Raw genomic sequence first — 110327 nt, 5'->3', positions numbered from 1 at the left:
TGCCTCGGTCGACGAAGTCCGCTATGGCGGGCGCACGCAAAGCATCAACGTCAAGCCCAAGTCCAACATGCCGGGCTACGAAGTGCTGCCGGCCGACGCAGGCACGGGCCGCCAGGGTTCGACCGAGACCGGCGCCAACGGCCCCCGCGTCTGGAACGTGATGAAGTTCTGACCGTGCGAGCCGCCCGCCTCTTCCCATCTTTCGCATCCTCGGCCCGGCGCTGAGCACCGCCATGGCAGTTTTTACCGAAGTCCAGTTCGGCGAGGCAGACGCGCTCGTGCAGCGCCTCGGCGTGGGCCGCTTGCGCGACCTGCGCGGCATCCAGGGTGGCATCGAAAACACCAACTACTTCGCGACCACCGAGTCCGGCGAGTTCGTGCTGACGCTGTTCGAGCGCCTGAGCGCCGAGCAGCTGCCCTACTACCTTTGCCTCATGAAGCACCTGGCGGCCGCCGGCCTGCCGGTGCCCGCGCCGGTGGCGGCAACGGCCGAGCCCGTTGCCGACAAGCAGCAGAAAAAAGGCCAGCCGCCGGTGCCCGCTGCGATTGACAACACCACGTGCGACCTGCTTCACACGGTCGCCGGCAAGCCCGCCGCGCTGGTCCAGAAGCTGTCGGGCCACAGCGAACTTTCTCCCGGCCCGGCCCATTGCGCCGAACTGGGCGCGATGCTGGCGCGCATGCACCTGGCCGGCCGCGACTACCCCCGCATCCAGCCGAACCTGCGCGGCCTGGCCTGGTGGAACGAGACCGTGCCGGTGGTACTGCCCTACATCGAGGAATCGCAATCCGCCCTGCTGCGCGCCGAGCTGGCCTACCAGAACCATGTGGCCGAATCGTCCGCCTATGCGGCCTTGCCGCGCGGCCCGGTGCACGCCGACATGTTCCGCGACAACGTGATGTTCGCGACCGGCGACGACGCAGGCGCCACGCCGCGCCTGACCGGCGTGTTCGACTTCTACTTCGCCGGCACCGACACCTGGCTGTTCGACCTGGCCGTGTGCCTGAACGACTGGGCCATCGACCTGCCCACCGGCCGCCACCATGCCGAACGCGCCGACGCGCTGCTGTCGGCCTACGAGTCGGTGCGCCCGCTGAACGCAGCCGAGCGCGCCCTGCTGCCCGCGATGCTGCGCGCCGCAGCGCTGCGCTTCTGGATCTCGCGCCTCTGGGACTTCTACCTGCCGCGCGAGGCGAGCCTGCTCAAGCCCCACGACCCGTCGCACTTCGAGCGCGTGCTGCGCGAGCGCGCCACCCACCCGCATGCCATGGCCCCGGCCCTCGAGCCGCTGCTGGCTGCATGACCCACCCCCCATGAAACTCAACCTCGTGCCGGCGCGAACCGGCGCCGAATGGGTCCGCCTCGGACTCAAGACCTTCTGGCGACAGCCGCTGGCCTTCGTCTCGCTGTTCTTCCTGCTGATGGCGATGATCTCGACGGTGTCGATCCTGCCGGTGCTGGGCAGCCTGCTCGCGCCAGCCCTGGTGCCGTTCATGACGCTGGGCCTGATGGTTGCGACCTCGGTGGCCTACACCGACAACGCCGAAGGCGTCGGCCGGGCCGGCGACGCACAGCGCCCCACGGGTTCGGCGATGTTCGTGGCGGTGTTCAGCGCCATGCGCTCGGAATGGCGCTCGCTGCTGGTGCTGGGCGTCATTTCGGCGATCTACTTCGTGCTGGCGGTGCTGGTGACGACGCTGGTCGACGGCGGCCAGCTCGCGCGTGCCTACCTGCTCGACGACCCGCTGACGCCCGAAGTGATCGCGAGCAGCGACTTCCAAGTGGCGCGCATGCTGCTGATGTGCCTGAACCTGCCGCTGTCGCTGGCCATGTGGCATGCACCGGCGCTGGTGCACTGGCACCGCGTGGAGCCGGTAAAAAGCATCTTCTTCAGCATCGTCGCGCTGTTCCGCAACTTCGGCGCCTACACGCTGTTCGGCATTGCCTGGTTCGGCGTGTTCCTTCTGGCCGGCCTTGCCATGGGCCTGCTCGCTACCGTGCTGATCGGCTTCGGCGCGATGGGCTCGGGCGGTGCCGCACTGGCAGTGGGCAACGTGCTCATCGTCGGCACGGCGCTGGTGCTGGCGGCCATGTCGCTGAGCTCGACCTGGTTCACCTTCCGCGACACCTTCGACCCGAACTGAGCGCGGCTGCCGCTGCGCGGCTTCCGATTCAGTCGGGCCTGGCCGCGTCCTTGCGCAGGCTCGCGAACAACGACCACGCCATGCCGGCCAGCAACAGCAGGCCGACACCCAGCGCACCCCACAGCCACCATTTGCGTGATGCCGCATCGGCGCCCGCCGCCTGCGGAATCGGCGACTGCGCGGCCGCTGCCACGGCAGCCGTGATCGCCGCCGTCGGCAGCGCGACCGAAGCGCCATCGGCAACGACCTGCTTGTCCGGCGCATAGCCCGGGATCAACGTCGAAAGCGCGAGCGGCGCACCGGGCTCGGCACCTTCGACTGTTCCGGTATTGGGCGCCGCACGCCACGCCAGCGAGAACGGCGCCGCGCCCTGCGCAAGAAACACCAGCGTGCGCGGCACCGCACCCACGGCGATGACCGGTGGCGTCGCACCCAGCACGCTCACCGGACCGGCGGTTCGCAGACGCAGGCGCGCATACACCGCACCGTCGAGCGCCAGCATGGGCGAGCGCGCCTCGCCGCCTGCCTGCGCAAGGCGGTAGACCACGGCGTCGAGCAAGGGCAATTCGTCCGGCCTGTCAGGCAGCGAAACCGGCCGGCGCTGCTGATGCCGCAATGCATAGAGCGGATTGCGGGGCACGGGCTGCTGCTGCGGCGTGGCCGCGGCAGGCGCCGGATCGGACAGTCCCGAAATGCCGACCTGCGCCAGCGTGTTGATGTCGGCCAGATCGATGCGCAGGCTCTGCACCGGCAGACCGCGCGGCAGCAGGTAGTCGCAGTAATCGGTGGCGCAGCGCTCCGGCTTCAGCAGGCCCGACCATTCGAGCGGCGCGACGGGTTCGACCTCTTGCACGCTGTCGATGCCCACGCCGGTCAGCGGCGCGCCGTGTTGCGGGTCGCTCCAGCGCAAACGCAGGAAGCGCGTGCGAAGGCTGCCCAGGTCGACCGCGAGGCGCTCGATGGTCTGGCCGCCATGAGCCAGCCGCACCAGTTGATCTTCGCCGCCCACCGGCCGCCATTGGCGCAGGTCGTCGCTGGCTTCGAGCCGGAAGGCGAACAGGCCGCGCGCATCGGGTGCGATCTCGAAACGGGCCTGCAGAAGGCTGCCCTTGACCTGGCTCAGGTCGATGAGCCACTGCGTGGCCTCGCTCGCCTTGCGCTGGGCGCTGGCGGCCTTGCTGCCGAGTGCCAGCGAGCCATCGGGCCGCACGGAAAAGGCGAGCGATGCATCGGCCGTGGCCGCGCCGTTGTCGCTGCCGGGCAGCGCGAAGATCGGCACGTCCTGCGAGGCGGTTCGCGGTGTCGCGGCCTCGTTGCGCAACCAGGCATAGGGCACGGCATGACCGGCGGCGTTGCGCACGCGAAGGTCGCGCAAGTCGCCGTATGCAGCGCTGCCGTAGATCGACAGGGGCAGCGTGAGCCGGTGGTACGGCCCGTCGCCCTGCAGCACGATGGGCGCGGAGGTGGCGGGCTGTGCGTGCGCCGCGCCAAGGAAGCCCGTTGCGGCCACGACAGCCACGAAGGCGCCGCGCACGCGATGCATCCGGATCACGGCGCCGCTCATGCCGCACCGCCTTCCGCAGGCGCCTTCTGCGGCGCTTCCTCTTCCTTCTTCGGCGGCACGGGTGCGAAGTAGCCCACCAGCAGCAGCAAGGCGCCCACCGCGATGAACGACACGATGCGGAACAGCCCGCCGCGATTGGCCAGCTCGACGAAGAACAGCTTCAGCACCACCACACCGAGCAGCACCGCGCCCGCCACCCACAAGGTGCGCACCTTGCGCGAATGGCCCAGCACCATCGCGGCCACGCCGCAGACCGCCCAGGTGATCGACAGCGCCGCCTGCGTCAGCCACGAGGCATAGAGCGCATCGAAGCGCCATTCGACACCGGCGTAGTGATGGCAGGTGCGCAGCACCATGCCGGTCAGCAATGCGAGCCCGGTGAGGCCGACCGCGCCCTTGGCGATCATCGGATCGACACGCGCGAACGATCCTTGCGGCAAGGCGCGCCACCAGAGCACCAGCGCGAACAGCACCAGCCATTGCGCAAGCTCGAGCGGATTCAGCAGCGGCACATAGGGCAGCGGCGCGGCATTGCCCGGGCTCACGGCATTGGTGAGCCAGACCCAGACCAGCAGGTACACCACCACCGGCGTCGCCGCGAACTCGAGGTAGGCGCCGCGGTATTCGGTCAACGGCCAGCGCTGCAGCACCGCGCGCGAGCGCAGCGCCCACAACACCAGCGCCGGCACGATGGCCCAGCCCAGCAGCTGCCAGCTCGACCACTCGGCACCGATGCGTCCGAGCTGCCATTGGCATTCGCGCGCCGCGAGCAACAGGAAGAGCCAGAAGCCCGCCACGTGGAACGGCATCAGTGCCGGGGTTGCGAACCAGCGTTTCTGCGCGCGCAACAGGCGCAGATGCCACACCAGCGCCAGCGGCCAGGCAATCCAGCCCAGTGCGCTCGACGGCACATAGAACGGCGTCGGGCCGCCCGCGACGCCGTAGGCCGCGATCAACCCGAAGCCCGGCAGCGTGGCGATCGTGGCCTTGCCGAGCTGCGACCAGTCGCGGCGGTGCGCCACGAACGCGGCCAGCATGGAGGTGACGAGCACCACGGCCATCGCGACTGCGGGCACGTGACTCGCGAGACCGTGACGGTTCAGCACACGGAGGCTTTCGTCGAGCACGCCGAAGAACCACCAGAAAAGCCCCCAGATCACCGGCGCCCACAGCACGACCGGAATCGCACACCACGCATTGGCCCAGCGCTTGCGCGCCGCACCTGCGGGCTCGCTCACGCGCGGCCGTGCTTCGTCGCGCAGCCAGTCGCCGGCCAGCAAGGCGGCGAGGCCCAGCACGACCGGCGTCCAGAAATCGAGGTGCGCGAAAGCCGGCCGCACTGCGTCGGGGTCGACGGACTGGCTCGCACCGAACGCGCATGCCGCGATCACCTGCAGCACGCCAGCCAGCGCAGCGAGCGGGAAATGCGCCATGCGCAGTGCCACCCAGAGCACGACCGTGGCGGTCAGCGGCCACAGCAGCGCAGCCTGCGCCAGGGTCAGCTGGAACAGCATCGCCAGGTGCAGCAGGCTCACGCCCGCGAGCACGCCCACCACATTGCCGATCGACCACACGGGCTGGATGCCACGCGCCAGCGCCGCACGGTGCGCCTGCAGCATCGACCACGCGGCGCTGCCGAGCACGCTGAGCGCGATCAGGCAGGCAGCGGCGGCGCCCTGCCATCCGCTTTCGAGCACGCGGCCGTCGGTCATCTCGCCCACGTGGTGCAGCGTCGCGATGAAGCTCGCCACCGCGAATGCCTGCATGCCGAAGCTCACATAGGTCAGCGGCAGCAACGCGAAACGCACCGCCACCGCGAAGGTGACCGACGCCAGCACGGCGGTTGCAGCAGCGGCCCACGGCGGCGTCCACCATTGCCAGAGCAGCAGCGTCAACGCGGCCATGGCGAGCCACGGCAAGGCGCTGCCGGCCATGGCTTCGACGGTGTTGCCGGCATCGAGCTTGGCGCGGCGGTGCATCGCCCACATGGCGAAGGCGCTCACGGCCACCAGCAGCGGACCGATCAGCGAACCCTGGAGCAGCGGATGCCCCGGGGCCGCGTCGAGCCCCGTGGCTTCGAGCAGCTTCAGCACCGCGCCGGCGAACACCACGAACGCGAAGGCGCGCGCATACACGCGACCCTGCCGCGCGCCCAGCCAGTACATGCCGGCCGCCTCGACCGCCCAGGCCGCGCCGGTCCACTGGCCTTCGAGCCCGAGCGGAATCGCCAGCGTGCCGAAGATCACGCCGACGATGGCGTAGGCCTCCGCCAGCAACGCCAGCCCCTTGGGCTGCGTGGCGAACACCAGCCGCCCCATCACGAGATAGAAGGCCGCAAGCGCCATCGCCGAGAAGGCGGCGCCGTATTCCCACGGACGCATCAGCAGGACCTGCATGCCGAACGCGACCATGGGCGTGCCGAACACGAGCGAGCTGTCGACCCGGCCGGCGCGGCGCAGCGTGTCCAGCGCGCGCGTGGCCAGCGGCTGCGCGGGCTGCACCGGCGCATCGAACAGCGTGCGGCGCGCAAACAGCAGGCCGATGGCGGTGAACAGCAGGAAGAACGCGATCAGGAAGGGCTGGATGGTGCCGTACTGGTCGTCGGTGTAGTACTTGTGCGCCCAGCCGGCCGCGAGCGTGAAGGTGCCGACGAAGCCGATCAGGTTCAGCACGCGCCAGGCCTTGAACCAGGCGATCAGCACGATGCCGACGTCGAGCACCAGCAGGTAGGTGAAGAGGCCGACCGGCTGGTTCGAACCGGTGGAGGCGAGCACCGGCGCGGCGAAGCCTTCGAGCGCAGCGACGATGGCCAGCAGCGGCGCGTTCTGCAACACGGCCAACGCGGCACTGAGCACGGCCACGCCGAACAGGAAGGCGAAGCCGACGCTGGCCGGCAGCAGCCCGCTGAGCTTCATGGCCGCGAGCGTCGTGAGATAGAAGACCCCGATGCCCGCGCCCTGCAGGATCAGCGCATAGCCTGCGCGCTTCTTGCGCAGCAGCCAGCCCAGCGCCAGCAGGCCGGCACCGACCAGCGCCACGGCCGCATAGCGCAGCTCGATGGGCACCGTCACACGCTCGGCGGTGTAGCGCAGCAGGAAGGCCAGCCCGAGGAACAGGATCAGCACGCCCAGCTTGACGAGCATGTTGCCGCCGAAGATCAGGTTGGCGATGGGTGCGGGCAGGCGGTCGCGCAGCGGCACCGGTGGCGGCGGGGGCGGCGGCGGTGGACGGCGAACAGGTGCTGGCGCGGCCACGGGCGGCTTGACCGGGGCGGCGGCCTCGGGTTGCGGCGGTGCGACGGGCTTGTCGACGGGGGCGACAGCAGCAGCCACCACAGGCGCGGCGGGGGTGACCGGCACGTCGGCTGCCGCAGCGGCATCTGCCGCGGCTGGCGCAGGCACAGTCATCGTCGCGATGCGCGGACGGGCCAGCTCCGCAGCAGGCGGAGCCAACGGCAGCGACGGCACGGTGGCGGGCAGCGTGTCCGCCATCGAGGTTGCGAGATCGCTGGCCGGCATGTCGGCCAGCTCGGGAATGACGGAGGCGGTGGCCTCGGCGGCAGGTGCCACCACCCCATCGGCCGCGCCTTGCGACAAACGCCGCTCGAGCAGCGAGACACGCTGTTCGAGCTCCGCCACGCGCTGCTGCAGCTTCAGCACACCGCCAGCCGGAGCGGTGCTGGTGCTGCTGGCCGCAAGACTCGCGGCGCCAGGATTCGGTGCGCTTTCAGCCTCGGTTCGCTGGGGTGCGGCTTTTTTCTTGCCGAACATCAGCGGAAGCGCGAACGCGCCCAGCACCGCAAGGACCAGCGCCGCCGGGACCGACTCGAACAGCGCTCCGATCACCAGGCCGGCAATGATGCCAAGAAACCACATCCCGAACTCCCCATGTTTGGCGAGCCCGGAGTTTACGGCCGTTCAGGACAAGGGGCGCTCTGGCGCCCGTCCTGCCTGCGCTGTTAGCTATAGTTTTAGTAGCGCAATCAAACCGGCGTGAGCTTGGCGACCGACAGCGCCAGCCACTTGACGCCGTGGCGCGTGAACTTGACCTGCGCACGTGCATCGTCGCCCGTGCCTTCGAGTGCCACCACCGTGCCTTCGCCGAACTTGTTGTGGAACACCTGCATGCCCGAACGCAGGCCGTGCGACGGCGCTGCCTTTTGCGGCGGCACCGGTGGGCTGGCGAAAGTTTCTTTGTTGCCGCCATAGCTGCTACCGCCGCCATAGCTACTGCCGCCGCTGTAGGCGCCGCCACCACCGCGCGTGCTGGCATAGCCGCCGCCATAGCCGAAGGCCGACGGCGTGAAGCCCTGGTTCTTGGGCGTGAGCCACTTGAGCGCGCCTTCGGGCAGTTCGTCGAAGAAGCGGCTCTTGACGTTGTAGCGGGTCTGGCCGTGCAGCATGCGCGTCTGCGAATGGCTCAGGTACAGGCGCTTGCGTGCGCGCGTGATGGCCACGTACATCAGGCGGCGCTCTTCCTCGAGGCTCTCGAAGTCGCTCATCGAGTTCTCGTGCGGGAACAGGCCCTCTTCCATGCCGGTGATGAACACGCAGTCGAACTCCAGGCCCTTGGCCGCGTGCACGGTCATCAACTGCACCGCGTCCTGCCCCGCCTGCGCCTGGTTGTCGCCCGATTCGAGCGCGGCGTGCGTGAGGAAGGCAGCCAGCGGGCTCAGCGTTTCGCCGGTCTCGGCGTCGGGTGCGAGCGGCTCGTCGATCACCGCACGTGTCAGGTCGATGCCCTGGCTGGCCGGCGACTGGCGCAGTTCGTCGACCGGCAACGCCACCGCATCGCGGCCAAAGCCTTCCTGCGTGACGAAGCTCTCGGCGGCATTCACGAGTTCTTCCAGATTCTCGACACGGTCGGCGCCTTCGCGGTCGGCCTTGTAGTGCTCGATGAGCCCGCTGTGATCGAGCACCAGCTCGATGATCTCGCGCAGGCTCACGCCCTGCGTCTGCTCGCGCAGCACGTCGATCTTGGCGACGAAGCCGGTGAGGTTCGTGCCGGCCTTGCCGCCGACGACGCTCACCGCGTCGTGCAGCGAGCGCCCGGCCGCGCGTGCCGCGTCCTGCAGGGTTTCGAGCGTGCGCGCGCCGATGCCGCGCGGCGGAAAGTTGACGACGCGCAGAAAGCTGGTGTCGTCGTCCTTGTTCTCGAGCAGGCGCAGATAGGCCAGCGCGTGCTTGATTTCGGCGCGCTCGAAGAAGCGCAGGCCGCCGTACACGCGGTACGGCACCGAGGCATTGAAGAGCGCGGTTTCGATCACTCGGCTCTGCGCGTTGCTGCGGTAGAGCACGGCCATTTCCTTGCGCTCGAAGCCGTCGCGCGCCAGCTGGCGCATCTCTTCGACCATCCACTGCGCTTCGGCCAGGTCGGTGGGCGACTCGTACACGCGCACCGGCTCGCCGGGACCCTGGTCGGTGCGCAGGCTCTTGCCCAGGCGCTTCTTGTTGTGGCTGATGAGTTCGTTGGCCGAATCGAGGATGTTGCTGTAGCTGCGGTAGTTCTGCTCCAGCTTGATCTGGTGGCGCACATCGAACTCGCGCACGAAGTCGGTCATGTTGCCCACGCGTGCGCCGCGAAAGGCGTAGATGCTCTGGTCGTCGTCGCCCACGGCGATCACGCTGTTGCTTCCGCTCGGCGTGAACTGGCCCGCGACCACGTTGCCCGACAGCATCTTGATCCACGCGTACTGCAGGCGGTTGGTGTCCTGGAACTCGTCGATCATGATGTGGCGAAAGCGCCGCTGGTAGTGCTCGCGCACCGGGTCGTTGTCGCGCAGCAGTTCGTAGCTGCGCAACATCAGCTCGCCGAAGTCGACCACGCCTTCGCGCTGGCATTGCTCTTCGTAGAGCTGGTACAGCTCGACCTTCTTGCGGTCGTCGTCGCTGCGGACTTCGACGTCGCCGGGGCGAAGGCCGTCTTCCTTGGCGCCTGCAATGAACCATTGCGTCTGCTTGGCCGGAAAGCGCTCGTCGTCGACGTTGAACTGCTTCATCAGGCGCTTGATGGCCGAAAGCTGGTCTTGCGTGTCGAGGATCTGGAAGGTCGAGGGCAGGTTGGCCAGCTTCCAATGGGCGCGCAGCAGCCGGTTGCATAGGCCGTGGAAGGTGCCGATCCACATGCCGCGCACGTTGACGGGCAGCATCGCCGTCAGCCGCGTCATCATTTCCTTGGCCGCCTTGTTGGTGAAGGTCACGGCGAGGATGCCGCCGGCGGAAACCTGCCCCGTCTGGAGCAGCCATGCGATGCGGGTGGTGAGCACGCGGGTCTTGCCCGAGCCGGCGCCCGCGAGGATCAGCGCGTTGCCCGCCGGCAGTGTGACCGCGGCGAGTTGCTCCGCGTTCAGGTTATGGAGCAGCGGCAGGTCCGCAGGATGGGCGTCAGCCGCAGGATCGTTAAACAACATCCCTCGATTGTAGAAACCACTGCGTATGCGGGTTATATGAAGAAGCGGAAGACCTGCCGCCGCGAGACCGCGTAAACTCAATCACCGGGCCCAAGTTTCTTGCGCCCGGTTTTTTGTGGGCGTCTTCTTTGCAGAAGACGCCGCGAAAACCGGCCGGACCAAGCGCTCATTCGTTCTGTTCAACGATTCCTTTCAGGAGCCTGGTCATGCAAATTTTCGATTACGACAACATCCTTCTGCTCCCGCGCAAGTGCCGCGTGGAGAGCCGTTCCGAGTGCGACACCAGCGTGAAGCTGGGCGAGCGCACATTCCGCATGCCGGTGGTGCCGGCCAACATGAAGACGGTGGTCGACGAGTCGATCTGCCTGTGGCTGGCGCAGAACGGCTACTTCTACGTCATGCACCGCTTCGACCTCGACAACGTCAAGTTCGTCAAGGACATGCAGGGCAAGGGCGTGTTCGCCTCCATCTCGCTCGGCGTGAAGAAGCCCGACTACGACACGGTCGACCAATTGGTGGCCGAGGGTCTGACGCCCGAATACATCACGATCGACATCGCGCACGGCCATGCAGACAGCGTGAAGAACATGATCGGCTACCTCAAGGAAAAGCTGCCGAAGTCCTTCGTGATTGCCGGCAACGTCGGCACGCCCGAGGCCGTGATCGACCTGGAGAACTGGGGCGCCGACGCAACCAAGGTGGGCATCGGCCCGGGCAAGGTGTGCATCACCAAGCTCAAGACCGGCTTCGGTACGGGTGGCTGGCAGCTCTCGGCGCTCAAGTGGTGCGCGCGCGTGGCAACCAAGCCGATCATTGCCGACGGCGGCATCCGCGACCACGGCGACATTGCCAAGAGCGTGCGCTTCGGCGCGTCGATGGTGATGATCGGCTCGCTGTTCGCGGGGCATGAAGAGTCGCCGGGCAAGACGGTCGATGTCGATGGCGTGCTCTACAAGGAGTACTACGGTTCGGCCAGCGACTTCAACAAGGGCGAGTACAAGCACGTCGAGGGCAAGCGCATCCTCGAACCCATCAAGGGCAAGCTGGCCAACACGCTCATCGAGATGGAGCAGGACGTGCAAAGCTCGATCAGCTACGCGGGCGGCCGCACGCTGATGGACATCCGCAAGGTCAACTACGTCACGCTGGGCGGCGCCAACGAAGGCGAACACCTGCTGATGTAAGGCGGCCCCGAGGGGCTGCGCCGCGGGTCGTCGTCAGGCTTCGAGCAGTTTCACCGCATGTCGGTGCAGCACGTGGGCCGGATCGGCGATCGCGTCGACCACGTCGAAGTGATTCAGCCCCGGGAGCACTTCGCACACCGGCACGGTGTTGCGGCCCCACGCCTCACGGATCATCGCGTTGTGGCGAATGAACTCCGCGCTCTCGCCACCACCGGCCGCCGCGTAGAGCTGGCCGCGTGAAGGCGCAGGCCAGAGCGCAGGACTGGCGCGCCGCGCATCTGCATCCGTCAGCTTGAGCACGTTCTCCAGGAACGGCGTGCGCTGCAACGGCCGCAGGTCGTACAGGCCCGAGATCGAGAGCGCGTTGCGCACCAGTTGCACGGGCAGGTCGGGCGCGACCGCCTTCCAGTCGCAGGCCAGCAAGGCCGCGGCCATGTGCCCGCCCGCCGAGTGTCCGGCCACCGTGATGCGCGACGGATCGCCGCCGTAGGCCGCAACATGGCGCCATGTCCACGCGAGCGCCTGCACCATCTGCAACAGGATGCCCGGCACGGTCACGGGTTGTTCGGCAGGACCGGGGCACAACGCATAGTTGGGCACGACCACGCACACGCCGCGGTCGTTGAACGCGGGGGCAATGAAGGAGTGCTGGCTCTTGTCCATCGCGCGCCAGTAGCCGCCATGGATGAAGACCAGGACCGGCGCATCGGGCACCGGTGCAGGAAAGATGTCGAGCGTCTCGTTCGGGCCGGCGCCGTAAGGCAGGTCGATCCGGCCGGGCAGGTTGTCGCGTGCCGCGGCGGATTCGCGCGCCCACCGCTCGAAGTACACCGGGTGGTTCTTGACCCGCGCGAGGTTGTTGTACATGCCTTCCAGCCAGGCGGGATCGTACGAGGCCATGCGGTTCCTGCTCCTTGTTTCGAGAGGCGCGCATCTTGGCATGAAGGCCTGCGCCAAAACGGCAGTTCTGGTTAAAATTCGCCTTGCGTTGGGGGGGTAGCTCAGCTGGGAGAGCGCCGCGTTCGCAATGCGGAGGTCGGGAGTTCGATCCTCCTCCTCTCCACCAACCGATTTGAAAAGGGCCTTGGCAATCGCCAGGGCCCTTTTCTTTTTTCCGGCTCAGGTATCGAGCGTCAGATGCTGACCATGAAGAGCGGCTGCCGCGGGCGATGCAAGAAAACCGATGGTCTGCGCCGCAACGGAAGTCGAGACCCAGTCGGACGGGTTCGCATCGGGCATCGCCTGGCGATTGGCCGGCGTGTCGAGCACGCTGGGCGCCACGCTGTTCACATTGACACCATGCGGCGCCGCCTCGGCCGCCATCGCTTCGACCAGACGCTGCAGCGCGCTCTTCGACGCGATGTAGGCGGCCATCGCCGGCACGCCACGCGCCGCCACCTTCGCCGTTACGGCGATGACGCGACCGGCGCCGCGCTCGATCATCGAAGGCAGCACCGCCTGCGTCACCGCGACGAACGACCACGCATTGAGATTCATCATGCGGTCCCAGCTCGCACGCGTGAGCGCATGCGTCGCCTCGCCCATCTCGAAGCCGCCCGCGATGTGCACGAGCACGTCGACGCGGCCGAAAGACTTGAGCGCCTGCTCGGCAAGACCGGCCATCTCCGGCGCCGATGTCACGTCGCCCGCGAGCAACAGGTGCTGCGAGTTGTCGAGGCCCGGGAACACTTCGGCCAGTCGGCCCGCGTGGTGATCGACCAGCGCGAGACGCGCGCCCTGCTCGAGGAAGTGCTGCGCCACCGCACGGCCCAGCGCGCCCGCGGCGCCGGTGATCAGAACATGGGGCGTGGTGCTTGCATCGCTCATCGAAATTCTCCTGGTAGAGATGGAGGTGGAGGGGCCGTGCCCCATCGGGGATGGCGCATCCTAACGCTGCGACTCATAAATTTTTTGGACAAGCCGAAATTCTGGGATATACTCGTGGTCTTGCCAGAAAACGCAAAACGTTTTCAAAGCAAGGGCTCTTAGCTCAGTTGGTAGAGCAGCGGACTCTTAATCCGTAGGTCGAGTGTTCGAGTCACTCAGGGCCCACCAACCAACATTGCGGAAACGCTGAAAAGCCTGCTACCTCACCGGTAGCAGGCTTTTTTCATTGGCGCGCCGTGCATCGGTCGGCAGGCATGGACCGGGTCCATCGAGCAAACGCGGACACGTCGTGCGGTCTGTTGTTTGGAACAATCCCGCTGCCATGCAGCAAGACGCCTTCACAGCATCGAGAACACAGACGGTTCGCTATCTCGATCTGCTGTCGCGTGCGGTCGCGCACATCGACACGCATCTGTCGGATCCACTGGATGGGCGCGCACCAGATAGGCGCCCTCGAACTGTGCGATGCACATATCTCCGCGCATGAATGGCTGCTCCTGCTTGACCGGCGCATGCAATTGCGCAAGCGGTGGCATCGGCTTTTCGAATCGTTCGACGTCGTCATCGCGCCGCCCTTCGGCACGGCCGCGCTCGAGCACATGGTCGATCCAGATTGAGAACACACGACGCTGTCCATCGACGGCGAGCCATCGATGTACCGCGATCAACTGGTGCGTGGTCCGGGCCTGCAACAGTCGCGGGCTAGGAAGCCAGGCCCTGCGCGCCGCCTTGCACTGCGACCCAGTCGTCGACAAAGCGCACAAGCACATCGTGCTTCTCGCTCACTTCCGCCGCGAGGTACTGCCGTGCATGCGCCTGGGCCACTTCGCTCGACAGGAACCACTGCGCGCGCGCATCGCTGCCTTGCGGCGGAGGCGTGCCCCAATCCGCAACTGCGCTGCCGCGAAATGCTTCGGTGACAGGCAGGCGTCCATCGGTCTTGCCGATGTCCGACAGCAGGCTGCGCGGGCCGCCCTGCGTGATGCGGACCTGGACGATGTCGCCCTCCGCATGAACGAGCGCGCCCAGGCCTCCCTCTTGGTGCACCTGCCAGAGCTGCGCCGCTGACGCATTGCGGATCCAGCTCTCCAAGGCGCGCGTCAGGCTTTCGAGAATGATTTGTTTGTTCATACGGCAATTTTTCACATTTTTATTCGTCGCTTACGCCCACTCAAGACCTGCCCTACAAAAGTAGCCAGTAGGACGTGGCATCTTGTCCCTGCTGTCACGCAGCACAAGAACAACAACGACAGGGACATCAAACTTCGAAGCGAAAAGCTCGTTGGCCCGCTCAGGCGGGTATTTTTTTTGTCTGCTCGCAGCGGGCGTCAATGGCCTTGCCGGGAAACAACGCAAAGGGCCGCCACCGGCGCATGCTTTGAAGCCTGAGCTATATTTCCGCCCATGGAAAAGGCTTCCGACATAGGCAAACCCACCGTTCCCATCGACCTGATTGGTCCGGAACATTGGACTCGCTCGAAACGCAACAGCGGACGCTTCACAAAGTTCGTCTTCATCGTTGTAGGCGGCATTGCAGCAGCAGGCGTGGTGGCATACCGCTTCTTCGGCATCGGGCGCTGACCGGTCCTTCGTACACGCAAGAAAAGCCCGCCGTCCTAAAGACGGCGGGCTTTTCTCATGGTCGCGGGCAAGCTGCATTGATGCGCCCTCACTGAAGCCGCGAACCCTTGGGCAGCCGCTTCGCCAGCCATTCGTGCACGTCGGCGCGAATGTTGCGGCCTTCGAGCAGGAAGTTCTCGAAGCGGCTGGGCACGTACGGCAGGTAGGCCAGCGGCATGCCCGCTTCTTCGGGCGTGCGCGCCGCCTTCCTGTTGTTGCAGACCGCGCATGCGCTCACCAGATTGGTCCACGTCCACGGGCCACCACGCGACTCGGGCATCACGTGTTCGCATTGCAGATCGCGCTCCTGGAACACACCAGCGCAGTACGCGCAGGTGTGGCGGTCGCGCCGCAGCAGCTTGCTCTTGGTGACGCTGGGCACCACGTCGAACAGGTTGATCTTCGACGCGCCACGCAGCGCGATGATGGGCGCCACGTCGACACGCGACTGCACACCGCGCGCCACGTTGAAGCCACCACGCAGCGTGGCCAGCGGCAGGTCGCCGTCTTCCCAGGCGACCGATCCGGTGGCGTAGTGCAGCACCGCCTGCTCCAGCGAAATCCAGGCTTGCGGCGTGCCCTGAATATCGAGTTGCAGGACGTGAGGGTGCATGACTCGCCTCCTTTCGCGGCGATGGTTGAATCAGGAAAAGAAGAAAACAAATGGGGTGCACGAACGGAATCGAACCGTCGTCAGCGGGACCACAACCCGCGGCTCTGCCGTTGAGCTACATGCACCATCGAAAGAAAGAATGAAAGCCGGCTGCCGACCTACCACTCGCCCAGCAGGCGCACGCGCTGGTCGAGGTCGAGGGCATCGAGGCGGCACTCGCCACGGCCAGGCGATGCAGACAGGCTGTCCGTCTCGCGCCGTGCATCGGTGCCGATGCCGAAGCGTCGGGCCAGTGCGAAGACCATGCGCTTGCGCGGCTGGGCCGGGCGCACGGTGATCATCCGGATCGGGGTGTTGCGCTTGCGCATGGTGACTCCTTGGTTGGTGACTGAGAAAACAAAACAGATGGCCCCACGTGCACGACTCGAACGTGCAACCCCTTGCTTCGTAGGCAAGTGCTCTGATCCATTGAGCTAACGCGGGTCGAAAAGCAAGAACAAAAAGTGTCCGGTTACGAGTTCCGGCGCCGCCCAATCTTTGCGGCCGGTTTCCGCGGGAGGGCCATCTGCATGGCCCGGTCCCGCTCGGGTCGGGTTGAGAAAAAACGGATGAATGACCCGCTTTTCCATTTCGGTTGTGTCCTCACGCGACGGGCAGCGCGCTGGGCGCTGCCCCGTACGACGTCGCTGCACAGGGGTGATCACTTTCCTGCACATCCCGCCAGACCGTCTACGCGGTGGACTCTGGCGGTGTGGTGAAGGCACACCCGAAATGGCAAAGCACGACAAGCAAACAAACAAAGCAAAAAACAAAAAGGCCCGGAACCTTTCGGTGTCCGGGCCTCTGCTTGAGAGAGCTTGGAAGATGTGCGCCTATGCGCAATCTCCACCCGGTAGCACCAGATCCTCGAACTTGCCAACGCGCAGGCTTGCTGCGGCTTTCGTGGCATGCACGTAGCTCTGGCGCAGGTTCGACGGGGTCGACAGCATGTTGAAACCGCCGCACGACCACACGCGCACGAACGCCCGGCCCGATGCGGGTCGAATGTTGGTGAGAGTCAAGGCTGTGTTCACGATGGTTCCTGGTCAAAAATTGCCGCTGTCGGCTGTTAGGGGTTGAAAAGGGGACGGCCTGGGCCGCGAATGAAGGCAACTGTAAATAGTGTTTACGGCGACGTCAACAACCGGGACAATCTTTTTTTGTCTCGTTGTTGTTTTTGAACAGTGCCCAATATCACCGTCGCACGCCGTCGCAATGCTCTCGCGCTGCATCGCCGCTTTCTCGAAGAGGCCGTTGCCGCGGGCCTGCCAGCCAAGGGGCTGGACCAGGCCTTTGCGAAGAAGATCGAAGTCTCCCCCAGCATGTGGAGCCAGATCAAGAGTGCCCGGCCCATCGGCGACAACCTCGCGCGGCAGATCGAGCGGCACTGCGACGTCGAACCCGGCTGGCTCGACAAGGAAGATCGCCCCTCCGAAGTGCCCGACGCCGCCGAAGAGCGCTTCATCGCGGCCGCACGCGAGGCATGGCGAACAGCCAATGCCAAGGGCAAGCGTGAGCTGAGCGGCTGGCTGAAGAAACGCGCGCAGGACGCCGCCGACGCCGCAGAGCCAAAGCCCTGAACTGAAGCTCAGCCCAGCGCGGGCGCGTCGCGCAGGATGGCCGCGCGCATGTCGTCCGGAATGGCGACGGCGCGGTGCGTCTCCAGAGAGGTCGTCACCAGCACCTGCTTCACCTCCATGCGCAGCTCGCCCGACACGGGTTCGAAGCAGCGCAACGCCAGCGACATCGAACGCGAGCCCAATCGCTCCACCGCGAGCCCGAGCGTCACCCGGTCGCCCATGCGGCTCACGGCACGAAAGTCGGCTTCGAGCTTCACGGTCGGCAGACCGATGCGGCGCTGCGCCACCAGCCCGTGGTAACTGAGCCCGAGCCCCTCGTTCACCCAGTCTTCGACAAGACCGTTGAGCATCACGAAGTACTGCGGATAGAAGACGATGCCCGCCGGGTCGCAATCCGAGAACCGGATCAACCGGGGGCGCAGAAATTCGGCGTTGGCGTCGCTCACGGTCATCAGCCCTCTTCACCCGCAGGCTCGCCGCGCATCACGTGCACGCGCAGCAACCCCAGCTGGCTGTGCATCTGCTTGACGGTCTTCATGTCGAGGCCCGAGAACATTTCCAGAATCCACTGCTCGTGCTCGCTCGCCATCGTCTCGAAGGTGCGCCGGCCCGTGGGCGTGAGGCTCACGATCCAGGCGCGGCGATCGTCGGGGCTGGGCGCACGCGCCACCATGCCTTCGCGTTCGAGTTCGTCCGTCAGCCCGGTGACGTTGCCGCCGGTCACCATCAGGTAGCGCGACAGCACGCGCATCTTCAGGCCGTCCTTGTAGCGGTAGAGCTGCGCCATGTAGTCGAAGCGCGCCAGCGAGATGCCGAAGCGCTCGCGCAGGCGGCGACGGATCTCGGCCTCGATCTGCGTGGTGCTGGCCAGCATGCGCAGCCACAGCTTGAGCATCGCGTGGTCTTCATGGCCCGCGCGGGCCTCGTGGCCGAGTTCTTCGGCGTCGCTCAGCACGGCATGTGAAGCGTCGTTGCGTGTCATGTCACTTCTCCTCCTGAAACCGAGATCGACTGGCCGGTGACCGATGCGGCACCTTCGCCGCACAGCCAGCGCACGGTGTCGGCCACCTCGGACGGCTGCACGATGCGCTTTTGCGGGTTGACGCTGGAAAACTCGGCCAGCGCATCGGCTTCGCTGCGACCGGTCTTGCCGACGACGTTGGCCACGCTGTTGCGCAGGATGTCGGTGTCGGTGTAGCCGGGGCACACCGCGTTCACCGTGATGCCCTTGCGCGCCACTTCGAGCGCCAGCGAGCGCGTGAGCCCGACCACGCCATGCTTGGCCGCGGTATAGGCCGCCACATAGGCATAGCCCTTCTGCCCCGCCGTGCTGGCGATGTTGACGATGCGGCCCCAGCCGGTGTCGAGCATGTCGGGCAACGCCGCCTGCGCGCACAGGAAGCTGCCGGTCAGGTTGACCGACAGCATCCGCTGCCACAGCTCGAAAGAAGTCTTGAGGAACGGTGCGCTCTCGGCGGCGCCGGCGTTGTTGACGAGCACGCCGATCGCGCCCCGCGCGGCACGCGCCTGCGCAAAGGCCGATTGCACGGCCTCCGGGTTGGCCACATCGGCAGCGACCACGCCATGGCCGCTGCCCGCGAGCGAGTCGGCCACGCGCTGCAACGCATCGCGGTCGCGCCCCAGCAAAGTCAGAACAGCGCCTTCGGCGGCCAGGGTGCGGGCGATCTCCGCGCCGATGCCGCGCGCGGCGCCGGTCACGAGCGCATGGCGGCCAGTCAGTGAATTTGAGTACATACCTGAATGTTTTAGTTCTGAATCATTTTAACGATGTACGTCCCTGCAGGTTGTCACCGCATGAAACGCCCGCCATTGAGGTCCAGCGTCGCGCCCGTCATGAAGGCCGCAGCCGGCGAGGTCAGATAGACCACAGCCGCCGCCACCTCCTCGAGCAAGCCGAAGCGGCCGAGCGGAATGCCGGCCTTCAGGGCCTGCTGCCGTTCAGGGTCCATCGCTTCAAGCGCCGGACTGAGGATGGCTGCCGGCGCCAGTGCGTTCACCGTCACGCCGTGCGGCGCCAGCGCTTGCGCGAAAGAACGCGTCATGGCCAGCAACCCGGCTTTGCTCGCCGCATAGTGCGCACCGGTCGCCGTGCTGGCCTGCTGCCCCGCCATCGATGTGAGATTGACGATGCACCCCTCGCCACGCCCACGCATGTGGCGCCCGGCGATGCGGCAACCGAAGAAGCTGCCGCGCAGGTTGATGGCGAGCACCTCGTCCCATTCTTCCGGCGTGATGTCCCAGATCGACGTGGTCGGCGTGCGTGCGGCGTTGTTGACCATGATGTCGACCGCGCCGAAGTGCGCCACGGCCTTGTCGAAGCATTCGGTGAACGCCCTCTCGTCGCGCACATCGAGTGGCAGCGCGAGGCCGTCCATAGATGCAGCGACCGACTCGACCTTGCCAAGATCGATGTCCGCCAGCACCACCCGCGCACCCGCCCCCACCAGCCCGCGCGCGATGGCGGCACCCAGCCCCTGCCCCGCGCCCGTCACGAACGCCACGCGTCCCGAAAGCGGCAGCAGCGTGGTGCTCATGGGCCTACGACCTCGCGGGCCGACCGTCCCAGGTCTGTGCCCCGACACCGCGCTCGCGCAGCTTGAACTTCTGCACCTTGCCGTTCTCGGTGCGCGGCAGGTCGGGCAGCAGGTCGATGTAGCGCGGCACGGCGAAGTACGGCAGGCGGCTCGCGCAGAATCGCGCCAGCTCGGCCGGATCGACGTGCACGCCCTCGCGCATCACCAGCGCGGCCATCACCTCGTCTTCGGCCAGCTCCGAGCGCACCGGGTACACCGCGCACGAAGCCACGCCCGGATGACTCAACAACACCTGTTCGACCTCGAACGAAGAGATGTTCTCGCCACGCCGCCGGATCGCATCCTTGATGCGGTCGATGAAGCGGAAGGCCCCGTCGGTATCGCGCACCACGCGGTCGCCCGTGTGAAACCAGAGATTGCGCCAGGCCTCGACCGTCTTCTCCGGCATGTTGAAGTAGCCGCTCGCGAAGGCGTACGGCTCATCGGCGCGCAACAGCAACTCGCCGGCCTCCCCGGGCGGCAGCGCCGCATCGTCCTCATCGGCCACGCGTGCATCGAAACCTTGGCGCAGCCAACCCATGACACCGCCGCGCGGCGAGTCGGGCGCGGTGGCGATCGCGAAGTTGGTTTCCGTCGAGCCGTAGCCTTCGAGCAATGGGACACCGGTACGCGCCCTGAACGCCCGCCCTGCCGCCGCAGGCACGCCGGGGCCAAGCCCGATGCGCACGCGGTGATCCCGCTCGCCTTCGCCCTCCGGCTGCGCCAGAAGAATCGGCACCATCGCGCCGAGCAGATAGACCACCGTTGCGCCATTCGCCCGCATCGAGGGCCAGAAGCCCGAGGCCGAGAAGCGCGACTCGAACACCACTTCCGCGCCTGTGACCGCGGCCTGCGCGAAGGTGTTGAGCGCGTTGATATGGAACAGCGGCAGCGTGGTGCACAGCACGTCGTCCTGGCCAACGCCGAGCACTTCGGCGCTGTTCACGCCCCACCAGAAGTACTGGGCATGCGGGCAGATCACACCTTTGGCCGGCCCGGTGGTGCCGGACGTGTAGAGAATCGCGAGCGGATCGCCGGGTTGAACGGGCGCCGGTGGCACGGCATCAGCGCCTTGCGGGTACGGAACCACACGCACGCCGGCAGGCGCCTGCCATGCGACAGGCCCCGCCTCGCCGACAACCCAGACCTCGCGCAACGCCGTGCGCCCAAGGTCCGCCGTCACAAGCCGCTCGAGAAAGCCAGCCTCGATCACCAGCAACTTCGCTTCGCTGTTCGCCAGGAAGTATTCGACCTGCGGTCCCATCGATGCCGTGTTGACTGGCACGACCGACGCGCCCATCCAACCCGCCCCGAGAAAGGTTTCGAGAAACTCGATGCGGTTGCCACACATCACGGCGATCCGATCCCCGCGCACCGCACCGGCCTCGGCCAGCGCGCCGGCCCGGACAGCCGCCGCCTGCGCCGCATCGCGATGCGTCCATTCGCGCCCCGCCATGCGCAGCAAAGGCCGCGCGCCGAACCGCTCGGCCTGCCGTTGCAGCATGGCAGGCAGCGTGCGCTGCGCGGGCGGCATCGCGCGGGCCTCACTCGTCATCGTGCGTGCCCCCGCCGAGATAAGTCGCCTGCACACGCGGGTCGCTCGCCAGTTCGGCCGAGGCGCCCGACAGCGCGATCTCGCCGGTCTCCAGCACATAGCCTTCGTCGGAACTTTCGAGCGCGGCGCGCGCGTTCTGCTCCACCAGCAGGATCGACACCCCGTCTTCGCGCAGCTTGCGCACAATGGTGAGGATGTCGCGCACGATCAGCGGCGCGAGCCCGAGGCTCGGTTCGTCGAGCATCAACAGGCGCGGCGCCGACATCAACGCGCGCCCCACCGCCAGCATCTGCCGCTCGCCGCCCGAGAGCGTGTCGGCCCGTTGCGCGCGCCGTTCGGCAAGGCGCGGAAAGCGGTCGTACACCGACTGCAGCCGCTTCTTCATCGCATCGCCGCGCAGCCGCTTGGCGTAGGCGCCGAGCTGCAGGTTGTCGAGCACGGTCAGTTCGCCGAACAGCTCGCGCTTCTCGGGCACGAGGCACAGGCCGCGCTCCACGCGCGCCTCCACGTCCAGCCCCTGCAGGTCTTCGCCCTCGAAACGCAGCGTGCCCTTGCATGGCAAGAGGCCCATCGCAGCAGCCAGCAGCGTGGTCTTGCCTGCACCGTTCGGGCCGATCACTGAAATGATCTGCCCGTGCTGCAGGTCGAGCGACACACCACGCACCGCCTCCACTTGCCCATAGGACACATGCAGGTCACCAATCTCCAGCATCGCAGTCATACAACGCTCCCCAGGTAAGCCGCCTGCACACGCTCGTCGGCGCGCACCGCCGACGGCACACCCTCCACGAGCTTGGAGCCGAAGTTCATCACCACCAACCGGTCCACCAGTTTCATCACGAAGTCCATGTCGTGTTCCACGATGAGGATGGTCACGCCCTCCTCGCGCAGCTTGCGCAGCAGATCGCCAAGCGCCATCTTTTCCTTGCGGCGCAGGCCCGCCGCCGGTTCATCGAGCACCAGCAACACCGGGTCGGCGGCCAGTGCGCGCGCAATCTCCAGAATGCGCTGCGTACCCAGCGGCAGGCTGCCCGCCAGCTCGTGCGCGCGGTCACCCAAGCCGATGCGGTCGAGCTGGCGTTGCGCCTCCTGCAGGATCTGGCCTTCCTCCGTGCGGTCGAGCCGCAACCCCGCCTTCAGGATGCCCGAGCGGGTGCGCGAGTGCGCGCCCAGTGCCACGTTGTCGAGCAGGCTCATGTGCGGGCGCAGCTTCACGTGCTGGAAGGTGCGCGCCAGGCCCAGCCGCGCCACCTGCCGCTGTGGCATGCCGCCGATGTCGTGTGCCAGAAAACGCACTTGGCCCGCGCTCATCGGCAGCGTGCAGGTCAGCAGATTGAACATGGTCGACTTGCCCGCGCCATTGGGCCCGATCAGACCGACGATCTCGCCGGCCTTCACGTCGAAGCTCACGTCGTTGACCGCCACCAGCCCGCCGAAGCGCTTGACCGCGCCGTTCACCGACAGCACCTGCGTGCCGCGCTCGGGCAACTGGCGATGCGGCAGCGGCTCCACCGGTGGCGCGTCGTGGCGCGATGCGCCCTGCGTGCCGGCGCGACGGCGCGTCCAGCGCCGCAGCAGGCCCATCACGCCGCCGCGTGCAAAGTGCAGCAGCAGAATGAAGAGCGCGGCAAAGGCCACCGCCTCCAATTGCCCCGCGCGTTGCGTCAGCATCGGCAGCACATCTTGCAAGCCGTTCTTGAGCACCAGCACCAGCGCCGCGCCCACCAGCGCGCCCGCCAATTGGCCGAGCCCACCGGCCACCGCCATCAGCAGGTATTCGATGCTGGCGCGCACGTCGAAGGGCGACGGGCTCACGAAGCGGTTCATGTGCGCATAGAGCCAGCCGGCCAGCCCCGCGAAGAGCGCGGCCGTGACGAACAGCGAGAGCCGCACGCGGTAGGCGTCCGCCCCCACGCTGGCCAGCAGCGTGGCGCCGCCGCGCAGCCCGCGAATGGCGCGCCCCGGCCGCGACTGCAGCAGGTTGTGGCTGAACAGGCAGGCCAGCCCGACCACCACCCAGATCAGGTAGTACATCGCACGCGGATCCGCCAGCGACCATCCCGCGATCTGCAGAGCCGGAATGTTCGACAGGCCGGTGTGGCGGCCGAGCGCATCGACGTTGCCGAACAGCATCGCGATCGACAGCCCCCAGGCGATGGTGCTCAGCGGCAGGAAGTGCCCGCCGAGCCGCAGCGTGAGCATGCCGATTGCCAGGGCCGACAAGCCCGTGAGCAGCAATGCGAACAGCAGCCCGATCCATGGCGACATGCCCTGCGTGGTCGTCAGCCAGGCCGTCGCATAGGCCGCGATGCCCACGAAGGCCGCCTGCCCGAACGAGGTGGCGCCACCCACACCGGTAAGCAGCACCAGCCCGAGCGCCACCAGCGCACCGATGCCGATGTCATTGAGCAGCGACACCGTGAAGCTGCCCGCCAGCGCCGGCACCAGGGCCAGCACGACGACCAGCGCGCCGATCCACGCCGTGCGTTTGCGGTTCGCGTTCATTGGTCCACCTCGTCTTCTTCCTCTTCGGCATGGACCGCCATGAACGACCGCAGCATGAGCACCGGTATCAGCAGGCTGAAGACGATCACGTCCTTCAGCGCGCCGCTCCAGAACGAGGCGAAGCTTTCCACCACGCCGACCGCGAGCGCGCCCACGGCCGTCATCGGGTAGCTCACCAGCCCGCCGATGATCGCGGCCACGAAGGCCTTCAGGCCGATGATGAAGCCCGAGTCGTAGTACATGGTCGTCACCGGCGCGATCAGCACGCCGATGAGGCCTGCGAGCAGCGAAGCGCAGCCGTAGGCCAGCAGCGCCGTGCGCACCGGCCGGATGCCGACCAGCCGCGCGCCCACCCGGTTCACGGCCGTCGCGCGCAGTGCCTTGCCCGCCACCGTGCGCTCGAACACCAGGAAGAACAGCCCGCTCAGCACGATGGCCGCGCCCACCATCAGCACCACCTGGCCGCTGACCGTGAAGCCGTCGCTCAGCGTGAACATCGCGTCGGTGAGCGGCGTGGTGCGCGAGCCTTCGGGCCCGAAGAACAACAGGCCCAGGCCCGACAGCAGGAAGTGCAGCGCCAGCGACACGATCAGCAGCACCAGCACCGACGCATCCGCGATCGGCTGGAACACCACCCGTGCGAGCAGCGGCGCAATCGGCACCACCAGCAGCACCGCCACCGCGATGTGCACCGCCACCGGAATACCGGGGCGGGCCACCATCCACGCCAGCACGCAAGGCAAGGCCGGCAGCACGCCCCACATCAGCACCGCCCTGGGAATGCGCGCCGCTTCACCGCGCCGCAGCAGGCTGCCAATTTCCGTGGCCATGGCCAGCACCGCCAGCGTGGCGACAAGGCCGATGGTCGGCGGCACGCGGCCGGTTTCGAAGGCCGCGAGCGTCAGCGCCGTGAAGGCGGCGATGTCGCCGAACGGCACGAACACCACCCGCGTGACGGAAAAGATCAATACCAGCCCGAGCCCGGCCAGCAGATAGACGGCACCGTTGGCCAGGCCATCGGTGACGAGAATCAGCGCCACGTCCCATGTCATAGAAAACCCTCTTCAAAAATCGTCGTCGGCATGGGGAGGTTCAAGGTGCGAGCTTCCATTGACCGTTGTCGAGCTTGACGATCACGCGCGCGCGCTCGTCCACGCCATAGAGGCTGCCGGGCTTGAAGGTGTACACGCCATGCGTGCCCACCACCTCCTTCGTGCTGAAGATCGCGTCGCGCAGCGCCACCCGGAACTCGGGCGTGCCCGGCTCGGCCTTCTTCATCGCGCGCGATGCGGCGTCGGCGAACACCAGCCAGCCGTCGAAGGAATAGGCCGAGAAGGCATCGCTGGTGGGTGCGTTGTTGACCTTCTGGAACACGGTGCGGAAGTCGGTCGCGATCTTCTTGGTCGGGTAGTTGTCGGGCAGCTGCTCGGCCACAATCACCGGGCCGGTGGGCATCAGTGCGTTCTGTCCAGCCGCGCCGACCACGCGCACGAAGTCGGGGTTGATCAGCCCGTGCTGGCCATACACGCCACCCTTGTAGCCGCGCTCCTGCAGCGCAAGAAACGGCAGCGCGCCCGGCGTGCCGGCGCCGCCGGTCATCACCGCGTCGGGCCGCAGCGCCACGATCTTGAGCACCTGCCCCGTCACCGAGGCATCGGCGCGCGCGTAGCGCTCGTTGCTCACCACCTTGATGCCCGCGCCGGGCGCGGCCTTCATGAGCGCGTCGTACACGAGATCGCCCCAGGCGTCGGAAAAGCCGATGTAGCCCACCGTCTTCACGTTGTTGCGCTTCATGCGCTCGACCACGGCGTCGATCATCAGTTGCGTGGGCTGCGCGACCGTCATCACCCACGGGTTCTCGTTCGCGTCGAGCAGGATGGGCGTGAGGCCGATCATCGGCGTCTTCGCCTCCTTGCCCACCTGTGCCATCGCAATTGCGGCGGGCACGCCCGAGGTGCCCATGAGCAGGTCGACCTTTTCTTCTTCGATCAGCTTGCGCGCGTTGCGCCCGGCCGTGGTGGGGTCGGAGCCGTCGTCCAGCACGATGAGCTGCACCTTGCGGCCGTTCACCTCGGGCTTGTAGGCCAGCGCGGCCTGCATGCCCTTGGCATAGGGCACGCCGAGCGAGGAGTTCGGCCCCGACAGCGACACGCTCAGGCCAACCTTCAGGTCGGCCGCCAGCGCGCTCGCAACACCACAGGCGGTCAGCGCGGCCGCGAGGGCACCGCGCGTCAGGGTCTGCATCAGGCTCTTCATGTCGTAGCTCCAGTGAGGATGGTGGGAATGAACAGGTAACTCAGATGAACAACTGGATGGCCGGCAAGGCACGCGCGGCATTGAGCAGGTCGACGCGCTTCTGGCGGATCGACCAGGAACCGGTGGGCGCTCGCACGAGGTGGTGGCGAGCAGTGCCGCTCAGCAACAGCTGGTCTTGGCCGCGCGCCTCGACGTAGAGGAACGGCGTGCGCAGCCAGGCTTCGTCGCCCGCCTCGCGCTCGATGCGCGAAGGCTGCAGCACGTGCTGACTGTGGCTGGCCGGGTGTTGCGAATGCGCGCGCGGATTCTTCAGGCGGTCCACGCGCAGTTGCAGCAGCAAGCGGTCTTCGTAGGCCAGCGAGTTGTGCGAGAACGGATCGGCCTGCGCCGCGCCGAGCAGGGGCACCCAGTAGTGGCCGTCTTCGGCGAACAGGGCCAGCCAGTCGTCGAGGCGCCGCTCGTCGAGCAACGCCGCCTCGTGGGCGACGAAATCGCGCGGGTCTTTCATGGCGCGGCCTCCATGCCCGCCACCATCGACTTCGCCCAGGCGCGGAACTGGTTGCGCATGAGCAGCTCGTTCGTGCCGTTGGTGGTGAGGGTCGGTTGCGCCAACTCGGCTGCGTCGTAGTTGCGATGCAGGCTCACCCAGTCGTTGCCGTCGGCGCGCAGGCCCTGCTGGATGCTCTCGAACAGGTGCACGTCGTCATGCGCGACCACCGACATCGGCGAGAACACGAGCCGGTTGTAGCTCATGGCACGCTCGAACAGCAGCGCCGGCGCGCCCGCCGCGCGAAAGCTCCAGGCCTCGATGAGCGTGCGGTTGGCGGCCAGCGGGCGAATCACGCGAATGGCTTGCGGCGACCCTTTGACCGACAGGCTCGGATAGAAAACCGAGTTCTGCGGCGAGCGCTGCAGGATCTCCGTCGCACGCGCCTCGCCGTGCGCCGCGCGCATCGCCGCTTCGTATTCGGGCAACTGCGCGTAGTTGGAGTGGATGCTGAAGTTCACCCCCAGCACGCTGTGGCCGTTGGCGAACACCCGCCCGCCCATCTTGTCGAAGAACTCGTAGCCGGAGCCGAAGGGCAATATCTGCTCCATCGCCATCGGCTTGGGGTCGGTGGGCGCATGGCCCTGCCACAGCGCTTCGGCGGCCTGCGTGGCCGATTCGTGCGTCGACATCGGGTGCACCGTGTCGTTGATGTTCTCCAGGTACATCTTCCAGTTGCAGTGGACGATGTTGCGCAGCACGCCGCCGCCCACGCTGAGTTTTCCTTCGGGCGAGCGGTCGACCATGTTGTCGATGGCGCCGAGCACTTCGCCGAAGTAGTCGTCGAACGAAGGGCCTTGTTCGGACAGGCGCACGAACACGAAGTCGCGGTACACCTTCACATGCTTCACCGCCGCGAGCCCCTGCCCCGATTCGCAGGCCTTGAGCTGCGTGCCCTCGTAGCCGTTCTTCAGCGGAATCGCGAGCGGCGCGCCGTCGAGCTTGTAGGTCCACGCGTGGTACGGGCAGCGGAAGAAGCGGCCGGCGTTGCCGCTCTCGTCCGTCACCAGTTGCGTGCCCTTGTGGGCGCAGCGGTTGTAGAGCACCTGCACATCGCCACCGGGTTGGCGCACCATCAGCAGCGGTCGCCCGGCGATCTCCTGCGTCACGAAGTCGCCGGCCTCGGGCACCTGGCTCGCATGGCCGAGAAAGACCCAGGTGTTCGCGAACAGATGCGCCTGCTCGAGCGCGAAAAGCTCATCGCTCAGGTACAGGTCGCGATGTACCCGGTCGTCCTGCACCAGCGCCGCGACGAGATCGGGGCGATTGCGGTAGGTGGTCATGGCGGTGGACTCGGTGGCTCAGGCCGTGGCGCTCAGGGGACGAGCTTCCACTGGCCCTTGGTCATCTGCACGATGACCACGCCGCGCTGGTCAGAGCCGTAGCGGTCGTCGGGCTTGAAGGTGTAGATGCCGTGCGTGCCCACCAATTCCTTGGTGCTCACGATCGCATCGCGCAGCGCCGTGCGGTATTGCGGCGTGCCCGGCTCGCCCTTGGTGCGCGAGGCCGCATCGGCCAGCAGCAGGTAGGCGTCGTAGGTGTACGACGAGAACGCATCGGTCGGTGCCGCGCCATTGACCTTCTGGTAGGCCGCGCGAAAGCCCATCGACACCTTCTTGATCGGGTTGCTGTCCGGCAACTGGTCGGCCACCAGCACCGGGCCGCTGGGCACCTGCAGGCCTTCGATGGATGCACCGCCCACGCGCACGAAGTCGGCGTTGATGAGGCCGTGCGTGCCGTAGATCTTGCCCTTGTAGCCGCGCTCGGCGAGCGCGATGTAGGGCAGCGCGCCCGGCGTGCCGGAGTTGCCGGCAAACACCGCATCGGGCCGCGCCGCGACGATCTTCAGCACCTGCCCGGCCACCGACGAATCGCTGCGCGCATAGCGTTCGTTCGCCACCACCTTGATGCCGGCCGTGGCCGCGCTCTTGACCAGCGAGTCGTAGGCCAGGTCGCCCAGCGCGTCGGAGAAACCGATGAAGGCCACCGTCTTCACGCCCGACTTCTGCATGCGGTCGACCACGCCCGCGACCATGAGAGGGAACGGCTGCGACACCGTCACCGTCCACGCACCCTCGGGGCCGGCAATGGTGACCGGCGTGGGCGAGATCAGCGGCGTGTTGAGCTCGCGCGCCACCGAGGCGATGGCCATCGCACCCGGCACGCCCGAGGTGCCGATCAGCACGTCGACCTTGTCTTCGGTCACCAGCTTGCGCGCATTGCGCCCGGCGGTGGTGGGGTCGGAGGCATCGTCCAGCACGATCAGCTGGACCTTGCGGCCGGCGATCTCGGGATGCTCGGCGATGGCGGCGCGGATGCCCTTTTCGTAGGGCACGCCGAGTGCGGCGACGGGGCCCGAGAGCGAGCTGATGAAGCCGATCTTGAGATCGGCCGCGGCAGCAGTCAGTGCAATGGGGGCAGCCAGCAACGCGAGGCCAAGGCGGGTGATTGTCTTCATGAGAGCTTTCTCTGCAGGACGGGTGGGCGAAGAAGAAGGGACATGCCTCGGCGGCGCCTCAGTAGCGCAGCGTGCGGCGCGACTCGAGATCGGCATCGACCTGCGCGGGCGTGAGCCGTTCCGGCTTGCAGTCGTAGCGCTCGAACAGCGCCAACTGGTCGCTGTAGTGGCGGTCGTGCGCACCGTTCGGAGCGATGAAGCCGCTCTGCCCCGGCGCCGCGACCGAACACATGTCGAGTGCACCCGGCCGCAGCACGACGCGGTAGCTCAGCGTGCCGCGGTTCATGTAGGGGCTGAGCTCGGGCTCTTCGCTGGCGGCCGCCCACGGCACGCCGATGGCATTGATGCGCGAGAAGCGATGGCGCACCACCGGCGTGGTCCAGGTGGCCATGTCGGGCCCGAAGCGGGTGCGCAGTTCCGCCACGGCATCGGACAGCGCCGCGCGCACCATCGTGCGATGGTCTTTGCCGTTGAAGAAGTCGTGGCGCTGCGGCACGCCCGACGCCGGTCCGCTCAGCGCGTTCCACAACAGCTTGGCAACGGCCGCAGGCTGCACGCTTCCCGGCGAGCCGCGCGGCGTGAGGGTTGGGTAGCCGAGGTTGGCGTAGCTCGCGAAGACCGCCGGCGGCAGGTCGTCGGCCAGCAGGCGCCGCGACATCGCGCCCAGCCAGGCGCGCAACACGGTCGTGGCCTGGTTGTCGTAGACCTCGGCGCCCGGGGCGGCACGGTTCTTCATGTCCCACTTGGCCAGCAGGTCGGCAGCGCGCCGCACCGGATCGCCGGCCGGCAGGCCTGCGGCCGCATCGACGATGAAGGGCACAAAGTAGCGCGCATTCAGGTCGGCCTGCGCCGCGCCCTTGTTCACGTTCCAGATCTCGTCGGCGCCCAGCTTGCCCGTGCCCTGCAGCTGCGCATGGATCTCGGCGACACGGTCAACGTGCGAGAAGTTCGCCCCGTCCGCGCGCAGGCCTTCGGCGATCTGGTTGTTCCAGCTCGCAAGGTAGCCTTGCGCGGGGTTGTAGGCGCGCGGGTTCACGCTGAAGGGCAAGGTGCCTTGCCACTCCATGCTGCCGTCGCCGCGCGCGGGAAAGCGGATGTCCTGCGTGGCCGGACGGCGCGGCAGGCGCCCCAGCCCGACGGCGCCGATGTTGCCGGCCACGTCGGCATAGAACCAGGTGATGGAGGCGGCCACGCGCTCGCCCTGCGCAAGAAACCCGGACCAGTCGCGCGACTGCGCGGCACGCGCCCAGCCCATCATGGTCTCGATCTCCCGGCCCTGCCATGTGTTGCGTGCGGTGTAGGCGCGGCCGTTTGCCAGGTCCCAGCTCTGCACGAAGCCATGCACCGTCGAATCGATCTCCACGCGCTGCGGCGCGGCGCCCTTCACATGGATCACGTCGGTGCGCCGGGTCATCGGGCGGTAGGCGCCGTCGTACTTGTATTCGTAGCGATTGGCCGGGTTCAGCTCTTCCTGGTAAATGTCGTTGGTGTCGAGCGAACCCACCGTCGAGCCCCACGCGATGGTGCCGTTGGTGCCGAACAGCACCGGCAGCAGGCCGATCGGCGTCAGGCCCGTGAGGTCGTAGCCCGCGCCGTGCAGGCCGATGCCATGCACGAACGACGGATTGTTGAAGCCCTGCTGGGGGCCGTTGTACAGAACGGCCACGCCTTCTTTCGTGCGCGAAGGGCCGAGCACCCAGGCATTGCTGGCGGTCGGCATGCCTTCGGTGGCCGCAAGGCCCATGCGGGCCACCTGCATTGCGCGGAAGTCGGCCGCCGCCCGCTCGGAGACCGGCGCGAGCGCCGCGTCGCCGGGCTCGGCGCTGGCCAGATGCCGTTCGCCGCCGCGCGGGACGATGGTCGGCGCGGTGGTGTCTTCGAGCCACCGCAACTGCTCGTAGATCTGCATGCCGACGGCGTCGCCGCGCGCAGCCTTGAGCTGGTTGAGCAGCGCAAGGTTCGAGACCTCGGCCGTGCCTGCGAAGAATCGGTTGAGGATCAGGCCGATCCAGACCATCGCCACGTCGTCCGCGGTCCAGGCCGCCGGCTCGAAGCCGTTGTCGATGAACTCGCGCGGCAGCAACCTGTCGCGGTTCGCCATCACTTCGCGGATGCGTGCGTTGACGCCCGCCGCATAGCCTTCGAACATCGCGCGGTCGTCGGCGCTCAGTGCATCGATCTGGCGGCGGATCGACACCGGGTCGATGTTGGAGCGCGTCGCCTTGTCGGTCGCCACGAAGTCCGGCCCCAGCACCTCGGCCACGCTGCCGTTGCCCGAACGCCGCGCCATCTCCAACTGATAGAGCCGGTCTTCGGCAACGGCATAGCCGAAGCCGTAGAACAGGCCCTTCGTGTCATGGGCGTAGACGTGCGGCACGCCATAGCGGTCCCGCTTGATGGTGACCTCGCCGCCGCCGGGCGCGGTGGCCGCGCAGCCGGCCAGCAGCACGGCGGCGAGCAGGACCACGCCGGTCGCGCGCCGGCCCGAGGGACCACGGCGCAGAAGACGAAGGTGCGGGTGCATGGGGTGGATGCCGTTCATCGAAGGGGCAGGACGTTCAGGGAACCAGCTTCCACTGCCCCTTTTCGAGCCGCACAACGACACGCGAGCGGTCGTCCGAGCCGTAGCGGTCGGTCGGCTTGAAGTTGTAGACGCTGTGCGTGCCCACCAGCTCCTTGGTGCTCACGATGGCATCGCGCAGGGCCAGGCGGAACTGCGGCGTTCCCGGCTCGCTCTTGCTGGCCAGCGCACGTTGCGCCGCATCGAGATAGATCAGCCAGGCATCGAAGGTGTAGGCCGAGAAGGTGTCGGTGGGCGGCGCGCCGTTGGCCTTCTGGTAGGCGGCGCGGAAGTCCATCGCGATCTTCTTCATCGGGTTGCTGTCAGGCAGCTGCTCGGCCACGACCACCGGGCCCGTGGGTGCCAGCAGGCCTTCGACCGACGTGCCACCGACACGGATGAAGTCGGGGTTGATCAGCGAATGCATGCCGTATATCTTTCCCTTGTAGCCGCGCTCGGTCAGCGCCAGATAAGGCAAGGCGCCCGGCGTTCCGGAGGCACCGGTGATCACCGCATCGGGGCGCAGCGCCACGATCTTCAGCACCTGCCCGGCCACCGACGAATCGCTGCGCGCATAGCGCTCGTTGCTCACCACTTTGATGCCGGCGGCGGGCGCGGACTTGGTGAGCGCGTCGTACACGAGGTCGCCCCAGGCGTCGGAGTAGCCGATGTAGGCCACCGTCTTCACGCCGGCCTGCTTCATCTTCTCGACCATCGCGCCCATCATCAGGGGCGCGGGTTGCGGCAGCGTCACCATCCATGCACCCTCTTCGCCCGCCAGGTCGGCGTTGGCGATGGAGATGAGCGGCGTCTTGGTCTCGCGCGCCACGCCTGCGATGGCCAGCGAACCCGGCGCACCGGCCGTGCCGATGATGACGTCGACCTTGTCTTCCTCGATCAGCTTGCGTGCGTTGCGCGCGGCGGTCGAGGGGTCAGAGGCATCGTCGAGCGAGATCACCTGGACCTTGCGGCCGCCGATTTCCGACTTGTAGGCCAGCGCGGCCTTCATGCCCTTGTCGTAGGGAATGCCGAGCGACGACACCGGCCCCGACAGCGAGGTGATGAAACCGACCTTGAGATCGGCGGCCCATGCGCTCGCGGCGCTCAGCGCGCCGAGGCCCACGGCCACAGCCGCGAGTGTGCGAATTCGGTTCAGGACTTTCATGGCGATGCTCCAGAGGTTGTTTTGAAATGAACGTGAGGAAAACCGAAGACTCAGAGGGCCAGGCTGCCGACGCTGGTGCCGCCGCACACGTATAGCACCTGGCCGGTGACGAAGCTGTTTTCGGGCGCGGCAAAGAAACGCACGGCGCGTGCCACGTCGGCCGATTCGCCCAGGCGCTTGACGGGCACCGAGGCCGCGAGCGAGCGTTCCTTCTCGCTGCCGGCCTCGACCACGTCGTAGAACATGTCGGTGCGAATGGGGCCGGGCGCGACCACGTTCACCGTGATGCCGTCGCCCGCGAGTTCGAGCGCCCAGGTGCGGGCCATGCCCAACATGCCGGCCTTGGTGGCGGAATAGCTGGTGCGCGTGGCCAGGCCCAGCGCAGCGCGCGAAGACAACAGCACCACGCGGCCGAAGCGCTGTGCGCGCATGGTGGGCAATGCCCCCTGCACGAGCTGGATCGCACAGCCCAGGTGCAGGTCGACCAGCGCATCGAGATCGTCGAGCTTCACGTCGGGCAGCAAGGCGGCGCGGATGACGCCGGCGTTGTGGATCACGGTGGTGGGTGCGAAGCGCTCGACCAGTTCGCGCACGGCCGCGCCCGTGGCGGCACGGTCGCTCAGGTCGACCTCGATGCTGTGCAGCTTCGGATGATTGATCTCGGTCTTGCGGCGTGCCAGCGACACGACTTCGTAGCCCTGCGCGAGCAGGTCTTCGCAGATGGCCTTGCCGATGCCAGCGCTGCCGCCGGTGACAGCCGCGACCTTGGGTGCGACGTTGCTCATGCCGACGCCCCCACCAGCGCCAGCACGCGCAGCGGGCTGCCGCTGCCCTTCTCGATCTTGAGCGGCGGGCAGATAAGCACCGCGCCCGACGGCGGCAGCAGGTCGAGGTTGCTCAGGCACTGCAGCCCATAGCGCCCGGCGCCATGCATGTAGTAGTGGCACGGATAGGGCGGGCGCAGGTGGTAGCCCTGCCCTGCATCGGTGCCAATGGCCTCCGAGCCAAAGCCCAGCACGTCGCGTTGCTCGACCAGGAAGCGCACGGCCGCCGTGCTCGGACCGGGCGTGTGCTGGCCGGTCTCGTCGAAGTTCTGATACGCCTCGGGGTCGGTGCGCTTGGACCAGTCGGTGCGCATCAGCACCCACGCGCCCTTCGGAATGCGGCCATGCGCCGCCTCGTAGGCCTCGATGTCTTCGAGGGTCAGCAGGTAGTCGGGGTCGTCCTTCACCTGCGGCGAGCAGTCGATCACGCAGGCGGGCGCCACGAAGTGCTGCACCGGAATCGTGTCGACCGAGTTGTTCGGCAGGTCGCGGCCCGAGATCCAGTGGATCGGCGCATCGAAGTGCGTGCCGGTGTGTTCGCCGCAAGAAAAGTTGTTCCAGTACCAGCCCGGTCCGCGCTCGTCGTACTTCGACACTTCCTCGATGCGGAAGGGCCAGCACTGGCCCATTTCGGGCGGCAGCGCGATCTGCGGAAACTCGGGCGTGAGCGTCTGCGTGAGGTCGATCACGCGGATGCGGCCGCTGGCCATCGCGGTCACGAGGCCGCCGAGGATTTCGGCGGCGGACATCAGTTCGGTGGTTGTCGTCATTCGTGTGGCTCCTGTTCTCAGCCGCCTGCAGCCAGCTCGCGCTCGAGCACCTTCGGGTTGTCGCGCCAGCGCTCCAGCCACTCCTGTGCCACGTCGCCGGGGTACACGTCTTCCACGCCGTCGCGCAGCGCCTTCACGATGGCGTTGGCCAGCGCGGTGGGTGCCAGCTTGGGTGGTGGCGTGTGCTGGTTCCATTCGTCGTCGATGGGGCCGGGGAACACGTTGATCACGCGGATGCCAGCCGGCCGCATCTCGGCGCGCAGGCACTGCGCGAGCGAATGCGCCGCAGCCTTCGAGGCACTGAAGGTGCCGTGCGGCGGGAAGTTGCTGAGCGCGTAGATCGACAGCAGATTGACCCACGCCGTCGCGCCCGTCACCCCATCGGCCGAGCGGCCCTTGAGCGCCGGGCCAAACTCCTGTGCAAGACGCAGCAGGCCGAAGTAGTTGATGTCCATCTCGGCCTTGGCCACATCGGTGCCGCGCCGCGCGCCGATGCCGAAGGTGCGGTGCACCTCGGCGTTGTTGATGACGATGTCGACCTTGCCGCCGATGGAGCCCGCCAGCTCCGTCACCTGTCGGCCATTGGTCAGGTCGAGCGGCACCAGCGTGACCTGCGGCAGCGCCGAGATGTCGTCGAGCCCGTCGCCCATCTTCTTCCACGGCTCGGCATGGCCGACCCAGACGATGTCGGCGCCGGCCTTCACCAGCGCGCGCACGATGGCCTGGCCGGTTTCGGTCTTGCCATCGGTCACCAGCGCCTTGCGGAACTTGGGGTCACTGGTCATTTCACGCAGCATCTTGTCGTCGGCCATATGGGCACTCCCTTCATTCGGAAAACCAATGAGAACGGCCTGCCCCGCGCGGTCGAGCCGGGCGCCCACGCGCACGCGCTGCGGTGCGTCACCAACCTCGCCGTGCAGGTGGACCATGAGCGTCGGGCCGGCATCCAGATGCACCAGTCCCAGCCGCCAGGGCAGCCGCTCGCGAAAGAACAGGTCGTTGCTGTGGTGCAGCGTGGTGCTGCCGAGCAGCTCGCCCTCGCCGCTCTGCTGGCGCCAGCGCAGGGCGGCCGACAGGCACTTGTGGCAGACCTCGCGCGGCGGGTACTGCACGGTGCCGCAGTCCTCGCAGGTCTGCAGCTCGAAGCGGCCTTCGGCTGCAGCCGCCGTGAGGCCGAGCGCCACGCGGCCACGCGCGCCGGGCGGCAGGTTCATCTGCCGGGTGCGCAGCACCGGGTTCTTGCGCGGGGGGCGCATCAGGGGCATCGTCATGCAGATCTCCCGAGGATCACGGCGCCTGTGCAGAGGCAGCGGTCGTAGGTCACCATGCCAAAGCCGGCGACGAGGCCCAGTTGCGCGTTGGGCACGGTGCGCGCGCCAGCTTCGTCGGTCAACTGGCGGATCGCCTCGACCATGCCGAGGAAGCCACCGGCCGCACCGGCCTGCCCGGCCGACAGTTGCCCGCCGCTCGTGTTGTTCGGAAAGCTGCCGTCGAAGGTCATGGTGTGCGACTGCACGAAGGCCGGGCCCTCGCCCTTCTCGCAGAAGCCCAGGTCCTCGAACTGCATCATCGCGATCACCGGGTAGTCGTCGTAGGTCTGCACGAAATCGAGCGCGGCGGGTTGCACGCCGGCCTGTGCGTAGAGGTCGTCGCGGTCCTTGCGCCAACCGCCCTGCACCATCACCGGATCGTCGGCATAGGCGTTATGGCGTTCGATGGCGCCGCGGATCACCACGTGCGCCAGGCCCAGGTCGCGTGCACGTTCCTCGCTCATCACGAGGAACGCGTCGGCGCCCGCGCAAGGCATCACGCAGTCGAACAGGTGAATGGGGTCGGAGATGGGCCGCGCGGCCATGTACTCGTCGAGCGTCAGCGCCTTCTTGAACATCGCGTTCGGGTTGCCGAGCGCGTTGGTGCGCTGGTCCACGCAGATGCGGCCGAAGTCCTCGCGCTTCGCGCCATAGGTGCGCATGTAGTTCGCGGTGATGAACGCGAAGATCGAGTTCGGGCCACCCGAGCCGTAGGGGTAGCTGGCGTCGCGCGCAAAATTGCTGAAGCTGCCGAGCGTCTGGCGGAAGGAATCGACGTGGTTGGTGTCGGCCCCCACGCAGGCCACGATGTCGGCATCGCCCGCCTGCACGGCACGCGCGGCGCGGCGCAGGCACATCACGCCCGAGGCGCCACCGGTGGGCACATGGTCGAGCCAGCGCGGCGACAGGCCCAGGTGCTGCGTGACGCCCACGGCCGTGTCGGGCGCGAGCGAGAAGCTGCTGAGGCACAGGCCGTCGATCTGTTCCTTGGTCACGCCGCTGGCATCGAGCAGCGCCTCGATGGCCTGGCCGATGAACCAGTGCGCGGTGCGCGTGGAGTAGCGCACATAAGGCACGGTGACCGGCACGGCCACCGCAACGCCTTCGTAGGAGAGCCGTTGCTTCGTCATGCCTGCCTCTTTTTCATTGCGCGGGTGTCGATGCAATGGCCCTGGCCCGGCAGCGACTGCGCCATCTCGCGCAGCTGCCCGCGCTGGATCTTCTGCGAGGGCGTGAGCGGCAGTGCGTCGACAAAGGCCACATAGCCGGGAGCCTTGTAGTAGGCCAACTGCGCCAGTGCATGTTCAACAATGCTGGCGGCGATTTGCGTGCGCTGTGACGCATCGGCACCTTCGCGCATGACGATGCAGGCCAGCACCTCGTCGCCGCGCACCGCATCGGGCGTCGCGGCCACGGCCGAGGTCTTCACGGCCGGGTGCTGGTTGAGCACGCTCTCGACCTCGACGGCCGAGATGTTCTCGCCGCTGCGGCGGATCACGTTCTTCTTGCGATCGACAAAGAAGAAGTTGCCCTCGGCATCGCGGCGCACGAGGTCGCCGGTGTGGAACCAGCCATCGGCCCAGGCTTCGCGCGTGGCTTCTTCGTCCTTCAGGTAGCCGGAGAAGAAGTAGCGCTTGGGGTCATCGCCGGCCGAGCGCACCAGCAGTTCGCCCGGCGCATCGACGCCGACGTTGCTTCCGTCCTCGCCTACGAGGCGGATCTCCACGAAGTCTTCCTGCCGGCCGAAGCAACTGGTACCGACGAGGCGCGGCTCTCGGTTGGCCATGATGCAGGCGGCGGCACCGGTCTCGGTCATCGCCCAGGCCTCGACCAGCGGAAAGCCGAAGCGCTCTTCAAAGGGCGCGTGGTTCTTGCGGTCCACGCCGGCGCCGAAGCCCCAGCGGATCGCATGGTCGCGGTCGGCGGCCGATGCGGGTGCCGACAGCAGCATCGCCGGCATCACGCCCAGGTAGTGAACGATGGTGGCGCCGCTTTCCTTCGCGCTGGCCAGCCAGCTCTTCGGGTGGAAGCGGTCGAGTTGCACGAGGCAACCGCCAGCGACCAGCACCACCATGGTCGAAAACGCCATCGCGTTCATGTGGTTGAGCGGCAGCGGCGTGATGACGCGCTCGGCATCGAGGCGGATGCTGCACACGCCGTCGAGCGCGGCATACCACTCGCCCGCACGCAGGAAGTAGGCGTTGCTCAGGATGCAGCCCTTGGGCCGGCCGGTGGTGCCCGAGGTGTAGAGCAGGCCGCATTCAGTGTCGACACCGATGGGCTCGCCAGCACGCGGCGCGGCCGTCTTCGCGCGGGGAATCGCGTCGTCGGGCCCCATCGTCTCGAAGGCCACGCCAGCTTGGGCCGCGGCCGCGCGCAGGTCGCCGGCGCGCTCGGGCAGCGTCACGGCCAGGCCGATCTCGCTGTGGCCGATCAGGTAGACCAATTCGGCCGAGCGCATCTCGGCGTTGATCGGCACCGCGCTCACGCCCAGTGCATTGAGCGCGAACCAGTGGAAGAGAAAGGCAGGCCGGTTTTCCAGCAACAGGCCGACGCGGTGGCCGTGCCCGTAGCCGGCTTGCGCATAGGCCGCACGCAGGCGTTCAACCTCTGCAGCTGCTTCGCCCCAGCGGATCGCACCGGCTGCAATGCCGTAGGCGGCAGCGGTCACCGATTCGGTGAACAGGAACTCGGCCTTCGGCGTGCGCGCCGCAGTGGCCGCGAAGACTTGATGGACGGTGGCGTGTGTCATCGCGTCCTTAGATGAAGAGTTGCACGGCCGGCAGGGCCGCGTCGCAGTTGAGCAGGTTGACGCGCTTGAGCGTCATGCGCAGCGCGCCGTCCTGCACCGCGAGGTGATGGAAGAAGGTGCCGACGTAGAACTGAAGCTCATCGCCCTGCGATTCGGTGTAGTGGAATTCGGTGCGCACCACGAAGCGGTTGGCCTCGGCGTCGAACTGTTCGACCACTGGCACCTGCAACAGGTGATGGCAGCGGCTCGGCGGCTGCTGCGAGAACGCGCGCGGGCTCTTCAGGCGCTCGATGCGCAGGTCGCGCAGCAGCTTGTCTTCATAGAGGTGCGAGGTGTGGTTGAGGCCGTCTTCCTGATCGGGCACGAGCGGAATCCAGTAGAAGGCGTCGTCGGTGAAGAGCGCGTTCCACGCCTCGTAGCGGCGGGTGTCGAGCAGGTGCGCTTCGTTCACGACGAAGTCGATCAGGTCCTGGCGGGTGACTTCGGAGTGGGTGTCGATGCCAGCCATCACATGGTCTCCGTCATGCGTTGCACCCAGCTGCGGTACTGGTTGCGCATCGGCAGCTCGTTGGTGCCGCCGGTGGTGATCTCTCCGCCCTTCAGCTCCGACGGGTCGTAGTCGCGGTGCAGGCTCACCCATTCGTTGCCGCTCGCGTGCAGGCCGGCCTGCATGCCGCGATAGGCCTGCAGGTCGTCATGCCCCACCACCGAGAACGGCGAGTTGATGAGCCGGTTGTACATGGTGGTGCGCTGCAGCAGCTCGGGCGGCGCGCCTTTCAGGCGGAAAGTCCAGCTCTCGACCAGCGTCTTGTCGGCCGAGATCGGCTTGACCACGCGAATGGCCTGGATCGCGCCCTTGATCGTGAGGTTCGGGTAGTACACGGTGTTGTGCCGTGCCATGCCGAGGATCTGCGCCGTCTTCTCTTCGCCGTAGCGCGCCTTCATGGCGTTGTCGTATTCGGGGATCGCCTTGTACTTGCTGTGAATGCTGAAGTGCACGCCCGTGAAGCTGTGGCCGTGGTCGTAGGTGCGGATGCCCATGTCCTCGAAGAACTTGTAGTCGGACATGAAAGGCACGAACTGCTCGACCGCCATGGGCTTGGGTTCGTCTTCGGGCTTGTCGGCCCACATGCGCTTGGCGGTGCCGGCCGAGGACTCGTGCGCCACCATCGGGTGCATGGTGTCGTTGAGGTTCTCGACGAACATCTTCCAGTTGCACTGGTGCATGAAGCGCAGGCAGCCGCCCGCGATTTCCAGCTCGCCTTCGGGCGAGCGGTCGGCCATGTTGTCGATGGAGCTGAGCGAGTCGCCGAAGTATTCGTCGAAGTCGGGCCCGGCGTCGTTGATCTTCACGAAGATGAAGCCGCGATGGCTGCGCACGTGCTTGAGCGTCGTCAGACCCTTGGCCGACTCGCACTCGTGCAGCGCCGTGTTCTCGTAGCCGATCTTCAGCGGAATGGCCAGCAGCGCGCCATCGGTCTTGAAGGTCCAGGCATGGTAGGGGCAGCGAAAGAACTTGCCGGTGTTGCCGCAGGGCCCGCTCACCAGCCGCGAGCCCTTGTGGGCGCAGCGGTTCATCATCGCGCGCACGCTGCCGTCGGTGTGGCGCACGACGATCAGCGGGCGGCCGGCGATCTCGTTGCTGAACCAGTCGCCGGGCTTCGGGATCTGGCTTTCGTGGCCGACGTAGTTCCAGGTGTTGGCGAAGAAGTGCTCCTGCTCCAGCTCGAACAGTTCCTGGCTGGTGTACAGGTCACGGTGCACGCGGTCGTTCTGCACCAGCGCGCGGATCGCGTCGGGGTTGTCTCGGTACGAGGTCATGGTGTTGTGCCTCCTGATTTCTTCAGATGTCGAGCACCAGCCGCGCACCCTTGGCGCGCGAGATGCAGATCTGGATGACATTGCCCTCGGCCTTCTCGCGGGCGGTGAGCACGTAGTCGCGGTGGTCGATCTCGCCTTCGAGCACGGGCACGGCGCACACGCCGCATTCGCCGCGCTTGCAATCGAACATCGGGTCGCAGCCGTTCTCGATCAGGCAATCGAGGATGCTCTGGTCGGCCGGCACGGTGAAGCGCTGGCCCGATTGGGCAAGTTCCACCTCGAAGGGCTGGTCGCCTTCTTCGGCGACCGGCTCTGTGAACAGTTCGAAGTGCACGCGATCGTGTTCCCAGCCGCGCGCCTGGGTGCGGGCGAGCACGGCATCGAGCATGACCTTGGGGCCGCAGACGTAGAGGCGGTCGCCGGTGGGCACGCCATCGAGCAAGGCGTCGATGTCGAGCGGCGCGCCCGCTTCCGCATCGGCATGCACGCGCAGGTCGTCGCCCAGCAGCGCCTGCAGCTCCGGCAGGAAGGCCATCAGCTCGCGGCTGCGGCCGGCGTAGTGCATGCGCACGGGCGCCTCTTCGGCGCGGCGCCGCGCGGCCATGGTGGCAAGCGGCGTGACGCCGATGCCGCCGGCCACCAGCACCGTGCCGCCAGGGCCGGTGTGCAGGGGAAAGTCGTTCTTCGGTGGCTCGATGGCGATGGTGTCGCCTTCTTTCAGCTGCTCGTGCATGAAGCGCGAGCCGCCCCGGCCTTCGGCCTCCTTGCGCACCGCGATCACGTACTCGGTCGGCGCGTTGGTGGCATTGCGCGCGGTCGCGAAGTTGATGAGCGAGTAATGGCGCCAGTCGGTCTTGCCATCGGGCAGCGACACCTGGACGCGGATGTGGGCGCCTGCGGCAAAGCCGGGCAAGGCGCGGCCGTCTTCGGCGCGCAGCCGCAGCAGGCGGATCAGCGGATTGAGTTCGCGCGTTTCGGCGACGCGCAGCGCGAGGGTGGCGGTGGGAGCGGTCATCTTCTGTGTCTCTTCAGGCCAGGGCGTGCTGCGCCAGTACGGCCTGCAGCTTGTGGCCGTGTTCGTCCGCCAGCGCGGCGTCGCGCAACTCGCGCAGCGTGGCGGGTGCCAGCGCCGCGCCGGCGCGCTCGAAGGCGCGCATCACGGTGTCGTAGTTGCGAAGGCCGCGCTCGTGCGTATCGCTGTAGCCCTTCACGAGGCGCTGGCACTGCGCCAGCTCGACCGCCAGCGCCGGGTGGCGCTGTGCGGTGGCGGCGATGCGCTGCAGCCACTCCTCGATGCGGCGGTTTTCTTCGGCATAACGCATGGTCGACAGGCGCCAGCGCTTGCATGCCGCGACGGTGCGCAGCATGAGGTAGCCGCGCAGCGAGCTGGTCTGGATCACACGGCCGTGCTGGGTGTAGCGCTCGACGATCTTCTTCGGCAACGTCGAGTTCATCAGCCAGCGGCCGATGCCGCCCGGCAGCGTCTCGCAGATTTCCTGCAGGCGCGGGTGCATGTATTCGTTGATGGCGAGCACCTGGCCGGGCTGCACGCGGGCCTCGCCGCGCACGCGCTCGAAGCGTGTCGCGCGGGTCTTGAGGGCGGCGACGCGGGCGGTGTCTTCGTACGACATCCACAGCGCGAGATGGCGCGCGGTTTCGCGCAGCAGGCGATGGGCATCGTCGTTCGGCAACGCGACGATGGCGGCCATGCGGTCGAGGTACAGGCCGGCGTAGGCCGTGTCTTGGTAGTCGATGAGACGGCGCACACCTTCGAGCAGGAGGTCTTGGGCTGTCGCCGGGAATTCGCGCTGGACGCGCTCGACCAAGGCACGCACTGCGGGGTGACGCGGTTGTGGCGTTGGCGTGGCGAGCGGTGCGGCTTCCTGCGCTTCGCCATCGTCGCCACCCTGGGCCCGCGCGAACGCGGCGCCGAAGGCCTTGAGGCTGGGCTTGACGCCCACGCCGCCGCGCTCGATGGTGGCCTCGAACTGCGCGCGGCTGAAGGGGAGCACGCCCGAGCCGGCCAGTGCACCGAACAGCACCGCGCTGATCACGCTGCCCGACACCTCGGCGGCCTGCGCCATGTCGAAGCGGATGAAACGCTTGGCGGCCTTGGCGGTGTGCGCGAGCAGTTGCACGCTGTCGACACGGCCATCGCCCAGCGCGCTTTTTTCCGCGATGGAGAACACGCGGTGCGTCGATGCGATCAGCGTGGTGCGGTCACTTGTGACAAGCCCGCGCTGCACGGCGCGGCCCGCTTCCATGAGTTCCGATGCGAGCACCACGTCGACGTCGCCCGGCAATGGCATCAGCGCCAGCACCGGCCGGCCGCCGTCCGCTTCGGCTTGCGCCGTCGGGTACAGCTCGACGTAGTAGATGGTGGCGCCGGTGCGCTGGGCCACGCCCGGCACCGACGTGGTCTGGGCGACGTAGCCGTTGGCCTCGCCCATGTCGACGATCCAGTCGGCCAGCACGCCGCCGCCCTCCCCGCCCATGGCGAGGATCGCGATCTTGAGGGGTTGCACCTTGTTCGTCATGGTTCAGAAGGCATAGGCTTCGCGGCGGCGGGCTTCGCCACGCTGCAGCCAGCCGATCACCGCTGCGCGCACGCGCTCGCGCAGCGTGTCCCAGCGGCTGGGGTTGCTCACGATCTGCGCCTTGTAGAACGAAGGGCACAGCACTGCGGCATGCGAGACCTCGCCGCACACACCGCAGCCCACGCAGCTGTCGAGCACGGTCGCGACCGGGTCGGTGCGCAACGGATCGGGGTTGGGCTTGATCGACAGCGACGGGCAGCCCGACAGTCGGATGCAGGAGTGGTCACCGGTGCAGGTGTCGGAGTCGACGCCGAACTTCTCGCGCACCATGCGCTTGCCGTCGGCGATGGCCTTGCGCACCAGCGGCTTCTCGCGTCGCTGCTTGTTGAGCATGCACTCCGACTGCGCGATCAGGACCTTGGGGCCCTGGGTCTTGGTGGTCAGCGCTTCCTTGAGCGCGTCGCGCATGCCGGCGACGTCGTAGGTCCGGCGCAGCGTGCGGACCCACTCCACGCCCACGCCGCGCACGGCGCGCTCGATGGCATGGCCGGTGCTGCGGGTCTTGTTCACGGCGTGCGACGAGAGGATGTCCTGCCCGCCGGTCGCCGAGGTGTAGTTGTTGTCGACGACGATGGTGAGGTTGTCGCTCTTGTTGAAGACCGCATTCGCCACGCCGCTGGTCAGGCCGTTGTGCCAGAAGCCGCCGTCGCCCATCATCGATATCGCGCGCTTGCCGGCGGGCACATTGAGCGCCGACGCGCCCGCTCCGCCCAGGCCATAGCCCATGGTGGTGTTGCCGATGTTGAAGGGCGGCAGGATCGAGAACAGATGGCAGCCGATGTCGGCGCTCACGTGATGCGGGCCGAGTTCGCGTTCGACCAGCTTCATCGCGCTGAAGATCGGGCGCTCGGGGCAGCCGGTGCAGAAGCCCGGCGGGCGGGCGTGCACGACTTCGCCCAGCGATGTGGATGGCAGCGCGGGTTCGGGTGCCGCATCGATGCCGATGGTGGTCACTTCCTTGAGCGGGATCACCTTGCGTACTGACGTGGGCACTGGCAAGGGTGCGAGTCGTTCGTAGCGTTCGCAGAAGCTGCGTGCGCCCTTGAGCAGTTCGGACGAGGTGTACTCGCCGGCCACGGGCAGCATGTCCTTGCCGTGCAGCGCGGTGGTCGAGCCCGATTGCCGCAGGATGGTCGCCAAGTTCTGCTCGACGAAGTTGGGCTGGCCCTCTTCCACGATCATCACCGCGCGCTTGCCTTCGCAGAAGCGCAGCACCTCGCTCTCGATGACGGGGTAGGCCACGTTCATCACGTAGAGCGGCACCTGGGTGTTGCCGTAGACGTCGGCCAGGCCCAAGCGTTCGAGCGCGCGCAGCATGGTGTTGTAGCTGCCACCCTGCACGATGATGCCGATGTCGTCGGCGTCCTCGGAGAAGAATTCGTTGAGCTGGCGCTCCTCGATGAAGCGCACGGCGGCGGGCCAGCGGTCTTTCACCTTCTCCTGCTCATGCACGAAGCTGGCGGGCGGCAGCACGATGCGGCTGACGTCGCGCTGCGGGTTTTCCATCGCTTCCTGCAGCGTGAACTTCGCGCGCTTGTTATCGCCGGCAATGAAGTGGCCGTGCACGTGGCAGGCGCGGATGCGCAACTGGAGCATCACGGGCGTGTTGCTGGCCTCGGAAAGATCGAAGCCCTGCTTGACCGCATCGACGATGCTCGGCAGATTGGGGCGCGGATCGAGCAGCCAGATCTGCGACTTCATCGCGAACGCATGGCTGCGCTCCTGCATGATCGACGAGCCTTCGCCGTAGTCTTCGCCCACGATGATCAGCGCGCCACCCGTCACGCCGCCCGATGCCAGGTTGGCCAGCGCGTCGGAAGCCACGTTGGTGCCCACGGTGGCCTTGAAGGTGACGGCACCGCGCAGCGGGTAGTTGACGGAGGCGGCCAGCGTGGCGGCGGCAGTGGCCTCGCTGGCGCTGTTCTCGAAGCGGATGCCCTGCTCGGACAGGATGTCCTGCGCATCGGCCAGCACGTCCATCAGATGCGAGATGGGCGCGCCCTGGTAGCCGGCGACATAGGAAACACCCGATTCGAGCAAGGCCTTGGTCACCGCCAGAATGCCTTCCCCGCGGAAGACATCTCCACCAGAAAGCCGCAGTTTCTTGACTTCTTCGACGAACGAACGCTCAGCCATGTGGGTCCTTGTTCTCTATCGTGGGACGATGCGCTCATCTGCCACATCATGCTTTCTATAATGTTGACAAATGAATGTATCCACAATCATGAATTACCCTAGACATGCAAACAGCGTGCCCGCGGCCGTTGTGGGCTGTCTGGCTATGAGGTGCCTTCATGGATGAACAACCCGTTGCATCGCATCGCTTTGTCGATGACTACCTGCCGGCGCTGCTGGCGCAGGCCAGCCAGCTGATTTCCTCGGAGTTCCACGAGGTCGCGCGGCAGCAGGGCTTTTCTGTGTCGGAGTGGCGCGTGATGGCCTCCCTGGCGGGCAGCGATGCCATCAGCATCGGCCAGCTCGCCCAGGTGACGGTGACCAAGCAGCCCACGGTGACGCGATTGCTGGACCGCATGGAATCGCGCGGACAGGTCGAGCGCCTGCCCCACGAAAGTGATCGCCGCATCACGCTGGTGCGCATCACGCGCAAGGGCCTGAAGGCTGTCGAGCACCTGATGGAACTGGCGCGGGACCACGAACGCCGCGTGCTGGAGCCCTTCGGATTGCGACGCGCCGAAGAGCTGAAGCAGACGCTGCGGCAGATGATCGACCTGCACGTGCATGTGCCGGTCGAGGCACCCGAAGAAGACTGAGCGCCCTCGCCCCTTGCCGCGCCCTCTCCGCTAGGGCACGAGCACCGCGCGGCCGCGATGGCCGCGCTGCGCGATCCAGTCGAGCGCAAGGGCCGCATCGGCCAGCGCGAAGCTCTGCACGTCGAGGTGCAGGCGACCATCGGCCAACCGTGCGAGCAACCTGGGCACCGCGGCACGGCCCGCGGCTTCTCGCCTGAACATGTTGAGCGGCAGCAGCGCCACGTCGCGCTGCAGGAAATGGGCGATGTCCAATTGCAGCGACGGGCCGGCGGTGTAGCCGACCAGCACGGCGCGCCCACCCGGACGAACAGAAGGCAAGACTGCCGATAGAACGCTTCCGCCGACGGTGTCGATCAGCAGGTCTGCGCTGGCGACTGGCGGAGGATCGGCACGCGGGTCGACGGGTGTCACGGTGCATCCGGCCTCGCGCGCCAATTGAATGACGAGCGAGCCCACGGCGCCGCTTGCGCCTGTCACCAGAAGATGCTCGCCGGCATTGAGCTTCGCGACTTCATGCAACGCCACCCAGGCCGATGTGCAGGGCGAGAAGAATGCGGCGCCGAGCGTCATCGGCAGTGCATCGGGCAAGGCACCGAGCGCCTCGTCGGGCGCGTCGATCAGTTCGCACCAGGTGCCGTCGAACAACGTGCCGAGCCCGCTGCCACGCAACCACACGCGCTGCCCCGCGGCATAGCAGCCGCTCGCGACGACGATGCCGGCGGCCTCCACGCCCGGCGTGTACGGCAACGGCGGATGCCGGAGAAAACTGCCGCGCCACACGGTGCGATCGATATGGCCGACTGTGGCGGCCTGCATTCGCACGATGGTGCGGCCGGGGCGTGGCACCGGGTCGGCCACTTCTTCGAGCACCGGCACGGCATCGAAGCCATGGATGCGAACGGCCTTCATGGCCGTGTCGAGAGAAAGTCGAGCACCGCGCGCGCAAAGGCGTCAGGCATCTGGTCGGGCAGCGGCACCATGCCGCCTTCGATGTCGACGATGCGCGCCTGAGGCAGATGGTGCTGCAGCTCCTGGGCATGCGGCGCGGCAAACGGGTCGTCGGTCGCTCGCATGATGAGCGCGGGCTGCGTCACGCGGCCGATGCGGTCTTCCATGCGGTACGACGCAACCGCGCGATGCCCTTCCTCGACGCGGTACCCCACCTTCAACGCATCGCGCACGAAGGCTTCGAGCAGATCGGGGCGCCCCGGCGGATAGAAGCCCTGGCGCCGCTGCCACAGCGCCGCGAGATGGCTGCCGTCTTCGCTCGGAGCGACTTCATCGATCGGTGGTCTTTGCGCGCGCGCACGGCGAAAGGCCTCGTCGGTGTACGGCGTGGACGACAGCACCAGGCTGCGCACGCGCTCCGGAAAGGCCGCAGCCAATTCGAGCGCGATGACGCCGCCGGTGTGATGCCCGACGACATCGACGCGCCCGATGTGCAATGCATCGAGCAGCTCGCACGCCACGCGTGCCCATTGCGCAATGCTCGCCGGCACACCACCGTCGGCGGAGTCGCCGAAGCCTGCGGTGTCCATGGCGATGGCATGGCAGCGCGCGCCGATCAACGGCAACACGTCGCGGTACTCGGCCCAGCTGCGCGGCGACTGATGCAGCAGCAGCACCGCGGGCGCCTGCGGATCGCCGCATGCCGCGTAGTGCACCTGCCCCACCGACAGGTCGGCGAAGGCACGGCGAAGAATCGTCATGGCAGGGTCTCGTCGGCCGGCGCGCGCCACAGGCCCGCGTGCCGCAGCTCGCCGAGCGTGCGCGAGAGCACGTCACGGCGATAGGCGGCGATGTCGCGGTCTTCGTAGTCGTAGAAGCCGCTGCCGGTCTTCAGGCCGAGCCGGCCCTCTTCGACCATGCGGCCGACGATGGCCGGCGCGGTGTAGCGGCCAGGGTCGAGCGAGACCGACATTTCGCGGCTCGCGTGATGCAGGATGTCGCAGCCACCGAAGTCGATGAACTCGACCACGCCGAGCGCGGCGAAGCGAAGGCCGAGGCCATACCGCGTGGCCTTGTCGATTTCTTCGGCTGTGGCAGCGCCTTCTTCGATCATGCGGGCCGCCTCGTTCATGACCAGCGCCTGCAGGCGCGGCACGATGTAGCCCGGCGACGCACCGCACACCACGGGCAGCTTGCCGATCGCCTCCATCAGCGCCTTGGTGCGTGCGAGCACGGCGGCGTCGGTGCCCGGATGACAGCTCAGTTCCACCACCGGGATCACATACGCCGGGTTGAGCCAATGCATGTTCAGGAAGCGCGCCGGCAAACGCACCAGCGCCGCAAGCTGCGTGACGAGGATGCTGCTGGTGGTCGAGGTCAGGATCGCGTCGTCGCGGCAATGGCGGTTGAGCTGCTCGAAGGCTTCGCGCTTGGCCTCCATCGTTTCGGGCACGCCTTCGAACACCAGTTCGGCGGCGGCCAGCGCTTGCGGCGCCGCGGCGGCATTCACAAAATCCACGCGGGAAGCGATCGACTGGATCTGCTTCGCATCGAGCACGCCGAGCTGCGCCAGGCCCGCGAGGCTGGCCTCGATCTCCGCCTTGGCTTCGTCGCGCAATCGCTGCCAGGCATCGTCGCTGCGCTGGCGCAGGTCGATCAGCGAGATGCGGTGGCCGGCATAGGCGAATGCGATCGCGATGCCGCGCCCCATGCGGCCCGCGCCGACGGCTGCGAAGCGGGGCAGCGCGGCGTCATTCGCCATCGTGCAGCCTCTGCCTGAGCTGCGCCGCGCTCAATCCGGCCAGGCCGAGGCTCTCGAAAGTGCGCGGGCCTTGACGCAGGTCGCGGCCAAGGAAGCCGCCGACGATGGCCAGCAGGCCGTGCGCGATGGGCGCGTCCACGCCGGCATGGCGCGCGGCCGAGGCCAGGAAGGCGAGGCCGAGTTCGGTGTCTTCCGTGATGTAGCGGTGCGTGTGCAGGTCGATGTTCTCGCGCCAGTCGCCTGACTTGACGAGCTGCTTGTGGGCATCACCGTACATCCAGCGGTCGTTGTCGTAGTGGTCGGCCAGCGGATAGTGCGGCGCGCCCTGCCCAAAGGCTTCGCGCACGGCGATGCGCTCCTGGTCGAGCCGGTCGGTCACGTCGCGCACGGCGCGTTGGGTGCCTTCGTTGTGGATGTCCCAGCGCTCGAAGTGCTGCAGCGGCGCGGCGTTCATCACCATCAGCGGCGGATGGATGACAGGACCGGCATTCATCAGCGCGCCCGACAGCGCGTCGCCACAGCCGTGGACGGCCGGGTAGGCCTTGCGGATCACCGCGATGGCCTCGGCTTCTTTTCGCGCCGGATAGACGCCGGTCGGCAGGCGGATGGCGCGGATCGTGACGTTGACTTCGCGCTCCCCGTGCTTGCGCGCCAGATACGGCAAGGTGCCCGTTTCGGCCCAGGCCACGTCGGCGCGGCTGCCCGCCTGTTTGACGGCCCTCGCCATCACGTAGCTGCCGAAGGTGCCTGGCGGCAGAAACACGACCTGGCCGTCGACCAGGTGTGGTGCCATCGCAAGCGCGATGTCCTGCTGAGCGATGGCGGGCGTGGGAATGACGATCAGCTCGGCCCCTTTCAGGGCTGCGGCGATGTCTGCGGTGGCGAGTGCGAGCGGTACCTCGCGCGCGCCGTCGGCGTCCTTCAGCGTGATGGCCCCCGTTCGCAGGACCGGCTCGAGTGCCTTCGCGTCGCGGCGCCACAGGCGCACCTCGTGGCCGGCTTCGGACAGGTCGGCGGCGGCCGCATAGGCGCCATGACCACCCCCAAGAATCGCAAGTTTCATGTTCGAAAGTTGAAAAGCAGGTGTCGATGAACCGGCAGCCGCAGGGCGGGCCCGGGGAAACAATGCGCTATTACATTACTTTTCATCGATTCAGGTGTCAATCAAATTTCTAGACGACCCGATGCTCGGAAACCCGAAACGGAAAAGCCCGCGTTCGTGAGAAGCGCGGGCTTTTTGGGGAGCGAAGCGGCTGTCAGGCCGCTCTGGAGGAAGGATCAGCGGCTCGGCTTGAACGCGCGCTTTTGCGCGTCGCGGGGCACGAACACCTTGCCCGGGCCGCCATGGCCTGCGCCATTGCCGCGGGGCGCGAAGCCTTCACGCGGTGCGAAACCTTCGCGGGGAGCGAAGTCGCCGCGACCGCCGCCGCGCGGGGCGTTGTCGCCCCAGCCCGGCTTGCGGCCGTAACCGCCACCGCCTTCGTCGCGACCACCGCCGAAACCGGCGTTGTGACCGCCGCCTTGGCCGTGACCGCCACCGAAGCCACGCGGGCCAGCCGGTGCGCCGGGGCCACGCGAGCCACGGTCGTTGAAGCCGCTGGCACCTGCGTAGCCGCTGTTGCCGCCGCCGAAGCCGCCGGCATTGCCACCACGATGGCCGCCGCCACCGAACTTGCGGTCGCGCGACTGGTTGTCACGACCGCCACCGCGGTACTCGCCCATCGGGGGACGCGATTGCGGCATGCGCTGTTGCGGCTCCAGGCCTGCAACCACTTCAGCCTTGAACTGCTGGCGGCTGTAGTGCTCGATGTCCATGATCTTGCGGCGATCGCGGAACTCGGCAAAGGTGATGGCCAGGCCGTCGCGGCCTGCACGGCCGGTGCGGCCGATGCGGTGGGTGTAGTCCTCGGCCTTCATCGGCAGGCCGAAGTTGAAGACGTGGGTGATGGTCGGCACGTCGATGCCGCGGGCGGCAACGTCGGTCGCCACCAGGATCTGCACCTGACCCTGGCGCAGCGCCATCAGGCGGCGGTTGCGCAGGCCCTGGCTCAGGGCGCCGTGCAGCGCCACGGCGCTGAAGCCTTCTTGCTGCAGGTCGTTGGCCAGGCCGTCGCACTCGACTTGCGTGCTGGCGAACACGATGGCCTGGTTGATGCTGGTGTCGCGCAGCCAGTGGTCGAGCAGCTTGCGCTTGTGCTGGCTGTTGTCGGCCCAGTACAGCGATTGCTTGATGTTGGCGTGCTTTTCTTGCGGGCTGTCGATGGTGATGCGCTGCGGCTCGCGCATGACGCGCTGGGCCAGTTGCTGGATGCGCGGCGCGAAGGTGGCGCTGAACATCATCGTCTGCTGGCGCTCGATGGTGAGCTGGTTGACTTCAGCCAGATCGTCGGCAAAGCCGAGGTCGAGCATGCGGTCGGCTTCGTCGACCACCAGGAACTTGACCTGGTCGAGCTTGAGCTGTTGCGAGCGTTGCAGGTCGAGCAGGCGGCCGGGCGTGGCAACCACGAGGTCGGCGTTCTGCAGCTTGGCGATCTGCAGTTGGTAGGGCATGCCGCCCACCACGTTGGCGATACGCAGGCCGCGGCAATGGCGAACCAGTTCGATGGCGTCGTGCGCGACTTGCTGCGCGAGTTCGCGCGTCGGGCACAGGATCAGGGCGCCGGGGGTGGCGGCCTTGAAGTGACGGGCGTTGGTCGGGTCCTTGCGCTTCGGCTTCTTCGGTGCGGCTTCGCCGCGGGCAGCGGCTTCGGCGGCCAGGCGCTGGAATTCAGCCTTGGCTGCAGCGTCGGCTTCGGCCTGGCGCTTCAGGAGCGTGTGAAGCACGGGCAGCAGGAAAGCGGCGGTCTTGCCCGAACCGGTCTGGCTGGAGACCATCAGGTCGACAAAACGGGCCTTGCCGTCCTGGCCGGCGTCACCGCCCATGGCGATCGGGATCACCTTCTCTTGCACGGTGGTCGGCTGGGTGAAGCCCATGTCGGCCACGGCAGCGATCAGTTCGGGCGCAAGGCCGAGCTTGACGAAGCCGTTGGGCTGAGCGGGTTCTTCTTCGACCGCAGCGATCTCGGGGGCGGCTGCGTCGAGCACCTCGAGGATCGGCGCTTCGGACACAGTGTCCACGGCGGCGGTGAATTCGTTGTTGGTAGCGGATTGCACAGGCGCGAACTCGCCCTGCGCTTCAAAAGCGTCGGTCATGTAGATATCAATCTCAAACGCGAGCGCTGCCGTAGGCGGCGCCCCGTTGGTGGTTAAAAACATCAACCATCCAACGACATTCAGCTTCTGGCTAACGCCTGAGGCTGTGGCCCTTTTTGATCAGCGAATGCGATCGGGCGCGGTGTGCAAGATAGGGAGATGCGAGAGACGCTGGCCGGGTGTTCGAAACATGCACCGATCAGCGAAGCCTGCGATTATGGCACGGCTTCGGGTTTTTACCTAATCCCCTGTCAATCTGTCAGGCGCAGGAAGGTTTCCCGGTAATGGGCGAGCTCTTCGATGGACTCGTGCACGTCGGCCAGCGCGGTGTGCGCCTGCTGCTTCTTGAAGGCGCTGTAGGCCGTGGGTTTCCAGCGCTTGGCCAGTTCCTTGAGCGTGCTGACGTCCAGATTGCGGTAGTGGAAGTACGCCTCCAGCTTGGGCATGAACTTGACCAGGAAACGCCGGTCCTGGCCGATGGTGTTGCCGCACATGGGCGAGCCGCTGCGGGGGATGTACTTGGCGATGAATTCGAGCAACTGCTGCTCGGCGGCGGCTTCGTCGATGGTGGAGGCCTTGACCTTGTCGATCAGCCCGCTGCGGCCATGAGTGCCCTTGTTCCAGGCATCCATGCCGTCGAGCACGGCGTCGCTCTGGTGAATGACCAGCACGGGGCCGTCGATGCGGGGCGTGAGGTCGGGGCCGGTGACGACCACGGCAATTTCGAGCAGGCGCTCTTTCTCGGGGTCGAGGCCGCTCATTTCGCAGTCCAGCCAGACCAGGTTCTGGTCGCTTTTCTTCAGGGTGGGCGGGGCTGCGGGGGGTGTCGGGGCAAGGGATTCGGGCATCGCAGGATTGTCGCCGACGGCCCGCGGCCCCAGATACCGAGGGCTAAACTCCGCGCTCCATGTCCTATTCGCTCATCTTCACCATTGCCTTTGCGGTCGCGCTGGTTGCGGGCCTGCTCGTGAAGTTCTGGCTGGCTTCGCGGCAGGTGCGCCACGTGGCGCGGCACCGCGGCGCCGTGCCAGAGGCTTTCGCCCAGACCATCACGCTCGCCGCCCACCAGAAGGCGGCCGACTACACCATCGCGAAGGCGCGCTTCGGCCTCGTCGAGATGGCCTGGAGCGCCGCGCTGCTGCTGGGGTGGACGCTGCTCGGCGGCCTCGACCTGCTCAACAAGCTGCTGCTGGTGTGGATCGGCGGCGGCATGTTGCAGCAACTGGCGCTGCTGGCGGCTTTCGCGGCCATCGGCGGCTTGCTCGAACTGCCCTTCACGCTCTGGCAGACCTTCAGGCTCGAAGAACGCTTCGGCTTCAACAAGATGACCTGGAAGCTCTGGCTGGCCGACACCGTCAAGTCGACGCTGCTCGGCGCGCTGATCGGGCTGCCGATCGCGGCGCTCATCCTGTGGCTCATGGGCGCGGCCGGAACGCTCTGGTGGCTGTGGGCCTGGGGCGCATGGATGGGCTTCAACCTGCTGTTGATGCTGATCTACCCGACCTTCATCGCCCCGCTCTTCAACAAGTTCAAGCCGCTCGACGACCCGACGCTGAAGGCGCGCGTGACGGCCCTGATGAAGCGCTGCGGCTTCGCAGCCAAGGGCCTGTTCGTGATGGACGGCAGCACGCGCAGCGCACATGCCAATGCCTACTTCACCGGCTTCGGCGCCAGCAAGCGCGTGGTGTTCTACGACACGTTGCTGCGCCAGCTCAACGCAGGCGAAGTGGAAGCCGTGCTCGCGCACGAGCTCGGCCATTTCAAACACCGTCACATCGTGAAGCGGCTGATTGCGATGTTCGCGCTGAGCCTCGCCGGCTTCGCGCTGCTGGGCTGGGTCTCGACCCAGGTGTGGTTCTACACCGGCCTGGGCGTGCAGCCCAACATGGCCGCGCCCAACAGCGCGCTCGCGCTGCTGCTGTTCATGCTGGCCGTTCCCGTGTTCGGCTTCTTCATTGCGCCACTGCCGGCACGCCTGTCGCGCAAGCACGAGTTCGAGGCCGACGCCTATGCGGTGGCGCAGACCAGCGGTGCCGACCTTTCGGCCGCCCTGCTCAAGCTCTACCAGGACAACGCATCGACGCTCACGCCCGATCCGGTGTTCGTCAAGTTCTACTACTCCCATCCGCCCGCCTCCGAGCGCCTTGCGCGCATGACGGCGGCGTGAGTGATCGCATCAACCCTGTTTTGAAGAAGCCCACCATGAGCAGCATGTTCACGCCCAAAGACTGGAAGAGCCTTCCTGCCCGCAAGGCCCTGAGCGCCACCGAGATCGTCTCCGGCCTCGCCAAGCTCGATGGCTGGAAACTCAACGGCGACGGCACCAACGTCGCCATCGAGAAGACCTTCACCTTCGCCAATTACTTCGAGACCATCGCCTTCGTGAACGCGCTGGCCTTCGTGGCCCACACGCAAGACCATCACCCCGACCTGTCGGTGCACTACAACCGCTGCGTGGTGCGCTTCAACACGCACGACGTGGGCGGCCTGTCTGTCACCGACTTCGACTGCGCGCGGCAAGCCGACGCGCTGGTCGCCACAAGCACCGCCGCATGACGGAACGCGCCCATGGCTAAGCCGGCCCGCGCCGCTGCCTCTGCGGCCACCGCCGCAAAGACACTCCACGAGGGTCTCGTCGTTGCCAGCCATGGACGTCATTGCCTTGTCGAAACACCCATCGGCGATCGGCTGATCTGCCACCCGCGCGGCAAGAAAAGCCAGGCCGTGGTCGGCGACCGCGTGCGTTGGCAAGCCACCGAGGACGAAGGCACCATCGAAGAGGTGCTGCCGCGCCGCAACCTCTTCTATCGGCAGGACGAGATCCGCACCAAGTCGTTTGCGGCCAACCTCGACCATGTGCTGATACTGATCGCGGCCGAGCCGGAGTTTTCCGAGCACCAATTGGCGCGTGCGCTGATTGCCGCGGAGGCCGAGCGCATCACGCCGATCATTGCCCTCAACAAGAGCGATCTGGTCGAGCCTTTCGAGCGCGCATGGAACAAGCTGGCGCCCTATCGCCGCATGCACCACGGCGTGCTGCCGCTCTCGCTGAAGGCCTCGGGCGAGGCGGACTACGCATCGCTGATGAAGCTTCTTGCCGGCAAGTCCACCCTCGTGCTCGGCCCCTCCGGCTCGGGCAAGAGCACGCTGACCAACCTGCTCGTGCCGGGCGCGACCGTGCTGACCCAGGAAATTTCGCAGGCGCTGAATTCAGGCAAGCACACGACCACCAGCACCACCTGGTACTGGATCGACGAAGCCCGCACCACCGGCCTGATCGATTCACCTGGCTTCCAGGAATTCGGCCTGAACCACATCGAGCCGATGCAGCTCGCCGGGCTGATGCCCGACATCGCCGAGCACACGGGGGACTGCAAGTTCTACAACTGCACCCACCTGCACGAGCCGGGCTGCGGCGTGATCGCGAACGTGTCGTCGGCCACGGCGCCGGGCCCCATCAGCGCGAGCCGCTACAAGATCTACGGCGAGTTGTTCGCCGAGCTGAGCCAGAAGCGGTACTGAAGCTGGCGCTTCAAGCCAGCCAGATGCGGTACGACTTCCAGGTCGGGTCGAAGGCAAGGTCGAGCGTCACCGGCAACTCCGATTCGGCCTGAAGCGATTGCGCGTGGGCAATCGCTGCCTCCGGATGCGCGATATGGAAGTGGATGGTGCGAACGCCCTCTTCCAGCACGACGTGCGTGCAGCAACCATTTTCATGCGTCTGCAACAGCGCCGTGAGCCGGTCTTCGTAGACGCGCGCTTCGTCCAGTTCCTCGCCCGAGTCGACGGGAATGGCGGCCGACAGCCGGTGCCCCAGGTCCGCGCGGCCGAGCAGCGCGTTCGCGGCGTCGTTGCGCATCACGACCATTTCGATCTCGCTGCCGTCCTCGGCTTCGCGCGTGGCGGTCAGGCCAGACCAGGCATGCTCACCGACCGGGAACACGCCCGTGTGGCCAAGATCGTCGCGCCAGCATGCATCGAACAGGCGGACGAAATCGTCGAGCGGCACGCCGTCGAAATCCGCATGCGCATCGGCCTCGACATGGTCGACCGGCCCGACCTTCACTGCGAAGTCGTACTCGCCCAGGATGTGGTCGAGCATGATCATGCTCATGTGGCGCGCGTGGTCCTGCATGTCCATCGGGATGGGCTTGGCGAAGCCGATCTCCAGCGCCACGAGCCCGCGATAGGGCTCGTGCTTCACGAGGACGTCCGTGGTGGCCAGTTCGAAATCGTTCATGCGCATGCTGAAGCCTTCGCGCATGCGCTGACGGAAAGCCTCCACCTCGAGCTGCGGCAACGCGGGCGCGCTCTGCACCAGCGCCATGAGGTCTTCGAAATCATCTTCGGCGCCATGCGCCGTGAGCACGAGCTTGAAAGCCGGCGGATCACCCAGCACCTCGGCGGCGAGATTCGGAAAGAGCGGCTGCAGCAGCTCATTCAGTGCGTTCACCAGTTCATGGCCGGACATGGCGCGCAGGCTGTCGAGCCGCTCGCTCAGGGCCTGCCAGAAGGCGGCGCGTGCAGCCGCGCGCGGATCGGTGTTGACGGTCGACATCGGCGATTTTTCCTATGTGTTTTCAGCCAAAATTTCCTGCAGCCGCTGCACAAGTACGCCGCACTGTTCGCGCGTGCCGATGCTGATGCGCAGGTACTGCGCGATGCGCGGCTGCTTGAAATGCCGCACCAGCACCGCGCGCTCGCGCAGCAGCGCAGCCAGTTCAGCCGCATCGCGCCGGGGATGGCGTGCAAACACGAAGTTGGCCTGCGAAGGCAGCACCTCGAAGCCCAGGTCTTCGAGCTGGAGGCTGAGGCCTTCTCGGGTGTCGGCGATCTTGTGGCAGGTGGTCTTGAACCATGCCTCGTCTTCGAGCGCCGCCGCGGCACCGGCCAAGGCCAGCCGGTCGAGCGGGTAGGAATTGAAGCTGTCCTTGACGCGCACCAGCGCGTCGATCAAGTGCGACTGGCCGCAAGCGAAGCCGACACGAAGACCGGCCAACGCGCGCGACTTGGACAGGGTATGCACCACGAGCAGGTTCGGGTACTTGCCAATCAGCGGCAGTGCGCTTTCGCCGCCGAAATCGACATAGGCCTCGTCGACCAGCACCACGCGATCGGGGCAAGCCTGGAGCAGTTGCTCGATGCGCGACAGCGGCAGCCCGATGCCGGTGGGCGCATTCGGATTCGCGAGCACGATGCCCCCGCAGCCACGACGGGCACGCGCCGCGATGGCCTCCACGTCGATACGCAAACCATCGTCGACCGGCAACAACTCGCAGGCAATGCCGTAGAGCTGGGCATACACCTTGTAGAAGCTGTAGCTCACGTCGGGCATCAACAGAGGCTCAGCCTGCTGGAAGAACGCGAAGAAGGCGTGCGCCAGCACTTCGTCCGAGCCATTGCCCGCGAAGACCTGATCGACCTGCAGGTTGTGCCGCCGGGCGACCGCTTCGCGCAGCGCGAGCGACGTGGGATCGGGATAGCGCTCCAGGCCGTTCGCGGCCGCGCGCTGGATCGCTTCGACAGCGCTCGGCGATGGCGGATACGGGTTCTCGTTGGTATTGAGCTTGACGAGGTTCTCGATGCGCGGCTGCTCGCCGGGCACGTAGGGTTCGAGCGCGCCGATGCGCGGACTCCAGAAAACCGGCACGGCGGTGTGGCTCATGGCGTTCCCGTGCTCGCTCAACCGAGCAGGCGGGCAAGGGTGAGCAACGCCAGCAGCACCATCCACATCACGACCGATCGCCAGACCAGGCCGACCACGCTGCGCAGGTGGCCGGGCTCGGGCTCACGCCCTGGCGTACTGCCGCTGTCGGGCGGGCGCCCCTGCGCGAGAGATTCACCGGCTTGCGCACGCGACAACGGATCGAGCGTGGGGATGGGACTGAGCGAGCCTCCACCCAGTCGCACGTTCACCGCGCCGGAGGTGGCGGCCAGAATCACGCCATCGTTTTCGTTCGGGAAGCGTCGGGCGTCATTGCGCCAGCAATCGATCGCCTCTTCGAAGCTGCCGACCACCGCGAAGCCCAGGGCCGTGATGCGTGCGGGCAGCCAGTCGACGGCATGCCAGGCGCGGTCTGCGGCCTCCTGGACGGAAACGCTCGAAGGTTGCACCGCGGCGCCGTTCTTGTGCGCCCAGTAGCGCGAGACGAATTCGCTCATGCGATAGAACACAGCGCCCGCCGGTCCGAGGCCGATGGCGGCAATCACCGAGAACCAGGCCAGCACCCCGAACACATGGCGGTGCGCGGCGATCACCGAATGCTCGATGACGTGGCGAACGATTTCACTGCGCGGCAGATCGGCCGCATCGACGCCTTGCCAGTGCGCCAGCAGCGAACGCGCGAGCGGCTCGTCGCCTTCGTCGAGTGCATCGCGGATGTCGGTGAAGTGGTGGCTGAATTGCCGGAAGCCCAGCGTGACGTAAAGCACCGCAATGCTCCAGAGCACCGCGAACGGCAGCCCCAATGTGAGCACCAGCAGCCAGTGCACACCCAGCGCCAGGAGGGTGGGCAAAAACACGGCGAGCCCCCAGGCGATCCATCCGTGATGCGGCTTGCCCGCGTCGAAATTGCGGCTGGTCCAGCGTGTCCACGCCAGAACGCTGCCGTACACGGGGTTGCGCGGGCCCAGTGGCCGCACCTGCTCGATCAGCAGCGCGCACAGGATGGCAAAAAAGCTCATCCGTCGATGATAGCGAGAGCGCCTGAAGATTCAGGCCAAATTCAAGCCCAACTCATGCGGCCAGGAAGCGATAGAGATTGCGCAGCATGCCGGCCGTCGCACCCCAGACGAAGCGCTCGTCGGGCCCGTCCTGGTAAGGCATCGAATACCACTCGCGCTTGCGGCCATCGACGGCGCTCACGGTATGCCTGCGGTGGTTGGCGGGGTCCATCAACCAGGCCAGCGGCACCTCGAAGGCCTGCGCCACTTCGTAAGGGTTGATGGTGAGTTCGAAGTCGGGCTGCACCAGTGCGACCACCGGCGTCACGATGAACGAAGTCACCGTCGTATAGGTGGGAAGGCTCCCCAGCACTTCGATGAACTGGGCCGAGAGCCCCACCTCTTCCCAGGCCTCGCGCAACGCGGCGGCTGCGATGTTGGCGTCTTCGGGATCGACACGCCCTCCAGGAAATGCGACCTGCCCCGAATGGTTCGACAGGTGCGTGGTGCGCTCGGTCAGCAGCACGGTCGCGCCTTGCGGGCGCTGCACGATCGGCACCAACACGGCGGCCTGCGCGGGTGCGCGGTCGACCATTCGTGGTTCGCGGCGCAACTCGGGCGTCCACGCGGGAGGCGCGCTGAAACGCGCCCGCAGCGCCTGCGCCGTCAACTGCACGGGCGACACCGCCGGCAAACCATCGCTGCCGTCCACAAAGGGCGCCTCGCGCGGATCGAACTGCAGCAGCGTGGGCGGGACCACGGCATTGACGGGTTCGAGGGGCACGGGTTGCATGGGAACGGAAGTGGTGGTCAAGAGATGCGTTGGCCGGTAGCGGGGTAGGAGGAGTAGAGCGTAAAAAGGTGACGCTGTCTTTTGTGCGGAGCACCAACGCAAAAAGCCGCCAGAGCGGCGGCTTTTTGCACGACAGGAAGCAGCTTACTTGGCAGCAGCCGTCGACTTGCTCGGCAGCTTTTCCTTGATGCGTGCCGAACGGCCGCTGCGATCGCGCAGGTAGTACAGCTTGGCGCGGCGCACATCGCCACGACGCTTGACTTCGATGCCGGCGATCAGCGGGCTGTAGGTCTGGAACGTACGCTCCACGCCTTCGCCGCTGGAGATCTTGCGCACGGTGAAGCCGCTGTTGAGGCCACGGTTGCGCTTGGCGATCACAACGCCTTCGTAGGCCTGCACGCGCTTGCGGGTGCCTTCGACGACGTTCACGCTGACGATGACCGTGTCACCAGGCATGAAATCGGGGATGGTCTTGCCGAGACGGGCGATTTCTTCCTGCTCGAGGGTTTCAATGAGGTTCATGATTTCCTGATATTCGATCGTGTCGGGCTACACAAAAGGCGCCATTGGCTTCCATCGGATGACCGGTGAAAAGGCCTGGCGCGGCCGGGCAGAGGATCGGGGAGCCCGAGATTATAGCTTTTTTTTGAGCGCCGCCTCATCGGCCTTGCCCAGGCGGCCGGCAGCGCGGGCCGCATCGATCAGTTCGGGGCGCCGCGCGGCCGTCATGGCCAGGCGCTGGTCGCGCCGCCAACGCTCGATCTGCGCGTGATGCCCCGAGAGAAGCGGCGCCGGAACGCCCTGCCCGTTCCATTGCTCGGGCCGCGTGTAGTGCGGACAGTCGAGCAGGCCGTCGAGGGCGGGGTTGAAACTGTCCTGCACATGGCTGGCCTCGTCGCCCAGCACGCCGGGCTGCAAGCGCGCAACCGCATCGAGCAATGCCATGGCGGCAATCTCTCCGCCCGAAAGAACGAAATCGCCGAGGCTGATCTGATGGGTAACGCGCGCGTCGATGAAGCGCTGGTCGATGCCCTCGTAGCGGCCGCAGACCAATACCGCGCCTTCGCTGGCCGACCAGCGCTCGACCGCTTCGTGCCGCAGCGCCTCGCCGATGGGCGAGAACAGCACGACCGGCGCGTCCGCCCCGCGCGCGGCCAGCGCCGCATCGAGGCAGGCGGCGAGCGGCTCGGCCATCATCACCATGCCAGGGCCGCCGCCAAAGGGGCGATCGTCCACCCGCTTGTAATTGCCTTGCGCGAAATCGCGTGGATTCCAGAACACGACCTCGACCTGCTTCGACTCGTAGGCACGGCGCGTCACGCCGCTGGCCATGAAAGGAGCGAACAGTTCGGGAAAGAGCGTGAGGACGTCGAAGCGCATGCGCGCGAGCCCCAAATCAGAAATCGGGTTGCCAGTCGACCGTGATGAGCCGGCCGGGCAGGTCGACCTTGTCGACGAAGACCGAGACGAAGGGCACCATGCGCTCGATGGCCTTGCCGTCTTCTTCGGCCGCCAGCACCAGCGTGGTCTGTGGACCGGTGGCGAGCAGTTCGCGCACCGTACCGAGCGTCACGCCTTCGCGGTTGACGACCGACAGACCGATCAGGTCGACCCAGTAGTACTCGTCGTCGCTTGCCGTCGGGAAACTCGAGCGCGGCACGAAGATGCGCGCACCGCGCAGGGCCTCGGCCGCGTTGCGGTCGGGCACGTCCTCGGACGAGGCGACGATGCAGTCGGAATGTTCTTTGGCTTCGCGGATCGCGAGCCGGAAAGCGGTGTTTGCAGAGGCTCCGGGAGCCTGCAGAAACCAGCGCTTGGAAGAAAAAAGCGCCTCGGGCTGGGCGCTGTGGGGCAGGACCTTGAACCAGCCCTTGATGCCCCATGCATCGGCGATGCGGCCCACCTCGATCGCATCCGCCGGCAATTCGGCGGCTTCGAGTGCAGGCAACATCACCGTGCCGGCGGCTTAGGCTGCCGCCTTGGGTGCTGCGGCTGCAGCTTGCTTGATCAGGCGCAGGACCGTGGGCGAGGCTTGGGCGCCAACGCTCTTCCAGTAGGTCAGGCGGTCCTGGGCAATGCGGATGCTTTCTTCGTTTTCCTTGGCGGTCGGGTTGTAGAAACCCAGGCGCTCGATGAAACGGCCATCGCGGCGAACACGCTTGTCCGACACGACGATGTTGAAGAACGGACGGCCTTTGGAGCCGCCGCGGGAGAGTCGAATGACGACCATGATTTATCCTTGGGTGGTCAGCGAGCCAGTTGGATGAGAAAGAGGCCCGCTCACAATGTTCTTCCAGCGTCGAGACACGCGACATGGCCACCCGGCCAGCGACACGCTGAAAAGCCTGCGATTATAGCCCGCTCCGCGTTTTCTCCGAATTTTCGGCTCCGCGCCGTCTCTTTTCCACCGCATGACCCTCACCATCCGCCCCAGCCGTGACGACGATGTCGCGGCCATCACGGCCATTTACGCCCACCATGTGCTGCACGGCACGGGCACCTTCGAGACCGAGCCGCCCTCCGCCGCCGACATGGCCGCGCGCCGCGCCGACGTGCTCGGCAAGAACCTGCCCTACCTGGTCGCGGAAGAAAATGGCGAAGTGCTGGGGTTTGCCTATTGCAACTGGTTCAAGCCGCGCCCGGCCTATCGTTTTTCCGCGGAAGACTCGATCTACATGTCGGAGTCAGCACGCGGCAAGGGTCTGGGTGCCAAGCTGCTGGCATCGCTGTCGCAGGCGGCCGAAGCCATCGGCGTTCGCAAGCTGATCGCGGTGATCGGCGATTCCGCCAACGCCGGCTCCGTCGGCGTTCACCGCAGCCAGGGCTTCACCCACGTGGGCGTGCTCAAGGACTGCGGCTGGAAGTTCGGCGAATGGCGCGATGTGGTCCTGATGGAAAAGGTGCTCGGCGAAGGCAGCACGACAAAACCCGAATGAAAAGCAAAACTACCGCCGCGTGGCTCTCTTTCCTCGGCGGCCCGCTGGGGCTGCACCGGTTCTACCTGCGCGGCATGGGCGACTGGCTCGGCTGGCTGCTGCCCATTCCCACGGCGCTGGGCATCTACGGCATCGAGCGCGTGCGCATGTACGGCGTGGACGACGGCCTGAGCTGGGCGCTGATCCCCATGCTGGGTTTCACCATCGCGGGCTGCGCGCTGATGGCCATCATCTATGGCCTCATGACGCCCGAGAAATGGAATGCCCGCTTCAACCCCAGCGCATCGACCGACGCCGAACCCGGCCGCACGAACTGGTTCACGATCGGCGCCGTGGTGCTCGCGCTCTTCTTCGGCAGCACGATCCTGATGGCCAGCATCGTGTTCAGCTTCCAGCGCTACTTCGAGCACCAGATCGAAGAGGGCCGGAAGATTTCCCAGTAGCCGCCGTCAGAACAGCTGCATGCTGATCCAGTAGGCGATCGCGGCCACGAAGGCCGAGGCGGGAATCGTGAAGATCCATGCCCAGACGATGTTGCCGGCCACGCCCCAGCGCACCGCGCTGGCGCGCTGCACGGAACCCACGCCGACGATGGCGCCCGTGATGGTGTGCGTGGTCGACACCGGAATGCCCAGCGCCGTCGCCAGGAACAGCGTCAGCGCGCCACCCGTTTCCGCGCAGAAGCCGCCCACGGGCTTCAGCTTGGTGATCTTCTGCCCCATCGTCTTCACGATGCGCCAGCCGCCGAACATGGTGCCCAATGCAATCGCGGTGTAGCAACTCACGATCACCCAGTTCGGCGGCGTCGCATCGCTCGCAGACGCATAGCCGGTGGCGATCAGCAGCATCCAGATGATGCCGATGGTCTTTTGCGCATCGTTGCCGCCGTGGCCCAGGCTGTAGGCGCCGGCCGAAACCAACTGCAGCCGCCGGAACCACCGGTCAACGCGCGAAGGCGTGGCGCGCCGGAAACCCCAGGCCACCAGGACCATCATCATCGAGCCCAGCAGGAAGCCCAGCAGCGGCGACACGAAGATGAAGGCCACCGTCTTCCAGATGCCCGAGGCCACCAAGCCGCCGGTGCCGGTCTTGGCGATGACCGCACCCACGATGCCGCCGATCAGCGCATGCGAAGAGCTGCTCGGAATGCCGTAGTACCAGGTCACGAGGTTCCAGCTGATCGCGCCGATGAGCGCGCCGAACACCACATGCACGTCGACCACACCAGGCTGAGCGATGCCCTTGCCCACCGTGGCGGCCACGCTCAGGTGAAAGATGAAGATCGCGATCAGGTTGAAGAAAGCCGCGAACACCACGGCCTGCCCGGGCTTGAGAACGCCGGTGGACACCACCGTCGCGATCGAATTGGCGGCGTCGTGGAACCCGTTCATGAAGTCGAACAGGATCGCGAGCACGACCAGCACTATCACCACCCAGAGGGCGACCTGAACCGTTGCCATCGGTTGCTACCCGCTCAGGAGTTCTCGAGGACGATGCCCTCGATCACATTGGCCACGTCTTCGCACTTGTCGGTGATCGTTTCGAGCAATTCGTAGATCGCCTTGAGCTTGATCACCTCGCGCACATCGGGCTCCTCGCGGAACAGCTTGCTCATGGCGCTGCGCATCACGCGGTCGGCATCCGACTCGAGGCGGTCGATTTCCTCGCAGGTCTTGAGGGTGGCTTCGGCCACCGCCGGGTCGGCGATCTTGCCCAGGAACTTGACGGCATCCTTCAGGCGATCGCAGCACTTCACGCTGAGCGCGGTCAGGCGCACGATCTCGTCGGTCATGTGGCGCACGTCGTACAGCGCCATGGTCTCGGCCGAGTCCTGGATCAGGTCGGCCACGTCGTCCATCGTGTTGATGAGCTTGTGGATCTGCTCGCGGTCGATGGGCGTGATGAAGGTCTTGTGGATCAGCCGGTTGACGTCGTGCGTGACGCGGTCGGCCGCGCGCTCGGCGTTGTCGACGTCGCGGTTGTACTGCTCGCGCAGGTGCACGTCGCTGTAGTTGGCGACCAGTTGCTCGAACGCCCTGGCCGCCTCCACGATGCGCTCGGCGTGCTGGTTGAACATCTCGAAGAAATTGCCCTCGCGGGGCAGCAGCTTGCCGAACATGGAAACTCCTGGGGGTGCGCCAATCACAATTTCATGACGCCTTCATGAAAAAACCGGCGAAGTTTAACGGGCGCGCGGGCCCACCCCCGCCCAACCGGCTTTTCGGAACCACCAGAGCGCCCGAAATTCAGGCAGGCAAGCGCAACACCGGCAGATGCCAGCCAGCGCAAATCCCCTCCATACGACGCGTCACGATCAACAGCACGACCGCATGAAGGTCCAGGATGTGCGGCACACCGACGGCCGTCTGCAGCGCTAGACGATGCGCTTGACCACCTGGCCAGTGACGCGCGCCAACGCCGCGCGCGGCACCTTGTCGGGTGCGATTTCGGCGAGCGGCTTCAGCACGAAGGCGCGCTCGCGCATGCGGGGATGCGGCAGGGTCAGCGTCGGGGTATCGATCACCGAATTGCCGTGCATCAGCAGGTCGAGGTCGAGCGTGCGCGGTGCATTGGGAAAGGGCCGTTCGCGGCCCGCCAGCGTTTCGAGGCGCTGCAATGCCACGAGAAACTGCTCTGCATCCAGGCCGGTGCGCACGGCCACCACGGCATTGATGAAATCGGGGCCTTCGGCATCCACCGGCTCGCTGCGATAGAGCGACGAACGGGCCGTCACCTGCGTGCGCTGCAGTGCACCGATGGCGGCCATGGCGGCCTTCACGGACGCCTCGGCATCGCCCAGGTTGGCACCGATGGCCACGAAGGCCTGCACGGTCGGGTAGTCCTCACGAGGGCCGCGCGGACGACGCACCGGGGCGCTGGCGGGCGCACGGCGCGCGGGCGGGCCGCTTCTGGCGCCAGGCGCCGGTGGCTTGGCGCCGCCCGCGCGTGACGGCGCAGGCTTGGCCTTGCCGGCCCCGACGGTTTTGGCCGCAGGACTCTTCTTCTTGCCGCTCTTCGGCTGGTCGGACGCGCTCATTCGCTCGCGGCGCTGCCGCCGCCCTCACCGCCACCACCTGCGGGACGCGGCTTGCGACGGCGACGGCGCTTGCGCGGCGCGGCGGCTTCGCCATCGGGCGGCACGGCAACGGCTTCGACTTCGTCGTCCGACTCGGCCTCCTCGTTTCGGCGCGCGGCCGGCTCGCTGTTGCGGGGCTTCGGCGCCGGGGTCTCGCGCACCCGCACGCGCTGGCGCACCTTCTGCTCTTCGCGCACCTGCTCCAGCAGGTCCTGGCGGCGCAGGTCGTCGGCGGTGCTGAACTCTTGCCACCACTCGGCAATCGCCTCGCTGACCTCGCCCACGTCAGCGCGCAGTCGCATGAAGTCGAAGGCGGCGCGAAAACGCGCCTGCTCAACCAGGCTGTAGGGCGTGGAGCCGGTGCGCTTGTCGAAGCGCGGCTGCATCATCCAGATCTCGCGCATGTCGGCCGCCAGCTTGCCGCGGCCCGACACGTCGCCGATGCGGGCATTGAACACGTCGTCGATGGCATCCTGCAGCGCCGGGAACGGCGCCTGCGGACGCTGGCCGCGCTGGCCTTCCTGGCGCTGGGCCCAACCGTCGCGCACGTCGGCCCACAGCACGCAGGCCAGCAGGAAGCTCGGCGCAACCGGCTTGCCTTCGCCGACACGGCGGTCGGTGTCCTGCAGGGCGGCCTTCACGAAGGGCTGGTCGGCACGCTCGACCACCACATCGAGCAGCGGATAGATGCCCTTGGCCAGCCCCAGCTTGTTCAGTTGCTCGACCGTGGCAATCGCATGGCCGGTCTGCAACAACTTGAGCATTTCGTCGAACAGGCGACTTTGCGGCACGTCGGCCAGCAGCTTGCTCGACTCGATCAGCGGCGCCGCCGTCTTGGCTTCCATCTTGAAGCCCAGGGCCGCGAGCTTGGCCGAGAAGCGAATGGCGCGAATGATGCGCACCGGGTCTTCGCGGTAGCGCGTGGCCGGGTCGCCGATCATGCGCAGCGTGAGCTTCTGGGCGTCCTTGATGCCGTTGTGATAGTCAACCACGACCTGGTTGGCCGGGTCGTAGTACATGGCGTTGACGGTGAAGTCGCGGCGCGCCGCGTCTTCTTCCTGCGGGCCCCAGACGTTGTCGCGCAGCACGCGACCGCTGGCGTCCACGGCGTGCTTCATGCTGGCCAGCTCACCCTTGCTGGTGCGCTCGTTGCCCGCCACCTGCTCGGCGGCGGTGTTGTCCATGTAGGCGCGGAAGGTCGAGACCTCGATCACCTCATGCTCGCGGCCCCGGCCGTACACCACGTGCACGATGCGAAAGCGCCGCCCGATGATGAAGGCGCGGCGAAACAGCGACTTGACCTGCTCGGGCGTGGCATTGGTGGCCACGTCGAAATCCTTGGGGCGCAGCCCCAGCAGCAGGTCGCGCACCGCGCCACCCACCACATAGGCCTCGTAGCCCGCCTGCTGCAGCGTGGTGACCACGTTCTTCGCGCGTTCGTCGACCAGGGCCGGATCGATCTTGTGAACCTCTGCCGGCACCTCCTGGCGCTTGCCGAAGCGGCTCTTGCCCTGTGTGCTGCCGGCGGTCTTGCCGAGCAGCTTGTCGATGAATTTCTTGATCATTGTTGGTTGAAAGCCTTGTTCGCTCTTTTATTCGTTCTCGAGCATGGAGCGGATCAGCGGAATCGTGATCGCGCGTTGCGTCTGCAAGGCATAGCCGTCGAGCTGCGTGAGCAGCTCCATCAGGCTGCCCAGATCGCGGCTGAAGCGGTGAAGCATGTAGTCGAGCACGTCGTCGGACAGCATCACGCCGCGCGCATCGGCCGCCTGGCGCAGCACCGCGCGGCGTTCGCTTTCGCTCAGCACCTGCAGATGGAAGACATGGCCCCAGCCGAGGCGGGTGCGCAGGTCTTCGCGCAACGGCAGGTCGGCCGGCGGCAAGGCGCCCGCGCCCACCACGCCGCGCTGCAGTGTCTGGGCGTTGACGAACCAGTTGAAGGCCGCGTGCTGCTGCACCGCGGTGTAGAGGTGGACGTCGTCGAGCAGGACGGCGCCCCAGCGCTCGTCGAACTCGGGCGGCTCCAGCAGGCCGGCGTGGAGCCAGCCCACGCTGGCGCCCTGCTCGCGCAGTGCGACACGCACCGATTCGAGCAGATGGGTCTTGCCACTGCCGCTTTCGCCCCAAAGATAGGTTGGCACCGGCGAGTGCAGCACAGGGCTGCCGGCGCTGCCCGCCCACAGTTGCAGGTGGCTCAGCGCGGCCTCGTTGGGGCCGGCAAAAAAGGCGTCGAAGCTGGGGCCCGTCGCAATGCCGATATCGAGCGCGAGCTGTTTCATCCCGGGAAGGTTCATGGAGGGGGCCGCGAGGGCCCTTAAAATCGTGAGGAATTCTATCGGCCCGGCCGCCTCGGTTACCGGCGCCTCCCCTTCGCCCTCTGTTCGCCCCCTTCTCGACCTCGACCGCCCATGACTTCCTCCACGCCCACCCCGCTCAGCTACAAGGATGCAGGTGTCGATATCGATGCTGGCGACGCCCTCATCGACCGCATCAAGCCCCTTGCCAAGAAGACCCTGCGCGAAGGCGTTCTGGCCGGCATCGGCGGTTTCGGCGCCCTGTTCGAAGTGCCCAAGCGCTACAAAGAGCCGGTGCTGGTGAGCGGCACCGACGGCGTGGGCACCAAGCTCAAGCTGGCTTTCGAATGGAACATGCACGACACCGTCGGCATCGACCTCGTGGCCATGAGCGTCAACGACGTGCTGGTGCAGGGCGCCGAGCCCCTGTTCTTCCTCGACTACTTCGCCTGCGGCAAGCTGGACGTGGACACCGCCGCCGCGGTCATTGGCGGCATCGCCCGCGGCTGCGAGCTTTCGGGCTGCGCGCTGATCGGCGGCGAAACCGCTGAAATGCCCGGCATGTACCCGGCCGGTGAATACGATCTGGCGGGCTTTGCGGTCGGCGCGGTCGAAAAGTCGAAGATCCTCACGGGCCAGAACGTCAAGCCCGGCGACGTGGTGCTGGGCCTGGTCTCGGCCGGCGTGCATTCCAACGGTTTCAGCCTGGTGCGCAAGGTGATCGAGCGCGCAGGCGCCGACCTGCCCTCCACCCTCGACGGCAAGCCCTTCCGCGAAGCCGTGATGGAGCCCACCCACCTGTACGTGAAGCCCGTGCTCGAAGCGCTGGCCAAGCATCCGATCAAGGCCCTGGCCCACATCACCGGTGGCGGCCTGCTCGAAAACATCCCGCGCGTGCTGCCCGAAGGCACGGCCGCCCACCTCAAGAAGGGAAGCTGGCCGCAGACCGAGCTGTTCGCCTGGCTGCAGAAGGTGGCCGGCATCGACGACATCGAGATGAACCGCACCTTCAACAACGGCATCGGCATGGTCGTGGTGATCGACGCGGCCGAAGCCGCCGCCTGTGCCGCCACCCTGCGTGCCGCCGGTGAAACGGTGCATGAAATCGGCGTGATCGCCGCGCGCGGCGAAGGCGCCGCGGTGGTCGTCGGCTGACCGCCGGCTGCTCCGTCCATTTTCCTGAGCAGAGCACCCGCACCCCGGATGGCCAAGAAGCCGCAACAACCCTCCACGACGGCCGTTTCCGCGGCTTCCACGGCCCCCATCCCACGCGTGACAGCCTCGCGCGGCGTGATGATCGCAAGCTACCTGCTGATGCTGGGGACGCTGCTGCTGGTGATGTGGGAACACCTGCTGCCGGGCCTGTTGTGCGTCTGCATCGGTTTCCTGGCCACCCGCTGGTTCGCGCGCGTGCTGACCAGCGGCCTCAAGCGCGTTCCGCCGCTCGCCAAGCACGCCGAGGGCTGGGCCGGCGTGCTGGCCGTCATCCTCGTGCTGCTCGGCCCGATCGCGCTGGTCACGCTGCTGCTGTCGCAGGCCCGCGAATACATCGTCGATGCGCCCGACCAGTACCGCGAACTGCTCGACTACACGGCCCGCACCATCCTCGAATTGCGCTCCAAGCTGCCGGGCGAGATCGCGGCGTACCTGCCGGAGGGCGCGGCCGAGATCCAGCGCGTGATCGCCAACTACCTGCGCGCGCAGGCCGGTTCGCTGGCCATGGCCGGGCGGGCCTGGCTGCACGGGCTGCTCTTTTCCTATGTGGGCCTGATCGTCGGCAGCCTTGCCGCCGTCGCGCAAGCCCCGCTGCGCCGCAAGCCGCTGGCCGAACAACTGCACCAGCGCGTGGAAACCTTCGGCGAGGCCTTCGGCCAGATCGTGGCGGCCCAGTTCTGGATCGCGGCCTTCAACACGCTGCTCACCGCCATCTTCCTGCTCTTCATCATGCCGATGTGGGGCGCGCACCTGCCGTACACGCCGGCGCTCATCACGCTGACCTTCCTGGCCGGGCTGGTGCCGATCGTGGGCAACCTGGTGTGCAACTCGGTGATCACGCTGGTGGGCCTGTCGGTGTCGCCGGTCACGGCGCTGGCCTGCCTGATCTTCCTGATCGTGATCCACAAGGCCGAGTACGTGATCAACGCCAAGGTGGTGGGCGCACGCACGCAGATGAGCGTGTGGGAACTGCTGGCCGTGATGTTCGTGGCCGAGGCGGTGTTCGGGCCGGCCGGTCTGGTGGCGGCGCCGCTGTATTACGCGTACCTGAAGAAAGAGCTGCAGGCGGCGGCGCTGGTCTGAAGGAGCCACGGCCTTCAGGGCTTCGTCCTGATGGCCCGATGTCCTGATGTCCTGATGTCCTGATCTGATCGATTCTGGTCCGCTCCCGAACGGACCCTTGGGCTGGCAACGCACAAGAATAGGCGGCATCATCCATTCCGCCCTTGCGAGCCACCGCCATGAAAACCTGTCTGATTGTGATTGACGCCCAGGCGTCGTTTCGCCAGCGCCCCTACTGGGACGAACGCCAGGCCGCCCCCTACCTCGCCGCGCAGAACGCGCTCATTGCAGGCTGCGTTGCCGCCGGCACGCCGATCGTGCGGATCTTCCATGTCGACGAACCGGCCGACGCGAGCAATCCCTTCGCGGTCGAATCGGGCCACATCCGCCCCATCGAGGGCCTGGCCGATTTCGAGGCCACGGCCACCTTCACCAAGCACCGGCACAGCGCGCTGGTCAACAGCGGGCTCGACATCTGGCTCACGCAGAACGGCATCGGCCGGCTGATCGTGAGCGGCATCCGCACCGAGCAATGCTGCGAAACCACCACGCGCCATGCCTCGGACCTGGGTTGGGAGGTCGACTACGTGACCGACGCCACCCTCACCTTCGACATGACCCAGCCCGACGGCCAGCCGCTGGCCGCCGCCGACATCAAGGCGCGCACCGCCACCGTGCTGCACGGCCGGTTCGCCACGGTCTGCAGCGTGGCGCAGGCGCTGGAACGTGCCAGCGCGAAGGCCAGCGCATGAGCCTGCGCGTGCTGATCCTGGCCTACGACGGCGTCGAGGCGCTGGACTTCGCCGGCCCCTGCGAGGTGTTCACCACCGCCAGCCGCGTCAGCCAGCGGATGCAGCCCGGCACGGCCGCACCGTTCGAGGTGGCCTCGGTCGCGCAGGCATCGCCCGTGCAGGCGCGCGCCGGCCTTCGCCTGCTGGCGGATCACACGCTCGAAGGCAGCCCGAAAGCCGACGTGCTGATCGTTCCCGGTGGCGTGGTCGATGTGCCGATGGCCTGCCCCGACACCTTGCGCTGGATCGCGAAGAGCGCAGCCGGCGCAGAGCTCGTGGCATCGGTCTGCACCGGCGCCTTCCTGCTCGCAAAAAGCGGCGTGGTCACCCGCGAAGCGGTCACCACGCACTGGGAAGACATCGCCGACCTGCGCGCGCAGTTTCCGCAGCTCGACGTGCGCGAAGGCGTGCGCTGGGTCGACAGCGGCCGCGTCGTCAGCTCGGCCGGCATCAGCGCGGGCATCGACATGAGCCTGCACCTGGTCGAACGCCTTGCCGGACGCGAACTGGCCGAGCGCACCGCACGCCAGATGGACTACGCATGGACCCGCAACAACAGCCCATCCGCGTAGTCTTCGCGCTCCTGCCCGGCAGCCTGGTGCTCGACTGGGCCGGACCGGCCGAGGCGCTGCGCATCGCCAACCAGCGGCTGCGCGCCATGGGCCAGCCCGAGCGCTTCACGATCGAGTTTGCGAGCCCCCGGCCCGATTCGCTCAGCTCGGTCGGCGTCGCGCTCGCCGGGCTGGCGCCGCTGCCCATACAGTGGGACGGCCCGGCCTGGGTGGTGCTGGTCGGCCTGCCCGGGAACAGCATCGCCATCGACAACCCCGAGGCGCAAGACCTGTTGCACTGGCTGCGCGGCCTGCGCTTCGAACGCGACCGGCTGGAACTGGTGACGATCTGCGCAGGCGCCGTGCTCGCGGCCCACGCTGGCGCGCTCGCGGGCCGGCGTGCCACCACACACCACCATCACCTGGACGAACTGCGCACCGTGGAGCCGCGCTGCGACGTGGTGGCCAACCGCGTCTTCGTGATCGACCCACCGCTCTACAGCAGCGCGGGCGTCACGACCGGCATCGACCTCGTGCTCCACCGCATCGGCGAGATTTGCGGCGAAGCCCTCGCGGCCCAAGTGGCACAGACCATGGTCGTGGCGCTGCGGCGCGGCCCGCAAGACCCGGAGCTGTCGCCCTTTCTCGCCTACCGCAACCATCTGCACGCTGCGCTGCACCGGGTGCAGGACGCGGTCAGCGAACAGCCACAGGCCGAGTGGAGCGTGCCGCGCATGGCGGAGGTGGCGCACACCTCGGCGCGCCATCTCACGCGCCTGTTCGTGGAGCATGCGGGCGTGGCGCCGCTGGCATACCTGCGCCGGCTGCGGCTGGCGGCCGCGCAACTGGCGCTGGCCTCGGGCGCGAACGTCACGCGGGCGGCGGAGCTGTCGGGCTTCGGCTCCGACACGCAACTGCGTCGCGCGTGGCACCAGTTCGGCTTGCCGGGGTCGCCGTCCGAGGCGAATTCGCCGCTGAAAACCTGACGGGTGCCCTGGGCGCGCCCAGGGCGCTCAGTGCCAGACGCCCGCGGGCGCGGGACCGGGCACGCGCAGCAGCTTGTCGTCGCCGATCTCCAGCAGGCGGTTGGCCGCATAGCTGTTCTGCGAATCGGGCTCCAGCGCAGCGCTGATCAACGGTGACAGCGGTTGCGCCAGCGACACATAGAAACTGCCCGGCGGCATCACGGCCCGCCCCATCCTTGGCCGCACGCGGAAGGCGCGGATCGCCTCGCCGTCCTCGATGGCACCGCGCGCGTCCTGCCGCTGGCCGTCGCTCTGCGACAGGATCTCGTAGCGCTCGATCTGCCACGGCGCGGCGCTGTCGATGCGCTCGACACGCACGCCCAGCAGCTGCAGCCGCTGCACAGCCACCGTTTCACTGGCCGCCAGCAGGTAGCCGCACGGGCGCGGGCGCGCATTGGCGATCTTCAGCGGCTCGGCCGCGCGCCACTCGACATCGACCGCTTTTTCTTCTCCGCTCTTCGCATCGAGAAAGTCCAGGCGCTGGCGCGTCGTCGTCTGCCAGGCCTCGACCACGAGGTCGCCATGGCAGGCGTCGGCCTTCGCGCGCTGGCCGGCCTGCGCGGTGAGCTGCATCAGCGCCGGCCCCTGGCGCGCCGCCGTCTCGATGACGGTGGTGGCGGCCAGCACCTGCGTGTACACGCGACGGGCGAAATGCGCGCGGCCCAGCCCCACGCCCCGTACTTCCAGCAGCAGGCTCACGGCCTGGTGCAGGCCGCTCACATTGCGGCCGGTGTCGGGCTGCACGCCGCCCATCGAGACGGTGCGGTCGGCGCTCTTGCCGCCCGAAGTGGTGTGGTACTTGAAGCCCTGCAGCCCCGCCTGCGTGAACGCGGCCTGGATGGCGTCGATGTAGTCGCGCTGCGCGCTCGCGGCAATGGCGGCGTCGAGGTTGCCCACGGTGGCGGGCTGCAAAAGGCCGTCGTACTTCATGACCGCGCCGAACTTGTCGATCCAGCGGCCGCCGACGGTGAACTCGTGCAGGTCGAGCACCACCTGCGGCCGAAAGCGCAGCGTGGCCGCCGCGATCAGGCGGGCTTCGGGCGTGCGCAGCAGCAGGTGGTCGCGGTTCACGTCGATGCCGTTGGCGGTGACGCGGGTGAAATGCTCCGCGCCATCAGGGTTGCCGCGCGGCAGCAGCACGAGGTTCACCTTCTGCAGCAGCGCCGCGCCCGGCCCGCTGGCGAACTGCTGCGCCAGGGCCAGCACCGCTTCGCCGCCGGCCGGCTCGTTGCCGTGCTGCTGGCCGATCACCATGACGGTGGGCCGCGCGGGATCGATGCGGCCCTGGTCGGCAAGCAGCACCAGCGGCATCTCGCGCCCCTGCTGCGACACGCCCAGGCGCTCGACGCGCACGTTCGGCGACTGGCGCGCCAGCTCATCGAGAAAGGTCAGCACCTCGGCATGCGAAGCGAAATCGGTGCGGCCGGCGCGAAAGCCCGGCGTGGCGTAGCTCACGGGCGGATCGGGAAAGCGCGCCGCAATGGCTGGCGGCTCGACCCACACCTTGGCAGGGTCAAACTGGGCCAAGGCCGATGCGGCCGACAGAGAGGTCAGGCCAAGGATGCACAGGAGGCGGAAGGGAAGGATGCGGCGCATGGCGCGCATTTTCCTCTCGCCCAGGCTGCCGCGGCTTCAGCAGGCGTTCAGTTCGGAGTGCACGCCCGTGCGCGCGCCAGCAGCAGCGCCCGTTCGCGCGTGTTGCGGGTGAGCGAGGCGGCGCGGTCGAATTCCTTGCGCGCCTCGTCGAGGCGGCCGAGCTTGAAAAGCAGGTCGCCGCGTACGGTCGGCAGCAGGTGGTAGCCCTGCAGCGCGGGCTCGCCCATCAGCGCGTCCACCACCTCCAGCCCGGCGGCCGGTCCGAAGGCCATCGACAGCGCAACCGCGCGGTTGAGTTCGACGATGGGCGACGGCGACAGCTCGGCCAGCGCGTCGTAGAGCGCGGCGATGCGCGGCCAGTCGGTTTCGCCGGCGGTGCGTGCGCGGCCGTGGCAGGCGGCAATGGCGGCCTGCAGCGCATAGGGACCGAAGGCGCCGCCGAGCGATTCGGCGCGCGCGAGTGCTGCGAAGCCACGGCGGATCAGCATCTGGTCCCAGCGCGCCCGGTTCTGTTCGAGCAGCAGCACCGGCTCGCCCGAGGCGCCCACGCGCGCGGCCGTGCGGGAGGCCTGGATTTCCATCAGCGCCACCAGCCCGTGCACCTCGGCCTCGCCGGGCACCAGCTCAGCCACGATGCGCCCCAGGCGCAAGGCTTCGTCGCACAGCGCGGGGCGCATCCAGTCGTCGCCGGCGGTGGCGGCGTAGCCCTCGTTGAAGATCAGGTAGAGCACTTCGAGCACCGAGGCGAGCCGCGCTTCGAGTTCATGCCGACGCGGCACCTCGAAGGGCACGCGCGCTTCGGCCAGCGTGCGCTTGGCGCGCACGATGCGCTGCGCCACCGTGGCTTCGGGCACGAGGAAGGCGCGGGCGATTTCGTCGGTGGTCAGGCCGCCCATCAGCCGCAGCGTGAGCGCCACGCGCGCCTCGGTCGACAGCACCGGGTGGCAGGCGGTGAAGACCAGCCGCAGCAGGTCGTCGCCGATGTCGTCGTCGAGCGCGGCATCGACCGCTTCGGCGAAGTCGGCTTGCGCCATCTCGTGCTGCGCGTCGAGTTCGCGGCCGATCTCAGGCGCCTTGCGCTCGGCCAGCTGGCCGCGGCGCAGGCGGTCGAGGGCGCGGTGCTTGGCCACTTGCGTGAGCCAGGCGGCGGGGTTGTCGGGCACGCCTTCTTCAGGCCATTGCTCGAGAGCGGAAACGAGCGCGTCTTGCGCGAGCTCTTCGGCCAAGCCGACGTCGCGCACCATGCGCGCGACCGTGGCGATGATCTTCGCGGACTCGATCCGCCAGACCGCCTCGATCGCGCGATGGATGGCGCCGGCGTCGCGGGTCGCCACGCTCAGCCCTTCTTTTTCTGGTCCTCGGACACGGTCTGCATCGAAGGGAAGGTGCCGGCCACAGCCTGCAGGTCGGGCGAGAAGTCTTCGAGCTCCTGCACCTGGCGCACCTCGATGACTTCGTTCTCGCCACCGGGGCAGCGTGCGGCCCATTCGATGGCTTCGGCGCGGGAGGCCACGTCGATGATCCAGAAGCCGCCAAGTACCTCCTTGGCTTCGGCGAATGGCCCGTCGACGATCTTCGGCTTGCGGCCCTTGAAGCTCACGCGCGCGCCCATCGAAGGCGGGTGCAGGCCGTCGCAGCTGATCAGCACGCCCGCTTTCTGCAGGGATTCGTTGTAGGCCATCATCGCGGTCATTGCGTCGAGGTCTTCGGGCATGGTGCCGGGCGCGGCGGTTTCGTAGCCGTGGGGAATCATCAGCAGCATGAATCGCATGGCAATGTCTCCTTGTGCGGTGCGAGGCTCAGCGGCCGGCCTTGGCGGCGGACTCGGCGCGCAGGCGCTCTTCCTGCGCGAGCAGTTCGGGCGTCATCGAATCGCCGAAGTCCGTGGCTTCGAACACCTGGCGGATCTCGATCTCGCCTTCCTGGAAGGGGCTGCGCTTGATCCACTCGATGGCTTCTTCCTTCGACTTGACCTGCAGCAGCCAGAAGCCGGCGAGCAGTTCCTTGGTTTCGGCGAACGGGCCGTCGATGACGGTGCGCTTCAAGCCTTCGCAGCGCACGCGTGCGCCCCTGGAACTCGGGTGCAGTCCTTCGCCCGCCAGCAGCACGCCGGCCTTGACCAGTTCTTCGTTGAACTTGCCCATCTCGGTGAGGATCTCGGTGCTGGGCATGACGCCCGCTTCGGAATCCTTGTTGGCCTTGACCAGAATCATGAATCGCATGGTGTTTCTCCTGAAGGTTGATGAGAGTCGGGAGACGCTGAAAACCGCGTGCTCCTGTTCACACGTCGCGCGAGCGCAAGGCGGATCGACACGATCACGCCGGTCTATTTGTAATTTTGTGTTTCAAAAACTCGGCCGCACTCAGGGCAGGTAGCCGCAGAAGCGCAGCACGTGCCCGTCGGGCTCGCGGATTGCGAATTCGCGCAGCCCCCAGGGCTGGGAGACCGGCGGCTCGATCACGGTCACGCCGCGCTTCACGTAGGCGGCGTGCAGGCCGTCGATGTCCTTGCCCACGTGGATCACGATTTCGCCGCGCCAGGGCCGGGCTTCGCGGGTGTTGCACTGCCAGAGGCGCAGGTAGACCGGGTCGCCGTAGCTGCGGTCGCCCTTCTTCACGCGGGCGTAGCTGGGCGGTTCGCCGGCGATGAAATCGAGCTCGAAGCCCAGCACGTCGCGAAACCAGCGCGCGGCGCGCGAGACGTCCGACACCGGCAGCACCGGCTGCACGCCATGGAATTCATGCAGGGTGCCCAGGTCGGGCGCCGGAATGACGCCGGCCTTGGTGTCCATCAGCTGGCCATTCGGCGCAGGGTGGCGACGCGCTCGGCGATCGCGTCGATGTCGAGGGCGTCTTCAGCGTTCGACAGGTAGGTTTCGAGGTCGCGCACCGCGAACACCGTGTTGCCCTGCTCCGCGTGCGCCACGCCGCGGTCGCGGTACTCGCCCCAGGCGTTGGGCAGCAGCGCGATCAGGCGGTCTTGCACGGCGATGACGCGCGGCCAGTCTTCCTGCGCGTGGTGCACTTCCTTCAGGTTGCGCAGCATGCGGGCGATGATCTCGCGCGAACTGGCGGGCTGCAGGTACAGGCCCAGCGGCACGTCGAAATCGCCGACGAGGCCGTTGCTGCGCTTGTAGGGCTCCAGCCGCTCGCCCAGTTCCTCGCGCGAGAGCGACTTGCCGGTGAAGGGGTCGATCACGACCTGCCCCTTGGGCAAGGTCACCTTGAGCATGAAGTGGCCCGGAAAACCGATGCCCCGCGCCTGCAGGCCCAGGCCCTGCGCCAGTTCCATCCACAGCACCGCCAGCGAGATCGGAATGCCGCGGCGGGTGCGCAGCACGGCGTTCAGGTAGCTGTTGTCGGGGTCGTAGTAGTCGTTGACGTTGCCGCCGAAGTTCAGGTCGTTGAAGAAGAACTGGTTGAGCGCGCGCAGCCGAGCCAGCGGTGCGGCGTCGGCCGGCAGGCGGCGCTTGAGGCGGGCCAGCAACTGGTCGACATCGCCGAGCACCTGTTGCACGTCGAGCTCGGGGTACTCGTCCTGCGCGAGGCTGGCGGCGGCTTCGAGCAATGGAAACTGCTCGTCGCTGCGGACGAGCGACTCGAAATATTCCAGTGCGGTAGGAACCTGAAAGCTGAACGTCATGTGTCTTTGTAGAGGAGCCCGCCGGGAGCGTCAAGGCGGTGTTTTCCGGCTCGCGCGAAGCCTCAGCGACGCAGGAAACTGCGGGGGCGCACGCCAACGGCCGTGAGCACCGCGAAATAGAGCAGCGCCGAGCCGGCGATCAGCGCGGCGAGCAGGCCGATGCGGTACAGCGGCTGGCCGCGCAGGCCGATCCAGTCGAAGTGGTGCGTACCCCACGCCAGCAAGGCCGCCAGCGCCAGCGCGCCGGCCAGCACCTGCAGCGCGAACCTGCCCCAGCCCGGCTCGGGCTTGTAGCTGCCGCGCCGGATCAGGCCGACCAGCAGCCACGTCGCGTTGACCAGCGCACCGATGGCGATGGTCAGGGTCAGCGCCGCGTGCTGCAGCACCGGCACCAGGAAGAAATTGAGAACCTGGGTGAAAACGAGCACGCCCACGGCGATCAGCATGGGGGTGCGCGTGTCCTGCTTGGCGTAGTAGCCGGGCGCCAGCACCTTCACGGCCACAAGGCCGATCAGCCCGACGCCATAGCCCGTCAGCGCCAGCGCGGTGCGCCGCACGGCGTCGTCGGGGTAGGCGCCGTTGTGAAACAGCACGGCCACCAGCGGCTGCGCGAAAAGCAGCAGCGCGACGGCACATGGCGCCGAGAGCAGCACCACGAGGCGCAGGCCCCAGTCGAGCAACGACGAATAGCGCGCGTCGTCCTTGGCGGCGCGGGCACCGGCCAGTTGCGGCATCAGCACCACGCCCAGCGCCACGCCCAGCATGGCGGTCGGAAACTCCATCAAGCGGTCTGCGTTGGTCACCCAGGTCACGCTGCCCGTGGCGAGGTGCGAGGCGATCTGCGTGTTGATGAGCAGCGATATCTGCGCCACGCTCACACCCAACAAGGCGGGCAGCATGAGCTTCATCACCTTGCGCGTGGTGGGATCTTTCCAGGCGGTGCCCAGCGCCTTGAAGCTGGTGCCGATGCGCGGCATCAGGCCCAGCGCGCGCAGCGCCGGAATCTGCAGGCCCAGTTGCAGCACGCCGCCGAGCATCACGCCCACACATTGCGCATAGATCGGCTCGATGCCGTACCTGCGGAACAGCGGCGCGCCGATCACGATCGACAGGATGAGCGCGATGTTCAGCAGCACCGGCGATGCCGCCGGCACCGCGAACTTGCGCCACGTATTGAGAATGCCGCCCGCCAGCGCCACCAGCGACATGAAGCCGATGTACGGGAACATCCAGCGCGTCATGACGACCGCCGAATCGAAACCGGCCAGCCCGCTGGCCATGGCCCAGACCATCAGCGGCGCGGCCGCCACGCCCACCACGCAGACCACCACCAGCGTCCAGGTCAACAACGTGGCGACGTGGTCGATCAGTTGCCGGGCGCCTTCGTCGCCCGCTTCGGTCTTGCGCCCGGCCAGCACCGGTACGAAAGCCTGGCTGAAGGCGCCTTCGCCGAAGACCCGGCGGAACAGGTTCGGGATGCGGAATGCGACGTTGAAGGCATCGGTCAGCGCGCTGACGCCGAAAACCGAGGCAAACAGCACGTCACGCACAAGGCCCGTGATCCGCGATGCGAGAGTCAGCAGGGAGACGGTGGAGGCGGATTTGAGCAGGGACACGGGGGCGAGTGTAGGGCCCGCAAAGGCCGCCAAATGGGGCAATTCGGAGGAATTGGCAACCCGGCCTATAATGGAGGGCTTTGCTGCATCATCCTCAGACACCTAAGGAACTAAATCATGGCATCCGCCAAGCCCAAGAAAAAGAACCCGCGCCTCGCCTCCGGCCGTAAGCGCGTCCGCCAGGACACCAAGCTCAACGCTGCGAACACCTCGCTGCGCTCCAAATACCGTACCGCTGTCAAGAACGTCGAAAAGGCTGTTCTGGCTGGCGACAAGACCAAGGCAAGCGAACTGTTCGCGAAGGCCCAGAGCATCGTCGACACCGTCGCCGACAAGGGCATCTTCCACAAGAACAAGGCAGCCCGCGACAAGAGCCGCCTGTCGGCCAAGGTCAAGGCCCTCGCCCTCGCGCCTGAAAAGGCCGCCGCCTGACACCTGTCAGGCAAGCCCGGACCGGAATCCTCCGGTCCGCCGTTTGATCGGGGTGCGCTGCAGCAAAGTGTAAAAAACCGCCTTCGGGCGGTTTTTTCATGCCCGTTCGATTCCTGCGCCGGCTTCGGCCAAAAAAAGGAGCCTCAAAAGAGGCCTCAAAGAAAAAGGCCTGTCAGTCAGGCCTTTTTGGGTGGGAGCGCGGCGTTGGGTGGAGGCGGCGTGTCGGGCACGAGGCAGGCCTCGGCCACCTGGAGGTCGTTGTCCCGGGCGAAGTTCACGCAGAAGTCCCAGGCCATGGGCTCGGCGTCGCGCAGGGCACGGTTCACCACCACGCACTTCACGTTGTTGATGGTGGTCGGCACACACCAGGGCGAGTAGCTCAGGTAGCTGCCCGGAAAGGCACCACCGGGACGGAAGGAGCTCATGACACCGGCAAGCCGCTCGGCCCAGTCGCTGGGGCGGAAAGTCCGGCCATCGTGCGTGATGCCCTGGATGAAGATTTCTTTGGCAGTGGGGGAAATCATCGTTGAATGAGGCGCCCGAAGCAGGTGCTGCGGTGCAGCAAGCGATTCTATCCGCGCCACTTTTTGCATCCTGAACATGGGGCATTGCTGTAATGCGGAATCCTCAACGAAGCCGTCAAACCGCGCGCCTAGAATCCGCGTTCCCTATCTGGAGAACCCGAATGAGCGCTACCGCCCAGCCCACCTCGCCCCACGTCATGAACACCTACGGTCGCCTGCCGATCGCACTGTCGCACGGCCAGGGCTGCCGAGTCTGGGACACCACGGGCAAGGCCTACATCGACGGTCTGGGCGGCATCGCCGTCAACACGCTGGGCCACAACCACCCCGAGCTGGTGCCCGCGCTGCAGGACCAGCTGACCAAGCTGATCCACAGCTCCAACTACTACCACGTGACCGGCCAGGAACAGCTCGCCACCAAGCTGACCGAGATCTCGGGCCTGACCAACGCTTTCTTCTGCTGCACCGGCCTCGAAGCCAACGAAGCCGCCCTGAAGCTGGCCCGCAAGTTCGGCCATGACAAGGGCATCGAGCGCCCCGAGATCGTCGTCTACGAAGCCGCCTTCCACGGCCGCAGCATCGCGACCCTGTCGGCCACCGGCAACCCCAAGGTGCAGGCCGGCTTCGGCCCGCTGGTCGAGGGCTTCATCCGCGTGCCGCTGAACGACATCGAGGCGCTCAAGAAGGCGACCGAAGGCAACCCGAACGTGGTCGCCGTGTTCTTCGAGACGATCCAGGGCGAAGGCGGCATCAACCCGATGCGCGTCGATTACCTCAAGCAGGTGCGCCAGCTGTGCGACGAGCGCGACTGGCTCATGATGATCGACGAAGTGCAATGCGGCATGGGCCGCACCGGCAAGTGGTTCGCCCACCAGTGGGCCGGCATCAAGCCTGACGTGATGCCGCTGGCCAAGGGCCTGGGCTCGGGCGTGCCGATCGGCGCCGTGGTGGCCGGCCCCAAGGCCGCCAACATCTTCGGCCCGGGCAACCACGGCACCACCTTCGGCGGCAACCCGCTCGCGATGCGTGCCGGTGTCGAGACCATCCGCATCATGGAAGAGCACAAGCTGCTCGACAACGCTGCCACCGTGGGCGCGCACCTGAAGGCTGCGCTGGAGCGCGAGATCGGCAGCCTGCCCGGCGTGAAGGAAATCCGCGGCCAGGGCCTGATGATCGGCATCGAGCTCGACCGGCCCTGCGGCGTGATCCTGAACCGCGCCTGCGACGCCGGCCTGCTGCTGAGCGTGACGGCCGACAAGGTGATCCGCCTCGTGCCGCCGCTTATCCTGAGCATTGCCGAGGCCGACGAGATCGTCGCCATCCTCGCGCCCATCGTCAAAGCCTTCCTGTCGGAGCCCGCCCCCCAATGACGACCGCCACCGCGAACACCATCCGGCACTACCTGCAGTTCGCCGACTTCACCGCCGACGAGTACGCCTACCTCTTCGATCGCATGGCGATCATCAAGAAGAAGTTCAAGACCTACGAAAAGCACCAGCCGCTGGTCGACCGCACGCTGGCCATGATCTTCGAGAAGGCCAGCACGCGCACCCGCGTGAGCTTCGAGGCCGGCATGTACCAGCTCGGCGGCAGCGTGGTCCACCTGACCACCGGCGACAGCCAGCTGGGCCGCGCCGAGCCCATCGAGGACAGCGCCAAGGTCATCAGCCGCATGGTCGACATCGTGATGATCCGCACCTACGAGCAGACCAAGATCGACGCCTTCGCCGCGCACTCGCGCGTGCCCGTCATCAACGGCCTGACCAACGAGTTCCACCCCTGCCAGATCCTGGCGGACATCTTCACCTACATCGAGCACCGCGGCTCGATCCAGGGCAAGACGGTGGCGTGGGTGGGCGACGGCAACAACATGGCCAACACCTGGCTGCAGGCGGCCGAGATCCTGGGCTTCACGGTGCACGTGAGCACGCCCAGCGGCTACGAGGTCGACCAGTCGATCGCCGGCATCCGCTCGGGCGACAGCTACAAGGTCTTCAAGGACCCGATGGAAGCCTGCCGCGGCGCCGACCTCGTCACCACCGACGTCTGGACCAGCATGGGCTACGAGGCCGAGAACGAGGCCCGCCGCAAGGCCTTTGCCGACTGGTGCGTCGACGAGGACATGATGCGCATCGCCCAGCCCGGCGCCCTCTTCATGCACTGCCTGCCCGCCCACCGCGGCGAGGAAGTGCAGGCCGAGGTCATCGACGGGCCGCAATCGGTGGTGTGGGACGAGGCCGAGAACCGCCTGCACGCGCAGAAGGCGCTGATGGAGTTCCTGCTGCTCGGCAGGCTCTGATCTTCCGGGCCAAAGGCGCAGCCGCATGTCCGATTGCCAGCAATGCGGCGCCTGCTGCGCCGCCTACCGTGTCGACTTCAGCGTGCATGAACTCGACGACAACGGCGGCAAGGTGCCTTCCGGCCTCGCCGTCATGGTGAACGACGCGATCTGCCGCATGCGCGGTACCGACCACACGCCGATGCGCTGCGCCGCCCTCACCGGCAAGATCGGCCAGGCCGTGAGCTGCGGCATCTACGAATGGCGCCCCAACCCCTGCCACGAGCTGCAGTCCGGCAGCGACGCCTGCGAGCGGGCCCGGGCACGGCACGGGCTGCCGGCGCTGTCGCCTCTGCACTGAGCCGGTTCATCTCGTGACGTTCGGTGTTGGAAATAACCGACACCACGACGCCTCGCCCGGCGCTACCTTCGCGCCATGGCTCCATCACATCAGCAACGCATCTGGGACATTTCGCCGCCCGTGCATGAAGGCGCGCCGGTGTTTCCCGGCGACACGCCCTACCAGCAGCGCTGGGCCGCGACCATTTCGCCGGGCTGTCCGGTGAACGTGAGCGAGATCAAGCTCTCGCCCCATGTCGGCGCGCACGCCGACGCACCGCTGCACTACGACCCCGAGGGCCAGACCATCGGCCATGTCGACCTCACGCCCTTCCTCGGCCCCTGCCGCGTGATCCACGCGATCGACAAAGGCCCGCTGATCGAGTGGGAGCACATTGCCCACGCCGTCGACAGCGACCTGCCGCAGCGCGTGCTGGTGCGCACCTACACCGCCATGCCGGTGGACCGCTGGGACCCGCAACTCGCGGCCTATGCACCCGCCACCGTCGAGCGCCTCGCGGCCATGGGCGTGAAGCTCATCGGCATCGACACCGCCAGCATCGACCCGGCCGACAGCAAGACGCTGGAAAGCCACCAACGCATCCGCCGCCTCGACCTGCGCGTGCTCGAGAACCTCGTGCTCGACGACGTGCCCGAGGGCGACTACGAACTCATCGCGCTGCCGCTCAAGCTGGTCAGCGCCGATGCCTCCCCCGTTCGCGCCGTGCTGCGCGAACTTCCTCGCTGAAACCTCCACCATGACGACCCTTGCAGACTGCCGCGCGCTCGACGCGCAAGACCCGCTGCGCGCCCTGCGCGACCAATTCACCATCCCCGGGGACGTGCTCTACCTCGACGGCAACTCGCTCGGCGTGATGCCCAAGGCCGCGTCGGCGCGCATCGCCGAAGTGGTGACGAAGGAATGGGGCGAAGGCCTGATCCGCTCGTGGAACACCGCGAGCTGGTTCGACCTGCCGCAGCGCCTGGGCGACAAGGTGGCCCGCCTGATCGGCGCCGCACCCGGCGAAGTGGTGTGCACCGACAGCACTTCGGTGAACCTCTACAAGGTGTTGTTCGCGGCGCTCTCGCAGCAAAAAGACAGCGGTCGCAAGCTGGTGGTGAGCGAGCGCAGCAACTTCCCGACCGACCTCTACATCGCCGAGTCGCTGTGCCGCGAGCGCGGCTTCACGCTCAAGCTGATCGAAGCGAGCGAACTGCAAGGCCCTGATTCGGTGCTGACCGACGAAGTGGCCGTGCTGATGCTCACGCACGTTAACTACCGCACCGGCGCCATGCACGACATGAAGGCCATCACCGCCGCCGCCCACGCCGTGGGCGCCCTCGCGGTATGGGACCTCGCGCACAGCGCGGGCGCCGTGCCGGTGGCCCTGAACGACAGCAACGCCGACTACGCGATCGGCTGCGGCTACAAGTACCTGAACGGCGGCCCGGGCGCCCCGGCCTTCGCATGGGTCAACGCGCGGCACGCCGGCCAGTTCGAGCAACCGCTCTCGGGCTGGTGGGGCCATGCGGCGCCCTTCGAGTTCACGCCGCACTACCGGCCCGCACCGGGCGTGGGCCGCTACCTCTGTGGCACGCAGCCGATCATCGCGCTGGCGGGCTTGGAATGCGGTCTCGACACGGTGCTCGCGGCCGAGGCCTTCAATGGCGGCAACGGCGCGATGTCCGCGCTGCGTGCCAAGTCGCTCGCGCTCACCGACCTGTTCATCCAGCTGGTCGAAGAACGCTGCGCCGGCCAGGGCCTCTCGCTCGTCACGCCGCGCGACCACGCGTTGCGCGGCTCGCAGGTGTGCCTGAGCCGCGAAGAAGGTGCCTACGCCATCGTGCAGGCGCTGATCGCGCGCGGCGTGATCGGCGACTACCGCGCCGGCGATTCGCAGATGCCCGACATCCTGCGCTTCGGCTTCACGCCGCTGTACATCGGCTTCGAGGACGTATGGAACTCGGTCGAGCATCTCGTGCAGGTGCTCGAAACCGGCGAGTGGCGACGCGCTGAATTCAACCGCAAGAACGCAGTGACATGACCGCCGACAAGAGCCCCGCGAAAAGCCCCGAGAACATCGTTCACGAAGAAAAGGCGCAGCTGGACTTCAGCAAGTCCATGAGCTATGGCGACTACCTGCACCTCGACGAGATCCTCAACGCCCAACATCCGCTGTCGCCCGCGCACGATGAAATGCTCTTCATCGTGCAGCACCAGACCAGCGAACTGTGGATGAAGCTGATGCTGCACGAGCTGCACGCCGCCACCGCCTGCATCGCCGAAGAGAAGCTCGCCGACGCCTTCAAGATGCTCGCCCGCGTGAGCCGCATCATGGAACAGCTGGTGAGCGCATGGACCGTGCTGTCGACCATGACGCCGCCCGAGTACACGGCGATGCGCCCCTACCTTGCCAACTCCAGCGGCTTCCAGAGCGCGCAATATCGTTGCATCGAATTCGCGCTCGGCAACAAGAACGCCGCCATGCTCAAGCCGCACGCGCACCGTGCCGATCTGCTGGCGCAGGTCGATGCGGCCTACCGCGCGCCTTCGCTGTACGACGAGTCGCTGCGCCTGCTGGCACGCCACGGCCTGCCGGTGCCCATCGACCGGCTGAAACGCGACTGGACGCAGCCCTACGAAGTCAGCGATGGCGTCGAGGCGGCGTGGCTCATCGTCTATCGCAACCCGCACGACCACTGGGACCTGTACCAGCTCGGCGAAAAACTCACCGACCTCGAAGACGCCTTCCGCCTCTGGCGCTTCCGCCACGTGACGACCGTCGAGCGCGTGATCGGCTTCAAGCGCGGCACCGGCGGCACCGGCGGCGTGAGCTACCTGCGCAAGATGCTCGACGTGGTGCTGTTCCCCGAAATCTGGAAGCTGCGCACCGACCTCTAGCAACCTGAAGGCTGCGCGCACCGACGGCTCCTACAATCCGCGCGGCACCAGCACTTCAAGACTCGACAGGGCGATGCGATTCGTCGTTCTGCCTTGTGCTGCGGGGAAACCCCGCGGTGGATGGATGGCTACACGTTCCGGCGCGCAAGCGGATCTGCGCTGACGCGCAGCACGGCTGGCGCATCACCGGCTGGTTGAAGGGCTGGTTGCCGCCCACCTTCATCGATCGGCCTCATCACCTTCATGACGATGCGCGCGTTGAGCTACAGGGAATGGCTGGCCCGCAACCTTGCGCGGGCCTTGCTGGCCGACGCCAGGCAGCCCGGCGGCACCGCGCCCGATGCGCTGCGTGCGCGGGCCGCCGCGACGCTGGGCGCCGACCCGCCGTGGCTCAAGCCCTTCGCCGAGGCGCTCGGGAGTCGCTCGCAAGCCACATGGCGGCGCACCGACCTGCCCGCGCTGGCGAAGGCGATCCACGACATGCCCGAGCTGGACCTCGCCTTCGCGCAGGACGATCTGCCGCGCGTCCGGCGAATCATCCTGCGGCCTGCGGAGATGCTGCCGCGGCCGATGGGCCTGGACCACTTCGCTTTGCCGCACGTTCCCACGCTGGCCGAACTCGCGCAGTGGCTTGAGCTTGAGCCCGAGCGCCTGGCATGGCTCACATCGGCGGCACAGGCCTTTCGCGAGCCCAATGTGGCCGGTGCGCGCCCCGCCTCCCACTACCGCTACCAGTTGCAGCCCAAGCGCCTCGGCGGACTGCGGCTGCTCGAAATTCCCAAGGCCGACCTGAAGCGCGTGCAGCGCCGCATCCTCGACGACCTGCTGCAACACGTGCCCGTGCACGAAGCGGCGCACGGCTTCGTACAGGGCCGCTCTGTGGCCAGCCACGCGGCCGCGCACGCCGGCAAGGAGGTGGTGATCGGCTTCGACCTGTGCGATTTCTTTGCTAGCGTTCGCGCCTCGCGCGTGCACGCGACGTGGCGCACGCTGGGCTACCCCGAGGGCGTGGCGCGCGCCCTCACCGCGCTGTGCACGCACCGCACCGACAGCGCGGTGGTGGAACGGCTGCGCGACGACGGTGGCCTCGACTGGCTGGGCGCCAGGCGCCTGGCCGCACCGCATCTGCCGCAAGGCTCGCCGTGTTCGCCCGCGCTCGCGAACCTCTGCGCCTTTCGGCTCGACCTGCGGCTCGAAGGACTGGCGTGGGTCTTCGGTGCCACCTACACGCGCTACGCCGACGACCTCGTGTTCTCGGGGCCCGCCTCGCTGCGCAGCCAGTTCACGGCGTTGAGGGCCTGGGTCGGCGGCATCGCGGCCGACGAAGGCTTCACGCTTCATCCGCGCAAGGTGCGCTGCATGCCGCAACACCACCAGCAGCGCGTGACCGGCGTGGTCGTCAACCAGAAAGCGAATGCGCCGCGCGAAGACTTCGACCGGCTGAAAGCCGTGCTGCATCAATGCGTGCTGCACGGCCCCGCGGGCCAGAACCGCGCAAGGGTGAGCGACTTTCGCGGCCACCTGCTGGGCCACATCGCGTGGATCGGGCAGTTCAACCCCGGCCGCAAGGTCCGGCTGATGCGCCTGTTCGACCGCATCGAATGGCCGCAGATGACGACGCACATGATGACGCAGATGACGCCGCACACGACGCAACCACCCTCATGAAATAGAGGTGGCAAGGCTTGCTCCGTCTGCGTAAAGCGCTACATTTTTGGAAACAACGGAGATCACTGCCATGAACGACATCCGGTTTGCACCCGACGAGCTCTCCACCCTGCGCAAACACGGCATCGTGCTGTTCGCAGACCGCGTGATCTTCGATGCGCAGCCGCCGATGCCGGCGCAGCAGATCGCGGCCGTGCAGGCGCTGTGCGCGGGGCCCCTGCCCGAGGCACTGGTCGCGCTGTGGCAGCAGACATCGGGCGGTCGGCTCGACTACGACCTGACGCTCGAGATGAACGGCAACGTCGAGGCCATCAGCTGGACGGAATTGTTCTGGGACGGCAGCGACGGCTACCACGACCTGCAGGGCTGGATCGAGCACGAGCAGGAGCTGGCCGAAGACGCCGCCGACGAAAGCGGCACGCCGTGGAGCGGCAAGCTCACGCACCTGCCGTTCGGCGGCTTCGAGTACACCGACCGCATCTACGCGGTGGTCGAGCCCGGCGCCGAACACGGCCACATCGTCGCGTGGAAGAAGGGCCTGCCGCCCGCCTGGACGCATGCCTTGCACGAAGACGGCGTGACCACCGTCGCGACCGACCTGCACGGCGCCTTCGCGGCGCTGCACCTCGAAGAAGATCCGCTGGCACCGGCGGGCGACTATTTCTCGGGCCAGACCTTGCTCGAGTACCTCGACGACCGGCACCAGGACCACGGACTGGACCTCGACCTGATGGACAAGCTGGTCGCCTTCTATTCCCGCGCCGTGCTCGACTGGCGCACGCCGCTGGCCGAGGCCACGCTGCGCCATCAACCGGCCCTGGCACGCGTGGCGCTGCGCCATGCGATTGCCACCGACGACGCGGCGCTGATCGTGCAGCTCGCGGCCGCCGGCGTGAGTTTCGAGGGGCCGGTGCATGGCAGCGCGCTCGCAACCGACATCGCCGTCGGGCACGGCGCCTTTGCCGCCGCCGCCGCGCTGGTGCGCGCGGGCGCGCCGGTGGCGGCCGATGCGCTGCGCAACATCGATGGACAGATCGCCCCCGAACTCACCAGTGCGCTGCTGGCCAACGGCGCCGAGCCCAATGTCGCGGCCATCGTGAAGTGCGCCGCCTGCGGCGCACCCGCGAGCGCGCACCTGATCGCGGACGCCTGCGCGCAAGCGGGCATCGATGTACCGCCAGCCTTCGTGGCGGACCGCGATGCCATGCTGCTCGAACTGGAGACCTCGCTCGCGAAGATGGCGGACGGCAAGCACGGCCATTACCTGGGGCAGGAAGGCCTCGCCGAGCGTATCGAGCACCTGCAGACCTTCAGGCTCTGAGGCGCGCCGACGGCGGCGCCTGCGTGCGCCGCTGTAATCAACCGCCGTCTTCAGCCCCCGTACAGCCAGGGCTGGTCGAGCAGCTTCGGGCCGAGCATGCGCATCGCCATGTCGCGGCCCAGGCGCACGGCGCCCGTGGCGTGGAAGATTTCGCCGTTGCGGCGCGCCTTCGCCTGCACCCGCGCGTTGCGCGCCCAGCGCGCGTCGGCATAGCGCGAAAAGGCGGCCGGCACTTCGGCCGCGCTGCCATGGCCGAGTGCGTCGGCCAGCGCCAACGCGTCTTCGATCGCCATGCCGGCGCCTTGCGCCAGGTAAGGAACCATCGGATGCGCGGCATCGCCCACCAGCGCGACGCGCTCGTGCGCCATGTCGGCAGCACTGGCAATGGGGGCACGGTCGCTGAGCGTCCAGGCGCGCCAGCCGGACATGGCGTCGAGCAAGGTCTGCAAGCCGGCGCAGCTGCGGCCCATGGCCTGCTTCAGGGCGGCGATGCTGCTGGCCTGGTCCCAGTCGCGCGCATCGCCGGCTGGTGCGGATTCGGCGATGACCACCACGTTGAGCCAGTCGCCGCCGCGCACCGGGTACGCCACCGCATGCAGGTGCGGGCCAAGCCACACATCGACCTGCGTTCGGCGCAATGCCGCGGGCAATTTCGATTGCTCGACCAGCGCCCGCCAGGCCGTGTGGCCGGTCACGCGTGGCGACTCGGCGGCGGAGGCCGCATCGAGCTGCCGCCGCGCGATGCTCCAGAGGCCATCGGCGCCGACGAGCGCCTCGCCCTCCCAGGCGCGCGCGTCGGTGCTGGACACGCACACGAGGTCGTCGCTGGTTTCGATCTGCCCGATGTGGGCGCCGGTGACCAACGTGCCGCCGCCGCATGCGCGCACTGCCTCGAGCAGCAGCCCATGAAGGTCGGCACGGTGAACACAGAAGTAGGGCGCGCCGTAGCGCTGCTGCATGGCATCGCCGAGCGGCAGGCGGGCCAGCTGCGCGCCGTTGCCGGCGCTGTGGACCACGAGCGCGTCGGGACGCGCGGCGATGGAAGCAAGGCCTTGGCCCAGGTCGAGTTGCTGGAGGCGCCGCGTGGCGTTGGGGCCGAGCTGCACGCCGGCACCGATTTCGCCGAAGGCGGCAGCCTGTTCGAAGACGTCGGCCCGGTGCCGGTTCCGGGAAAGCGCCAGCGCCGTGGCCAGCCCCCCGATGCCGCCCCCGGCGACGAGGATGTGCGCGGGCATCGGTCTCAGAGGCTGTTCGTGGACGACAGCGTGCTGTGCGGGCTGGTGGCCTTGTCGGCTTCCGGTTTGAAAGGGGTCTTGGGGGCGCAGCTTCCGCAGGTGTCGCAGGAGCCGCAGCCCGAGGTCTTGGCGAGCGAGGCCGCCAGCTGGTCGGCACGTTGCTGGTCGACCAGCCCGGCGCGGTGCGTGCCGGCCGCGAGCTTGTGCGCCGCGCTGCGCCGCCAGCCTGCGGGCATCCAGCGCCAGACCGCGTAGAACGCGGCCGCCGCGACGATCAATCCGACGATCAGTTGCTGTGCCATTTCTTCTTCAAACCTTTCGTTGCGGGTTTTAACCTGCTCCGAGTGCCAGTGCAACGCGGTAGGTGATGAAGCACGCCGCGTAGGCCAGCGCGAACAGGTAGCCCGCCATGATCCACACGTACTTCCACGACCCGGTTTCGCGCTTGACGGCCGCAAGCGTCGAGATGCACTGCGGCGCAAACACGTACCAGACCAGCAACGACAGCGCGGTGGCCAGCGACCAGCTGCCGGCGATCAGCGGCTCGAGCGCGCCCGCCACATCCTCGCCGGTGGCCGAGAGCGCGTACACCGTGCCCAGCGCACCCACCGCCACTTCGCGTGCGGCCATGCCGGGCACCAACGCGATCGAGATCTGCCAATTGAAGCCGATGGGCGCGAAGATGTGTTCGAGGCCCCGGCCGATCATGCCGGCCAGGCTGTACTGGATGGCCGCGCCGATCGCGCCCTCGGGTGGCGACGGGAAGGTCGACAGGAACCACAGCAGGATCGTGAGCGTGAGGATGATCGTGCCCACGCGCTGGATGAAGATCCACGCCCGCTCGTACAACCCCAGCGCGAGGTTGCGCGGGTTGGGCCAGCGGTAGGCCGGCAGCTCCATCATCAGCGGCGAATGCTGCGCGTTGTCGCGAAAGCGCTTCATCACCCAGGCCACGGCCATCGCCGAGACGATGCCGAACACGTACAGCGCGAACAGCACCACGCCCTGCAGGTTGAACACGCCACCCACGGTGCGCGCCGGAATGAAGGCGGCAATGAGCAGCGCATACACCGGCAGCCGCGCCGAGCAGGTCATGAGCGGCGCGATCATGATGGTCGTGATGCGGTCGCGCCAGTTGCTGATGGTGCGCGTGGCCATCACGCCCGGAATGGCGCAGGCAAAGCTCGACAACAGCGGAATGAAGGAGCGGCCCGACAGGCCCACGGTGCCCATCACGCGGTCGAGCAGGAAGGCGGCGCGCGGCAGGTAGCCGGAGTCTTCGAGCGCGAGGATGAAGAGGAAAAGAATCAGGATCTGCGGCAGGAAGACGATCACGCCGCCCACGCCCGCGATCACGCCGTCGACCAGCAGGCTCTGCAGCATGCCTTCGGCCATGTGCGCCTTGAGCACGCCGCCGAGCGCCTCGGTGCCGGCCTTGATGGCGTCCATCGGCACGGTGGCCCAGCTGAACACGGCCTGGAACATCAGGAACATGGTGACGGCAAGCACCAGCATGCCCCACAGCGGGTGCATCACGACACGGTCGATGCGGTCGCTGGTGGCCAGGCTGCCGACCGGCTCGGTCACTGCCAGGCCGAGGATGCGGCGCACCTCGCGCTGCGTGGCGAGCACGTCGTCGAGCCCGGGCGCCTGCCAGGGCTGCGGCGAAGCGGCGGCCACGGGCTCGTCGAGCGCAACGAGCAGGCTCTGCGCGCCGCCGGTGTGCACGCCGACGGTCTCGACCACCGGCAGGCCCAGTTCGCGCGACAGCACGGCGGTGTCGACCACGATGCCCTGCTTGCGGGCCATGTCGGTCATGTTGAGCGCCACCACCATCGGCAGGCCGAGCTTTTTCGCTTCGAGCACCAGCCGCAGGTTCAGGCGCAGGTTGGTGGCGTCGGTCACGCACACCAGCAGGTCGGGCAAGGCTTCCTGGCTCTGGCCGGTGACGATGTCGCGGGTGACGGCTTCGTCGGCGCTGAGCGCGTTCAGGCTGTAGGCGCCCGGCAGGTCGAGCACGAAGACGCGGCGACCGGAAGGCGTGCGCAGCGTGCCTTCCTTGCGCTCGACGGTCACGCCGGCGTAGTTGGCGACCTTCTGGCGGCTGCCCGTGAGCAGATTGAAGAGCGCGGTCTTGCCGCAGTTGGGGTTGCCCAGCAGCGCAATGCGGCCCGGCTGCGCGGTGGCGGCGAAGCCGCCGGGGCCCTGGATGACGGCCTCAACCATGGTTCTCAGCCCCCGGCGTCACGTGGATGAGCGCGGCTTCGTGGCGGCGCAGGGCGAAGGTGGTGTGGCCCAGGCGAACCGCCAGCGGCTCGCGCCCGGGGATGCCGCTGGCCACGATGCGCACCGCTTCGCCCGGCACGAAGCCGATTTCGGTCAGGCGCAGCACGAGTTCGCGGTCGTCGGCGCTCTCGGGGCGGGCGACGTCGAGCACGGTGGCCCACTGGTTGTCGGGAAGCTGGTCGAGGTGCAGGACGGCGGATGCCGGCGCTGCGCCGTTGTCATTGGTGTGCACGGTGAGAGTGCGCCCTGTATATCGGCGCGCCAAGTAAGCAATACCCGAATGCTAGCAATTCTCACTCGCGAAAACCTGACCACGCCTCAAAAAGGGCTCTGCGAGGTCGGAAACACCGCGGAACCGGCCTGGCCGGGCCGCAGGTGTTGCCCCGGCGCGAAGCGACACGCGGTGCGCAGCCCTGGAGCGGGCCTAGTTCAAGCCGAGCATGCCGCGCAGTTTCGAAAGGTCTTCGGCCAGCGTGTTCACCCGGCCGGCCAGCATCTTGCGGTCACGCTCGGTGAGCTTCGAATAGGTCTCGAAGCCGCCGTCGGCCGTCTTGTACTTGGCCAGGGTGTCGAACACCACCTTGAAGTTGGCGTCGGTCTTGTCCGAAAAGGCCTTGTTTTCTTTCACGACCAGCGGGCGCAGCAACTCGACGATCTTGTAGGCCCCTTCGAAGTTCGACTGAAAGTCCCACAGGTCGGTGTGGCTGTAGCGGTTCTCTTCGCCCGAAATCTTGGTGGCCGCCACCTCTTCCATCAGCACGGCGGCGCCGCCCACCACCTTCTCGGGCGGGAAGGTCAGCGCGACCAGGCGCTTTTGCAGCTCGAGCACGTCGGCCAGCAACTTGTCGGCCACGGGGTTCAGCTCCTTGGTGCTTTTTTGCACCCACAGGCCGTACTCGATGCGATGGAAGCCGCCGAAGGCCGGGTCTTTCTCGGCCTTCTCGTGATCGTCGGCGCGCGAGTCGATCGACTTGTCGAGGTCGTTGAAGAGTTCTGCCACCGGCTCGATGCGCTCGTAGCTGGTGCGCGTCGGCGCGTACAGCTTCTTCGCCTTCTCGATGTCGCCGGCCTTCACCGCCGCGGTGAAGGCGCGCGTGTCCGTCGCCAGTTTGCGCACGTTCTCGGCCACGTAGATTTTGTAGTCGGAGATCGGTCCGACCAACTCGAGCGGCGACACGGCGGCCTGCGCGCCCATGGCATAGAGCCCGGCGAAGCCTGCAACGAAAGTGGCGAGGAAGTGGCGGCGGAACTGCACGGTCATGGATCTCCTGGTTCTAGCGGTGGTGAAAAAACTTGTGTCTCTGAAGGCGCGGCTTCAGGCCGCCATCAGGCTGCGCCCCAGCCAGTCGCGCTCGTCCTGCACGCCCGGCAGCGTGAAGAAGAAGCCGCCGCCGATGGGCTTGATGTATTCCTCGAGCGGCTCGCCATCCAGGCGCGTCTGCACCGCGATGAAGCCCTTTTCGAGGTCGGCCTGGTAGCAGATGAACAGCAGCCCCATTTCGAGCTGGCCCGACTTGGTGACGCCGTTCGAGTAGTTGAAGGGCCGGCGCAGGATCAGGTTCGCGTCCGATGCCTTCGTGCGCGGATTCGCCAGGCGGATGTGCGCGTCCATCGGCGTGGCCTTGCCCTCGGGGTCCTTGGTGTAGTCGGGCACGTCGTGCTCCGTCTTGCCGCCGTCCATCGGCGCGCCGGTGGGCTTCAGGCGGCCCATGATGGCCTCCTGCTCCTGCAGCGGCGTGCGGTCCCAGCGCTCGACGAAGTTGCGGATGATCCGCACCGCCTGGTAGCTGCCGCCCACGGCCCAGGCCGGCTCGTCGCCGCCCGGCTGCACCCACACGATGTGGTCCATGAGCTTGTTGTCGGCCGAATCGGGGTTGGCCGAGCCATCGCGAAAACCCAGGAAGTTGCGTGCGCTTTCGGCCGGTTTGCCGGGCACCGCCGGGATCGGCGGCACGGTGCCCTCTTGCTTCCAGTGCAGCACCAGCAGGTCGGGCGTGTTCTTGATGATGTCGCGCAGCGCGTGGATGTTGGCGTCGGGCGTGTTGGCGCAGAACTGGATCGACAGGTCGCCGTGGCACAGCGCCGCATCGAGCGCGTCGTTGGGATGGCGCTGCATCTGGTTGAGCCGCACGGGCTTCTTCTTCGCGAGGCCGAAGCGCTCGTCGAACAGCGAAGGGCCGACCGACACCGTCACCGTCAGCCCATCGGGCTGCACCACCGGGCCGAGGATGCCGGAGCCGGCAGGCGGCAGCTTGGGGTCGGGGTCGGTCTGCGGGCCGCCCTGCGTCAGGAAGGCGATGCGGTCGGTGAGCGTGCGAAACAGGCGCTCCAGGTCGGCGCGGTTTTCGGCCAGCACATAGAACGACGCGACCATGCCGGCCGTCGGGCGCGGCGTGACGATGCCCGCCTGGTGCTTGCCGCGGAAGGGCACGCGGTCTTGCGTGTGGCTGCTCTGCGGCGCGTCGGTGACTTGCGCACCGGCATCGGGGGAATTGGGCGAGCCTGCCGGTGCGGCGGCCGCGTGGGCCGAGGCTGCTAGGCCGGCGAAAGCGACACCCGCTGCGCCGAGCATGCGGCGGCGGTGTGGTGAAGCGGGTTGCCCGGATGCAGATGCGGGCGCGGATTCGTGGATCGGCTTTTCCATGGGAGCTCTCTTCTTCAACTCATTCGAGGCCGAGCGCGGCATTGACCTTGCCGAGCTCGTCGGCCAGCGCGCGCACCGCGTCGGCAATGGCCTTTCTCTGCGCTTCGTCGAGCGACGTGGCCTTGAAGCCCTCGCCTTCGCGGTACGGCGCCAGCGCGGCGTCGAAGGCCGCGAAGCGTTCGTCCACGCTCTTTTGCAGCGCGGGCGCGGCCTTGACCAACAACGGCTGCAGCAACTCCGAAATCTTCCTGGTGCCTTCGAGCGTGCCCTGCAGGTTCACCAGTTCGGCATGGCCATAGTGGTCTTCGCCGCCGGCCGGCAGGTTGTCGGCCACGCGGCGCAGCAACTTGGACGCGGAACCCGCCAGGCGCTCGGGCGGCATGTTGAGCCCGCGCAAGCGTTCCTTGAGCACGCCGATGTCGGCCACCAGCCGATCGGCCACGGGCGCCAGGCCCTTGACGTCGTTCTGGCTGTAGAGCGCGTACTCGATGCGATGGAAGCCGGTGAAGCCGGGGTCGGCCTCGCGCTTCTCGAAATAGTCGGCGCGCGCGTTGATGCGCGTATCGAGATCGGCGAACAGCTCGGCCATCGGCTCGATGCGCTTGTAGGACTGGTGAGCCGGCGCGTAGAGCGCGCGGGCCTGTTGCAGGTCACCGGCCTTGATGGCGTCGGCCAGGCCGCGCACCGCGTCTTCCAGCGTGCCAGCTTCGAGGCGCAGGAACACCTGGTACTCGGCCAGCGCACCCACGTAGTTGACCAGCGAGGGCCGCGCCTCTTCGGCCTTCGAGGCGGCCGACGGCGTCACGTGCAGCTTGCCGCGCGGATTGCTCAACAGCCCGCAGGTGATGGCGAAATCGCCCGGCGACAGCTTGACCGTCATGGTCTGCGAGAAGCCCGGCGCGATGTTCTCGCGCTCTTCCACCACCATCACGCCGTCGAGAATTTCCCACTCGAGCGCACGGTTCGACTTGTTGACGATGGTGAAGATCGTGCGCCCCGCCGGCACGGTGATCTCGTTGGGTTCGCAGGCGTTGCCCTGGATCGTGACGGTGACGGCGTTGTCGGCCGTCTTGGCCGGCGCCTTCTTGGCCTCGTTCGAGGCGTACCAGAAGGCCGCGAGCCCGGCGACGACCAGCAGCGCCGAAGCGGCCACCGCAACACGCATGAGGCTGGAAGAAGAAGACGTTTTTTGTTCGGGAGATGAAGAGGAGGACATTGCAGGTTTCAGCGTGCGGGCGCCGCGCGAGGCGTCATCGCCGGGGGCGAGCGCAGGAAGAAGAACAGGGCGACAGCCAGGAAAGCCAGGTAGACGATGACCTCGCCCACCACCGGTGCGGCCTGGTAGCCCAGCAGGCCCGAGAGCACGGCGCCCACGGGGCTGTCCATCGGCAGCGTGTCGCTCATGTCGAACACCACCGTCTGCAGGTGGTTCCACACGCCGCCTTCATGCAGCTTGCGCAGCACGCCGGCGAGCAGGCCTGCGGCCACAAGAAGAATGAACAGGCCCGTGTAGCGGAAGAAGCGCCGCAGGTCGAGCCGCACGCCCCCCGAATAAAGGCCCCAGCCGAGCGCCACCGACACCGCGATGCCCGCGAGCGCGCCCACTGGCGCTTCCCAGCCGCTGCTCTGCTGGAACACCGCCAGCAGAAAGAACACCGACTCCAGCCCTTCGCGCGCCACGGCCAGGAAGACCATGCCGATCAGCGCCCAGCCCTGCCCGTCCGCGCCCTTGGTGAGCGCCTTGTCGATGGAGGCCTGCAGTTCGCCCTTGATGGAGCGCGCGGCCTTGCGCATCCAGAACACCATCGAGGTCAGCATGACCACCGCGATCAGCCCGACCACGCCCTCGAACAGCTCCTGCTGCTTCTGCGGAAACTCGGCCGCCAGCAGTTGCAGGCCGGCGCCCGCGAACAGCGACAGCGCGGCGGCCAGCAGCACGCCGACCCACACCGCGGGCATCAGCGCGCCGCGTCCGCTTTGCTTGAGGTAGCTGGCAACGATGCCGACGATCAGCGCGGCTTCGATGCCTTCGCGCAGCATGATGAGAAAGGGGATGAGCATCGGCTTCGGAATTCAGGGCAGAAAAAGCCCCCGGAGCCGGCAGGTCAGCAACGCTCGACGCTGGCTCCACGGAGGAGCGATCGAGCATAACCCATCAAATAAGATCCATTCTCATTTGTGGGCTTTTATGGCCAAATGGTAATGATTGCTCCGGCCTCAGGCGCCGAGTTCGACGATGCGCGCGCTGACGGCATCGCCGTCGATCAGCAGCTCGGCCACCGCGATGGGCAGCTTGAACCGGCGCGGGCCCGCGCTGCCCGGATTGACGTACAGAACGCCATCGCGCTCCTCGATCTTCGGCTTGTGCGAATGGCCCGAGACCACCACGCGGACACCGGCGGCCCGCGGGTCGATGTCGAGTAGGGCCAGGTCATGAATGGCGTAGAGCTGCACACCGCCGAAGGCGACACGCTCGGTCTCGGCAATGCCCTCGGCCCAAGGTTCGCGGTCGTTGTTGCCACGCACGACGGTCAGCGGCGCGATGGCCGCGAGCGCTTGCAGGATGCCGGCATTGCCGATGTCGCCACCATGGACGATGAAGTCGCTGCCTTGCAGGAACGCGAGCGCCTCGGGCCGCAAGAGGCCATGTGTGTCGGAGATGAGGCAGATGCGAAGCATGGGGCGAAAGTGATTCTCGCAAACCCCAAGGCAGCCGATTCAACCGTCCGGGCGTGCCAAAGGCCGAGGCATGATCGGCGCCATGCCCGAGGACACCACCCCACAGATGCCCGCCGTCGAGACACCCGAAGAGGTGCCGACCCTGCCACCCTCGCCCGCCGCCGTGCCATGTGCAAGCCTGTGGCGCTGGATCGCCGGCGGCCTGCGCACCGCCCTGCTGCGCGCACCCGGTATCGATGCCACGCCGGCCCCCTGGCAACTGCTGCTGCTCGTGCTGCTGCCCGAGCTTCTGTGGGCCGGCATCGGTCGCCTCCAGGTGGAAGGCCCCGCGCAACTCAATGCACTCGCGGCCCTCAACCCGCTCTGGACGTTGGGGCTGCTGGCATGGCTCGGCTGGTGCGCGCTCTCCGGCAGGGCCGCAAGCGGCGGACTGGCGCGCTGGTTCGCGCTCGCCACCTGGGCCATGCTCCCGGGCAATCTGCTGCTCACATTGCTGTACGTGGGTTATTCGCGCGGCTGGCTGCCCTCGATGCTCGCCAGCACCACGGGCTACTGGATCGTCTTCGGCACCGCCTGCGCGTGGATCGTGATCGCGCTGGCGCGATTCACGGCGCGCGAAGCCGGCTCACGCTGGCGGGCCACCCTCTTCGTGCCAGCGTTCGTGGCGATGCTGGCCTTGGGCTTCTGGCAATTGATCAACAGCGAAGAGCGCGTGTGGGTGCCCGACGCCAGTGCGGCATCCGCTGAACCCGAACGGCCGCGCCTGAAGCTGACCCAGGAGGTCTTCGAGCAACAGCAGGCGCTGTGGGACCGCACGGTGAACGGCATCGCCGGCCGCCGAGCGGGCCAGCCCAATGTCTACGCGCTGGTGTTCGCCCCGTATGCATCCGAAGACGTGTTCCTGCGCGAGAGCCGCATGGTCACCCAACTGCTCGAAGACCGCTTCGACGCCAAGGGCCATGTGCTGCACCTGATGAACCACGCCACCACGACCGACACGCTGCCCTGGGCCACGCCGCTCAACCTGCAGCGGGCGGTGGCGGCGCTGGCCCAGCGCATGGACCGCGACAACGACCTGCTGGTGGTCTACCTCACCTCGCACGGTGCGCGCGACCACAAGCTGGCCGCCGCGCACTGGCCGCTGTCGGTGCCCTGGCTCACGCCCGAGGAACTGCGCACGGCCCTCGACGGCGCGGGCATCCGCAACCGCGTCGTGGCGGTGTCGGCCTGCTATTCGGGTGGATGGATCGAGCCGATGGCAGACGACCACACACTGGTGATGACGGCCGCCGACGCCACCCACACCTCGTATGGCTGCGGGCGCCTGTCGGAGCTGACCTTCTTCGGGCGCGCGATGTTCAACGAGGAACTGCGCAAGACCCATTCCTTCGAGACCGCCTTTGCAGCGGCCGTGCCGCTGATCCGCGAACGCGAGATCGAGGCCGGCAAGGACGATGGGTTTTCCAATCCGCAGATCAGCGTCGGCGAGAAGATCCGACCGCTGCTCGACCGACTTGCACAGCGGCTCGATGCCGCCGGCAAGTAAGGACCGACCGACTGGCGCTCAGGCCGTCAGCAGCTGGCGCAGCACGAACGGCAGGATGCCGCCGTGCTTGTAGTAGTCGACCTCGATCGGCGTGTCGATGCGCAGGCGCACCGTCACCTCCTGGTGCGAGCCATCGGGGCGGTGCACGACCAGCTTGACGTCCATCTGCGGCTTGAGTTCGCTGCCGATCACCACGTCGATCTGCTCTTCGCCCGTCAGGCCCAGCGTCTGCCATGAATCAGCGCCGCGGAACTGCAGCGGCAGCACGCCCATGCCGACCAGGTTGGCGCGGTGGATGCGCTCGAAGCTGCGCGCCACCACGGCCTTGATGCCCAGCAGCTGCGTGCCCTTGGCAGCCCAGTCGCGCGAGGAACCCGTGCCGTACTCTTCGCCGCCGAACACCACCGTGGGGGTGCCCGCTTCCATGTATTTCATGGCGGCGTCGTAGATGAACATCTTCTGGTTGCCCGGCTGGAACAGCGTGACGCCGCCCTCTTCCTGCGTTCCGTTGGCGTCCGGCGGAATCATCAGGTTCTTGATGCGCACATTGGCAAAGGTGCCGCGCATCATCACGTCGTGGTTGCCGCGGCGCGAGCCGTAGCTGTTGAAGTCGGCCTTGGCCACGCCGTGCGCCTTGAGCCAGATGCCCGCGGGCGAGCTTTCCTTGATCGAGCCGGCCGGCGAGATGTGGTCGGTGGTGATCGAATCGCCGAACAGCGCCATGATGCGCGCGCCCTTGACGCCCGCGTCCGACGCGTGCGGCTTCATCTTGAAGCCCTCGAAGAACGGCGGCTCGGCGATGTACGTCGAGGTCGGCCAGTCGTAGACCTGGCCGTTCGTGCCCTTGATGCTCGTCCAGAACTTGCCCGGATCGGTCTTGACCTTGTCGTAGTTCGCGCGGAACGACTTGGCGTTCATCGCAAAGCGCAGGTTGTCGTCGATCTCCTTCGGCGTCGGCCAGATGTCGCCCAGGTACACGTCCTTGCCGTTCTTGCCCTTGCCCACCGGCTCGGTCATCAGGTCGGTCATGACGTTGCCCGCAATCGCGAAGGCCACCACCAGCGGCGGCGAGGCCAGGAAGTTGGCCTTCAGGTTCGGGTGGATGCGCGCCTCGAAATTGCGGTTGCCCGAGAGCACGGCCGCGCCGATCAGGTCGTTCTTGGTGATCGCTTCATTGATCTCGGGCGTCAGGTCGCCGGCATTGCCGATGCAGGTGGTGCAGCCGTAGCCGGCAAGGTAGAAGCCGAGCTTTTCGAGGTACGGCAGCAGGCCGGCCTTCTCGAGGTATTCGGTCACGATGCGCGAGCCCGGCGCCAGCGAGGTCTTCACGTGCGGCTTGACCGTCAGGCCCGCCTCGACGGCCTTTTTGGCCAGCAGGCCGGCGGCCAGCATCACGCTCGGGTTCGAGGTGTTGGTGCACGAGGTGATGGCGGCGATCAGCACGTCGCCATTGCCGATGCTCACCTCGCCCTTGGGGGCCGAAGGCGCGGTGGCGCTCACGTGCGCGGCGGCCTTGGTCGAGCGGTTGGCCACCATCTCGACCACGTCGAGCGGTGCGCCCGCGGGCGGCGGCGCGGCCTCTTCGTCGTCGCCCTTGCCGGCCGTGGCCAGCGGGTAGCGCAGCTTGAGCTTGTCGGCCGGCTGGTTGAAGCCGTTGGCGTCGTTGGGCTTGCTGTAGAGCTCGGAGAACTTGGTGGAAAGATCGCCGAGGTTGATGCGGTCCTGCGGACGCTTCGGGCCGGCCAGGCTGGGCGACACGGTGCCCAGGTCGAGCTTGACGATCTTGGTGTAGTCGATCTCGCCCGGGGCGGGCATGCCGAACAGGCCCTGCGCCTTGTAGTAGGCCTCGAAGCGCTCGACCTCTTCCTTGGTGCGGCCGGTGCCTTCGAAGTAGGCCACGGTCATTTCGTCGACCGGGAAGAAGCCCATGGTCGCGCCGTATTCGGGCGCCATGTTGCCGATGGTCGCGCGGTCGGGCACGGCGATCGATGCGGCGCCGGGGCCAAAGAATTCGACGAACTTGCCCACCACCTTCTCGGCCCGCAGGATGGAGGTGACGTACAGCACCAGGTCGGTGGCCGTCACGCCTTCGCGCAGCTTGCCGGTGAGCTCGAAGCCCACCACGTCGGGTGTGAGCATGTAGACCGGCTGGCCCAGCATGGCGGCCTCGGCTTCGATGCCGCCCACGCCCCAGCCGACCACGCCGATGCCGTTGATCATCGTGGTGTGGCTGTCGGTGCCGACCAGCGAGTCGGGGTAGTAAGTGGGCTTTTCAGCCTTGTCGTTCGGGCTCTTGTAGACGCCGCGCGCAAAGTATTCGAGGTTGACCTGGTGCACGATGCCGAAGCCCGGCGGCACGACACGGAAGGTGTCGAAGGCCTGCATGCCCCACTTCATGAACTGGTAGCGCTCGTTGTTGCGCTGGAACTCCAGCTTCATGTTCAGGTCGAGCGCCTTGGGCGTGCCGTAGTAGTCGACCATCACCGAGTGGTCGACCACCAGGTCGACGGGCACCAGCGGCTCGATGGTCTTGGGCGACTTGCCCAGCTTGGCGGCCACGCTGCGCATGGCGGCCAGGTCGGCCAGCAGCGGAACGCCGGTGAAATCCTGCAGCACCACGCGGGTGACGACGAACGGAATTTCGTCGGTGCGCTCGGCGTTGGGCGCCCAGTGGGCCAGCTCTTCGACGTGCTTGGCCGACACCTTCTGCCCATCGCAATTGCGCAGCACCGATTCGAGCACGATGCGGATCGAGACGGGCAGGCGCTCGATGGTGGGGTATTGCTTGGCCAGTTCCTTCAGCGACCAGTATTTGCCGGACTTGCCCGATGCGGTCTTGAAGGTCTTGAGGGTGGTCGCAAAGGCGTGCGCCGGTGCTTTGGCCATAGAGGAACTCCTGTTTGTTCGTGGAAGCGCCTCAAGGATAGCGGGGATCAATGACCGTGGCTTGCCTCCAGTCTTCGCGCACCGCGTGTCGCGCGGGCCTTTTCTTCCCTCTGCAGAGGACAACACCGGGGGCCCGGCAAGGCCGGCTCCCCGGTGTTACCTGAACGGAGCGCAAGGTCTTTCACGCCATTGCCATGTTCGCGTTGTGGCGGGTGCGGCGCAGGCCGGTCCATTGCAATTCCGCCAGCACGACCACGCAGATCACCTGCGCCAGCACCCAGGCCACGCCCAGCGCCGTGATCGTGAACATGCCGCTGACCAGTAGCGCGATGCAGGCCACGGCCCAACCGAAGTTGCCCGCGATCACGAGGCCGATCAGCATGCGCGGCGGGGTGCGGCGGCTGGCCATGAAGGCGGCAGCGGCCGCATACACCAGCAGGAACACACCCGTGCCCATCAGCAGCGCAGCCGGCAACCCGGTCAGTGCGGCCAGGGCGTCGGTGAACGCCACCTGCAACGCACCGGTCGCGGCGCACGAAGCAGCGTCGGCCCACATGACGTTGGGCAGAAAACGGGGGGAGGCAAAGACGGACATGTGAATCTCCTTGGGGGTACGCGGCAAGCCAGTCCTGCTGCGTTGGAGTCAATGATTCCGTCGGGTGGGCATCGCGTCGATGACCTGGGAGGTCATGGCGCCACGGCGCCGCCGCGCCAGAATGCGGGCCATGAACACCACCCGCACTCACTCGTCCAAGGCCACCCAGCCCGGCGCGCGCGATCCGTTCGGCGCACACCTGCGGCACTGGCGCACCCACCGCCGCCTGAGCCAGCTCGATCTGGCGCAGGAGGCCGAAGTCTCGACGCGCCACCTGAGCTACGTGGAAACCGGCCGCGCCGCGCCCAGCCGCGAAATGGTGCTGCGGCTGGCCGAGCGCCTGGAGGTGCCGCTGCGTGAACGCAATGCGCTGCTGGTGGCGGCGGGCTTTGCGCCGATGTACCGGCAACGCTCGCTCGACGACCCCGCGATGGCCGCGGCGCGGCGCGCGGTGGACCTGGTGCTGAAGGGCCACGAGCCCTTTCCCGCGCTGGCGGTCGACCGCCACTGGAACCTGGTGGCGCACAACGCGCTGGTGCCCTTGCTGATGGAGGGCGCTGCGCCCGAGTTGCTGCAAGCGCCCATCAACGTGCTGCGCCTGAGCCTGCACCCCGACGGCGTGGCACCGCGCATCGCCAATCTCGCGCAATGGCGCAGCCATCTGCTCGAACGGCTGCAGCAACAGATCGCCGCGACCGGCGACGCGGTGCTGCAGTCGCTGCACGACGAATTGGCGGCCTACCCCGCGCCCGCCGTGAGCCATGACGCGCCTGCCATCGACACCGCGCTGTCGGCCGTGGCTGTGCCCTTCCAGGTGGTCATGCCGAGCGGCGTGCTGAGCTTCATCAGCACCATCACGATCTTCGGCACACCGGTCGACGTCACCTTGCAGGAGCTGGCGGTGGAGTCGTTCTTTCCGGCCGATGAGCAGACGGCGGCGGCGTTGACTGCGCTCGCGGCGGCGCAGCAGGCCGGCTGAAGTTCGCGCCGCTCTCCGTCGGCCAGCGTGCCCGGCTTTGCCTAACGCCGCTTCGGCGCCTGCCCCGCAGGCGCGGCCGGTGCCGCAGCTGCCGGCGCCGCGGCGGGGTCTCTCCAGCCGTACTCGACATACCGGCGAATGATCAGGCAGCCCGGCGGCGAATCGATCAGCGAGACCGACGACGTCGGCTCCTTGTCGTCGGTGTAGACGGCGTAGATCGGCAGCAGCCGCGTCATCCTGTAGTTCTTCAGTTCCTGCTCGGCAACGCTCGCGCAGGTGAACGGGGCGACCGAAATGCGCTCGGCCGATACGGTACAGGCCCCGGTGTCATCAGGAATGGCGGTGATCGATGCGGCCACGCCGGCGTTCGGAAACTCCATGCCGATCAGCGAGAACATCGGCCCGGCATCGGGGCGCTTGCGGTCCCAGTCGAGCAGCACGTCGTGGCTGCGGCTTCCTTGCACGGTGAGCGTCGCGAGCCGCGTGATGGCGGGCAGGCAGCGCTTGACGCCCACGCTGGTGGCGGCGCGCGTGAGCGTGTCCTGCGGCACGGCGGGGGGTGCCTGCGGCACGAGCACGCCTTGTGCGAATGCCGCGCCGGTGGCGGCAAGGGTCGCCGCAACGAGCCACAGTCTTCCGAGTCGTTGTGTCGTTGTCTTCATCGTGGATCTCGAGCGCAGAGGTTTTCGAAAGCGGCGGTGTAGATGCGCACGTTCTCGTCGCTTTCCGGGTCGAGCGTGGCAATGAAGCGGCGCGCGTGCTCGCGGTAGGAGGCAAGGTTTTCGTCGTGCGTCGCAAAGGCCTGTTGCAGCGCGCGCCCGCCCTCTTCGCAATCGAAGTCGTGATAGCGGTAGCCGCAATCGCCGATCAGGTGAGAGTTGTGGATCAGGGGGTAGCCGCCGTACAGGGCCTCGTAATAGAGGTAGTTCTGGCCGTTCTCCCAGTGGTGGCTGACCACCGCGTCGACGTTGAACGCCATCACCTGCCAGGTGGGGAACCGCCCCTCGAAAGTGCTCAGCCCGTGGCGAACGATGTCCAGGCTGTTGGCAAATCCGTTGAAGACCGGGTGGTCCTTCATATGGAAGGTGTTGTACGCGTAGACGTGTTCGAGCAGGTCGGGGTTGGCGCGGTGCGCAACCTCGCAGCACAGCAGCGGAATGTGGCTGGTCTTCACCATGCAGATGTTGGGCTCGAACATCGCGACGCGCCAGCGCCTGCGGCCGGGCTGGTAGTCGAAACGATGGCCTTCGGGCAATCCGGCGGCGGCGCGGTCCAGCACCAGCGGGCTCCACAGGTGCGGCACCATGCGCACCGGCGCCCGGAAGCCGCTCGCGAAATAAGGCACGCAGGTGGCCTCGTATTCAGGGATCGTCCAGATCTCGTCGTAGGGTGCGCCGGTCAGCAAGAGGCCGTGCGGCTTGTCGAACACCATGCGCTCGATGTCGATCACGTAGTCGTTCCCCACGCGCATCGACACGATCTTGCCGCCGCGCTCGCGGAACGCCACCATCCAGTCGCGGCCCAGTTGCGCGCTCATCTCGACCATCACGTCGAGCTCTTGTGCCGCTTGCGTCATGTCGATCAGGGGCACTGGCGAATCGGCCAGGAAGTTCGCGTCTTCGGGTGAGCCGTCGCCACCGCCCGTCACCAGGAACGCCTGGCTCACGAGCGGCGAGCGCAGCAGCAGCATGACGAAGAACAGGCAGTTCTGATAGATGCCGTTTTCCCAGAGCGATTGCTCGCCCTTGCGCACGAGGATGGAAACGCCGACTTTCAATTGCTTCATGCCGTCACGCCCGCCTTTGTTTTCGCCTGCAGATCGAGCAGAAGCCGTGCATAGGCCTCGGTGTTCGCGGCGTTGAAAGGATCGACGGCATCGAACACCTGCCGCGACCGTTGCCGGTAGTCGTCGAGCCGCGCGTCATGTTCGCTGGCCGCGAGGCGAAGCTGCCTGCCGCCTTCGGCTGCTTCGAAGCCGGGGTAGTAATAGCCTGCGCCAAAGCCATGCAACCAGGGCGAGTTATGCACCAGCGGGTAGTCGCCGTAGAGTGCATCGAGGTAGCTGTAGTTCTGGTCGTTGGTCCACTGGTGCGACACCACCGCGTCGGCGCTCTGGACCATGAAGCCCACGATGTCGTGCCTGCCCAGGAACAGCGCCTTGTGCTGCTTCACCAGGTCCAGCTGGTTCGCGAAGTACAGCATCGTCGGATGGTCCTTCATGTGCAGCGTGTTGAGCACGTTCATCATCGCGACGCTGCCCGGCTCGGCGCGGTAGGCCTCGTCGCAGGCCAGCATCGAGATGCTCGACGTCTTGGCCACCGACACGTTGGGCTCGAAGATCGCCACGCGCAGGCCGGCGCGCTCCACGCCTGCCTGCCAGCCGAAGCGATAGCCCAGTTGCGTGACTTCGGCAATGCGCTGCTCGAGGAACTGCGGATGCCACAGATACGGCACGACGCGCACCGGGCAGCGATGCAGCACGCGCTGGAAGCTCGCGAAAGTCTGGTACTCGGGCAGCAGCCAGATTTCGTCGCAGCGATCGGGGCGGGAGAAAAGACCGGGCTTGTCGAACACGGCCGGCTCGATCAGGGCCGCATACGGCTGCCCCGCGCAGTAGTAGACGACCTTCTTGCCGCGCGCGCGCTGCAGGGACAGCCATTGCGGATCGAGGGCACCGGCCATCTCGATGATCACGTCGACTTCGTCGGTGGCTTCGTGTGCGCGCATCAGCCGCATTCCGAGGGCGTTCAGGTCGACCTGCGCGGGCATGACCTGCTGGTCGCCCACATCGATCAACACCACCGATTGCACGAAGGGCAGTTGCTGGAACAGGCGCGCGAGAAACACGACGTTCTGCCCGAGGCCGTTCTCCCAGATGCTCTGTCCCGCGCGGGTGATGACGGAAATGCCTATGCGCATATGAAATGTAGGTCTTGAAAAGCAAACTGGCCCCCGCGTCCGAGGGCGCGGGAGCCAGCAGGTTACCCGATCCGGTGACCGGATCAGTGGCGGCAAATGCCGATTACTTCCACTTCCAGCCGATACCGGCGTTGATGCCCCACTCCTTGCCCGTGGTCGACAGACCCGCGCCCCAGGACATCTTGCCGTCGTCGGACAGCGCCTTGAAAGTCAGCGCCACGGCGCTGTAGCCCTTGTACGAGCCCAGGCCCACGCCAACGGTCTTCTCGCCCGGGTACAGCGTCGGCAGGTAGGTGCCCGACATCGCAAAAGCCATGGCCGAGCCCGAGTAGGCAATGCGCGCCACCTCGTTCACCTGGCCTTGCACCTGGTTCAACTGCCCGACGTTGACCGCGTCACCCGGCAAGATGCCCGGCGCCACGTTGCTGATGCGCGTGCCGCCCGCGGCCTGGCCTGCACCCAGCGTGATCTGGTTGTAGTTGACCGACCCGTCCGGGTTGGTCGCGTACTGCACGCTGCTGGCTTTCGAGGCTGCGGACGCCGCCTTCAACTGCGCCACGTTGGTCGCGTCGCTGTCCGCCGAGCCCGCTGCCACGCCGGTGATCTGGCGGAACTGGTTGGTGTTGGCGTCGCCCACCGACACCGCGGCCTGCGTGCTGGTGGTCGCTGCGATGGCTGCCTGCTGCTCTGCCGTTGCATTGCCCGGCACGTAGCCGGCCACGCCTGCTGCCCTGGAAGCCACCGAGCCCGCGCCCAGTGCCACGCCACCGCTTTGCTGCACCACCGCACCGAAGCCGATGGCCGTGCCCTTGGAGATGTTCTGCGCCTGGCTCAGCGCCGTACCGCCCGCATCGGCGTTGTCGCCCAGCGCCACGCCACCGCCACCCGCACGCGAGTTGACACCGATGGCCTGCGAGCCGGTAGCGAGTGCGCCCGAACCGATCGCGATGGCATTGGCCCCCGTTGCCTGGGCGCCGAAGCCGATCGCCACCGCGCCGTCGGCCGTGGCCTTCGCGCCGTTGCCTGCGGCGAAGGAGTTGGCGCCGCTGGCCACCGATTGCGGCCCGATCGCCACCGAATCCTGCCCAGTGGCGCTGGAATCCGGGGCCGTCGAGTTGGCGTGGAAGTACTTCGCACCCTTGGTGTTGATGTCGTTGACCGCCGTGCTCAGGCTGCTGACGTTGCTGGTGGCCGTGCTCAGGCCGGTGGACAGGCTGCCGATGCTGCTGGTCGCGGTGCTCAGGCCGGTCGAGGTCGACGTCGACAGGCTGTTGATGCTGCTCGTTGCAGTGCTCAGGCCGGTCGAAGTCGAGGTCGACAAACTGCTGATGCTGCTCGTCGCCGTGCTCAGACCCGTCGAGGTCGACGTCGACAGGCTGCTGATCCCCGTGGAAGTCGAGGTCGACAAGCTGCTGATGCTGCTGGTCGCCGTGCTCAGGCCCGTCGAGGTCGATGTCGACAGGCTGGCGATGCCGCTCGTCGTCGTGCTCAGCGCGGTGGACAGGCTGCCGATGCTGCTCGTTGCCGTGCTCAGGCCGGTGGATGTCGACGTCGACAGGCTGTCGATGCTGCTGGTTGCAGTGCTCAGGCCGGTCGAGGTCGACGTCGACAGGCTGCTGATGCTGCTGGTTGCCGTGCTCAGGCCCGTTGAGGTCGAGGTCGACAGGCTGCCGATGCTGCTCGTCGCCGTGCTCAAGCCGGTAGACGTCGACGTCGACAGGCTGCTGATGCCGGTCGAGGTCGATGTCGACAAGCTGCTGATGCTGCTCGTCGCAGTGCTCAGGCCGGTCGAGGTCGAGGTCGACAGGCTGTCGATGCTGCTGGTCGCCGTGCTCAGACCGGTGGAGGTCGAAGTCGACAGGCTGCTGATGCTGCTCGTCGCCGTGCTCAGGCCGGTAGACGTCGACGTCGACAAGCTGCTGATGCTGCTCGTCGCGGTGCTCAAGCCGGTGGACGTCGAGGTCGACAGGCTGTCGATGCTGCTCGTCGCCGTGCTCAGGCCCGTCGAGGTCGAGGTCGACAAGCTGCTGATGCTGCTGGTCGCCGTGCTCAGACCCGTCGAGGTCGAGGTCGACAGACTGCTGATCCCGGTGGAGGTCGAAGTCGACAGGCTGCTGATGCTGCTGGTCGCCGTGCTCAAGCCGGTGGAGGTCGAGGTCGACAGGCTGCCGATGCTGCTGGTCGCGGTGCTCAGGCCGGTAGACGTCGAAGTCGACAGGCTGCTGATACTGCTGGTCGCAGTGCTCAGACCGGTAGACGTCGAGGTCGACAGGCTGTCGATACTGCTCGTCGCCGTGCTCAAGCCGGTCGAGGTCGACGTCGACAGGCTGCTGATCCCGGTCGATGTCGAAGTCGACAAGCTGCTGATGCTGCTCGTCGCGGTGCTCAGGCCCGTCGAGGTCGAAGTCGACAAGCTGCTGATACTGCTCGTCGCAGTGCTCAAGCCCGTAGAGGTCGACGTCGACAGGCTGCTGATGCTGCTGGTCGCCGTGCTCAGGCCGGTCGAGGCCGACGTCGACAGGCTGTCGATGCTGCTTGTCGTCGTGCTCAGAGCCGTGGACAGGCTGCCGATGCTGCTGGTCGCCGTGCTCAGGCCCGTCGAAGTCGAGGTCGACAGGCTGTTGATGCTGCTGGTTGCCGTGCTCAGGCCCGTCGAGGTCGAAGTCGACAGGCTGCTGATCCCCGTGGAAGTCGAGGTCGACAAGCTGCTGATGCTGCTCGTTGCCGTGCTCAGGCCGGTCGAAGTCGACGTCGACAGGCTGCTGATGCTGCTCGTCGCCGTGCTGAGGCCAGTGGACGTCGAGGTCGACAGGCTGTCGATGCTGCTCGTCGCCGTGCTCAGACCCGTCGAGGTCGAGGTCGACAGGCTGCTGATGCTGCTGGTCGCGGTGCTCAAGCCGGTCGAGGTCGAAGTCGACAGGCTGCTGATGCCGGTCGACGTCGAGGTCGACAAGCTGCTGATGCTGCTCGTCGCCGTGCTCAGGCCCGTGGAGGTCGAGGTCGACAGGCTGCCGATGCTGCTCGTCGCGGTACTCAGACCCGTGGAGGTCGAAGTCGACAGGCTGCTGATACCGGTGGAAGTCGAGGTCGACAAGCTGCTGATGCTGCTCGTCGCCGTGCTCAGGCCGGTCGAAGTCGACGTCGACAGGCTGCTGATCCCCGTAGAAGTCGAGGTCGACAGGCTGCTGATGCTGCTCGTCGCTGTGCTCAGGCCCGTCGAGGTGGAGGTCGACAGGCTGCCGATACTGCTCGTCGCGGTACTCAGACCCGTGGAGGTCGAAGTCGACAAGCTGCCGATGCTGCTGGTCGCCGTGCTCAGCCCCGTCGACGTCGAGGTCGACAGACTGCTGATCCCGGTGGATGTCGATGTCGACAGGCTGCTGATGCTGCTGGTCGCCGTGCTCAGGCCGGTCGAGGTCGAAGTCGACAGGCTGCTGATTCCGGTCGACGTCGAGGTCGACAAGCTGCTGATGCTGCTCGTTGCCGTGCTCAGACCAGTGGACGTCGATGTCGACAGGCTGCCGATGCTGCTGGTCGCCGTGCTCAAGCCGGTCGAGGTCGAAGTCGACAGGCTGCTGATCCCGGTCGACGTCGAGGTCGACAAGCTGCTGATGCTGCTGGTCGCCGTGCTCAGACCCGTCGAGGTCGAGGTCGACAGACTGCTGATCCCGGTGGAGGTCGAGGTCGACAAGCTGCTGATACTGCTCGTCGCCGTGCTCAGGCCCGTAGAGGTCGAGGTCGACAGGCTGTCGATGCTGCTGGTCGCTGTGCTCAGACCCGTAGACGTCGAAGTCGACAGGCTGCTGATCCCGGTGGAAGTCGAGGTCGACAAGCTGCTGATGCTGCTCGTCGCCGTGCTCAGACCCGTCGAGCTCGACGTCGACAGGCTGGCAACGCTGCTGTTGGTGGTGCTCAGGCCGGTGGACAGGCTCGTGATCCCACTGGAGAACGTCGTCGACAGGGAGGTCAACTGGCTGAAGTTCACCGCATCGGTCGGGTTCACGCCTGGCGCGACATTCGTGAGGACCACCGGCGTGGCCGCCCCAACGCCGCCCAGGGTCACCTTTTGGTGGGTTGCATCGTCGTACTGCACCGAGTTGGCCAGTCCGGTCGACAGGCTGCCGATGTTGCTGTTGGCGGTGCTCAGGCCCGTGGACAGGCTGTTGATGCCGCTCGTCGCGGTGCTCAGACCGGTGGAGGTCGAGGTCGACAGGCTGCTGATCCCGGTGGAGGTCGAGGTCGACAAGCTGCTGATGCTGCTGGTTGCGGTGCTCAGACCAGTCGAGGTCGAGGTGGACAGGCTACCGATGTTGCTCGTCGCCGTGCTCAAGCCGGTGGACGTCGAGGTCGACAGGCTGCTGATCCCGGTGGAGGTCGAGGTCGACAAGCTGCTGATGCTGCTGGT

At 67.1% G+C, this 110327-nt stretch carries 103 protein-coding genes, 4 tRNA genes and 2 pseudogenes (1 of these 109 running past the window's edge); 31 read left to right on the top strand and 78 right to left on the bottom strand.

Translation table 11 applies throughout. From position 1 onward, the window contains the following. The 3 genes from ACGLHS_RS00545 to ACGLHS_RS00535 form a co-directional block, all read left to right on the top strand. Nucleotides 1-172, top strand: the 3' end of a protein-coding gene (locus tag ACGLHS_RS00545; RefSeq protein ID WP_394475910.1) for a hypothetical protein. The gene continues 209 nt to the left of window position 1, outside the view; only the last 172 of its 381 coding nucleotides appear in the window; the start codon falls outside the window, past its left edge; its stop codon occupies nucleotides 170-172. Nucleotides 173-233: 61 nt separating this feature from the next. Beyond that, the gene (locus ACGLHS_RS00540; protein ID WP_394475907.1) at nucleotides 234-1304 is read left to right on the top strand and encodes a homoserine kinase; all 1071 of its coding nucleotides are present in this window, start codon (nucleotides 234-236) and stop codon (nucleotides 1302-1304) included. Nucleotides 1305-1314: 10 nt separating this feature from the next. Next, on the top strand, nucleotides 1315-2145 hold the full coding sequence (locus tag ACGLHS_RS00535) for a BPSS1780 family membrane protein (RefSeq protein ID WP_093236709.1): 831 nt from the start codon (nucleotides 1315-1317) through the stop codon (nucleotides 2143-2145). A 28-nt stretch (nucleotides 2146-2173) separates the two neighbouring features. Here the strand turns inward: ACGLHS_RS00535 and ACGLHS_RS00530 are convergent, their stop codons facing one another. From ACGLHS_RS00530 to ACGLHS_RS00520, 3 genes are all read right to left on the bottom strand, one after another. Continuing rightward, nucleotides 2174-3709, bottom strand: coding sequence for a DUF3999 domain-containing protein (locus ACGLHS_RS00530; protein WP_394475904.1), 1536 nt, complete (start codon nucleotides 3707-3709; stop codon nucleotides 2174-2176). Next, nucleotides 3706-7584, bottom strand: coding sequence for a DUF2339 domain-containing protein (locus ACGLHS_RS00525; protein ID WP_394475901.1), 3879 nt, complete (start codon nucleotides 7582-7584; stop codon nucleotides 3706-3708). The genes ACGLHS_RS00530 and ACGLHS_RS00525 overlap by 4 nt, the downstream gene beginning before the upstream one ends. A 107-nt stretch (nucleotides 7585-7691) precedes the next feature. Then, nucleotides 7692-10118, bottom strand: coding sequence for a UvrD-helicase domain-containing protein (locus ACGLHS_RS00520; RefSeq protein WP_394475899.1), 2427 nt, complete (start codon nucleotides 10116-10118; stop codon nucleotides 7692-7694). Nucleotides 10119-10324: 206 nt separating this feature from the next. Between ACGLHS_RS00520 and ACGLHS_RS00515 the strand changes: the two genes are divergently transcribed. Next, complete coding sequence (locus ACGLHS_RS00515) at nucleotides 10325-11302, top strand: GMP reductase (RefSeq protein WP_394475897.1); 978 nt, start codon at nucleotides 10325-10327, stop codon at nucleotides 11300-11302. Nucleotides 11303-11335: 33 nt separating this feature from the next. Here ACGLHS_RS00515 and ACGLHS_RS00510 read toward each other — a convergent pair whose 3' ends face one another. After that, nucleotides 11336-12202 carry an alpha/beta hydrolase gene (locus ACGLHS_RS00510; protein ID WP_394475893.1) on the bottom strand — a complete coding sequence of 289 codons (867 nt, stop codon included), beginning with the start codon at nucleotides 12200-12202 and terminating at the stop codon, nucleotides 11336-11338. Between the two features lie 90 nt (nucleotides 12203-12292). Between ACGLHS_RS00510 and ACGLHS_RS00505 the strand changes: the two genes are divergently transcribed. Beyond that, nucleotides 12293-12368, top strand: a tRNA-Ala gene (locus ACGLHS_RS00505). A gap of 53 nt (nucleotides 12369-12421) precedes the next feature. Here the strand turns inward: ACGLHS_RS00505 and ACGLHS_RS00500 are convergent. Continuing rightward, a complete protein-coding gene (locus tag ACGLHS_RS00500; RefSeq protein ID WP_394475891.1) occupies nucleotides 12422-13129 on the bottom strand; it encodes an SDR family NAD(P)-dependent oxidoreductase in 708 nt (235 codons plus the stop codon). Between the two features lie 152 nt (nucleotides 13130-13281). Here ACGLHS_RS00500 and ACGLHS_RS00495 point away from each other — a divergent pair. Continuing rightward, nucleotides 13282-13357 (top strand) — tRNA-Lys (locus ACGLHS_RS00495). A gap of 260 nt (nucleotides 13358-13617) precedes the next feature. Further along, nucleotides 13618-13806, top strand: a complete 189-nt coding sequence (locus ACGLHS_RS00490; RefSeq protein ID WP_394475888.1) for a hypothetical protein — start codon at nucleotides 13618-13620, stop codon at nucleotides 13804-13806. Nucleotides 13807-13891: 85 nt separating this feature from the next. Here ACGLHS_RS00490 and ACGLHS_RS00485 read toward each other — a convergent pair whose 3' ends face one another. Further along, nucleotides 13892-14320 carry a hypothetical protein gene (locus ACGLHS_RS00485; RefSeq protein ID WP_394475885.1) on the bottom strand — a complete coding sequence of 143 codons (429 nt, stop codon included), beginning with the start codon at nucleotides 14318-14320 and terminating at the stop codon, nucleotides 13892-13894. A gap of 273 nt (nucleotides 14321-14593) precedes the next feature. On the opposite strand from ACGLHS_RS00485, the gene ACGLHS_RS00480 reads away from it, so the two are divergent. After that, nucleotides 14594-14770 carry a hypothetical protein gene (locus ACGLHS_RS00480; RefSeq protein WP_176800976.1) on the top strand — a complete coding sequence of 59 codons (177 nt, stop codon included), beginning with the start codon at nucleotides 14594-14596 and terminating at the stop codon, nucleotides 14768-14770. 88 nt (nucleotides 14771-14858) lie between these two features. On the opposite strand, the gene ACGLHS_RS00475 is transcribed toward ACGLHS_RS00480, so the two are convergent. The 5 genes from ACGLHS_RS00475 to ACGLHS_RS00455 all read right to left on the bottom strand — a co-directional run bounded on the left by ACGLHS_RS00475 (nucleotide 14859) and on the right by ACGLHS_RS00455 (nucleotide 16483). Continuing rightward, nucleotides 14859-15422, bottom strand: coding sequence for an HNH endonuclease (locus ACGLHS_RS00475; RefSeq protein WP_394475882.1), 564 nt, complete (start codon nucleotides 15420-15422; stop codon nucleotides 14859-14861). Between the two features lie 51 nt (nucleotides 15423-15473). Next, nucleotides 15474-15547: transfer RNA gene (locus tag ACGLHS_RS00470), tRNA-His, on the bottom strand. A gap of 33 nt (nucleotides 15548-15580) precedes the next feature. Then, the gene (locus tag ACGLHS_RS00465) at nucleotides 15581-15790 is read right to left on the bottom strand and encodes a short-chain dehydrogenase (RefSeq protein ID WP_093236701.1); all 210 of its coding nucleotides are present in this window, start codon (nucleotides 15788-15790) and stop codon (nucleotides 15581-15583) included. 38 nt (nucleotides 15791-15828) lie between these two features. After that, nucleotides 15829-15905 (bottom strand) — tRNA-Arg (locus ACGLHS_RS00460). A gap of 389 nt (nucleotides 15906-16294) precedes the next feature. Continuing rightward, entirely contained in the window at nucleotides 16295-16483 is a 189-nt protein-coding gene (locus ACGLHS_RS00455) for a hypothetical protein (protein ID WP_394475880.1), read from the bottom strand. A gap of 162 nt (nucleotides 16484-16645) precedes the next feature. On the opposite strand from ACGLHS_RS00455, the gene ACGLHS_RS00450 reads away from it, so the two are divergent. Continuing rightward, entirely contained in the window at nucleotides 16646-17041 is a 396-nt protein-coding gene (locus ACGLHS_RS00450; protein ID WP_093236699.1) for a hypothetical protein, read from the top strand. 8 nt (nucleotides 17042-17049) lie between these two features. On the opposite strand, the gene ACGLHS_RS00445 is transcribed toward ACGLHS_RS00450, so the two are convergent. The 24 genes from ACGLHS_RS00445 to ACGLHS_RS00330 are packed head-to-tail and all read right to left on the bottom strand — an operon-like array spanning nucleotide 17050 to nucleotide 44891. Beyond that, nucleotides 17050-17487: a thioesterase family protein gene (locus ACGLHS_RS00445; RefSeq protein WP_256327130.1), complete on the bottom strand. Its 438-nt coding sequence runs from the start codon at nucleotides 17485-17487 to the stop codon at nucleotides 17050-17052. A 5-nt stretch (nucleotides 17488-17492) separates the two neighbouring features. Next, on the bottom strand, nucleotides 17493-18023 hold the full coding sequence (locus tag ACGLHS_RS00440; protein WP_093236697.1) for a MarR family winged helix-turn-helix transcriptional regulator: 531 nt from the start codon (nucleotides 18021-18023) through the stop codon (nucleotides 17493-17495). Continuing rightward, nucleotides 18020-18796 (bottom strand): SDR family NAD(P)-dependent oxidoreductase, encoded by a 777-nt coding sequence (locus tag ACGLHS_RS00435; RefSeq protein ID WP_394475875.1) that lies wholly within the window; start codon nucleotides 18794-18796, stop codon nucleotides 18020-18022. Before ACGLHS_RS00435 ends, ACGLHS_RS00440 begins: the two co-directional genes overlap by 4 nt. A gap of 53 nt (nucleotides 18797-18849) precedes the next feature. Continuing rightward, nucleotides 18850-19596: an SDR family NAD(P)-dependent oxidoreductase gene (locus ACGLHS_RS00430; protein WP_394475873.1), complete on the bottom strand. Its 747-nt coding sequence runs from the start codon at nucleotides 19594-19596 to the stop codon at nucleotides 18850-18852. 4 nt (nucleotides 19597-19600) lie between these two features. After that, nucleotides 19601-21190 (bottom strand): ATP-dependent acyl-CoA ligase, encoded by a 1590-nt coding sequence (locus ACGLHS_RS00425; RefSeq protein ID WP_394475871.1) that lies wholly within the window; start codon nucleotides 21188-21190, stop codon nucleotides 19601-19603. Then, on the bottom strand, nucleotides 21180-21911 hold the full coding sequence (locus ACGLHS_RS00420) for an ABC transporter ATP-binding protein (protein ID WP_394475869.1): 732 nt from the start codon (nucleotides 21909-21911) through the stop codon (nucleotides 21180-21182). Before ACGLHS_RS00420 ends, ACGLHS_RS00425 begins: the two co-directional genes overlap by 11 nt. Further along, complete coding sequence (locus ACGLHS_RS00415; RefSeq protein ID WP_394475867.1) at nucleotides 21908-23695, bottom strand: ATP-binding cassette domain-containing protein; 1788 nt, start codon at nucleotides 23693-23695, stop codon at nucleotides 21908-21910. Before ACGLHS_RS00415 ends, ACGLHS_RS00420 begins: the two co-directional genes overlap by 4 nt. Then, on the bottom strand, nucleotides 23692-24747 hold the full coding sequence (locus tag ACGLHS_RS00410) for a branched-chain amino acid ABC transporter permease (protein ID WP_394475865.1): 1056 nt from the start codon (nucleotides 24745-24747) through the stop codon (nucleotides 23692-23694). Before ACGLHS_RS00410 ends, ACGLHS_RS00415 begins: the two co-directional genes overlap by 4 nt. Nucleotides 24748-24787: 40 nt before the next feature. Beyond that, nucleotides 24788-25951, bottom strand: coding sequence for an ABC transporter substrate-binding protein (locus ACGLHS_RS00405; RefSeq protein WP_394475863.1), 1164 nt, complete (start codon nucleotides 25949-25951; stop codon nucleotides 24788-24790). A 40-nt stretch (nucleotides 25952-25991) separates the two neighbouring features. Next, on the bottom strand, nucleotides 25992-26459 hold the full coding sequence (locus tag ACGLHS_RS00400; protein WP_394475861.1) for an aromatic-ring-hydroxylating dioxygenase subunit beta: 468 nt from the start codon (nucleotides 26457-26459) through the stop codon (nucleotides 25992-25994). Further along, nucleotides 26456-27781 (bottom strand): aromatic ring-hydroxylating dioxygenase subunit alpha, encoded by a 1326-nt coding sequence (locus ACGLHS_RS00395; protein WP_394475859.1) that lies wholly within the window; start codon nucleotides 27779-27781, stop codon nucleotides 26456-26458. Before ACGLHS_RS00395 ends, ACGLHS_RS00400 begins: the two co-directional genes overlap by 4 nt. Before the next feature lie 32 nt (nucleotides 27782-27813). Beyond that, nucleotides 27814-28956 carry an ABC transporter substrate-binding protein gene (locus ACGLHS_RS00390; RefSeq protein WP_394475857.1) on the bottom strand — a complete coding sequence of 381 codons (1143 nt, stop codon included), beginning with the start codon at nucleotides 28954-28956 and terminating at the stop codon, nucleotides 27814-27816. 58 nt (nucleotides 28957-29014) lie between these two features. Further along, nucleotides 29015-31480, bottom strand: a complete 2466-nt coding sequence (locus ACGLHS_RS00385) for a penicillin acylase family protein (RefSeq protein WP_394475855.1) — start codon at nucleotides 31478-31480, stop codon at nucleotides 29015-29017. A gap of 34 nt (nucleotides 31481-31514) precedes the next feature. Then, on the bottom strand, nucleotides 31515-32681 hold the full coding sequence (locus ACGLHS_RS00380) for an ABC transporter substrate-binding protein (protein WP_394475853.1): 1167 nt from the start codon (nucleotides 32679-32681) through the stop codon (nucleotides 31515-31517). A 50-nt stretch (nucleotides 32682-32731) separates the two neighbouring features. Next, a complete protein-coding gene (locus ACGLHS_RS00375) occupies nucleotides 32732-33466 on the bottom strand; it encodes an SDR family NAD(P)-dependent oxidoreductase (protein WP_394475851.1) in 735 nt (244 codons plus the stop codon). After that, on the bottom strand, nucleotides 33463-34275 hold the full coding sequence (locus ACGLHS_RS00370) for a cyclase family protein (RefSeq protein ID WP_126022767.1): 813 nt from the start codon (nucleotides 34273-34275) through the stop codon (nucleotides 33463-33465). Before ACGLHS_RS00370 ends, ACGLHS_RS00375 begins: the two co-directional genes overlap by 4 nt. Nucleotides 34276-34292: 17 nt before the next feature. Then, nucleotides 34293-35546 carry an SDR family NAD(P)-dependent oxidoreductase gene (locus ACGLHS_RS00365; protein WP_394475848.1) on the bottom strand — a complete coding sequence of 418 codons (1254 nt, stop codon included), beginning with the start codon at nucleotides 35544-35546 and terminating at the stop codon, nucleotides 34293-34295. Further along, a complete protein-coding gene (locus tag ACGLHS_RS00360; protein WP_394475846.1) occupies nucleotides 35543-36715 on the bottom strand; it encodes a thiolase family protein in 1173 nt (390 codons plus the stop codon). Before ACGLHS_RS00360 ends, ACGLHS_RS00365 begins: the two co-directional genes overlap by 4 nt. After that, entirely contained in the window at nucleotides 36712-38337 is a 1626-nt protein-coding gene (locus tag ACGLHS_RS00355) for an AMP-binding protein (protein WP_394475844.1), read from the bottom strand. Before ACGLHS_RS00355 ends, ACGLHS_RS00360 begins: the two co-directional genes overlap by 4 nt. A 7-nt stretch (nucleotides 38338-38344) precedes the next feature. Further along, the gene (locus ACGLHS_RS00350; RefSeq protein ID WP_394475842.1) at nucleotides 38345-38845 is read right to left on the bottom strand and encodes an aromatic-ring-hydroxylating dioxygenase subunit beta; all 501 of its coding nucleotides are present in this window, start codon (nucleotides 38843-38845) and stop codon (nucleotides 38345-38347) included. Next, nucleotides 38845-40158 carry an aromatic ring-hydroxylating dioxygenase subunit alpha gene (locus ACGLHS_RS00345; RefSeq protein ID WP_394475840.1) on the bottom strand — a complete coding sequence of 438 codons (1314 nt, stop codon included), beginning with the start codon at nucleotides 40156-40158 and terminating at the stop codon, nucleotides 38845-38847. The genes ACGLHS_RS00350 and ACGLHS_RS00345 overlap by 1 nt, the downstream gene beginning before the upstream one ends. Nucleotides 40159-40180: 22 nt before the next feature. After that, nucleotides 40181-41173: a PDR/VanB family oxidoreductase gene (locus ACGLHS_RS00340; protein ID WP_394475838.1), complete on the bottom strand. Its 993-nt coding sequence runs from the start codon at nucleotides 41171-41173 to the stop codon at nucleotides 40181-40183. A 13-nt stretch (nucleotides 41174-41186) separates the two neighbouring features. Continuing rightward, nucleotides 41187-42695: an indolepyruvate oxidoreductase subunit beta family protein gene (locus ACGLHS_RS00335; protein ID WP_394475836.1), complete on the bottom strand. Its 1509-nt coding sequence runs from the start codon at nucleotides 42693-42695 to the stop codon at nucleotides 41187-41189. Nucleotides 42696-42698: 3 nt separating this feature from the next. Further along, on the bottom strand, nucleotides 42699-44891 hold the full coding sequence (locus ACGLHS_RS00330) for a thiamine pyrophosphate-dependent enzyme (protein WP_394475834.1): 2193 nt from the start codon (nucleotides 44889-44891) through the stop codon (nucleotides 42699-42701). 158 nt (nucleotides 44892-45049) lie between these two features. On the opposite strand from ACGLHS_RS00330, the gene ACGLHS_RS00325 reads away from it, so the two are divergent. Then, entirely contained in the window at nucleotides 45050-45526 is a 477-nt protein-coding gene (locus tag ACGLHS_RS00325; protein ID WP_093236676.1) for a MarR family winged helix-turn-helix transcriptional regulator, read from the top strand. Nucleotides 45527-45556: 30 nt separating this feature from the next. Here the strand turns inward: ACGLHS_RS00325 and ACGLHS_RS00320 are convergent, their stop codons facing one another. From ACGLHS_RS00320 to orn, 6 genes are all read right to left on the bottom strand, one after another. Further along, entirely contained in the window at nucleotides 45557-46435 is an 879-nt protein-coding gene (locus tag ACGLHS_RS00320; RefSeq protein WP_093236675.1) for a zinc-binding alcohol dehydrogenase family protein, read from the bottom strand. Continuing rightward, complete coding sequence (locus ACGLHS_RS00315) at nucleotides 46432-47235, bottom strand: alpha/beta fold hydrolase (protein WP_394475831.1); 804 nt, start codon at nucleotides 47233-47235, stop codon at nucleotides 46432-46434. Before ACGLHS_RS00315 ends, ACGLHS_RS00320 begins: the two co-directional genes overlap by 4 nt. After that, a complete protein-coding gene (locus ACGLHS_RS00310; protein WP_394475829.1) occupies nucleotides 47232-48236 on the bottom strand; it encodes a 3-hydroxybutyryl-CoA dehydrogenase in 1005 nt (334 codons plus the stop codon). Before ACGLHS_RS00310 ends, ACGLHS_RS00315 begins: the two co-directional genes overlap by 4 nt. Further along, nucleotides 48226-49299, bottom strand: coding sequence for an NAD/NADP octopine/nopaline dehydrogenase family protein (locus ACGLHS_RS00305; protein WP_394475827.1), 1074 nt, complete (start codon nucleotides 49297-49299; stop codon nucleotides 48226-48228). The genes ACGLHS_RS00310 and ACGLHS_RS00305 overlap by 11 nt, the downstream gene beginning before the upstream one ends. Before the next feature lie 215 nt (nucleotides 49300-49514). Beyond that, complete coding sequence (locus tag ACGLHS_RS00300) at nucleotides 49515-51428, bottom strand: DEAD/DEAH box helicase (RefSeq protein WP_394475825.1); 1914 nt, start codon at nucleotides 51426-51428, stop codon at nucleotides 49515-49517. 251 nt (nucleotides 51429-51679) lie between these two features. Then, nucleotides 51680-52276 carry an oligoribonuclease gene (gene orn, locus ACGLHS_RS00295; protein ID WP_093236670.1) on the bottom strand — a complete coding sequence of 199 codons (597 nt, stop codon included), beginning with the start codon at nucleotides 52274-52276 and terminating at the stop codon, nucleotides 51680-51682. Nucleotides 52277-52335: 59 nt separating this feature from the next. Between orn and ACGLHS_RS00290 the strand changes: the two genes are divergently transcribed. From ACGLHS_RS00290 to rsgA, 3 genes are read left to right on the top strand one after another with little or no spacing between them, the layout of a single operon-like run. Further along, entirely contained in the window at nucleotides 52336-53595 is a 1260-nt protein-coding gene (locus ACGLHS_RS00290; protein ID WP_394475822.1) for a M48 family metallopeptidase, read from the top strand. Nucleotides 53596-53630: 35 nt separating this feature from the next. Beyond that, nucleotides 53631-53984, top strand: coding sequence for a 4a-hydroxytetrahydrobiopterin dehydratase (locus ACGLHS_RS00285; RefSeq protein WP_394475820.1), 354 nt, complete (start codon nucleotides 53631-53633; stop codon nucleotides 53982-53984). Between the two features lie 12 nt (nucleotides 53985-53996). Beyond that, nucleotides 53997-54950: a ribosome small subunit-dependent GTPase A gene (rsgA, locus tag ACGLHS_RS00280; RefSeq protein ID WP_394475818.1), complete on the top strand. Its 954-nt coding sequence runs from the start codon at nucleotides 53997-53999 to the stop codon at nucleotides 54948-54950. Nucleotides 54951-54960: 10 nt separating this feature from the next. On the opposite strand, the gene ACGLHS_RS00275 is transcribed toward rsgA, so the two are convergent. The 8 genes from ACGLHS_RS00275 to rpsP form a co-directional block, all read right to left on the bottom strand. Further along, nucleotides 54961-55986, bottom strand: a complete 1026-nt coding sequence (locus ACGLHS_RS00275) for a hypothetical protein (protein WP_394475815.1) — start codon at nucleotides 55984-55986, stop codon at nucleotides 54961-54963. A gap of 12 nt (nucleotides 55987-55998) precedes the next feature. Further along, entirely contained in the window at nucleotides 55999-57093 is a 1095-nt protein-coding gene (hisC, locus tag ACGLHS_RS00270; protein ID WP_394475813.1) for a histidinol-phosphate transaminase, read from the bottom strand. A 17-nt stretch (nucleotides 57094-57110) separates the two neighbouring features. Further along, nucleotides 57111-58112, bottom strand: a complete 1002-nt coding sequence (locus tag ACGLHS_RS00265; protein WP_394475811.1) for a CobD/CbiB family protein — start codon at nucleotides 58110-58112, stop codon at nucleotides 57111-57113. 52 nt (nucleotides 58113-58164) lie between these two features. Then, a complete protein-coding gene (locus tag ACGLHS_RS00260) occupies nucleotides 58165-58884 on the bottom strand; it encodes a CoA pyrophosphatase (protein WP_394475809.1) in 720 nt (239 codons plus the stop codon). 144 nt (nucleotides 58885-59028) lie between these two features. Continuing rightward, a complete protein-coding gene (gene rplS, locus ACGLHS_RS00255) occupies nucleotides 59029-59406 on the bottom strand; it encodes a 50S ribosomal protein L19 (protein ID WP_093236663.1) in 378 nt (125 codons plus the stop codon). A gap of 111 nt (nucleotides 59407-59517) precedes the next feature. Continuing rightward, nucleotides 59518-60264 (bottom strand): tRNA (guanosine(37)-N1)-methyltransferase TrmD, encoded by a 747-nt coding sequence (gene trmD / locus ACGLHS_RS00250; protein WP_394475807.1) that lies wholly within the window; start codon nucleotides 60262-60264, stop codon nucleotides 59518-59520. A gap of 16 nt (nucleotides 60265-60280) precedes the next feature. Beyond that, nucleotides 60281-60835 (bottom strand): ribosome maturation factor RimM, encoded by a 555-nt coding sequence (rimM, locus tag ACGLHS_RS00245; RefSeq protein ID WP_394475805.1) that lies wholly within the window; start codon nucleotides 60833-60835, stop codon nucleotides 60281-60283. Between the two features lie 15 nt (nucleotides 60836-60850). Then, entirely contained in the window at nucleotides 60851-61114 is a 264-nt protein-coding gene (gene rpsP, locus ACGLHS_RS00240; RefSeq protein WP_013540078.1) for a 30S ribosomal protein S16, read from the bottom strand. A gap of 181 nt (nucleotides 61115-61295) precedes the next feature. Between rpsP and ACGLHS_RS00235 the strand changes: the two genes are divergently transcribed. Further along, nucleotides 61296-61820: a GNAT family N-acetyltransferase gene (locus tag ACGLHS_RS00235; RefSeq protein ID WP_394475802.1), complete on the top strand. Its 525-nt coding sequence runs from the start codon at nucleotides 61296-61298 to the stop codon at nucleotides 61818-61820. After that, entirely contained in the window at nucleotides 61817-62263 is a 447-nt protein-coding gene (locus ACGLHS_RS00230; protein ID WP_394475800.1) for an NINE protein, read from the top strand. Before ACGLHS_RS00235 ends, ACGLHS_RS00230 begins: the two co-directional genes overlap by 4 nt. A 6-nt stretch (nucleotides 62264-62269) precedes the next feature. Here ACGLHS_RS00230 and ACGLHS_RS00225 read toward each other — a convergent pair whose 3' ends face one another. The 5 genes from ACGLHS_RS00225 to hda all read right to left on the bottom strand — a co-directional run bounded on the left by ACGLHS_RS00225 (nucleotide 62270) and on the right by hda (nucleotide 67175). After that, nucleotides 62270-63280 (bottom strand): inorganic phosphate transporter, encoded by a 1011-nt coding sequence (locus ACGLHS_RS00225; protein ID WP_093236655.1) that lies wholly within the window; start codon nucleotides 63278-63280, stop codon nucleotides 62270-62272. Nucleotides 63281-63294: 14 nt separating this feature from the next. Next, nucleotides 63295-63939, bottom strand: coding sequence for a DUF47 domain-containing protein (locus ACGLHS_RS00220; protein ID WP_012746613.1), 645 nt, complete (start codon nucleotides 63937-63939; stop codon nucleotides 63295-63297). A 255-nt stretch (nucleotides 63940-64194) separates the two neighbouring features. Beyond that, nucleotides 64195-64857, bottom strand: a complete 663-nt coding sequence (gene folK, locus ACGLHS_RS00215; RefSeq protein ID WP_394475797.1) for a 2-amino-4-hydroxy-6-hydroxymethyldihydropteridine diphosphokinase — start codon at nucleotides 64855-64857, stop codon at nucleotides 64195-64197. After that, complete coding sequence (pcnB, locus tag ACGLHS_RS00210) at nucleotides 64854-66461, bottom strand: polynucleotide adenylyltransferase PcnB (protein ID WP_394475795.1); 1608 nt, start codon at nucleotides 66459-66461, stop codon at nucleotides 64854-64856. Before pcnB ends, folK begins: the two co-directional genes overlap by 4 nt. A 27-nt stretch (nucleotides 66462-66488) precedes the next feature. Next, nucleotides 66489-67175 carry a DnaA regulatory inactivator Hda gene (hda, locus tag ACGLHS_RS00205; protein WP_256327128.1) on the bottom strand — a complete coding sequence of 229 codons (687 nt, stop codon included), beginning with the start codon at nucleotides 67173-67175 and terminating at the stop codon, nucleotides 66489-66491. A 129-nt stretch (nucleotides 67176-67304) separates the two neighbouring features. Between hda and purM the strand changes: the two genes are divergently transcribed. The 5 genes from purM to ACGLHS_RS00180 all read left to right on the top strand — a co-directional run bounded on the left by purM (nucleotide 67305) and on the right by ACGLHS_RS00180 (nucleotide 71795). Beyond that, a complete protein-coding gene (gene purM, locus ACGLHS_RS00200; protein WP_394475792.1) occupies nucleotides 67305-68345 on the top strand; it encodes a phosphoribosylformylglycinamidine cyclo-ligase in 1041 nt (346 codons plus the stop codon). A 48-nt stretch (nucleotides 68346-68393) separates the two neighbouring features. After that, nucleotides 68394-69488, top strand: coding sequence for an AI-2E family transporter (locus ACGLHS_RS00195; protein ID WP_093236650.1), 1095 nt, complete (start codon nucleotides 68394-68396; stop codon nucleotides 69486-69488). A 158-nt stretch (nucleotides 69489-69646) separates the two neighbouring features. Next, nucleotides 69647-70219 carry a cysteine hydrolase family protein gene (locus ACGLHS_RS00190; RefSeq protein WP_394475789.1) on the top strand — a complete coding sequence of 191 codons (573 nt, stop codon included), beginning with the start codon at nucleotides 69647-69649 and terminating at the stop codon, nucleotides 70217-70219. Beyond that, nucleotides 70216-70830 (top strand): DJ-1/PfpI family protein, encoded by a 615-nt coding sequence (locus ACGLHS_RS00185; protein WP_394475787.1) that lies wholly within the window; start codon nucleotides 70216-70218, stop codon nucleotides 70828-70830. The genes ACGLHS_RS00190 and ACGLHS_RS00185 overlap by 4 nt, the downstream gene beginning before the upstream one ends. Beyond that, on the top strand, nucleotides 70800-71795 hold the full coding sequence (locus ACGLHS_RS00180) for a GlxA family transcriptional regulator (RefSeq protein WP_394475785.1): 996 nt from the start codon (nucleotides 70800-70802) through the stop codon (nucleotides 71793-71795). The genes ACGLHS_RS00185 and ACGLHS_RS00180 overlap by 31 nt, the downstream gene beginning before the upstream one ends. A 27-nt stretch (nucleotides 71796-71822) precedes the next feature. Here the strand turns inward: ACGLHS_RS00180 and ACGLHS_RS00175 are convergent, their stop codons facing one another. The 7 genes from ACGLHS_RS00175 to murJ all read right to left on the bottom strand — a co-directional run bounded on the left by ACGLHS_RS00175 (nucleotide 71823) and on the right by murJ (nucleotide 78689). After that, nucleotides 71823-73430 carry a M14 family metallocarboxypeptidase gene (locus ACGLHS_RS00175; protein ID WP_394475783.1) on the bottom strand — a complete coding sequence of 536 codons (1608 nt, stop codon included), beginning with the start codon at nucleotides 73428-73430 and terminating at the stop codon, nucleotides 71823-71825. A gap of 47 nt (nucleotides 73431-73477) precedes the next feature. Further along, on the bottom strand, nucleotides 73478-74764 hold the full coding sequence (locus tag ACGLHS_RS00170) for an RNA polymerase sigma factor (RefSeq protein ID WP_394475781.1): 1287 nt from the start codon (nucleotides 74762-74764) through the stop codon (nucleotides 73478-73480). A gap of 2 nt (nucleotides 74765-74766) precedes the next feature. Beyond that, nucleotides 74767-75201: a YciI family protein gene (locus ACGLHS_RS00165; RefSeq protein WP_093236644.1), complete on the bottom strand. Its 435-nt coding sequence runs from the start codon at nucleotides 75199-75201 to the stop codon at nucleotides 74767-74769. A 28-nt stretch (nucleotides 75202-75229) separates the two neighbouring features. Continuing rightward, complete coding sequence (locus ACGLHS_RS00160) at nucleotides 75230-75652, bottom strand: YciI family protein (protein WP_093236643.1); 423 nt, start codon at nucleotides 75650-75652, stop codon at nucleotides 75230-75232. Between the two features lie 141 nt (nucleotides 75653-75793). Next, entirely contained in the window at nucleotides 75794-76222 is a 429-nt protein-coding gene (locus ACGLHS_RS00155) for a bleomycin resistance protein (protein ID WP_394475778.1), read from the bottom strand. Next, a complete protein-coding gene (locus ACGLHS_RS00150; protein WP_093236641.1) occupies nucleotides 76222-77073 on the bottom strand; it encodes a SirB1 family protein in 852 nt (283 codons plus the stop codon). Before ACGLHS_RS00150 ends, ACGLHS_RS00155 begins: the two co-directional genes overlap by 1 nt. Before the next feature lie 62 nt (nucleotides 77074-77135). Beyond that, nucleotides 77136-78689 carry a murein biosynthesis integral membrane protein MurJ gene (gene murJ / locus ACGLHS_RS00145; protein WP_394475776.1) on the bottom strand — a complete coding sequence of 518 codons (1554 nt, stop codon included), beginning with the start codon at nucleotides 78687-78689 and terminating at the stop codon, nucleotides 77136-77138. A gap of 117 nt (nucleotides 78690-78806) precedes the next feature. On the opposite strand from murJ, the gene rpsT reads away from it, so the two are divergent. Further along, nucleotides 78807-79121, top strand: coding sequence for a 30S ribosomal protein S20 (gene rpsT / locus ACGLHS_RS00140; RefSeq protein ID WP_007831346.1), 315 nt, complete (start codon nucleotides 78807-78809; stop codon nucleotides 79119-79121). A 176-nt stretch (nucleotides 79122-79297) separates the two neighbouring features. On the opposite strand, the gene ACGLHS_RS00135 is transcribed toward rpsT, so the two are convergent. Next, the gene (locus ACGLHS_RS00135; protein ID WP_093236639.1) at nucleotides 79298-79645 is read right to left on the bottom strand and encodes a DUF3579 domain-containing protein; all 348 of its coding nucleotides are present in this window, start codon (nucleotides 79643-79645) and stop codon (nucleotides 79298-79300) included. Between the two features lie 161 nt (nucleotides 79646-79806). Between ACGLHS_RS00135 and ACGLHS_RS00130 the strand changes: the two genes are divergently transcribed. From ACGLHS_RS00130 to ACGLHS_RS00095, 8 genes are all read left to right on the top strand, one after another. Next, on the top strand, nucleotides 79807-81015 hold the full coding sequence (locus ACGLHS_RS00130; RefSeq protein WP_093236638.1) for an aspartate aminotransferase family protein: 1209 nt from the start codon (nucleotides 79807-79809) through the stop codon (nucleotides 81013-81015). Beyond that, nucleotides 81012-81944, top strand: a complete 933-nt coding sequence (gene argF / locus ACGLHS_RS00125; RefSeq protein ID WP_093236637.1) for an ornithine carbamoyltransferase — start codon at nucleotides 81012-81014, stop codon at nucleotides 81942-81944. Before ACGLHS_RS00130 ends, argF begins: the two co-directional genes overlap by 4 nt. Before the next feature lie 25 nt (nucleotides 81945-81969). Further along, complete coding sequence (locus tag ACGLHS_RS00120) at nucleotides 81970-82284, top strand: YkgJ family cysteine cluster protein (protein ID WP_394475771.1); 315 nt, start codon at nucleotides 81970-81972, stop codon at nucleotides 82282-82284. 75 nt (nucleotides 82285-82359) lie between these two features. Continuing rightward, nucleotides 82360-83010, top strand: coding sequence for an arylformamidase (gene kynB / locus ACGLHS_RS00115; RefSeq protein WP_394475769.1), 651 nt, complete (start codon nucleotides 82360-82362; stop codon nucleotides 83008-83010). 10 nt (nucleotides 83011-83020) lie between these two features. Then, entirely contained in the window at nucleotides 83021-84307 is a 1287-nt protein-coding gene (kynU, locus tag ACGLHS_RS00110) for a kynureninase (protein ID WP_394475767.1), read from the top strand. Beyond that, nucleotides 84304-85164, top strand: coding sequence for a tryptophan 2,3-dioxygenase (kynA, locus tag ACGLHS_RS00105; protein WP_394475765.1), 861 nt, complete (start codon nucleotides 84304-84306; stop codon nucleotides 85162-85164). Before kynU ends, kynA begins: the two co-directional genes overlap by 4 nt. Before the next feature lie 243 nt (nucleotides 85165-85407). Then, nucleotides 85408-86832: a reverse transcriptase family protein gene (locus tag ACGLHS_RS00100; protein ID WP_394475763.1), complete on the top strand. Its 1425-nt coding sequence runs from the start codon at nucleotides 85408-85410 to the stop codon at nucleotides 86830-86832. A gap of 70 nt (nucleotides 86833-86902) precedes the next feature. Continuing rightward, entirely contained in the window at nucleotides 86903-88153 is a 1251-nt protein-coding gene (locus tag ACGLHS_RS00095) for an SMI1/KNR4 family protein (RefSeq protein WP_394475761.1), read from the top strand. 50 nt (nucleotides 88154-88203) lie between these two features. Here ACGLHS_RS00095 and ACGLHS_RS00090 read toward each other — a convergent pair whose 3' ends face one another. The 9 genes from ACGLHS_RS00090 to ACGLHS_RS00050 all read right to left on the bottom strand — a co-directional run bounded on the left by ACGLHS_RS00090 (nucleotide 88204) and on the right by ACGLHS_RS00050 (nucleotide 96997). After that, the gene (locus ACGLHS_RS00090) at nucleotides 88204-89388 is read right to left on the bottom strand and encodes an FAD-dependent monooxygenase (protein WP_394475759.1); all 1185 of its coding nucleotides are present in this window, start codon (nucleotides 89386-89388) and stop codon (nucleotides 88204-88206) included. Between the two features lie 5 nt (nucleotides 89389-89393). Further along, the gene (locus ACGLHS_RS00085) at nucleotides 89394-89690 is read right to left on the bottom strand and encodes a DUF6587 family protein (protein WP_093236629.1); all 297 of its coding nucleotides are present in this window, start codon (nucleotides 89688-89690) and stop codon (nucleotides 89394-89396) included. Between the two features lie 28 nt (nucleotides 89691-89718). Continuing rightward, nucleotides 89719-91614: a ferrous iron transporter B gene (locus ACGLHS_RS00080; protein WP_394475757.1), complete on the bottom strand. Its 1896-nt coding sequence runs from the start codon at nucleotides 91612-91614 to the stop codon at nucleotides 89719-89721. Continuing rightward, complete coding sequence (locus tag ACGLHS_RS00075) at nucleotides 91607-91906, bottom strand: ferrous iron transport protein A (protein ID WP_394475755.1); 300 nt, start codon at nucleotides 91904-91906, stop codon at nucleotides 91607-91609. The genes ACGLHS_RS00080 and ACGLHS_RS00075 overlap by 8 nt, the downstream gene beginning before the upstream one ends. Nucleotides 91907-92098: 192 nt before the next feature. Further along, nucleotides 92099-92935, bottom strand: a complete 837-nt coding sequence (gene efeO, locus ACGLHS_RS00070) for an iron uptake system protein EfeO (protein WP_394475753.1) — start codon at nucleotides 92933-92935, stop codon at nucleotides 92099-92101. Nucleotides 92936-92989: 54 nt separating this feature from the next. Then, complete coding sequence (efeB, locus tag ACGLHS_RS00065; protein ID WP_394475750.1) at nucleotides 92990-94318, bottom strand: iron uptake transporter deferrochelatase/peroxidase subunit; 1329 nt, start codon at nucleotides 94316-94318, stop codon at nucleotides 92990-92992. Between the two features lie 19 nt (nucleotides 94319-94337). Beyond that, the gene (gene efeO / locus ACGLHS_RS00060) at nucleotides 94338-95534 is read right to left on the bottom strand and encodes an iron uptake system protein EfeO (protein ID WP_394475747.1); all 1197 of its coding nucleotides are present in this window, start codon (nucleotides 95532-95534) and stop codon (nucleotides 94338-94340) included. Between the two features lie 8 nt (nucleotides 95535-95542). Continuing rightward, complete coding sequence (gene efeU, locus ACGLHS_RS00055; RefSeq protein WP_093236623.1) at nucleotides 95543-96379, bottom strand: iron uptake transporter permease EfeU; 837 nt, start codon at nucleotides 96377-96379, stop codon at nucleotides 95543-95545. 156 nt (nucleotides 96380-96535) lie between these two features. Next, entirely contained in the window at nucleotides 96536-96997 is a 462-nt protein-coding gene (locus ACGLHS_RS00050) for a metallophosphoesterase family protein (protein WP_394475744.1), read from the bottom strand. A gap of 82 nt (nucleotides 96998-97079) precedes the next feature. Between ACGLHS_RS00050 and ACGLHS_RS00045 the strand changes: the two genes are divergently transcribed. Beyond that, nucleotides 97080-98543 carry a C13 family peptidase gene (locus tag ACGLHS_RS00045; RefSeq protein ID WP_394475742.1) on the top strand — a complete coding sequence of 488 codons (1464 nt, stop codon included), beginning with the start codon at nucleotides 97080-97082 and terminating at the stop codon, nucleotides 98541-98543. Between the two features lie 18 nt (nucleotides 98544-98561). On the opposite strand, the gene ACGLHS_RS00040 is transcribed toward ACGLHS_RS00045, so the two are convergent. Next, nucleotides 98562-101429 (bottom strand): aconitate hydratase, encoded by a 2868-nt coding sequence (locus ACGLHS_RS00040; RefSeq protein ID WP_394475739.1) that lies wholly within the window; start codon nucleotides 101427-101429, stop codon nucleotides 98562-98564. A gap of 181 nt (nucleotides 101430-101610) precedes the next feature. Then, a complete protein-coding gene (locus ACGLHS_RS00035; protein ID WP_394475737.1) occupies nucleotides 101611-102024 on the bottom strand; it encodes a hypothetical protein in 414 nt (137 codons plus the stop codon). Between the two features lie 130 nt (nucleotides 102025-102154). Between ACGLHS_RS00035 and ACGLHS_RS00030 the strand changes: the two genes are divergently transcribed. Beyond that, the gene (locus ACGLHS_RS00030; RefSeq protein WP_394475735.1) at nucleotides 102155-103003 is read left to right on the top strand and encodes a helix-turn-helix domain-containing protein; all 849 of its coding nucleotides are present in this window, start codon (nucleotides 102155-102157) and stop codon (nucleotides 103001-103003) included. Nucleotides 103004-103044: 41 nt separating this feature from the next. Here ACGLHS_RS00030 and ACGLHS_RS00025 read toward each other — a convergent pair whose 3' ends face one another. The 5 genes and pseudogenes from ACGLHS_RS00025 to ACGLHS_RS00005 all read right to left on the bottom strand — a co-directional run. Next, entirely contained in the window at nucleotides 103045-103665 is a 621-nt protein-coding gene (locus ACGLHS_RS00025) for a hypothetical protein (protein WP_394475732.1), read from the bottom strand. After that, nucleotides 103662-104789 (bottom strand): DUF2827 domain-containing protein, encoded by a 1128-nt coding sequence (locus ACGLHS_RS00020; RefSeq protein ID WP_394475730.1) that lies wholly within the window; start codon nucleotides 104787-104789, stop codon nucleotides 103662-103664. Before ACGLHS_RS00020 ends, ACGLHS_RS00025 begins: the two co-directional genes overlap by 4 nt. Continuing rightward, nucleotides 104786-105922: a DUF2827 domain-containing protein gene (locus tag ACGLHS_RS00015; RefSeq protein WP_394475728.1), complete on the bottom strand. Its 1137-nt coding sequence runs from the start codon at nucleotides 105920-105922 to the stop codon at nucleotides 104786-104788. The genes ACGLHS_RS00020 and ACGLHS_RS00015 overlap by 4 nt, the downstream gene beginning before the upstream one ends. Before the next feature lie 103 nt (nucleotides 105923-106025). Further along, a pseudogene (locus ACGLHS_RS00010) lies at nucleotides 106026-106184 on the bottom strand (YadA-like family protein); the annotation flags it as partial. 78 nt (nucleotides 106185-106262) lie between these two features. After that, a pseudogene (locus tag ACGLHS_RS00005) lies at nucleotides 106263-110327 on the bottom strand (hypothetical protein); the annotation flags it as partial.

This window comes from Variovorax sp. VaC1, assembly GCF_043658315.1.
Taxonomy (GTDB): Bacteria; Pseudomonadota; Gammaproteobacteria; order Burkholderiales; family Burkholderiaceae_C; genus Variovorax.
This window is presented reverse-complemented; position numbering and strand designations above follow the sequence as displayed.

What these genes read in the sequence shown, in the direction of transcription:
- ACGLHS_RS00540 (WP_394475907.1), top strand. Translation starts at nt 234, where the DNA reads ATGGCAGTTTTTACCGAAGTCCAGTTCGGCGAGGCAGACGCGCTCGTG.
- ACGLHS_RS00535 (WP_093236709.1), top strand. Translation starts at nt 1,315, where the DNA reads ATGAAACTCAACCTCGTGCCGGCGCGAACCGGCGCCGAATGGGTCCGC.
- ACGLHS_RS00530 (WP_394475904.1), bottom strand. Translation starts at nt 3,709, where the DNA reads ATGAGCGGCGCCGTGATCCGGATGCATCGCGTGCGCGGCGCCTTCGTG.
- ACGLHS_RS00525 (WP_394475901.1), bottom strand. Translation starts at nt 7,584, where the DNA reads ATGTGGTTTCTTGGCATCATTGCCGGCCTGGTGATCGGAGCGCTGTTC.
- ACGLHS_RS00520 (WP_394475899.1), bottom strand. Translation starts at nt 10,118, where the DNA reads ATGTTGTTTAACGATCCTGCGGCTGACGCCCATCCTGCGGACCTGCCG.
- ACGLHS_RS00515 (WP_394475897.1), top strand. Translation starts at nt 10,325, where the DNA reads ATGCAAATTTTCGATTACGACAACATCCTTCTGCTCCCGCGCAAGTGC.
- ACGLHS_RS00510 (WP_394475893.1), bottom strand. Translation starts at nt 12,202, where the DNA reads ATGGCCTCGTACGATCCCGCCTGGCTGGAAGGCATGTACAACAACCTC.
- ACGLHS_RS00500 (WP_394475891.1), bottom strand. Translation starts at nt 13,129, where the DNA reads ATGAGCGATGCAAGCACCACGCCCCATGTTCTGATCACCGGCGCCGCG.
- ACGLHS_RS00490 (WP_394475888.1), top strand. Translation starts at nt 13,618, where the DNA reads ATGGGCGCGCACCAGATAGGCGCCCTCGAACTGTGCGATGCACATATC.
- ACGLHS_RS00485 (WP_394475885.1), bottom strand. Translation starts at nt 14,320, where the DNA reads ATGAACAAACAAATCATTCTCGAAAGCCTGACGCGCGCCTTGGAGAGC.
- ACGLHS_RS00480 (WP_176800976.1), top strand. Translation starts at nt 14,594, where the DNA reads ATGGAAAAGGCTTCCGACATAGGCAAACCCACCGTTCCCATCGACCTG.
- ACGLHS_RS00475 (WP_394475882.1), bottom strand. Translation starts at nt 15,422, where the DNA reads ATGCACCCTCACGTCCTGCAACTCGATATTCAGGGCACGCCGCAAGCC.
- ACGLHS_RS00465 (WP_093236701.1), bottom strand. Translation starts at nt 15,790, where the DNA reads ATGCGCAAGCGCAACACCCCGATCCGGATGATCACCGTGCGCCCGGCC.
- ACGLHS_RS00440 (WP_093236697.1), bottom strand. Translation starts at nt 18,023, where the DNA reads ATGACACGCAACGACGCTTCACATGCCGTGCTGAGCGACGCCGAAGAA.
- ACGLHS_RS00435 (WP_394475875.1), bottom strand. Translation starts at nt 18,796, where the DNA reads ATGTACTCAAATTCACTGACTGGCCGCCATGCGCTCGTGACCGGCGCC.
- ACGLHS_RS00430 (WP_394475873.1), bottom strand. Translation starts at nt 19,596, where the DNA reads ATGAGCACCACGCTGCTGCCGCTTTCGGGACGCGTGGCGTTCGTGACG.
- ACGLHS_RS00425 (WP_394475871.1), bottom strand. Translation starts at nt 21,190, where the DNA reads ATGACGAGTGAGGCCCGCGCGATGCCGCCCGCGCAGCGCACGCTGCCT.
- ACGLHS_RS00420 (WP_394475869.1), bottom strand. Translation starts at nt 21,911, where the DNA reads ATGACTGCGATGCTGGAGATTGGTGACCTGCATGTGTCCTATGGGCAA.
- ACGLHS_RS00415 (WP_394475867.1), bottom strand. Translation starts at nt 23,695, where the DNA reads ATGAACGCGAACCGCAAACGCACGGCGTGGATCGGCGCGCTGGTCGTC.
- ACGLHS_RS00410 (WP_394475865.1), bottom strand. Translation starts at nt 24,747, where the DNA reads ATGACATGGGACGTGGCGCTGATTCTCGTCACCGATGGCCTGGCCAAC.
- ACGLHS_RS00405 (WP_394475863.1), bottom strand. Translation starts at nt 25,951, where the DNA reads ATGAAGAGCCTGATGCAGACCCTGACGCGCGGTGCCCTCGCGGCCGCG.
- ACGLHS_RS00400 (WP_394475861.1), bottom strand. Translation starts at nt 26,459, where the DNA reads ATGAAAGACCCGCGCGATTTCGTCGCCCACGAGGCGGCGTTGCTCGAC.
- ACGLHS_RS00395 (WP_394475859.1), bottom strand. Translation starts at nt 27,781, where the DNA reads ATGACCACCTACCGCAATCGCCCCGATCTCGTCGCGGCGCTGGTGCAG.
- ACGLHS_RS00390 (WP_394475857.1), bottom strand. Translation starts at nt 28,956, where the DNA reads ATGAAGACAATCACCCGCCTTGGCCTCGCGTTGCTGGCTGCCCCCATT.
- ACGLHS_RS00385 (WP_394475855.1), bottom strand. Translation starts at nt 31,480, where the DNA reads ATGCACCCGCACCTTCGTCTTCTGCGCCGTGGTCCCTCGGGCCGGCGC.
- ACGLHS_RS00380 (WP_394475853.1), bottom strand. Translation starts at nt 32,681, where the DNA reads ATGAAAGTCCTGAACCGAATTCGCACACTCGCGGCTGTGGCCGTGGGC.
- ACGLHS_RS00375 (WP_394475851.1), bottom strand. Translation starts at nt 33,466, where the DNA reads ATGAGCAACGTCGCACCCAAGGTCGCGGCTGTCACCGGCGGCAGCGCT.
- ACGLHS_RS00370 (WP_126022767.1), bottom strand. Translation starts at nt 34,275, where the DNA reads ATGACGACAACCACCGAACTGATGTCCGCCGCCGAAATCCTCGGCGGC.
- ACGLHS_RS00365 (WP_394475848.1), bottom strand. Translation starts at nt 35,546, where the DNA reads ATGACGATGCCCCTGATGCGCCCCCCGCGCAAGAACCCGGTGCTGCGC.
- ACGLHS_RS00360 (WP_394475846.1), bottom strand. Translation starts at nt 36,715, where the DNA reads ATGACGAAGCAACGGCTCTCCTACGAAGGCGTTGCGGTGGCCGTGCCG.
- ACGLHS_RS00355 (WP_394475844.1), bottom strand. Translation starts at nt 38,337, where the DNA reads ATGACACACGCCACCGTCCATCAAGTCTTCGCGGCCACTGCGGCGCGC.
- ACGLHS_RS00350 (WP_394475842.1), bottom strand. Translation starts at nt 38,845, where the DNA reads ATGGCTGGCATCGACACCCACTCCGAAGTCACCCGCCAGGACCTGATC.
- ACGLHS_RS00345 (WP_394475840.1), bottom strand. Translation starts at nt 40,158, where the DNA reads ATGACCTCGTACCGAGACAACCCCGACGCGATCCGCGCGCTGGTGCAG.
- ACGLHS_RS00340 (WP_394475838.1), bottom strand. Translation starts at nt 41,173, where the DNA reads ATGACCGCTCCCACCGCCACCCTCGCGCTGCGCGTCGCCGAAACGCGC.
- ACGLHS_RS00335 (WP_394475836.1), bottom strand. Translation starts at nt 42,695, where the DNA reads ATGACGAACAAGGTGCAACCCCTCAAGATCGCGATCCTCGCCATGGGC.
- ACGLHS_RS00330 (WP_394475834.1), bottom strand. Translation starts at nt 44,891, where the DNA reads ATGGCTGAGCGTTCGTTCGTCGAAGAAGTCAAGAAACTGCGGCTTTCT.
- ACGLHS_RS00325 (WP_093236676.1), top strand. Translation starts at nt 45,050, where the DNA reads ATGGATGAACAACCCGTTGCATCGCATCGCTTTGTCGATGACTACCTG.
- ACGLHS_RS00320 (WP_093236675.1), bottom strand. Translation starts at nt 46,435, where the DNA reads ATGAAGGCCGTTCGCATCCATGGCTTCGATGCCGTGCCGGTGCTCGAA.
- ACGLHS_RS00315 (WP_394475831.1), bottom strand. Translation starts at nt 47,235, where the DNA reads ATGACGATTCTTCGCCGTGCCTTCGCCGACCTGTCGGTGGGGCAGGTG.
- ACGLHS_RS00310 (WP_394475829.1), bottom strand. Translation starts at nt 48,236, where the DNA reads ATGGCGAATGACGCCGCGCTGCCCCGCTTCGCAGCCGTCGGCGCGGGC.
- ACGLHS_RS00305 (WP_394475827.1), bottom strand. Translation starts at nt 49,299, where the DNA reads ATGAAACTTGCGATTCTTGGGGGTGGTCATGGCGCCTATGCGGCCGCC.
- ACGLHS_RS00300 (WP_394475825.1), bottom strand. Translation starts at nt 51,428, where the DNA reads ATGACCGACGCTTTTGAAGCGCAGGGCGAGTTCGCGCCTGTGCAATCC.
- orn (WP_093236670.1), bottom strand. Translation starts at nt 52,276, where the DNA reads ATGCCCGAATCCCTTGCCCCGACACCCCCCGCAGCCCCGCCCACCCTG.
- ACGLHS_RS00290 (WP_394475822.1), top strand. Translation starts at nt 52,336, where the DNA reads ATGTCCTATTCGCTCATCTTCACCATTGCCTTTGCGGTCGCGCTGGTT.
- ACGLHS_RS00285 (WP_394475820.1), top strand. Translation starts at nt 53,631, where the DNA reads ATGAGCAGCATGTTCACGCCCAAAGACTGGAAGAGCCTTCCTGCCCGC.
- rsgA (WP_394475818.1), top strand. Translation starts at nt 53,997, where the DNA reads ATGGCTAAGCCGGCCCGCGCCGCTGCCTCTGCGGCCACCGCCGCAAAG.
- ACGLHS_RS00275 (WP_394475815.1), bottom strand. Translation starts at nt 55,986, where the DNA reads ATGTCGACCGTCAACACCGATCCGCGCGCGGCTGCACGCGCCGCCTTC.
- hisC (WP_394475813.1), bottom strand. Translation starts at nt 57,093, where the DNA reads ATGAGCCACACCGCCGTGCCGGTTTTCTGGAGTCCGCGCATCGGCGCG.
- ACGLHS_RS00265 (WP_394475811.1), bottom strand. Translation starts at nt 58,112, where the DNA reads ATGAGCTTTTTTGCCATCCTGTGCGCGCTGCTGATCGAGCAGGTGCGG.
- ACGLHS_RS00260 (WP_394475809.1), bottom strand. Translation starts at nt 58,884, where the DNA reads ATGCAACCCGTGCCCCTCGAACCCGTCAATGCCGTGGTCCCGCCCACG.
- rplS (WP_093236663.1), bottom strand. Translation starts at nt 59,406, where the DNA reads ATGAACCTCATTGAAACCCTCGAGCAGGAAGAAATCGCCCGTCTCGGC.
- trmD (WP_394475807.1), bottom strand. Translation starts at nt 60,264, where the DNA reads ATGCGCTTCGACGTCCTCACGCTCTTTCCCGAACTGTTCGCTCCTTTC.
- rimM (WP_394475805.1), bottom strand. Translation starts at nt 60,835, where the DNA reads ATGTTGCCTGCACTCGAAGCCGCCGAATTGCCGGCGGATGCGATCGAG.
- rpsP (WP_013540078.1), bottom strand. Translation starts at nt 61,114, where the DNA reads ATGGTCGTCATTCGACTCTCCCGCGGCGGCTCCAAAGGCCGTCCGTTC.
- ACGLHS_RS00235 (WP_394475802.1), top strand. Translation starts at nt 61,296, where the DNA reads ATGACCCTCACCATCCGCCCCAGCCGTGACGACGATGTCGCGGCCATC.
- ACGLHS_RS00230 (WP_394475800.1), top strand. Translation starts at nt 61,817, where the DNA reads ATGAAAAGCAAAACTACCGCCGCGTGGCTCTCTTTCCTCGGCGGCCCG.
- ACGLHS_RS00225 (WP_093236655.1), bottom strand. Translation starts at nt 63,280, where the DNA reads ATGGCAACGGTTCAGGTCGCCCTCTGGGTGGTGATAGTGCTGGTCGTG.
- ACGLHS_RS00220 (WP_012746613.1), bottom strand. Translation starts at nt 63,939, where the DNA reads ATGTTCGGCAAGCTGCTGCCCCGCGAGGGCAATTTCTTCGAGATGTTC.
- folK (WP_394475797.1), bottom strand. Translation starts at nt 64,857, where the DNA reads ATGAGCGCGTCCGACCAGCCGAAGAGCGGCAAGAAGAAGAGTCCTGCG.
- pcnB (WP_394475795.1), bottom strand. Translation starts at nt 66,461, where the DNA reads ATGATCAAGAAATTCATCGACAAGCTGCTCGGCAAGACCGCCGGCAGC.
- hda (WP_256327128.1), bottom strand. Translation starts at nt 67,175, where the DNA reads ATGAAACAGCTCGCGCTCGATATCGGCATTGCGACGGGCCCCAGCTTC.
- purM (WP_394475792.1), top strand. Translation starts at nt 67,305, where the DNA reads ATGACTTCCTCCACGCCCACCCCGCTCAGCTACAAGGATGCAGGTGTC.
- ACGLHS_RS00195 (WP_093236650.1), top strand. Translation starts at nt 68,394, where the DNA reads ATGGCCAAGAAGCCGCAACAACCCTCCACGACGGCCGTTTCCGCGGCT.
- ACGLHS_RS00190 (WP_394475789.1), top strand. Translation starts at nt 69,647, where the DNA reads ATGAAAACCTGTCTGATTGTGATTGACGCCCAGGCGTCGTTTCGCCAG.
- ACGLHS_RS00185 (WP_394475787.1), top strand. Translation starts at nt 70,216, where the DNA reads ATGAGCCTGCGCGTGCTGATCCTGGCCTACGACGGCGTCGAGGCGCTG.
- ACGLHS_RS00180 (WP_394475785.1), top strand. Translation starts at nt 70,800, where the DNA reads ATGGACCCGCAACAACAGCCCATCCGCGTAGTCTTCGCGCTCCTGCCC.
- ACGLHS_RS00175 (WP_394475783.1), bottom strand. Translation starts at nt 73,430, where the DNA reads ATGCGCCGCATCCTTCCCTTCCGCCTCCTGTGCATCCTTGGCCTGACC.
- ACGLHS_RS00165 (WP_093236644.1), bottom strand. Translation starts at nt 75,201, where the DNA reads ATGCGATTCATGCTGCTGATGATTCCCCACGGCTACGAAACCGCCGCG.
- ACGLHS_RS00160 (WP_093236643.1), bottom strand. Translation starts at nt 75,652, where the DNA reads ATGCGATTCATGATTCTGGTCAAGGCCAACAAGGATTCCGAAGCGGGC.
- ACGLHS_RS00155 (WP_394475778.1), bottom strand. Translation starts at nt 76,222, where the DNA reads ATGGACACCAAGGCCGGCGTCATTCCGGCGCCCGACCTGGGCACCCTG.
- ACGLHS_RS00150 (WP_093236641.1), bottom strand. Translation starts at nt 77,073, where the DNA reads ATGACGTTCAGCTTTCAGGTTCCTACCGCACTGGAATATTTCGAGTCG.
- rpsT (WP_007831346.1), top strand. Translation starts at nt 78,807, where the DNA reads ATGGCATCCGCCAAGCCCAAGAAAAAGAACCCGCGCCTCGCCTCCGGC.
- ACGLHS_RS00135 (WP_093236639.1), bottom strand. Translation starts at nt 79,645, where the DNA reads ATGATTTCCCCCACTGCCAAAGAAATCTTCATCCAGGGCATCACGCAC.
- ACGLHS_RS00130 (WP_093236638.1), top strand. Translation starts at nt 79,807, where the DNA reads ATGAGCGCTACCGCCCAGCCCACCTCGCCCCACGTCATGAACACCTAC.
- argF (WP_093236637.1), top strand. Translation starts at nt 81,012, where the DNA reads ATGACGACCGCCACCGCGAACACCATCCGGCACTACCTGCAGTTCGCC.
- ACGLHS_RS00120 (WP_394475771.1), top strand. Translation starts at nt 81,970, where the DNA reads ATGTCCGATTGCCAGCAATGCGGCGCCTGCTGCGCCGCCTACCGTGTC.
- kynB (WP_394475769.1), top strand. Translation starts at nt 82,360, where the DNA reads ATGGCTCCATCACATCAGCAACGCATCTGGGACATTTCGCCGCCCGTG.
- kynU (WP_394475767.1), top strand. Translation starts at nt 83,021, where the DNA reads ATGACGACCCTTGCAGACTGCCGCGCGCTCGACGCGCAAGACCCGCTG.
- kynA (WP_394475765.1), top strand. Translation starts at nt 84,304, where the DNA reads ATGACCGCCGACAAGAGCCCCGCGAAAAGCCCCGAGAACATCGTTCAC.
- ACGLHS_RS00100 (WP_394475763.1), top strand. Translation starts at nt 85,408, where the DNA reads ATGACGATGCGCGCGTTGAGCTACAGGGAATGGCTGGCCCGCAACCTT.
- ACGLHS_RS00095 (WP_394475761.1), top strand. Translation starts at nt 86,903, where the DNA reads ATGAACGACATCCGGTTTGCACCCGACGAGCTCTCCACCCTGCGCAAA.
- ACGLHS_RS00090 (WP_394475759.1), bottom strand. Translation starts at nt 89,388, where the DNA reads ATGCCCGCGCACATCCTCGTCGCCGGGGGCGGCATCGGGGGGCTGGCC.
- ACGLHS_RS00085 (WP_093236629.1), bottom strand. Translation starts at nt 89,690, where the DNA reads ATGGCACAGCAACTGATCGTCGGATTGATCGTCGCGGCGGCCGCGTTC.
- ACGLHS_RS00080 (WP_394475757.1), bottom strand. Translation starts at nt 91,614, where the DNA reads ATGGTTGAGGCCGTCATCCAGGGCCCCGGCGGCTTCGCCGCCACCGCG.
- efeO (WP_394475753.1), bottom strand. Translation starts at nt 92,935, where the DNA reads ATGACCGTGCAGTTCCGCCGCCACTTCCTCGCCACTTTCGTTGCAGGC.
- efeB (WP_394475750.1), bottom strand. Translation starts at nt 94,318, where the DNA reads ATGGAAAAGCCGATCCACGAATCCGCGCCCGCATCTGCATCCGGGCAA.
- efeO (WP_394475747.1), bottom strand. Translation starts at nt 95,534, where the DNA reads ATGTCCTCCTCTTCATCTCCCGAACAAAAAACGTCTTCTTCTTCCAGC.
- efeU (WP_093236623.1), bottom strand. Translation starts at nt 96,379, where the DNA reads ATGCTCATCCCCTTTCTCATCATGCTGCGCGAAGGCATCGAAGCCGCG.
- ACGLHS_RS00050 (WP_394475744.1), bottom strand. Translation starts at nt 96,997, where the DNA reads ATGCTTCGCATCTGCCTCATCTCCGACACACATGGCCTCTTGCGGCCC.
- ACGLHS_RS00045 (WP_394475742.1), top strand. Translation starts at nt 97,080, where the DNA reads ATGCCCGAGGACACCACCCCACAGATGCCCGCCGTCGAGACACCCGAA.
- ACGLHS_RS00040 (WP_394475739.1), bottom strand. Translation starts at nt 101,429, where the DNA reads ATGGCCAAAGCACCGGCGCACGCCTTTGCGACCACCCTCAAGACCTTC.
- ACGLHS_RS00035 (WP_394475737.1), bottom strand. Translation starts at nt 102,024, where the DNA reads ATGTCCGTCTTTGCCTCCCCCCGTTTTCTGCCCAACGTCATGTGGGCC.
- ACGLHS_RS00030 (WP_394475735.1), top strand. Translation starts at nt 102,155, where the DNA reads ATGAACACCACCCGCACTCACTCGTCCAAGGCCACCCAGCCCGGCGCG.
- ACGLHS_RS00025 (WP_394475732.1), bottom strand. Translation starts at nt 103,665, where the DNA reads ATGAAGACAACGACACAACGACTCGGAAGACTGTGGCTCGTTGCGGCG.
- ACGLHS_RS00020 (WP_394475730.1), bottom strand. Translation starts at nt 104,789, where the DNA reads ATGAAGCAATTGAAAGTCGGCGTTTCCATCCTCGTGCGCAAGGGCGAG.
- ACGLHS_RS00015 (WP_394475728.1), bottom strand. Translation starts at nt 105,922, where the DNA reads ATGCGCATAGGCATTTCCGTCATCACCCGCGCGGGACAGAGCATCTGG.